The organism is Pseudomonas sp. AE27, from assembly GCF_037113495.1.
Taxonomy (GTDB): Bacteria; Pseudomonadota; Gammaproteobacteria; order Pseudomonadales; family Pseudomonadaceae; genus Aquipseudomonas; species Aquipseudomonas palmensis.
The window spans coordinates 57672-170910 of sequence record NZ_CP146966.1 but is presented as its reverse complement, the minus strand read 5'-3'; the positions used below and the strand labels follow the sequence as shown (position 1 = coordinate 170910).

At 64.9% G+C, this 113239-nt stretch carries 100 protein-coding genes, 1 tRNA gene and 1 pseudogene (2 of these 102 only partly in view); 53 read left to right on the top strand and 49 right to left on the bottom strand.

Annotated elements, in window-relative coordinates; translation table 11 throughout:
* The 3 genes from V9K84_RS00790 to ung form a co-directional block, all read right to left on the bottom strand.
* A protein-coding gene (locus V9K84_RS00790; protein ID WP_088515494.1) for a hypothetical protein crosses the window boundary here: on the bottom strand, positions 1-2074 show its 5' portion. The gene continues 233 nt to the left of window position 1, outside the view; only the first 2074 of its 2307 coding nucleotides appear in the window; its start codon is at positions 2072-2074; the stop codon falls past the left edge of the window.
* Positions 2075-2246: 172 nt separating this feature from the next.
* A complete protein-coding gene (locus tag V9K84_RS00785; RefSeq protein WP_143516670.1) occupies positions 2247-3518 on the bottom strand; it encodes a hypothetical protein in 1272 nt (423 codons plus the stop codon).
* A gap of 120 nt (positions 3519-3638) precedes the next feature.
* On the bottom strand, positions 3639-4337 hold the full coding sequence (ung, locus tag V9K84_RS00780; protein ID WP_088515496.1) for a uracil-DNA glycosylase: 699 nt from the start codon (positions 4335-4337) through the stop codon (positions 3639-3641).
* A gap of 129 nt (positions 4338-4466) precedes the next feature.
* On the opposite strand from ung, the gene V9K84_RS00775 reads away from it, so the two are divergent.
* Positions 4467-5573 carry an enoyl-CoA hydratase/isomerase family protein gene (locus tag V9K84_RS00775; protein WP_088515497.1) on the top strand — a complete coding sequence of 369 codons (1107 nt, stop codon included), beginning with the start codon at positions 4467-4469 and terminating at the stop codon, positions 5571-5573.
* Between the two features lie 18 nt (positions 5574-5591).
* On the opposite strand, the gene V9K84_RS00770 is transcribed toward V9K84_RS00775, so the two are convergent.
* The gene (locus tag V9K84_RS00770) at positions 5592-6005 is read right to left on the bottom strand and encodes a hypothetical protein (RefSeq protein WP_054914782.1); all 414 of its coding nucleotides are present in this window, start codon (positions 6003-6005) and stop codon (positions 5592-5594) included.
* Between the two features lie 213 nt (positions 6006-6218).
* Between V9K84_RS00770 and V9K84_RS00765 the strand changes: the two genes are divergently transcribed.
* The 6 genes from V9K84_RS00765 to V9K84_RS00740 all read left to right on the top strand — a co-directional run bounded on the left by V9K84_RS00765 (position 6219) and on the right by V9K84_RS00740 (position 10747).
* A complete protein-coding gene (locus V9K84_RS00765; RefSeq protein WP_088515498.1) occupies positions 6219-7688 on the top strand; it encodes a sensor domain-containing diguanylate cyclase in 1470 nt (489 codons plus the stop codon).
* A 25-nt stretch (positions 7689-7713) separates the two neighbouring features.
* On the top strand, positions 7714-7935 hold the full coding sequence (locus tag V9K84_RS00760; protein WP_088515499.1) for a cysteine-rich CWC family protein: 222 nt from the start codon (positions 7714-7716) through the stop codon (positions 7933-7935).
* 32 nt (positions 7936-7967) lie between these two features.
* Positions 7968-8660, top strand: a complete 693-nt coding sequence (locus V9K84_RS00755; protein WP_088515500.1) for a 16S rRNA pseudouridine(516) synthase — start codon at positions 7968-7970, stop codon at positions 8658-8660.
* Positions 8661-8980: 320 nt separating this feature from the next.
* Positions 8981-9865: an alpha/beta hydrolase gene (locus V9K84_RS00750; protein ID WP_043860083.1), complete on the top strand. Its 885-nt coding sequence runs from the start codon at positions 8981-8983 to the stop codon at positions 9863-9865.
* Between the two features lie 117 nt (positions 9866-9982).
* A tRNA-Gly gene (locus tag V9K84_RS00745) sits at positions 9983-10056 on the top strand.
* A gap of 136 nt (positions 10057-10192) precedes the next feature.
* Positions 10193-10747, top strand: a complete 555-nt coding sequence (locus V9K84_RS00740) for a serine acetyltransferase (protein WP_088515501.1) — start codon at positions 10193-10195, stop codon at positions 10745-10747.
* Positions 10748-10751: 4 nt separating this feature from the next.
* Here V9K84_RS00740 and V9K84_RS00735 read toward each other — a convergent pair whose 3' ends face one another.
* A complete protein-coding gene (locus V9K84_RS00735; protein ID WP_168186865.1) occupies positions 10752-11555 on the bottom strand; it encodes a lipopolysaccharide biosynthesis protein in 804 nt (267 codons plus the stop codon).
* A gap of 135 nt (positions 11556-11690) precedes the next feature.
* Between V9K84_RS00735 and V9K84_RS00730 the strand changes: the two genes are divergently transcribed.
* A complete protein-coding gene (locus tag V9K84_RS00730; RefSeq protein WP_043860081.1) occupies positions 11691-13394 on the top strand; it encodes a SulP family inorganic anion transporter in 1704 nt (567 codons plus the stop codon).
* 72 nt (positions 13395-13466) lie between these two features.
* Here V9K84_RS00730 and V9K84_RS00725 read toward each other — a convergent pair whose 3' ends face one another.
* The 4 genes from V9K84_RS00725 to V9K84_RS00710 all read right to left on the bottom strand — a co-directional run bounded on the left by V9K84_RS00725 (position 13467) and on the right by V9K84_RS00710 (position 19044).
* The gene (locus tag V9K84_RS00725; RefSeq protein WP_338793477.1) at positions 13467-15053 is read right to left on the bottom strand and encodes an alpha/beta hydrolase-fold protein; all 1587 of its coding nucleotides are present in this window, start codon (positions 15051-15053) and stop codon (positions 13467-13469) included.
* 7 nt (positions 15054-15060) lie between these two features.
* Positions 15061-17475: a TonB-dependent receptor gene (locus V9K84_RS00720; RefSeq protein WP_088515502.1), complete on the bottom strand. Its 2415-nt coding sequence runs from the start codon at positions 17473-17475 to the stop codon at positions 15061-15063.
* A gap of 68 nt (positions 17476-17543) precedes the next feature.
* Entirely contained in the window at positions 17544-18512 is a 969-nt protein-coding gene (locus V9K84_RS00715) for a FecR domain-containing protein (RefSeq protein WP_088515503.1), read from the bottom strand.
* A complete protein-coding gene (locus V9K84_RS00710; RefSeq protein ID WP_088515504.1) occupies positions 18505-19044 on the bottom strand; it encodes an RNA polymerase sigma factor in 540 nt (179 codons plus the stop codon). The genes V9K84_RS00715 and V9K84_RS00710 overlap by 8 nt, the downstream gene beginning before the upstream one ends.
* Before the next feature lie 191 nt (positions 19045-19235).
* Here V9K84_RS00710 and V9K84_RS00705 point away from each other — a divergent pair, with 191 nt between their 5' ends.
* Both V9K84_RS00705 and V9K84_RS00700 read left to right on the top strand, forming a co-directional pair.
* On the top strand, positions 19236-20264 hold the full coding sequence (locus V9K84_RS00705; protein WP_088515505.1) for a DUF4917 family protein: 1029 nt from the start codon (positions 19236-19238) through the stop codon (positions 20262-20264).
* Between the two features lie 163 nt (positions 20265-20427).
* Positions 20428-21315, top strand: a complete 888-nt coding sequence (locus V9K84_RS00700; RefSeq protein ID WP_043859746.1) for a DMT family transporter — start codon at positions 20428-20430, stop codon at positions 21313-21315.
* 86 nt (positions 21316-21401) lie between these two features.
* Here the strand turns inward: V9K84_RS00700 and V9K84_RS00695 are convergent, their stop codons facing one another.
* From V9K84_RS00695 to V9K84_RS00680, 4 genes are all read right to left on the bottom strand, one after another.
* Positions 21402-22619 carry an SAM-dependent methyltransferase gene (locus V9K84_RS00695; RefSeq protein WP_088515506.1) on the bottom strand — a complete coding sequence of 406 codons (1218 nt, stop codon included), beginning with the start codon at positions 22617-22619 and terminating at the stop codon, positions 21402-21404.
* A 108-nt stretch (positions 22620-22727) separates the two neighbouring features.
* On the bottom strand, positions 22728-23345 hold the full coding sequence (locus V9K84_RS00690) for a TPM domain-containing protein (protein ID WP_043859748.1): 618 nt from the start codon (positions 23343-23345) through the stop codon (positions 22728-22730).
* Between the two features lie 26 nt (positions 23346-23371).
* On the bottom strand, positions 23372-24106 hold the full coding sequence (locus V9K84_RS00685; RefSeq protein ID WP_088515507.1) for a TPM domain-containing protein: 735 nt from the start codon (positions 24104-24106) through the stop codon (positions 23372-23374).
* Positions 24106-24702 (bottom strand): LemA family protein, encoded by a 597-nt coding sequence (locus V9K84_RS00680; RefSeq protein ID WP_043860787.1) that lies wholly within the window; start codon positions 24700-24702, stop codon positions 24106-24108. The genes V9K84_RS00685 and V9K84_RS00680 overlap by 1 nt, the downstream gene beginning before the upstream one ends.
* Before the next feature lie 184 nt (positions 24703-24886).
* Between V9K84_RS00680 and bglX the strand changes: the two genes are divergently transcribed.
* From bglX to V9K84_RS00650, 6 genes and pseudogenes are all read left to right on the top strand, one after another.
* Complete coding sequence (gene bglX / locus V9K84_RS00675; protein WP_088515508.1) at positions 24887-27181, top strand: beta-glucosidase BglX; 2295 nt, start codon at positions 24887-24889, stop codon at positions 27179-27181.
* 63 nt (positions 27182-27244) lie between these two features.
* Entirely contained in the window at positions 27245-29002 is a 1758-nt protein-coding gene (locus V9K84_RS00670; protein ID WP_043860785.1) for an ATP-binding protein, read from the top strand.
* A complete protein-coding gene (locus tag V9K84_RS00665) occupies positions 28996-30339 on the top strand; it encodes a sigma-54 dependent transcriptional regulator (RefSeq protein WP_078479560.1) in 1344 nt (447 codons plus the stop codon). The genes V9K84_RS00670 and V9K84_RS00665 overlap by 7 nt, the downstream gene beginning before the upstream one ends.
* A 163-nt stretch (positions 30340-30502) precedes the next feature.
* Entirely contained in the window at positions 30503-31819 is a 1317-nt protein-coding gene (locus tag V9K84_RS00660; RefSeq protein WP_043860783.1) for an MFS transporter, read from the top strand.
* A gap of 306 nt (positions 31820-32125) precedes the next feature.
* Positions 32126-32314 (top strand): annotated as a pseudogene (locus tag V9K84_RS00655) (heme utilization protein); the annotation flags it as partial.
* A 124-nt stretch (positions 32315-32438) separates the two neighbouring features.
* On the top strand, positions 32439-33044 hold the full coding sequence (locus V9K84_RS00650) for a flavin reductase family protein (protein WP_088515509.1): 606 nt from the start codon (positions 32439-32441) through the stop codon (positions 33042-33044).
* Here V9K84_RS00650 and V9K84_RS00645 read toward each other — a convergent pair whose 3' ends face one another.
* Together V9K84_RS00645 and V9K84_RS00640 are read right to left on the bottom strand one after the other, a co-directional pair.
* On the bottom strand, positions 33045-33275 hold the full coding sequence (locus V9K84_RS00645) for a hypothetical protein (RefSeq protein ID WP_054914791.1): 231 nt from the start codon (positions 33273-33275) through the stop codon (positions 33045-33047).
* Positions 33276-33315: 40 nt separating this feature from the next.
* Positions 33316-33624 carry an antibiotic biosynthesis monooxygenase gene (locus V9K84_RS00640; RefSeq protein ID WP_058540919.1) on the bottom strand — a complete coding sequence of 103 codons (309 nt, stop codon included), beginning with the start codon at positions 33622-33624 and terminating at the stop codon, positions 33316-33318.
* A gap of 204 nt (positions 33625-33828) precedes the next feature.
* Between V9K84_RS00640 and V9K84_RS00635 the strand changes: the two genes are divergently transcribed.
* On the top strand, positions 33829-34755 hold the full coding sequence (locus V9K84_RS00635) for an AraC family transcriptional regulator (protein WP_043860778.1): 927 nt from the start codon (positions 33829-33831) through the stop codon (positions 34753-34755).
* A 78-nt stretch (positions 34756-34833) separates the two neighbouring features.
* Here the strand turns inward: V9K84_RS00635 and V9K84_RS00630 are convergent, their stop codons facing one another.
* The gene (locus tag V9K84_RS00630; RefSeq protein WP_088515510.1) at positions 34834-36270 is read right to left on the bottom strand and encodes an aldehyde dehydrogenase family protein; all 1437 of its coding nucleotides are present in this window, start codon (positions 36268-36270) and stop codon (positions 34834-34836) included.
* On the bottom strand, positions 36264-37904 hold the full coding sequence (locus V9K84_RS00625; protein ID WP_088515511.1) for a 5-guanidino-2-oxopentanoate decarboxylase: 1641 nt from the start codon (positions 37902-37904) through the stop codon (positions 36264-36266). The genes V9K84_RS00630 and V9K84_RS00625 overlap by 7 nt, the downstream gene beginning before the upstream one ends.
* A 113-nt stretch (positions 37905-38017) precedes the next feature.
* Between V9K84_RS00625 and V9K84_RS00620 the strand changes: the two genes are divergently transcribed.
* On the top strand, positions 38018-38884 hold the full coding sequence (locus tag V9K84_RS00620) for a LysR substrate-binding domain-containing protein (RefSeq protein ID WP_043860775.1): 867 nt from the start codon (positions 38018-38020) through the stop codon (positions 38882-38884).
* A gap of 205 nt (positions 38885-39089) precedes the next feature.
* Here the strand turns inward: V9K84_RS00620 and V9K84_RS00615 are convergent, their stop codons facing one another.
* On the bottom strand, positions 39090-39704 hold the full coding sequence (locus tag V9K84_RS00615) for an NAD(P)-dependent oxidoreductase (RefSeq protein ID WP_043860774.1): 615 nt from the start codon (positions 39702-39704) through the stop codon (positions 39090-39092).
* Between the two features lie 29 nt (positions 39705-39733).
* Positions 39734-40618, bottom strand: a complete 885-nt coding sequence (locus tag V9K84_RS00610) for an MBL fold metallo-hydrolase (RefSeq protein ID WP_088515512.1) — start codon at positions 40616-40618, stop codon at positions 39734-39736.
* A gap of 105 nt (positions 40619-40723) precedes the next feature.
* Between V9K84_RS00610 and V9K84_RS00605 the strand changes: the two genes are divergently transcribed.
* Both V9K84_RS00605 and V9K84_RS00600 read left to right on the top strand, forming a co-directional pair.
* Positions 40724-41632, top strand: a complete 909-nt coding sequence (locus V9K84_RS00605; RefSeq protein ID WP_088515513.1) for a LysR family transcriptional regulator — start codon at positions 40724-40726, stop codon at positions 41630-41632.
* A 74-nt stretch (positions 41633-41706) separates the two neighbouring features.
* Positions 41707-41880 (top strand): hypothetical protein, encoded by a 174-nt coding sequence (locus tag V9K84_RS00600; protein WP_167400210.1) that lies wholly within the window; start codon positions 41707-41709, stop codon positions 41878-41880.
* On the opposite strand, the gene V9K84_RS00595 is transcribed toward V9K84_RS00600, so the two are convergent.
* Entirely contained in the window at positions 41873-42751 is an 879-nt protein-coding gene (locus V9K84_RS00595; RefSeq protein WP_088515514.1) for a helix-turn-helix domain-containing protein, read from the bottom strand. The two genes, V9K84_RS00600 and V9K84_RS00595, sit on opposite strands and share 8 nt — an antisense overlap.
* Before the next feature lie 139 nt (positions 42752-42890).
* Here V9K84_RS00595 and pobA point away from each other — a divergent pair, with 139 nt between their 5' ends.
* Together pobA and V9K84_RS00585 are read left to right on the top strand one after the other, a co-directional pair.
* The gene (gene pobA / locus V9K84_RS00590; protein WP_043860770.1) at positions 42891-44081 is read left to right on the top strand and encodes a 4-hydroxybenzoate 3-monooxygenase; all 1191 of its coding nucleotides are present in this window, start codon (positions 42891-42893) and stop codon (positions 44079-44081) included.
* A gap of 108 nt (positions 44082-44189) precedes the next feature.
* Complete coding sequence (locus V9K84_RS00585) at positions 44190-45593, top strand: MDR family MFS transporter (protein WP_054914927.1); 1404 nt, start codon at positions 44190-44192, stop codon at positions 45591-45593.
* Here the strand turns inward: V9K84_RS00585 and V9K84_RS00580 are convergent, their stop codons facing one another.
* On the bottom strand, positions 45594-46478 hold the full coding sequence (locus V9K84_RS00580; RefSeq protein WP_043860769.1) for a DMT family transporter: 885 nt from the start codon (positions 46476-46478) through the stop codon (positions 45594-45596). It abuts the gene before it with no gap.
* 151 nt (positions 46479-46629) lie between these two features.
* On the bottom strand, positions 46630-47262 hold the full coding sequence (locus V9K84_RS00575) for a TetR family transcriptional regulator (RefSeq protein ID WP_043860768.1): 633 nt from the start codon (positions 47260-47262) through the stop codon (positions 46630-46632).
* A 261-nt stretch (positions 47263-47523) separates the two neighbouring features.
* Between V9K84_RS00575 and V9K84_RS00570 the strand changes: the two genes are divergently transcribed.
* From V9K84_RS00570 to V9K84_RS00555, 4 genes are all read left to right on the top strand, one after another.
* Positions 47524-48675 carry an efflux RND transporter periplasmic adaptor subunit gene (locus V9K84_RS00570; protein WP_043860767.1) on the top strand — a complete coding sequence of 384 codons (1152 nt, stop codon included), beginning with the start codon at positions 47524-47526 and terminating at the stop codon, positions 48673-48675.
* Positions 48676-48678: 3 nt separating this feature from the next.
* Positions 48679-51834, top strand: a complete 3156-nt coding sequence (ttgB, locus tag V9K84_RS00565) for a multidrug efflux RND transporter permease subunit TtgB (protein WP_043860766.1) — start codon at positions 48679-48681, stop codon at positions 51832-51834.
* Entirely contained in the window at positions 51831-53285 is a 1455-nt protein-coding gene (locus V9K84_RS00560; RefSeq protein ID WP_043860765.1) for an AdeC/AdeK/OprM family multidrug efflux complex outer membrane factor, read from the top strand. The genes ttgB and V9K84_RS00560 overlap by 4 nt, the downstream gene beginning before the upstream one ends.
* A 199-nt stretch (positions 53286-53484) precedes the next feature.
* Complete coding sequence (locus tag V9K84_RS00555; RefSeq protein WP_088515516.1) at positions 53485-54738, top strand: OprD family porin; 1254 nt, start codon at positions 53485-53487, stop codon at positions 54736-54738.
* 97 nt (positions 54739-54835) lie between these two features.
* Here the strand turns inward: V9K84_RS00555 and V9K84_RS00550 are convergent, their stop codons facing one another.
* On the bottom strand, positions 54836-55738 hold the full coding sequence (locus V9K84_RS00550; RefSeq protein ID WP_088515517.1) for a TauD/TfdA family dioxygenase: 903 nt from the start codon (positions 55736-55738) through the stop codon (positions 54836-54838).
* 181 nt (positions 55739-55919) lie between these two features.
* Here V9K84_RS00550 and V9K84_RS00545 point away from each other — a divergent pair, with 181 nt between their 5' ends.
* Positions 55920-56846: a LysR family transcriptional regulator gene (locus V9K84_RS00545; RefSeq protein ID WP_088515518.1), complete on the top strand. Its 927-nt coding sequence runs from the start codon at positions 55920-55922 to the stop codon at positions 56844-56846.
* On the opposite strand, the gene V9K84_RS00540 is transcribed toward V9K84_RS00545, so the two are convergent.
* The gene (locus V9K84_RS00540; protein ID WP_088515519.1) at positions 56803-57849 is read right to left on the bottom strand and encodes an ABC transporter substrate-binding protein; all 1047 of its coding nucleotides are present in this window, start codon (positions 57847-57849) and stop codon (positions 56803-56805) included. The genes V9K84_RS00545 and V9K84_RS00540 overlap by 44 nt on opposite strands.
* 268 nt (positions 57850-58117) lie before the next feature.
* Between V9K84_RS00540 and V9K84_RS00535 the strand changes: the two genes are divergently transcribed.
* From V9K84_RS00535 to V9K84_RS00525, 3 genes are read left to right on the top strand one after another with little or no spacing between them, the layout of a single operon-like run.
* Complete coding sequence (locus tag V9K84_RS00535) at positions 58118-59704, top strand: ABC transporter permease (protein ID WP_088515520.1); 1587 nt, start codon at positions 58118-58120, stop codon at positions 59702-59704.
* On the top strand, positions 59701-60525 hold the full coding sequence (locus tag V9K84_RS00530) for an ABC transporter ATP-binding protein (RefSeq protein ID WP_043860759.1): 825 nt from the start codon (positions 59701-59703) through the stop codon (positions 60523-60525). Before V9K84_RS00535 ends, V9K84_RS00530 begins: the two co-directional genes overlap by 4 nt.
* Positions 60526-60534: 9 nt before the next feature.
* The gene (locus tag V9K84_RS00525; RefSeq protein WP_058540909.1) at positions 60535-62136 is read left to right on the top strand and encodes an arylsulfatase; all 1602 of its coding nucleotides are present in this window, start codon (positions 60535-60537) and stop codon (positions 62134-62136) included.
* On the opposite strand, the gene V9K84_RS00520 is transcribed toward V9K84_RS00525, so the two are convergent.
* A complete protein-coding gene (locus V9K84_RS00520) occupies positions 62108-62800 on the bottom strand; it encodes a Crp/Fnr family transcriptional regulator (RefSeq protein WP_054914803.1) in 693 nt (230 codons plus the stop codon). The two genes, V9K84_RS00525 and V9K84_RS00520, sit on opposite strands and share 29 nt — an antisense overlap.
* Before the next feature lie 89 nt (positions 62801-62889).
* Between V9K84_RS00520 and V9K84_RS00515 the strand changes: the two genes are divergently transcribed.
* The gene (locus V9K84_RS00515) at positions 62890-63414 is read left to right on the top strand and encodes an Mpo1-like protein (protein ID WP_088515521.1); all 525 of its coding nucleotides are present in this window, start codon (positions 62890-62892) and stop codon (positions 63412-63414) included.
* 85 nt (positions 63415-63499) lie between these two features.
* Here the strand turns inward: V9K84_RS00515 and pcaC are convergent, their stop codons facing one another.
* The 9 genes from pcaC to pcaR all read right to left on the bottom strand — a co-directional run bounded on the left by pcaC (position 63500) and on the right by pcaR (position 73075).
* Positions 63500-63892, bottom strand: coding sequence for a 4-carboxymuconolactone decarboxylase (gene pcaC / locus V9K84_RS00510; protein ID WP_043860755.1), 393 nt, complete (start codon positions 63890-63892; stop codon positions 63500-63502).
* Positions 63893-63902: 10 nt separating this feature from the next.
* Positions 63903-64694 (bottom strand): 3-oxoadipate enol-lactonase, encoded by a 792-nt coding sequence (pcaD, locus tag V9K84_RS00505; RefSeq protein WP_054914805.1) that lies wholly within the window; start codon positions 64692-64694, stop codon positions 63903-63905.
* 11 nt (positions 64695-64705) lie between these two features.
* A complete protein-coding gene (locus tag V9K84_RS00500) occupies positions 64706-66070 on the bottom strand; it encodes a 3-carboxy-cis,cis-muconate cycloisomerase (protein WP_088515522.1) in 1365 nt (454 codons plus the stop codon).
* 12 nt (positions 66071-66082) lie between these two features.
* Entirely contained in the window at positions 66083-67372 is a 1290-nt protein-coding gene (locus tag V9K84_RS00495) for an MFS family transporter (RefSeq protein ID WP_088515523.1), read from the bottom strand.
* A gap of 120 nt (positions 67373-67492) precedes the next feature.
* Positions 67493-68698: a 3-oxoadipyl-CoA thiolase gene (gene pcaF / locus V9K84_RS00490; RefSeq protein WP_173925075.1), complete on the bottom strand. Its 1206-nt coding sequence runs from the start codon at positions 68696-68698 to the stop codon at positions 67493-67495.
* Complete coding sequence (locus tag V9K84_RS00485) at positions 68695-69474, bottom strand: CoA-transferase subunit beta (protein WP_043860750.1); 780 nt, start codon at positions 69472-69474, stop codon at positions 68695-68697. Before V9K84_RS00485 ends, pcaF begins: the two co-directional genes overlap by 4 nt.
* Positions 69471-70331 (bottom strand): CoA transferase subunit A, encoded by an 861-nt coding sequence (locus V9K84_RS00480; RefSeq protein WP_043860749.1) that lies wholly within the window; start codon positions 70329-70331, stop codon positions 69471-69473. Before V9K84_RS00480 ends, V9K84_RS00485 begins: the two co-directional genes overlap by 4 nt.
* A 237-nt stretch (positions 70332-70568) precedes the next feature.
* Positions 70569-71915: an MFS transporter gene (locus tag V9K84_RS00475; protein WP_043860748.1), complete on the bottom strand. Its 1347-nt coding sequence runs from the start codon at positions 71913-71915 to the stop codon at positions 70569-70571.
* A gap of 284 nt (positions 71916-72199) precedes the next feature.
* Positions 72200-73075: a pca regulon transcriptional regulator PcaR gene (gene pcaR / locus V9K84_RS00470; protein WP_173925037.1), complete on the bottom strand. Its 876-nt coding sequence runs from the start codon at positions 73073-73075 to the stop codon at positions 72200-72202.
* Between the two features lie 342 nt (positions 73076-73417).
* On the opposite strand from pcaR, the gene V9K84_RS00465 reads away from it, so the two are divergent.
* From V9K84_RS00465 to V9K84_RS00455, 3 genes are all read left to right on the top strand, one after another.
* A complete protein-coding gene (locus tag V9K84_RS00465) occupies positions 73418-73618 on the top strand; it encodes a hypothetical protein (RefSeq protein ID WP_043860747.1) in 201 nt (66 codons plus the stop codon).
* Between the two features lie 326 nt (positions 73619-73944).
* Complete coding sequence (locus tag V9K84_RS00460) at positions 73945-75417, top strand: inorganic phosphate transporter (RefSeq protein WP_043862134.1); 1473 nt, start codon at positions 73945-73947, stop codon at positions 75415-75417.
* A 145-nt stretch (positions 75418-75562) separates the two neighbouring features.
* Complete coding sequence (locus tag V9K84_RS00455) at positions 75563-76750, top strand: kelch repeat-containing protein (RefSeq protein ID WP_168186866.1); 1188 nt, start codon at positions 75563-75565, stop codon at positions 76748-76750.
* Here V9K84_RS00455 and V9K84_RS00450 read toward each other — a convergent pair.
* Positions 76721-78193 (bottom strand): helicase HerA-like domain-containing protein, encoded by a 1473-nt coding sequence (locus V9K84_RS00450; protein ID WP_043862132.1) that lies wholly within the window; start codon positions 78191-78193, stop codon positions 76721-76723. The genes V9K84_RS00455 and V9K84_RS00450 overlap by 30 nt on opposite strands.
* 169 nt (positions 78194-78362) lie before the next feature.
* Between V9K84_RS00450 and V9K84_RS00445 the strand changes: the two genes are divergently transcribed.
* The 4 genes from V9K84_RS00445 to V9K84_RS00430 all read left to right on the top strand — a co-directional run bounded on the left by V9K84_RS00445 (position 78363) and on the right by V9K84_RS00430 (position 83252).
* Complete coding sequence (locus V9K84_RS00445; protein ID WP_338793433.1) at positions 78363-80237, top strand: methyl-accepting chemotaxis protein; 1875 nt, start codon at positions 78363-78365, stop codon at positions 80235-80237.
* Positions 80238-80372: 135 nt separating this feature from the next.
* Positions 80373-81497 (top strand): glycosyltransferase family 1 protein, encoded by a 1125-nt coding sequence (locus V9K84_RS00440; protein WP_054914809.1) that lies wholly within the window; start codon positions 80373-80375, stop codon positions 81495-81497.
* Positions 81490-82263 carry a polysaccharide deacetylase family protein gene (locus V9K84_RS00435; RefSeq protein ID WP_088515525.1) on the top strand — a complete coding sequence of 258 codons (774 nt, stop codon included), beginning with the start codon at positions 81490-81492 and terminating at the stop codon, positions 82261-82263. The genes V9K84_RS00440 and V9K84_RS00435 overlap by 8 nt, the downstream gene beginning before the upstream one ends.
* Positions 82260-83252 (top strand): lysylphosphatidylglycerol synthase transmembrane domain-containing protein, encoded by a 993-nt coding sequence (locus V9K84_RS00430; RefSeq protein WP_043862128.1) that lies wholly within the window; start codon positions 82260-82262, stop codon positions 83250-83252. Before V9K84_RS00435 ends, V9K84_RS00430 begins: the two co-directional genes overlap by 4 nt.
* Before the next feature lie 50 nt (positions 83253-83302).
* On the opposite strand, the gene purU is transcribed toward V9K84_RS00430, so the two are convergent.
* Positions 83303-84151, bottom strand: a complete 849-nt coding sequence (gene purU, locus V9K84_RS00425) for a formyltetrahydrofolate deformylase (protein ID WP_043862127.1) — start codon at positions 84149-84151, stop codon at positions 83303-83305.
* Positions 84152-84451: 300 nt separating this feature from the next.
* Between purU and mvaT the strand changes: the two genes are divergently transcribed.
* Entirely contained in the window at positions 84452-84829 is a 378-nt protein-coding gene (gene mvaT, locus V9K84_RS00420; RefSeq protein ID WP_043862126.1) for a histone-like nucleoid-structuring protein MvaT, read from the top strand.
* A 72-nt stretch (positions 84830-84901) separates the two neighbouring features.
* Here the strand turns inward: mvaT and sbcB are convergent, their stop codons facing one another.
* The 3 genes from sbcB to V9K84_RS00405 form a co-directional block, all read right to left on the bottom strand.
* Positions 84902-86335 carry an exodeoxyribonuclease I gene (gene sbcB, locus V9K84_RS00415; RefSeq protein ID WP_088515526.1) on the bottom strand — a complete coding sequence of 478 codons (1434 nt, stop codon included), beginning with the start codon at positions 86333-86335 and terminating at the stop codon, positions 84902-84904.
* A 38-nt stretch (positions 86336-86373) separates the two neighbouring features.
* Complete coding sequence (locus V9K84_RS00410) at positions 86374-86733, bottom strand: PilZ domain-containing protein (protein WP_043862124.1); 360 nt, start codon at positions 86731-86733, stop codon at positions 86374-86376.
* A 157-nt stretch (positions 86734-86890) separates the two neighbouring features.
* Positions 86891-87280, bottom strand: a complete 390-nt coding sequence (locus tag V9K84_RS00405; RefSeq protein WP_043862123.1) for a lipoprotein — start codon at positions 87278-87280, stop codon at positions 86891-86893.
* A 203-nt stretch (positions 87281-87483) separates the two neighbouring features.
* On the opposite strand from V9K84_RS00405, the gene pyk reads away from it, so the two are divergent.
* Positions 87484-88935: a pyruvate kinase gene (gene pyk / locus V9K84_RS00400; protein WP_043862122.1), complete on the top strand. Its 1452-nt coding sequence runs from the start codon at positions 87484-87486 to the stop codon at positions 88933-88935.
* A 565-nt stretch (positions 88936-89500) separates the two neighbouring features.
* On the opposite strand, the gene V9K84_RS00395 is transcribed toward pyk, so the two are convergent.
* Positions 89501-90427, bottom strand: a complete 927-nt coding sequence (locus V9K84_RS00395; protein WP_088515527.1) for an iron-sulfur-binding ferredoxin reductase — start codon at positions 90425-90427, stop codon at positions 89501-89503.
* The gene (locus V9K84_RS00390) at positions 90420-91532 is read right to left on the bottom strand and encodes a GGDEF domain-containing protein (protein ID WP_043862120.1); all 1113 of its coding nucleotides are present in this window, start codon (positions 91530-91532) and stop codon (positions 90420-90422) included. Before V9K84_RS00390 ends, V9K84_RS00395 begins: the two co-directional genes overlap by 8 nt.
* Before the next feature lie 283 nt (positions 91533-91815).
* On the opposite strand from V9K84_RS00390, the gene V9K84_RS00385 reads away from it, so the two are divergent.
* Positions 91816-93339 carry a fumarate hydratase gene (locus tag V9K84_RS00385; protein WP_088515529.1) on the top strand — a complete coding sequence of 508 codons (1524 nt, stop codon included), beginning with the start codon at positions 91816-91818 and terminating at the stop codon, positions 93337-93339.
* A gap of 104 nt (positions 93340-93443) precedes the next feature.
* On the opposite strand, the gene V9K84_RS00380 is transcribed toward V9K84_RS00385, so the two are convergent.
* The 4 genes from V9K84_RS00380 to V9K84_RS00365 all read right to left on the bottom strand — a co-directional run bounded on the left by V9K84_RS00380 (position 93444) and on the right by V9K84_RS00365 (position 96794).
* The gene (locus tag V9K84_RS00380; protein WP_043862118.1) at positions 93444-94025 is read right to left on the bottom strand and encodes a DJ-1/PfpI family protein; all 582 of its coding nucleotides are present in this window, start codon (positions 94023-94025) and stop codon (positions 93444-93446) included.
* A gap of 41 nt (positions 94026-94066) precedes the next feature.
* Complete coding sequence (locus V9K84_RS00375; RefSeq protein WP_054914815.1) at positions 94067-95224, bottom strand: phosphatidylserine/phosphatidylglycerophosphate/cardiolipin synthase family protein; 1158 nt, start codon at positions 95222-95224, stop codon at positions 94067-94069.
* A gap of 1 nt (position 95225) precedes the next feature.
* Positions 95226-95807, bottom strand: coding sequence for a YceI family protein (locus tag V9K84_RS00370; protein WP_043862116.1), 582 nt, complete (start codon positions 95805-95807; stop codon positions 95226-95228).
* Between the two features lie 93 nt (positions 95808-95900).
* Positions 95901-96794, bottom strand: a complete 894-nt coding sequence (locus tag V9K84_RS00365; protein ID WP_043862115.1) for an acyl-CoA dehydrogenase family protein — start codon at positions 96792-96794, stop codon at positions 95901-95903.
* 133 nt (positions 96795-96927) lie between these two features.
* Between V9K84_RS00365 and olsB the strand changes: the two genes are divergently transcribed.
* On the top strand, positions 96928-97683 hold the full coding sequence (gene olsB / locus V9K84_RS00360) for an L-ornithine N(alpha)-acyltransferase (protein ID WP_043862114.1): 756 nt from the start codon (positions 96928-96930) through the stop codon (positions 97681-97683).
* Positions 97683-98468, top strand: a complete 786-nt coding sequence (locus V9K84_RS00355) for a lysophospholipid acyltransferase family protein (RefSeq protein ID WP_088515530.1) — start codon at positions 97683-97685, stop codon at positions 98466-98468. Before olsB ends, V9K84_RS00355 begins: the two co-directional genes overlap by 1 nt.
* Here the strand turns inward: V9K84_RS00355 and V9K84_RS00350 are convergent.
* Complete coding sequence (locus tag V9K84_RS00350) at positions 98444-99034, bottom strand: ACP phosphodiesterase (RefSeq protein WP_043862112.1); 591 nt, start codon at positions 99032-99034, stop codon at positions 98444-98446. The genes V9K84_RS00355 and V9K84_RS00350 overlap by 25 nt on opposite strands.
* A gap of 159 nt (positions 99035-99193) precedes the next feature.
* On the opposite strand from V9K84_RS00350, the gene V9K84_RS00345 reads away from it, so the two are divergent.
* From V9K84_RS00345 to V9K84_RS00335, 3 genes are read left to right on the top strand one after another with little or no spacing between them, the layout of a single operon-like run.
* Complete coding sequence (locus tag V9K84_RS00345; protein WP_088515531.1) at positions 99194-99496, top strand: helix-turn-helix transcriptional regulator; 303 nt, start codon at positions 99194-99196, stop codon at positions 99494-99496.
* Positions 99497-99509: 13 nt separating this feature from the next.
* Positions 99510-100679 carry an MFS transporter gene (locus V9K84_RS00340; protein WP_043862110.1) on the top strand — a complete coding sequence of 390 codons (1170 nt, stop codon included), beginning with the start codon at positions 99510-99512 and terminating at the stop codon, positions 100677-100679.
* Between the two features lie 20 nt (positions 100680-100699).
* Positions 100700-101749 (top strand): alkene reductase, encoded by a 1050-nt coding sequence (locus V9K84_RS00335; protein ID WP_088515532.1) that lies wholly within the window; start codon positions 100700-100702, stop codon positions 101747-101749.
* 109 nt (positions 101750-101858) lie between these two features.
* Here the strand turns inward: V9K84_RS00335 and V9K84_RS00330 are convergent, their stop codons facing one another.
* The 3 genes from V9K84_RS00330 to V9K84_RS00320 are packed head-to-tail and all read right to left on the bottom strand — an operon-like array spanning position 101859 to position 104657.
* Positions 101859-102683, bottom strand: a complete 825-nt coding sequence (locus tag V9K84_RS00330) for a hypothetical protein (RefSeq protein ID WP_058540893.1) — start codon at positions 102681-102683, stop codon at positions 101859-101861.
* A gap of 39 nt (positions 102684-102722) precedes the next feature.
* Positions 102723-103718, bottom strand: a complete 996-nt coding sequence (locus V9K84_RS00325) for an NAD-dependent epimerase/dehydratase family protein (RefSeq protein ID WP_058540892.1) — start codon at positions 103716-103718, stop codon at positions 102723-102725.
* A 12-nt stretch (positions 103719-103730) separates the two neighbouring features.
* Entirely contained in the window at positions 103731-104657 is a 927-nt protein-coding gene (locus V9K84_RS00320) for a LysR family transcriptional regulator ArgP (RefSeq protein WP_088515533.1), read from the bottom strand.
* 122 nt (positions 104658-104779) lie between these two features.
* On the opposite strand from V9K84_RS00320, the gene V9K84_RS00315 reads away from it, so the two are divergent.
* From V9K84_RS00315 to V9K84_RS00285, 7 genes are all read left to right on the top strand, one after another.
* A complete protein-coding gene (locus V9K84_RS00315; protein ID WP_043862105.1) occupies positions 104780-105379 on the top strand; it encodes a LysE/ArgO family amino acid transporter in 600 nt (199 codons plus the stop codon).
* Positions 105380-105565: 186 nt separating this feature from the next.
* Positions 105566-106162 carry a Fe-Mn family superoxide dismutase gene (locus V9K84_RS00310; protein WP_054914821.1) on the top strand — a complete coding sequence of 199 codons (597 nt, stop codon included), beginning with the start codon at positions 105566-105568 and terminating at the stop codon, positions 106160-106162.
* Positions 106163-106456: 294 nt separating this feature from the next.
* On the top strand, positions 106457-108508 hold the full coding sequence (locus V9K84_RS00305; RefSeq protein WP_054914822.1) for a bifunctional diguanylate cyclase/phosphodiesterase: 2052 nt from the start codon (positions 106457-106459) through the stop codon (positions 108506-108508).
* A 144-nt stretch (positions 108509-108652) separates the two neighbouring features.
* Positions 108653-109984 (top strand): imelysin family protein, encoded by a 1332-nt coding sequence (locus V9K84_RS00300; protein ID WP_043862102.1) that lies wholly within the window; start codon positions 108653-108655, stop codon positions 109982-109984.
* Between the two features lie 169 nt (positions 109985-110153).
* Positions 110154-111581: a di-heme oxidoredictase family protein gene (locus tag V9K84_RS00295; protein ID WP_043862101.1), complete on the top strand. Its 1428-nt coding sequence runs from the start codon at positions 110154-110156 to the stop codon at positions 111579-111581.
* 14 nt (positions 111582-111595) lie between these two features.
* Positions 111596-112660: an imelysin family protein gene (locus tag V9K84_RS00290; RefSeq protein ID WP_043862100.1), complete on the top strand. Its 1065-nt coding sequence runs from the start codon at positions 111596-111598 to the stop codon at positions 112658-112660.
* Between the two features lie 2 nt (positions 112661-112662).
* On the top strand, positions 112663-113239 hold the 5' portion of the coding sequence (locus tag V9K84_RS00285) for a DUF1513 domain-containing protein (protein ID WP_088515534.1). The gene runs 521 nt beyond the window's last position; the window shows 577 of its 1098 coding nt (coding positions 1-577); it begins with the start codon at positions 112663-112665; its stop codon lies beyond the right edge, outside the window.

The window sequence follows — 113239 nt, the reverse complement described above, 5'->3', positions numbered from 1 at the left end:
GGTCCTGTACAAAGGCCCTGCTGGCTGCTGGGGCGACCTTTTGGGGCGGAGGGTCTGCGGGAACAACTACGTTATTCACAATGGTGTATTCCGGGAATTCTGCACCGCCCAAAGACTCTTTGTGATATTCAAAGAACACGGTCACCAGGTCCCGAGCCCTGAACAGCTTCTGAGGGTCAAGCAATTGCAGATTGATACCATTCCAAGGCGAACTGCCACAGTTCACTACCCCCGTTGACGGGGTCGGAGTACCCGGTGCTGCACCCTGGCGTCCTGCTGGCGTCCCGTTACCGCCGTTGAACCAGACAAAATACGGTGCGGCAAGATCTGTAGTCACTGCCGTCACGCTTACCGTCGTATTGATCGACTGCTGTGGGTTTTTATCGATGGCAGCGGCGGCGGCATTTTCGTAAACCTTGTAATAGGCAAGGTAATCACCATTCCCCTTGCTGGTAAGCAGTGCCCACGGTACTTTTACAGGAATTACCTGAGGCGACGTCTGGTCGGCCAAGGTAATATCACCAACCCGCGCGCCGTCATAAAACAGGTGGATGATATTTCCGCTCGCGGCGTTCGTATAAACGGTGAACTCGATTGTGACCTCCTTGTCTTTATCCAACAATGTAAGGTTGTTGTTTGGTGACTGCCCACTTCCCCCCTTGAACACCAGCGGCGTGAGCAACGGGTTGACGGGGTCGGGATCATTGGGGTTTATCGGCCCGGCAACATTCAAATCAACTTGGGGCGTAGTCGGGAGTGATGGCCCATACAGTTCACCATTACGTCGAACCTGATAGGTGACTCGCCCCTCGTACACTGCCCGCGCATCGGGATCCGAAAGAAACGCCCAGCCGACAGTGGTCTTGCCGCCGGAGAAGGGGAAAGGAGGCAACTGACGAGGATTATCTGGAGTGCCCCAACTGACGATGATTTCATCGGTCGGCAAGGAACCCGCATAATCCGGAATCACGATGTCCACCCCCGCAGCAGCGTGCACGCGATAAATCGGACTTGCGATCAGGGGAGCTTGAAGCCCGCTCGGTACTGCCTGCAGGCGTACCTCAATGTTCAGCCCGACCGATTTTCCCGAGCGGTTGATAATGCGATCACCCAGTAAATACACCAGCTGACTTGTGCCACCGCCGAGCTCTTCGATTACTCGTGCTGGGACTTCGACTGACTCCAAGCGTGCTGCGGCATTGTTAGGCCAGATTGGCGCAGTAAACAGTACCGCGTCGTCCGAGCCCCGCAGGATGGTGATGGAGTCGCCGCGACGAGCAACGACATAAGGAGGTACCGGGAATCTTATCGTCGGGTGACTATCGAGATACTCTTTATCGAATACAGGATGTGGTTCCCCTGAAGGAGGCAGATCGGCAGGTACGCCAAGGGCTGCAGGTGAAACACCATTTGAAGGCGCAACTCTATCGATAGTGAACGACTGTGCCAACGAAGAATCGGGGTTCAGCGCCTGATCGTTCTGAACGATGTAACTGATGCGATGAACACCATCTGGCAGGCTCTCGAGCATCTTGGGGGTAATGTACACCATGGCAGGAAAAGGTGTGGCAGGGTCGACAGGATAGGGAACCTTGAATGGCTCCCCGCGCCGTGCTTCTTCCACCGGATCGGTCTCCTGCTGCCAATCTTCACCTTCTCCCGCGTAGCGCCACGGAATGCCGTTGAACACCAGGCGAATCTCGTCATACGATCCTGTGTAGTCGTCCCCTCCCGTTTCTCCCCACTGCGGAACACCTAAGCACGCATAGTCATTTTCATTTTCATCGTGATAGGCCGCCTCTGGTAATGCGTTGGGCCGCCCGTCCGGGATATTGGGTAAAGCACCAATAATCACGAACTCGTCGGCCAGAGTGTCTGCGGCGAAAAGCCCGAAGGCGGGCTTGACCTTGCCAATGCTCGACGGCTTTTTGGTTCTTGCCTCAAGCACCTTGTTATTGAATTGCTGCAGTGCAAGCCGCGTGGCTTCGGCCTGCTCATCCTGTGCTTCAACCGAAGTGTCCGCACCACCCGCACCGGACCCGCCATGTTCAAAACTTTCACTATGAATGCTCATCTGACCGTTCTCCCTCAGACCATTGATATTTATTTCTTACACAGTCAACTCCTGAGCCTGAAAAAACCAGGCTCTTTCCCGACATACACCGACGACACTTACGACCCACCGTGGGATTGCCCCACCGAAATTATCTGTTGTTCGCTTTTGATGTGCCGACCATCAGTTGAACTTACGTCGGCTTATTTTTACTTATGGATTTGAACGTGTCAGGCCACCGACCGTTACACACAGCTGGGGGGTTACCCGGTTTTTCAAGCGAAATACCAAAAATACTGTACTCCGAAGCTCTCCAGCGCCCAGGGGTGCGCTCAACTCGGTAACCCACCCGTACTGAAGCCTCCATAGGTGAATAGTCGCTGAGCTTTTCGATAATCAGTTCATTGATACGGTTCATGAACAGATAACCATCGGCAGTTATTGCCACAGGCGTGCGGGGTAAATAATCGGGCTCCGTGTCGACAGGGAAAGCGCCAACAGTGTCGCTACACAACTGCCAACTGAGCTGCACCCTGTCACCGACCTCCAATCCTGTCTGCGGTAGAGGCACCCGAAATTTGAGCCCGCGCCGCTCGACCTCCTGCTCCGAACCGGGCTGTGCGGCAGCGTGTTTGAGAGACTCACAATTGATCCAGCCAAATAAAGATACGTACGGTTGAATATCCTCGACTGGCGCGAAGAGTCCTGATACTTCAACATTTACATCAAGCACGTTCGACCAGCGATTAATATTTCCAGAGCGGTCATATAAATGACAGAAAACCCGATAGCGCCCCTTTCTCAGCAGACTTTCGTCGAGAAGCAGTTCAAAGGGAGACTGGGATTTATTGGCGCTGTTTACAGAAAACATCTGGATCGCCTCGGGGGGAAGCGTGACGTCTTCAAACTTCTGGAAATAAAGATGAACACTGTCTTCCAGACGAATGTCCGGCCAGGTTTTCAAGGTAAACAGTGCCGAGCCGTTGTTGCCAAGCAGGTGAGCAGCATTGATCGTGCCCGGCCCACTGAGCAGCAACTTATCTCCCTGATTGGGTGCAGTACGATCGATACGTACGTGCACCGTGCTCGATCGGACTTCGTTTTCGACGTCCTTGAACCAGAGTTCGTAACGGACACCGAAGGCCCCCTCGCCGCCCAGGTACTCGGCAGGCACCTGAAGCACAACCGGGAATACGGAAGGATCAGCAGGATCCGCCGGCATGACCTTGCTTACAGGGCTGCCGACAGGTTTGTCATCCCACAGCACCTGAAAAACCATTTCAGGCGCAATGAAGCCGCTTTCTATCAGTATGTTGTAGTCAACGAGGTAGCCGTCCCAGGCATCGATCTCGAAATGCAGTGGTTGGCTTTGCTTTTCACGGGGCAGTGTGGCAATGCCATCTTCATCCTCGAGTATGGGCAGAACCCCAAGCAGACGCAGCCTGCTTAGGCTTAGACCACCCATCTTGGACCTGAGTATGCTCACAATGCACCCTCCCCTGTAGCGAGTAGTATTCCCTCTCGGAACCTGGGCTCACTCTAAGACAAGGCCATGCGCTGCGAAACTGACAGAAATACTAGGTCTTCACGCCCCCAGCGCCGGTAGCGCCCACTCCACCGGCGCCAGCCCGTGCTGTTCCAGAAACTTGTTGGCCCGGCTGAAATGCCCGCAGCCGATGAAGCCACGGTAGGCCGACAACGGTGAAGGATGCACCGACTTGAGCACCAGATGCTTGGTACCGTCGATCAGCGCAGACTTGCTCTGGGCATGCTTGCCCCACAACAGGAACACGGTGGCGGGCTGGCGCTCACTGACCAGCTGGATGATGCGGTCGGTAAACGACTCCCAGCCTTTTTTGGCATGCGACGCGGCAATCGAGCGCTCCACGGTCATGGTGGTATTGAGCAGCAGCACGCCCTGTTCGGCCCAGCTCTGCAGGTAGCCGTGGTTCGGGATCGGGATGTTCAGGTCGCGCTGCAACTCCTTGTAGATGTTCACCAGCGACGGCGGCGCGGGCACCCCAGGCTGCACCGAGAAGCACAGGCCGTGTGCCTGGCCCGGGCCGTGGTAGGGGTCCTGCCCCAGAATCACCACTTTGACCTGGTCCAGCGGTGTGGAGTTGAGCGCATTGAAGATCAGCGGGCCCGGGGGATAGATCTCCTTGCCGGCCGCATATTCCTGACGCAGGAACTCACGCAGCTGCTGCATGTAGGGCTGTTCGAATTCGCAGCGCAGAGCGTCTTTCCAGCTCGGTTCGAGTTTGATGCGGTCATCGTTGGTCATGGGCACTCCCGTAGGCAATGGGGGCGGACACTAGGAAAGCTGCCAGCGCTTGTCAATCGATCCGACCGGCGACCGGCATGATCGCTGACAGTAGCCATACTTGTCGGGATAACCGCAGTGAGGTGGCCCATGGCCGTAGCGTTCGAAGTACTCACCGGCGTCGATGGCGCCCGCATCGGCGTTGCCAGCCTGGATGCGCCCCAGTCGCTCAACGCCCTGTCGTTGCCGATGATCGAGCAGTTGAGCACCCACCTGCAAAGCTGGGCCAAGGATGACGGCATCGTCTGCGTGCTGCTGCGCGGGCTGGGTGACCGGGCGTTCTGCGCGGGGGGCGATGTGCGCAGTCTTGTGGAGGCGTGCCGCGCACAGCCTGGTGAAGTACCGCCGCTGGCGGCGCGTTTCTTCGCCGCCGAGTACCGGCTCAACTATGACCTGCACCATTACCCCAAGCCTCTGCTGTGCTGGGGGCACGGGCATGTGCTGGGCGGCGGCATGGGCCTGCTGCAGGCCAGCACGGTACGCATCGTGACCCCGAGCAGCCGCCTGGCGATGCCGGAAATCAGTATCGGCCTGTACCCGGACGTGGGCGCCAGCTGGTTCCTGAACCGGCTGCCAGGGCGTCTTGGCCTGTTCCTTGGGCTGACTGGCGCGCCGATCAATGCACGCGATGCACTGGACCTGGGCCTGGCGGATCGCTTCATGGGCGAAAACCAGCAGGACGAGCTGATTGAAGGGCTGTTGCAACTGAACTGGCAGGAGCAGACCGCGATGCAGCTCAACAGCCTGCTCAAGGCGTTGCAGCAGCAGGCGCTGGCCGAGTTGCCGCCGGCCCGATGGCTGCCACGCCGGGCGCAGATCGACGCGCTGCTCGATGTCAGCGACCCGGCCTGTGCCTGGCGGGCGATCGCACAGTGGCGCATGCACGACGACGAGGTCCTGGCCAAGGCGGCACGCACCCTCACCGAAGGCTGCCCGCTGACCGCGCACCTGGTGTGGCAGCAGATCGCGCGGGCGCGCTACCTGTCGCTGGGGCAGGTGCTGCAGATGGAATATGCGATGAGCCTGAACTGCTGCCGGCATCCGGAGTTCAGCGAAGGGGTACGCGCGCGCCTGGTGGACAAGGACCAGACGCCGCATTGGCATTGGCAGGAAGTTGCTCAGGTCCCCCAGGCAGTGGTGCAGGCGCACTTCAGCAAGGCATGGGAGGGGCGGCATCCGCTGGCTGACCTTGTGTGAAGCCAGCGAATGCGATGTTCACCGGTGCGAGTTGCGATCGCCCCAGCCGTTGTCGCTGCGACCCCGGTCACGCCCATGATCGCGCCCATGGTCATTGTCCCGCCCCTGATGCCACTGCTGCCCCTGACCATAGCGCGGGTTCTGGTAGTAACGCCCTGGGGCGGGGCGCACATTGTAGTAGCCATGCCCCGGTACCGGGCGGTACTGAGGCACGGGCGCCGGGCGGTAGTAACGCGGCGCGGGGGCGTAATAGCGAGGTTGCGGCACCACGTAGTACCCCCTGTTGTAGGGATAACCACGGTCGTAACCACGGTATTCATAGCGGTCCACGGTGTACACATCACTGCGGTAGTAGCCCTGGCCACCGTAATACGGAGCACAGGCGGTGGTCAGCACACCCAGCACAACAATCAGCAAAAGTCGGCGATACATGGCGGCCTCCCGGACCGCTGAACTGCACATCCCAGCGGCGCTGGTCGGCGTCGATCGGCAAGCGTTCATCGACATAGGCTAAGACCACCGAATCGACGTGCCGTGCGTTTTTCGAAATAAATTGTGACAAGACCGATACCCCTGAAAATCGTCCAGTTATTTTCTGCGCGCCCCTCTAGAATAAGACGCATCGGTACCCGCCACGGATCTGCCATGCCGCTTCGTTACGCCCTGTTCTCGCAACGCTCGTTGATGCTGGCATTGCTGTTGTTGCTTGGCTGCGGCTTTCTGGCCACGTCGCTGCTCAGCTACTTTGCCTCGCGCAGCGAGATCCGCGACAACATCATCAACACCGAGCTGCCGCTGACCTCCGATACCGTCTACTCCGAAATCCAGCGGGACCTGGTGCGCCCGGTGGTGATCGCCTCGATGATGGCCCAGAACACCTTCCTGCGTGACTGGGCCCTGGCCGGCGAACAGGACCCGATGCCCATCACCCGCTACCTCAATGAAGTGATGGCGCATCAGAATGCCTACACGGCGTTTTTTGTCTCCGAGGCCAGCGGCCTCTACTACCAGGCCAAGGGCGTACTCAAGCATGTCGACCCGCGCACCGAGCGTGACCGCTGGTACGCACGCGTCAAGGCGATGGACACGCCCTACGAGATCAACGTCGACCTGGACATGGCCAACCAGGACAAGCCCACCGTCTTCATCAACTACAAGGTGTTCGACTACCAGGGCAGGTTCATCGGCGCGGCTGGCGTCGGGCTGACGGTCGAAGCGGTGATCAGGCGCCTGAGCGACTACCAGTTGCGCTATCAGCGTACGGTGTATTTCGTCGATGCCAGCGGTCGCATCGTGCTCACCGGGTCTGCCGGCGGCCCCGAAGGCGTACACAGCGGGCTCACGCTGCGCGAGGTGCCAGCGCTGGCCGACCTGCAGCAGAAAATGCCCGTGCCGGTGGAGGGCAACCGCGAATACAACCATGATGGGCACAGCCACTTTCTCAATGTGCGCCTGATCCCCGAGCTCGACTGGTACCTGTTCGTCGACAAGCGCGACGGCACGGCCCTGGACAGTGCACGCCAGTCGCTGTACATGAACCTGGTGATCTGCGCGATGATCACCCTGGTGGTGCTGTCGCTGCTCAATGCGATGATCCGTCGCCATCAGGACAACATCCAGACCCTGGCAACCCTCGACAGCCTGACCGGCCTGCCCAACCGACGCGCCTTCGACCTGCTGGCGGCACAGGCCCTGCGCGACACCGAGCGCGAGCCCATGCCACTGGTGGCACTGCTGCTCGACCTGGACCACTTCAAGGCCCTCAACGATACACACGGCCATCTGGCCGGCGACGAAGTGCTGCGCCAGTTCGCGCGCATCCTGGAAAGCTGCCTGCGCCATACCGATATCATCTGTCGTTGGGGCGGCGAGGAGTTTCTCGTGCTGCTCAAGAACACCGACGCCGACGCCGCACGGGCGGTTGCCGAAAAGATTCGCCTGCGCACCGAGCAACTGGCCTTCGGCTATGCCGACAAGGTACTCGACCTGACCGTGAGCATCGGCTTGAGCGCCCATCGGTCCGACGATACCTTGCACACCCTGATCGCCCGCGCCGATGATGCGCTGTACCGCGCCAAACAGGGCGGACGCAATCGCGTCTGCTCGGAACTGTAAAACGCCGCCCCCGGTAGCCACCACAATGACCGATACCCGCCTGTGCCCCGCCTGCGGCGCCAGCAACCAATGCAGCCTCGCCGACCCGCGTAGCGCCACCCAGGCCTGCTGGTGCTACAGCGTGCAGATCGATCCCCGCGTGCTCGAAGCGCTGCCGGCGCATTTGCGCAACAGTGCCTGCCTGTGCCCGCGATGCGCCCAGGTCGATGCCCGATTGCAGGCAGCCAAGCCTGCGCCGAACCGTTAGACTGCGCGCCCACCTCTGTACGCCCAACCGCCATGCGCCTCGACCGTTTTCTCAGCAACCTGCCATGTTTCAACCGCCAGCAGGTGCGCCTGCTGCTGGTGCAACGACGGGTGCGGGTGGATGGCGTGGCCATCGCCGACCCGTACCATGAGGTACGCGAGTTCAGCCGCGTCGAGGTCGACCAGCAGGTGCTGCAAGCCGGGCGTGCACCGCGCTACCTGATGCTGCACAAGCCGATGGGTTGCGTCAGCGCCACCGTCGACCCGCAGCACCGCACCGTGCTCGACCTGCTCGACGAACCCGACCGGAACGACCTGCACATCGCCGGGCGCCTGGACTTCAACACCACCGGGTTGCTGCTGCTGACCAACGATGGCCAGTGGTCACGTCGCCTGACCCAGCCCAAGACAGGGCTGGCGAAAACCTACTACGTCGAGACCGAGCAGCCGATCACCGACGCCTATGCGCCAACCTTTGGCCAGGGCATCTACTTCGCCTTCGAAAACCTCACCACCCTCCCCGCCGAGCTCACCCTGCTGGGCAGCCACAGCGCGCGCCTGAGCATCGTCGAGGGGCGCTATCACCAGGTCAAACGCATGTTCGGCTTCTTCGACAACAAGGTCACGCGCCTGCACCGCGAGCGCATGGGCCCGCTGCACCTGGACCCGCAGCTGGCCCCGGGGCAATACCGTGCGCTGAGCCAGGATGAAATCCTGGCCATCTGACGCCACGACCGCTCGGCAAAAAAATCATCGATTGCGCCAACGGCACTTGCGGGTTGGCCGGGCGCCTGCTTGAATCCAACCGTCAGTCTGCATGTGACCAATCGGTCACGAACGCAGTCCAAGGCACCTTTCTGCAGGTGACCGGCGCCCCGAAGCGCTGGCGTCCGGCAGATTGCCCACCTAACAACAATACCCGTCGACCAGCCGGCAACGGATCGACACAGGGCCCCTCGTTTCATTTCAAGGCGTATGCCTACCTGTCATGAAGACCGGGCAAGCTTGCTTGCACGGATACCCTTTTTGCGCCAGGAGTCGATGACATGAGGCCAGAAATTGCTGTGCTGGATATACAGGGTCAGTACCGGGTTTACACGGAGTTCTATCGCGCGGACGCCGCAGAGAAGACGATCATCCTGATCAACGGCTCGCTCGCCACCACAGCGTCTTTCGCCCAGACGGTGCGCAACCTGCATCCGCAGTTCAACGTCGTGCTGTACGACCAGCCCTACTCGGGCAAGTCCCGGGCGCACAACCGCAACGACCACCTGCTGACCAAGGAAACCGAAGGCCGGATCCTGCTTGAGCTGATCGACCACTTCGCCGCCGACCACCTGATGTCGTTTTCATGGGGCGGTGCCTGCACCCTGCTGGCACTGGCCAGCAAGCCGCGGCGCATTCGCAAGGCCGTGGTCAGCTCGTTCTCGCCGGTGATCAACGAACCGATGCGCGACTACCTGGAGCGCGGCTCGCACTACCTGCGTACCTGCGACCGCCAGCAGATGGGCAAACTGGTCAACGACACCATCGGCAAGCACCTGCCCTCGCTGTTCAAGCGTTTCAATCATCGCCACGTCAGCAGCCTGGCCGAGCATGAGTATGCGCAGATGCACTTCCACATCCATCAGGTGCTGGATCACGACCTCGGGCGGGCCCTGCGGGCCGCACAGGCCATCGACATTCCGGTGCTGTTCATGAATGGTGAATGGGACGAATACACCACTGCCCACGACGCCCGGCAGTTTTCCCGGCACGTGCGCCACAGCCACTTCAGGCCGATTCGCAGCGCCGGCCATTTCCTGGACATGGAGCACAAGGCGGCCTGCCGCGACACCCGCGAGGTGCTGCTGGAGTTTCTCGGCCCGCAACCGCGTGAAACGCGCTCCCCGTATCACTTCGTGCACGGCCAGCACGCGCAGGCCATCTGAGTGGTCGCGGCCAGTGTAGCGCCGGTCTGCGGCAGACCGGCACTGCGGCTCGCGAGCTGCCGATTGCAATAAGGGCTTCAAATCGTCTCGCAGTTCTGGTACAAAGTGCGCCTGAAAGCGGGTGTCGTATAATGGCATTACTCCAGCTTCCCAAGCTGATAACGAGGGTTCGATTCCCTTCACCCGCTCCAGCTTCCCCGCACCATCCTCTTGCCTCCAGGCATACCTCCAGATTCGTCATAGACTTGATACGCAGTTTTACTTGCGCTTCGGCTTCGCCATCGAATCGCATCGACATTCCATTTGCTAACTCCAGAGGATCCCAGCTTGACCCTTGACCAGTTGTTCGAATGTTGGCGCAAGGAGGTCTCCAACAAGAAAAACCCAGGGAGTCGCATCAGTCTGATTTCAAACGTCCTCAAACGGGCTCGCAAGGACAACAAGCTGCGGTACCTTTTCAACTTCCGTCTCGCTCAGTACCTGTACGGCAAGGGCGGGGTGTGGCGGCGCCATGCTCGCGGCATGCAGCAGCGGCTGAATCGCAGGTATGCGATAGACATCGACCTGAACGCAGTTATAGGGCCGGGTTTCAGGATTGCGCACCTGCCGGGCGTAGTCATAAGTGGCCATGCTCGTATCGGACGCAACTGCTTCATTCGACAGAACACGACCATCGGCATCAAGACGCTCGGATTGGAGCACTATGAGCTGAACATCGGCGACAATGTCAGTATCGGTGCCAACAGTTGCATTATTGCAGACAGGCTGACCATTGGTGACAACGCCACAATCGGCGCCATGTCACTGGTGAACAAGTGCGTTCCCGCCAACTGTGTTTTCTACAACAAGCGTGTGGTGTCTCAGCAGTTCAGCCAGAACTGATTACTCAAGAACAGCTTTCGGCGGCCAGCATCCCGAGTACTTGTTCGATGCCCAACTTGGGAATCACGTGCTGGGGAATTCTGGAGTTTTCCGAAAGGTTGTAGACCTCGAAATTCTCATCAACCACTCTCTTGGCCATGAGTCTTAACGAGGGCAGGATCCTGCCCTCGAAATGCGTATCCAGACCGCAAGGTGATTTGGTCGAGGCATCATTCTCATAGAAACGCCCACTGGCCTGATTCAGATCAACACCCACCATGAATACCTTGGTAAAACCCACGTGGTAGGCCAACTGCAGTGCGGCGTAGGCGACAGTGCGCGCGTCGAAGAAGCCATGCCGCATGTCTTTGCTAAAGCCAATCGAGCGCGCGCGCCGATTCCATAGCACTCGGCTTCTGGCGTGGTGGGGCTCACGCTTGAGCACCGACCCCAAGAGTGAGAGATCCTTGGCCTTGCTTAGCGCATACAGCTCACCTGCAGGTATTTCAGCCAAACGAGCGACTTCGGATTTCCACAATGCAATGCGTTGGCTGCGCTGCAGGGCCAAGGTGTAAAGCTCGGGTTGCTGGAGACGAAAGCTTGTGTCTGAACATACGTAGAAGAACGGCCTTACATCGGTATCGATAAACATCGAAATGGCGCCGTTCAAGGTGATCATCGGAACATCGGCGAATTGCTCGATGGGAAAATCTTTCGCAGAAGCACCCGAGGCGATAATAAACACCGGTCCGCTGGCAATACCGCGACATGATTCGAAGTTGTTGACCTTCGCCTCAAGGGCCAGGCCTTCAGAAAGAACAGAGTCCATCGGCTTCCATAGATTAAAAAACGACCAGCCCTGATTATACACAGGCTGATAGCACTGCTTCAGAAACCAAGCCGCTCAATTGACCGTAAAATCCGTTCAACCACCGTTACCTCGAAACATAACAAGGAACAGTCCATGTTTCTCTCCCGCTGGCTCCCCGGCCTCGCCAACCTGCTGCGTTACCGTGCCGAATGGTTTCGCCCGGACCTCCAGGCCGGCCTGTCGGTTGCCGCCATCCAGATCCCCATCGCCATCGCCTACGCGCAGATCGTCGGCCTGCCGCCGCAGGTCGGGCTGTACGCATGCATCCTGCCCATGATGGTGTACGCCCTGGTGGGCAGCTCGCGCCAGTTGATGGTCGGGCCCGACGCTGCCACCTGCGCCATGGTCGCCGGTGCCGTGGCGCCGCTGGCCATGGGCGACCCGGCGCGCGTGGCGCAGCTGTCGGTGATCGTCACGGTGCTGGTGGGGCTGATGCTGATCGCCGCAGGCCTGGCTCGGGCCGGCTTCATTGCCAGTTTCTTCTCCCGACCGATTCTGATCGGCTACCTGAACGGTATCGGCCTGAGCCTGCTGGCCGGCCAGCTGGGCAAGGTGCTGGGGTTCAAGATCGAGGGCAACGGCTTCGTGCTCAGCCTGATCAACCTGCTCGAACGCCTGAACGAAATCCATTGGCTGACGCTGTTCATCGGCCTGGCCGGCCTGGCTCTGCTGATCTGGCTGCCCCGGCGCTACCCCAAGCTGCCGGCAGCGCTGGTGACCGTGGCCATCGCCACCCTGGTGGCCGGCCTGTTCGGCCTGGACCGCTTCGGCGTGGCAGTCCTCGGTCACGTGCCCTCGGGCATGCCCACCCTCGCCTGGCCGCAGACCAACCTCGAAGAGATGAAAAGCCTGCTGCGTGACGCCCTGGGTATCGCTACGGTCAGTTTCTGCAGCGCCATGCTGACCGCACGCAGCTTCGCCGCACGCCATGGCTATGCGATCAACGCCAACCATGAGTTCCTCGCCCTGGGCGTGTCGAACCTGGCCGCCGGCGCCTCGCAGGGGTTTGCCATCAGCGGCGCCGACTCGCGTACCGCAGTCAACGACATGGTGGGTGGCAAGAGCCAGCTGGTGGGCATCATCGCGGCGCTGGTGATCGCGCTGTGCCTGCTGCTGTTCACCGTACCCATGGCGTGGATCCCGCAGGCAGCCCTGGGCGCCGTGCTGCTGATGGCCGGCTGGGGCCTGATCGACGTCAAGTCGCTGAGCAAGATCTACACCCTCAGCCGCTTCGAGTTCTGGCTGTGCATCCTGACCACGGTCGGCGTGCTGGGCGTGGGCGTGCTGCCGGGCATCATCATCGCGGTGACCCTGGCGATCCTGCGCCTGCTCTACACCATCTACCAGCCCACCGATGCAGTGCTGGGCTGGGCGCCCGGCATCGAGGGCCAGGTGGACATCCGCCGCCACAAGGACGCGCGCACGGTGCCAGGGCTGGTGGTGTACCGCTTCGACGACGCGATCCTGTTCTTCAACGCCGACTACTTCAAGATGCGCCTGCTCGACGCGGTGCAGAAGGAGGTGGAAGCCCGCGCCGTGCTGTTCGACGCCGAGGCGGTCAGCTCGATCGACGTGAGCGGCATCGCGGCGCTGCGCGAAGTGCGTGAAACCCTGATGGCCCAGGGCATCGTGATGGGCATCGCCCGGGCCCGCGGCAGCTTCCTGCGGATGCTGGTGCGCTCGGGGCTGGCGCGGGAGATGGGCAGCGAGCTGCTGTACGGCTCGGTGCGGGCAGGCATTCGTGCCTACCGACTGTGGCGCAACAAGGTCAGGCGCGAGGCGGCTGTCGCGCAGTAAACCTTTCGCCGACAAGGCCGGCTCCTGGCGATGTTGCAGGAGCCCGCCTTGCCGGCGAAGCGGCCAGCAGGGTCAACGCGGCTCACAGGCCTGCGGCGTCCCCTGCCCGCTACCGATCAGGGCGATCAACCCACACGGCAATGACCCACGCCATTGCAGGTAGTCATGCCCGGCCGGGTATTCCACCTGCACCACCGGATACCCCTTGGCCTGCAGCACGTCGCGCAACTGGCGATTGGTGTCGAGAATCTTCGGCCCCTCGAACAACCCCGACTGCAGGTAGAAGCGCAGCGGCGCACGCGGTGCACGCACGTACTCGCGGGTCAGCCAGCCAGGCTCCACGCCTTCCGGCGCCCACCAGTACGACCCCGACAGGCTCAGCACATTGCCGAACAGCTCCGGATGCTGCAGCCCCAGGTAGGCCGAGGCCAGCCCGCCGTAGCTGGAACCTGCCACCACCGTGCGGTCGGCCGGAGCCGACAGCCCGCGCGCCTTCGCCCAGGGCATCAGTTCCTCGGCCATGAACCGCGCAAACTGCGGGTTGGGTGGCAGCTCGACCTGGCGCGACAGGTCGGTCGGGTTGGCGATGATCAGCGCAGCAGTGGGGCCGATCAGGCCATCGGCGAGCAGGTTGTCGAGCAGCGTCGGGGTGGGCACCTGCCGGGTGTAGGCATGCGCATCGAACAGCACCAGCAGCCCCTGCCCCGCCGCCCCCGGCGTCCAGCCCGGCGGGCGGTACAGGTACACGTCACGCTGGTTGCCCAGCACCTTGCTGGTCAGCACCTGGCGCTCCAGCGTGCCCCGGGCTACCCCGGGGCGCTGCGCCACCCAGGGCTGCGCCGGCGCGTCGGCAAGCTCCAGGCGCGAGCGCGACAGCCAGCGATCGCCACTGCCATCGGCAAAGCCGTTGGGGTTGAGCGGGTCTTGCCGGGAGCTGGCCAGAATCACCCGGCGGTCAGTGGAGGGCGGTACGTCCGGTGCCATCTGGTAGCTCATCCGGGTGCTGGAAGGCACCACGTAGCTGCGAAACCACACATCGCTGTCGCCCAGGCGCTGCAGCTCATCATGGTTGCCCGACGGCGCGCCGAACACCCGAACGTTGTGCCGGGCACCTCGCCACAGGAAGGTCACCAGCGATTGCCCGGGCTGCTCCGCCAGCGCTTCGACCAGGGGCGTACCCTGCTGCTCGCGGGCCTTCCAGAAGGCCTGGGTATCGCCCCCCTTGGCCACATGTGCCGCCAGCTCGCGCATCACCGGGCTTTGCAGGCGCGTCTGCTGGGCCTGCTGCTCGGCCACGCTGGTGACACCGGTCAGCTTGAGCGAATAGGCAGCCTGCGGGCGGGTGGCGATGGCTTCTGCGCGCACGCCATACAGGCCGTCGTGGGGGGCGATGAACATGAAGTCGCGCACCATGTCCAGCCCGTCCACCAGCAACCGCACCGGCTGGCCGTCGGCATCGAGCAGGCGCACGCTGACGTCGCCCTCCACGCGCCCCTGCACGAAGTCACCGGCCTTGAGCGGCACGGTCCATACCGGCTGCCGGCCCTGGCCGATGGCGCCGCTGACGCTGTGCCCGGGCACCAGCGAGGCCGCCATTGCGGCGCCGCCGGTCAGGCTGGCCAGCGCAAGGCCGGCGCAAAATGTCTTGAGTCGTTGCATGTACACCTCAGAAGTCGATGCTGGCCGAAAGTTTCAGCGTGCGCGGCTCGCTGACCGTGGCGTAGCCGTCGTTGAACACACCGGCCCAGTAGGCACGGTTCTCGACGTTCTCCAGGCTGGCGCGCAGCACCACGTCCTTGCTCAGGATGCGCGTGCTGTAGCGACCGCCCAGGTCATAGCGGGTCCACTGCGGAATCTTCAGTTCGTTGGCCGAATCCAGGTACTGCGAGCTGCTGTGGATGGCCAGCGCGGTCAGGGTCAGGCCCTCGACCCAGGGCGTGTCCCACTCGCCGCCCAGGTTCGCCGACCACTGCGGCACCCCGCGCGCGGCGTTGCCATCGAGCTTGCCGCCAGCGGTCTTGGTCAGCTCGGCACGGGTATAGGTCACCCCACCCAGCAGGCGTACGCTCGGCGTCAGCGAACCGAACAGGTTCCACTCCACCCCGCGATTGCGCTGCTGACCATCGTCGGTGTAACGGTTGCTGGCGGTGTCGAGCATCATGCTCGGCTTCTCGATCTGGAACACGCTGACGGTGTGGGTGAAGTCGCCCAGGTCCCACTTGACCCCGGCTTCCACCTGCTTGGACTTGTACGGGGCGAACTGCTCGCCATAGTTGGCAGCCGACAGGTCGCTGACCATGCCGCCCTGGGTCAGGCCCTCGATGTAGTTGGCGTACAGCGAGACATCCGCCTCCCACGGCCTGAGCACCACGCCCAGTGCCGGGGTCAGCGCATGCTCGTCATACGAAGGCGAACTCATCTTCTGGCGCACCCGCTGCGAGCGCACGCCCAGGGTCAGCAACAGCTTGTCGTCGACGAAGCCCAGGGTATCGGCCACGGCAAAGCTCGACAGGGTGTTGTCGCCGGTCTTGTCGCTGGAGCCGATGTTGCCGGCAATGATCGGCTTGCCGGGGTGATAGATGTTGGTCGTGTACTTTGCCCCGGTTACGGTGGCGGCGCGACCGATGTCCTGGTGCAGCAGGGTGGTGCTGAGCACCAGCTGGTGGGTCACCGGACCGGTACTGAAGTTGCCGCGCACACCCGCTTCGGTGGACAGGCTATGGGTATAGCCGCCCTGGTTGTAGGTTTCGGCGGTGGCGTCGCCGTTGCCGGAGGTGATGATCGAGCGCGTGCCGTTGAGGAAGCCCTTGTAGCGGGTACGCGCACCGCCGACGCTGGCGTAGGCCGTCCAGTCGTCCGACAGTTCGTATTCGCCGCGCAGGATCACCGCCTTGCTGATCTGCTTGGCCGAAATACCGTCGAGGATGTTGGAATCCGGCTTGGGCGCCTTGGTCACGTAGCCCAGTTTGCTGAAGCCGGCCATCATCGGGCTGCCGTTCTGCATCTTTTCGTGGCTTTCGTAGGCATCGAGTTCCAGCTTCCAGCCATCGCCACGGTAATCCATGCCCAGGGACGCCAGGGTGCGGTCCTTGGACTGGTCGTCGACCCCGGTGTCACCGCTGCCGTACACGCCGTTGAAGCGGATGCCCAGGCGGTTCTCCTCGCCCAGGCGCCGGCTCAGGTCCAGGTGCTCGGCCCAGTAGCCGTCGGATACGTAGCTGGTGGTCAGGCGCGTCAGTGGCGCATCCCCGGCCCGCTTGGGCACCAGGTTGATCACCCCACCCACACCGCCGTTGGGGGCCATGCCGGTGAGCAGTGCGCCAGGGCCCTTGAGCACCTCGACGCGCTCCAGGAACTCGGTGGGCACATGCCCATCGGGTGCCAGGCCATACAGACCGTTGACCGCAAGCTCGGTGGAGTCGATGGAGTAGCCGCGGATCATGAAGTTTTCGTAGGTGTGGCCTTCACCGGTGCTGAAGCGCACCGACGGATCGTTGCGCAGCACCGCGCCCACCGTGCCGCTCTGCTGGTTTTCCATGTGCTGGGCGGTGTAGGCGGTGATGTTGAAAGGGGTTTCCATGATGTCGCGATTGCCCAGCATGCCCACCTTCGCACCGCGTGCCACCTGGCCACCGCTGTAGAGCTCGGGCGGGTTGCTGCTGTTGCCCACCTGCGCATTGACCGTGGTGGCACCCAGGGTCAGCGCGCCGTCGCTCTCGGGGCGACGCAGGATGATCACGCCGTTTTCTTCGCTGGCCACCAGGCCGCTGTTGTCCAGCAGGCGTTGCAGCGCCTGTTGCAGGGTGAAGCGGCCCTGCAGCGCCGGGGCATCGCGCCCGGCCAGCCACTGGCTGTCGGCGGCAATCGCCACCCTCGCCTCGCGGGACAGCGCCTGCACCGCGCTATCCAGCGGCTGGCTGGGCAGGTCGAGCGCCAGCACGCGGGTGCCTGCGCTCAGCTCGGCCGACACGGCCGACAGGCTGGCCGCGCCAAGAGCACAGGCCAGCACCAGGTGGCGAAGGGTGCTGGGGATAACCGAAGAAGGCGACGAACGCGTGGTCCGGGCGAGGAAAAACGACATGATCTGTCCTTTGAGCTAGGGAGTTGCCAGGAAGACGCGCTAGCTGGCCACTACCCCTCAAAAAAATTTCAACGAAGCTGCAGCCAGGTGTACTCACCCTTCTGCATCAGGCTCAGCGGCAGCACCCTGGGCAAGGCGTTCAGCAATATGTCGGGGCGGTCGCTGGGGAAGCTGCCGGTCAGGCGCAGCCCGGCTGCTCCCTCGCCAAGCCGCACCTGACGGTTGCTGTAGGCATTGAATTCGTCGATCACCTCGGCCAGCGGTGCATCGGTGAACGACCACCAGCCCTGGCGCCAGTGCTCGGCGTTTGGGGCCGCCTGCGGGTGATGCTCCACCGGCCCCGGCACACCGGGTTCGCCCAGGCGCACCCGGTCGCCGGCCAGCAGTTCGCGGGTCTCGCCACCCAGGCCGCGCACCTTCACATGACCGCGGGTCACCGCCACCTGGATATCGCCGCCACGGTCGCTGACGCTGAAGGCGGTGCCCAGCACCTGCACCTGCCCCAGCCGGGTGCTGACCAGGAAGCTGCGCAGGCGCTCGTGGGCCACGTCGAAAAACACATTGCCGTGGGCCAGCATGACCTCGCGCTGGCCGTTGCTGTACTTCACCTGCACGTTGCTTTCGGCCGCCAGCACCATCTGGCTGCCGTCGGGCAGCAGTACATTGCGTGCGGGCGCTGCATGTTCGGTCAGCAGCACCTGGTCGAACTGTGGCCGGCGCTGCCACAGCCAACCCAGCCATGCACTGCACCCGACCACCGCCAGCAGGCCGGCACCCTGGCGCAGCAGGCGACGCCGGCCGAGGTTGACCGGCTCGGGGGCCAGCGAGCCGCGCAACTGCGGGGTCAGCCGATGGATCATCTGCCAACGCTGCTCGGCCTCCAGCCAGGCACGCTCATGCTCGCTGCTTTTGTTGCGCCAGCGCTGCAACTGCCCGCTCACCTCGCGCACACGGGAGGGGTCGTCACTGTGCAGCCCCGCCAGGTAGCCCAGCGCCTGCTGTACCTTGCGGGGCGAAACCGGCCGCGCCTCAGACATGACGGCAGGCCTGGCTCAGTTCGGACAGGTCGAACACCGCGCGGCCGATGTGCAACTCCACGGCCTTGGCCGACAGCTGCAGCTCGTCACACACCTGGCGATGGCTCTGGCCATGCAGGCGCACGCGCACGAACACCTCGCGGCGCAGGCGCGGCATGCGCTCGATACGCGCAATCAGTTGCTGCAACTGCTCGCGGGCAATCAGGATCTCTTCCACGCTGGGGGTGAGCACATCGGCCCGTGTCAGCCAGTCCTCCAGCGCCGCCAGCTCGCGACTGCGCCGGCGAAACTGGTCGATGCACAGGTTGCGCGCCGCCTGGAACAGCAGCGCACGGGCATTGATCACCGGGGCATTGAGGGCATGCGCGTAGGCCTGGGCAAAGCTCGACTGGGCAATATCGGCCGCATCATCGGGGTTGCGCAGGCGGCTGCCGAGGTAGCGACGCAGGTCGGTGTAGTGCGCGAGCAGCTCGTCGGCGACAGCCGCAAACGACGGCGCGCCGGCCGTCCAGGGGGTTGAAAGCGAGGTCATGGGCGTCCGGCGCGTGATAAGGCAGACAAAACATTAATGGGAATTCGTATCATTCTCACACACTCCCTCTGCCTTCGGCCAGCCCTCAGTACCCGGTGGCAGACACCGCAGGTTCCGGAGCGCTGATGACAACGCGCCGGCGTGCTACAGTCGCGCCCTGCCAACGTGCAACAAATCCCTACGAGATCCACATGCCCCTCGCCGACGTCGACGCAACCCTGGCGGCCTGGCCGCACCTCAATACCGCCCACCCGTGCACCAGCCTGCTGCTGGGCAACGGTGCCAGCCGCGCCATCTGGCGCCCGTTCGCCTACTTTTCGCTGTTCGAACTGGCCCAGCGCGTACGTCACAAGCCCCTCGGCCTCACCGACCAGGCACTGTTCAAATCGATGAACAGCGAGCTGTTCGCGCCGGTGCTCAGTGCCCTGAACACCACCGTGCAGGTCAATGCCGCGCTGGCGATCAGTTCGTCGGCACCGCTCAACCGCTACTACGCGATCAAGGAAGCGCTGATCCACGCCGTGCGCAGCGTGCACATTCCCTGGAAGCTGCTGCCCACTGCCCACCTGGCCGCGATCAACGCCGAGCTGCGCACCTACCAGCGCGTGTTTTCCAGCAACTACGACCTGCTCTGTCACTGGGCCGTGAACCAGGCGCCGCACGGCTTTGCCGAGCTGTTCGACGAGGAAGGCGATTTCGACGTCAGCCGGGCTCAGGGGCCGGGCACGCGGATGCACTACCTGCATGGCGGCCTGCACCTGCTGCGCACCCAGCACGGCACCACGCGCCAGCGGGCGGCCAGCGGCAGCCAGTTGCTCGACGGCTTTGCCATCAACACCCCGGGCGATGTGCCGCTGTTCGTCAATGAAGACAGCAGCGACAACAAGCTGCGGGCGATTCGCGGGTCCGATTACCTGACCTGGTGCTACGCCGCGCTGGCGACGCAGCGCGAGGGGCTGTGCGTGTTCGGGCATCACCTGGACCGTGCCGACCGGCACCTGGTGGAGGCGATCAGGCAGGCGCAGCCGACACACCTGGCCATTTCGATCCTGCCGGTGAACGAGGCGGCCATCGTGAGCCAGAAGCAGCATTACGCGCGGGTGTTCGAAGCGTGCCCGGGCATCGAACTGCATTTTTTCGATGCCACCACGCACCCGCTGGGCGCGCTGGCGAATGTGCCCGCGCCGCCGCCCAAGGCAGTGGGGCGGCGTCGGCGCTAGGCCGGCCCCCACAGGAGGGCGCGAAGCCTGTAGGAGCCGGCCTTGCCGGCGAAAAGGCCGGCGCGACGCCCAACTGTACGGACACCTTTGTTGCCAACTGTAACCAGATTCCCCACCCCACCTGTGGCTCAATGAGCGGCCCCTCCAGCCCTCAGGCGCGCTCATGTCTACCCGCGAAAACACCGGCCTGGCCCTCGGCCTGCTCGGCGTCATCATCTTCAGCCTGACCCTGCCCATGACCCGCATCGTGGTGCAGGAGATGCACCCGCTGCTCAACGGCCTGGGCCGGGCCCTGGTGGCCGCGATCCCGGCAGCGGCGCTATTGCTGTGGCGCCGTGAAAAGTGGCCCACCTGGCAGCAGGTCAAGGGCCTGAGCCTGGTGGCGCTGGGAGTGATTCTCGGCTTCCCGGTGCTGTCGGCCTGGGCCATGCAGAGCGTGCCGGCCTCCCACGGCGCACTGGTCAACGGCCTGCAACCCTTGTGCGTGGTGGTGTATGCGGCGTGGCTGTCCCACGAGCGACCGTCCACGGCGTTCTGGGCATGGGCGGCGCTGGGCAGCGCACTGGTGGTGGCCTACGCGATGATCATGGGCGCCGGACACATCCAGGCCGGTGACCTGCTGATGCTGGCGGCGATTGCGGTGGGCGGGCTGGGCTATGCCGAAGGCGGCCGCCTGGCGCGGGAGATGGGCGGTTGGCAGGTGATCTGCTGGGCGCTGGTGCTGTCCAGCCCGCTGCTGCTGGGGCCGGTGGTGTACCTGGCGCTGCAGCATGAGGGCGCGATCAGCCCGCGGGCCTGGTGGGCGTTCGGCTATGTGTCGCTGTTTTCGCAGTTCATCGGCTTTTTTGCCTGGTACGCCGGGCTGGCGCTGGGCGGAATCTCACGGGTGAGCCAGGTGCAGCTGCTGCAGATCTTCTTCACCATCGCGCTGTCGGCGCTGTTCTTTGGCGAGCAGGTGGCGCCGATCACCTGGGTGTTTGCCGGCGGGGTGATCCTGACGGTAGTGCTGGGGCGCAAGGCGCGGGTGCATCCGGCACCGGTCAAGGTCTGAGGTGAGCCCTTCGCCGGCAAGGCCGGCTCCTACATGGCCGCGGCGTGCGTAGGAGCCGGCCTTGCCGGCGAAGGGGCCCTGAAGGTCTACCCGGGAATCAAGCCATCGGCCCGCAGCAGCGTCTCCAGACAATGCTCCTTGACCCCATAGAACGCCTTGAGCGCCTGGATCTTCTCCAGCAACGCCTGCGCCGCCACCGGCTCGCGCCGCCGGGTGGCCAGGATCATCTTGTTCTTGTTGGTGTGCTCCAGCGAGATGAACTCGAACACCTTGGTCTCGTAGCCACAGGCCTCCAGGTACAACGCACGCAGGCTGTCGGTGAGCATCTCGGCCTGCTGCCCCAGGTGCAGGCCGTACTGCAGCATCGGCTTGAGCAACCCCGGGCTGTGCATCTGCGGGCGAATCTGCTTGTGGCAGCACGGCGAGCACATGATGATCGCCGCGCCACAGCGAATACCGGTATGAATCGCGTAATCGGTGGCAATGTCACAGGCATGCAGGGCGATCATCACCTCGATGGCGCTGGGCACCACGCTGCGCACATCGCCACACTCGAACTTCAGCCCCGGATGCTCCAGGCGCGCGGCGGCGGCATTGCACAGCTCGACCATGTCCGGGCGCAACTCCACGCCCGTCACCTGCGCCTCGCGCTGCAGGGTGTTGCGCAGGTAGTCGTGGATCGCGAAGGTCAGGTAGCCCTTGCCCGAGCCGAAGTCCGCCACCCGCACCGGCTGATCTGCCGCCAGTGGCGCGCTGCTCAGCGCATGGGAGAACACCTCGATGAACTTGTTGATCTGCTTCCATTTGCGCGACATCGCCGGAATCAGCGCCTGCTGCTTGTCGGTCACGCCCAGGTCGTGCAGAAACGGCCGGCTCAGCTCCAGGTAGCGCTTCTTCTCGCGATCATGCTCGCCGGTCACCACCTCGCGCGCCTGCTGCACGGCGTTGCGATGCAGCATCGGCTTGCCCTTCTTGGTGAACTCCAGCTGCACCTCGTCGTTCAGGCTGAGCAGGTGCGCGTTGCGAAACGAAGCCGGCAACAGCTCACCGATCAACGTCAGCGCCTCGTCCAGCGCCAGGTTGCGGGTGATGTCGCGGGTCTTGTAGCGGTACACGAACGACAGGCTGGCCTGCCCCTTGATCGTCAGCGGCTTGACCGTTACCCGCTGCAGGTCGACCTCGGCGCCGACATGGCGCGCCAGCACCAGTTTGATGAAGGTGTGCTGGTGCAGGCTGGTGGCGAGCAGCGCCAGAAACTGCGCACGCGCATCCGGCGCGGCCTGGACGGTGGGGGTTGCGGACATGGGGAGTGGGTGCCTCGGGTTGCGGGGGGCGCCCGCAGGCGCGCAATGGCGCGCATTTTACGTGGATGAACGCCCCAGGCACAGCATTTGTCGATCAGCGCGCATGCCTCAGCCCAGCAGCACCAGCCGGTTGGGCAGCTCGTTGCGCGCCTGGGTCACCGGCACATGGGCCGCCAGCAGCTCGCCGCAGGCCTCGATGCAGGTGACAAAGCCCTGCAGGGTCTGGCCCTGCTGCACCTGGGCGGTGAAGGTGCGCACGATGGCGTCCCAGGCCTGGTTGTCGAGGCGACTGGAGATGCCCTCGTCCACCAGGATCTCCACATACCGCTCGGCCTCGCTGACGAAGATCAGCACCCCGGTGCGGCCCACGGTGTGATGCAGGTTCTGCTCCAGAAACTGGCGCCGCGCCAGGTTCGACGCACGCCAGTGGCGCACCCTGCGCGGCACCAGCCAACTGGTCAGACGCGGCAGGCGAAACACCAGGCACAGCACGATGAAGGTCAGCCACTGCGCCAGCAGCAGGCCATGCACGCTCAGCCAGCCGCTCAGGTAATAGAGGACGCCCGGCACCACCAGCGCCAGCAGGCTGGCCCACAGCAACGGGATATAGGCATAGTCGTCGGCACGCGCCGCCAGCACCGTCACCAGCTCGGCATCGGTACGCTGTTCTACCTGGGCGATGGCCTGGGCCACCTGACGCTGTTCGTATTCACTGAGCAATGCCATGTACGTGTGTGTCTCTTGTCGTGTAGTTACCAGCCGCCGGAGGACCCGCCCCCGCCGAAACTGCCGCCGCCGCCACTGAAGCCACCGCCGCCACCGCCCAGGCCGCCCCCGAAACCGCCGCCAAGACCACCGCCAAAGCCCCCGCGCCCACCGCGGCCACCCCCGCCAAGGCCCTGCAGGGCGAACACGATGATGATCATCAGGATGAACAGGCCCACCGCCCAGACCGGCGCACCTTGCTGCTGCGCCTCGTCTGCCAGAGGTCGCGCCGGCTCGTCCAGCGGTGCGCCGCCCAGCACCTGAAGGATGGCCGCCGTGCCAAGCACGATGCCCTGGCTGAAGTCACCACGGCGAAACGCCGGGGTGATCACGCTGTTGATGATGACCGAGGCCTGGGCATCGGTCAGGCGGCCCTCCAGGCCATAACCGACTTCGATGCGCAGCTTGCGCTCCTGGGGGGCGACGATCAACAGCGCACCGTTGTCCTTGCCCTGCTGGCCGATGCCCCAGTGGCGCCCCAGCTGGTAGCCATAGTCCTCGATGGCCTGCCCCTGCAGGCTGGCCAGGGTCACCACCACGACCTGCTCGCCGGTGGCCTGCTCGTGGGCCTTAAGCATCTGCTCAAGCTGGCTGCGGGTGGCGCCGTCTAGCAGCCCGGCCTGGTCCACCACCCGTGCACTGAGCGCCGGGAACTGGGGCGCGGCCCACAGCCAGCCGCTCGCCGCCAGCAGCACCAGCAGCGCCGCCTTGAGCACACGCATCAGAATTTCACTTCAGGCGCTTTGTCGGCATCGGCGCTGGTGGCCTCGAAGTTCTCGCGCAGCGGCATGTCGCTGTACATCACGCTGTGCCACAGGCGCCCGGGGAAGGTACGGATCTCGGTGTTGTAGCGCTGCACGGCGGCGATGAAGTCCTTGCGCGCCACCGCGATACGGTTTTCCGTACCCTCGAGCTGGGACTGCAAGGCCAGGAAGTTCTGGTTCGACTTAAGGTCCGGGTAACGCTCCGAGACCACCATCAGGCGCCCCAGCGCACCGCCCAGCTGGGCCTGTGCGGCCTGGAACTGGCGCAGTTTTTCAGGATCGTCCAGGGTGCTGGCATCGACCTTGATCGAGGTGGCCTTGGCCCGCGCTTCGATGACCGCGGTCAAGGTGGCCTGCTCCTGCCTGGCGTAGCCTTTGACCGTTTCGACCAGGTTGGGAATCAGGTCGGCACGGCGCTGGTACTGGTTCTGCACCTGGGCCCAGGCCGCCTTGACCTGTTCGTCGTATTGGGGAATGTTGTTGATGCCGCAACCGGCCAGCAGGCTGGCCAGTGCCAGCACCAGCCACAACCGTGCTCTGTTCGATACCTGCATTGTCGCTACGCTCCGTGAGTGCTCGAAATGCGCCGGACTTGAGGCATAATCCGACGCCGCCGCTGGATCGTGATGGCCCAATCGGCTAAAAGATGCCCCAGCAAACTACAACAATAGCCGCTTCCCCAACTTCGGCTTGCCAGTCTGCACCGTGACGACTGCCGCAGCCTTGAGAACAGAATTCATGAACAAGCTGTGTTTGCTGGGCCTGCTCGTCAGCCTGGCCAGCCAGTCGGCCTTCGCTGACTCGCCTGCCGCCGCGCCATTGCAAGACAAACAGGCGTTCATCGCCAACCTGCTCAAGCAGATGAGCGTCGAGGAAAAGATCGGCCAGTTGCGCCTGATCAGCATCGGCCCGGAAATGCCGCGCGAGAAAATCCGCGAGGAAATCGCCGCCGGACGCATCGGCGGCACCTTCAACTCGATCACCCGTGACGAGAACCGGCCCATGCAGGACGCCGCCATGCGCGGGCGCCTGAAGATCCCGATGTTCTTCGCCTATGACGTGATCCACGGCCACCGCACCATCTTCCCGATCAGCCTGGGCCTGGCCGCCAGCTGGGACATGCAGGCCATCGCCCAGGTCGGCCGTACCTCGGCCCTGGAAGCGGCCGCCGACGGCATCGACATGACCTTCGCGCCCATGGTCGACATTGCCCGCGACCCGCGCTGGGGCCGTACCAGCGAAGGCTTTGGCGAAGACACCTACCTGGTGTCGCGTATCTCCAGGGTGATGGTCGAATCGTTCCAGGGCCGCAGCCCGGCCAACGCCGACAGCATCATGGCCAGCGTCAAGCACTTCGCCCTGTACGGCGCGGTGGAAGGCGGGCGCGACTACAACACGGTCGATATGAGCCCCACGCGCATGTACAACGAGTACCTGCCGCCCTACCGCGCCGCCATCGATGCCGGTGCCGGCGGCGTGATGGTGGCGCTGAACTCGATCAACGGTGTGCCCGCCACCTCCAACACCTGGCTGATGAACGACCTGCTGCGCCGCGACTGGGGCTTCAAGGGCGTGACCGTCAGCGACCATGGGGCGATCACCGAGCTGGTGCGCCACGGCGTGGCCGCCGATGGCAAGCAGGCGGCGCAGCTGGCGATCAAGGCCGGCATCGACATGAGCATGAACGACACGCTGTATGGCCAGGAACTGCCAGGGCTGCTCAAGTCCGGCGCGGTCAGCCCGGCCGAGCTGGACAACGCGGTGCGCGAGATTCTCGGCGCCAAGTACGACATGGGCCTGTTCGCCGACCCGTACCGGCGCATCGGCCAGGCCAAGGACGACCCGGCCGACACCTATGCCGACAGCCGCCTGCACCGCGACATCGCACGGGACGTGGCGCGTCGCAGCCTGGTGCTGCTGGAGAACCGCCAGCAGACCCTGCCGCTGAAAAAGTCCGGCACCATCGCCCTGGTCGGCCCGCTGGCCGATGCCCCGATCGACATGATGGGCAGCTGGGCCGCCGCCGGTCGCCCGCACCAGTCAGTGACCGTGCGCGAGGGCCTGCGCCGTGCCCTGGGCGACAAGGCCAGGGTGCTCTACGCCAAAGGCTCGAACGTGACCGGCGACAAGGCCGTGCTCGACTACCTCAACTTCCTCAACTTCGACGCTCCGGAAATCGTCGATGACCCGCGCCCGGCTGCCGTGCTGATCGACGAAGCGGTCAAGGCCGCCAGGCAGTCGGACGTGGTGGTGGCCGTGGTCGGCGAATCGCGGGGCATGTCCCACGAATCGTCCAGCCGCACCACCCTGGAGATCCCGGCGGTGCAGCGCGAGCTGATCAAGGCCCTCAAGGCCACCGGCAAACCGCTGGTGCTGGTGCTGATGAACGGTCGCCCGCTGTCGCTGGCGTGGGAGCGCGAGCAGGCCGACGCCATCCTGGAAACCTGGTTCAGCGGCACCGAGGGCGGCAACGCCATCGCCGACGTGCTGCTGGGCGACTACAACCCCTCGGGCAAGCTGGCCATCACCTTCCCGCGCTCGGTGGGGCAGATCCCGATGTACTACAACCACCTGCGCATCGGCCGCCCGTTCACCCCCGGCAAGCCCGGCAACTACACCTCGCAGTACTTCGAGGAGCCCAACGGCCCGCTGTACCCCTTCGGCTACGGCCTGAGCTACAGCACCTTCAGTGTGTCGGCGCCGAGCCTGTCGAGCACCACACTGAAACAGGGCCAGAGCCTGGAGGTCAGTGTGCGCGTGAAGAACACCGGCCAGCGTGACGGCGAAACCGTGGTGCAGCTGTACCTGCAGGATGTGGCCGCCTCGATGAGCCGCCCGGTCAAGGAACTGAAGAACTTCCAGAAGCTCATGCTCAAGGCCGGCGAGGAGCGCACCCTGCACTTCACCGTGCAGCCGGACGACCTGAAGTTCTACAACAGCCAGTTGCAGTGGGTTGCCGAACCTGGCGAGTTCAACGTCCAGGTCGGCCTGGACTCCGAAACCGTGCAACAGCAACGCTTCGAGCTGCTGTAAGTCGCTGTGACGTTCACGGGGAAGCGCCTGGCAGCCTTCCCCCCTGCCAGGGTACTGCTTGCCATGCCGTTCACTTACCGCGCCGTGCGACTGGGCCTGATTCTGCTGCTGATCACCGCCGGCACCCTGCTGGCCGCCGGCTGGGCGATGAATCAGGCCAAGCGTCAGGCCATGCTCGACGATACCCAGCGGGCCAGCCAGCAACTGGCGCTGTACGCCAACTCGCTGCACACCCTGATCGAACGTTACCGCGCCCTGCCCGCTGTGCTGGCGCTGGACTCCGAACTCATCGCAGCCCTCGGCGGCCCGGTGGGCGAAGCGACCCAGGACGCGTTGAACCGCAAGCTCGAACGCATCAACGGCGCCGCCAGGTCGTCCACCCTCGAACTGCTCGACCACACCGGCCTGGCCGTGGCGGCCAGCAACTGGCGCCTGCCTACCACCTACGTGGGGCAGAACTACGGCTTTCGACCGTACTTTAAGCAGACCCGCACCCAGGGCAGCGGGCGCTTCTATGCAGTGGGGGTGACCAGCGGCATTCCCGGCTACTTTCTGTCCAGCGCGGTGCTGGGCGACCAGGGGCGGTTTCTCGGGGCCATGGTGGTCAAGCTGGAGTTTCCCGAGCTTGAGCGCGAATGGCGCCAGGGCAGCGACGTGCTGCTGGTCAGCGACGCCCGCGGGATCATCTTCCTGGCCAACCAGGACGGCTGGCGCTACCGCGAGCTGAACCCGCTGTCGGCGGCCGATTTCAATGAGCTGGACGCCACCCGCCAGTACGACAAGAAGTCGCTCTTGCCCCTGCAGCGTCAGGTGCTGACCCGCTTTGACGACAACAGCCATCTGGTGCGCGTGCAGCGCCCCGAAGGCGACACCGACTACCTGTGGGAAAGCCTGCCGCTGGAAGCCGAGGGCTGGACCCTGCACCTGCTGCGCACACCGCGCACCGGGGATGACGAGCGCAACGCCGGGCTGACGGCCGCCGCCGTCTGGCTGACCCTGGTGTTCGCGGTGCTGTTCATCAGCCAGCGCCTGCGCCTGGCCCGCCTGCGCCAGCGCAGCCGCGACGAGCTCAAGCGCCTGGTGGAGGAACGCACCCATGAACTGCGCATGGCTCAGGAGGGCCTGGTGCAGTCGACCAAGCTGGCGGCGCTGGGGCAGATGTCCGCCGCGCTGGCCCACGAGCTCAACCAGCCGCTGACCACCCAGCGCATGCAGCTGGCCACCCTGCGCCTGCTGCTCGACAGCGAGCGCCTGGACGAAGCACGCCAGGCCCTGCAGCCGCTGGACCAGATGCTCACGCGCATGGCGGCCCTTACCGGACACCTGAAAACCTTTGCCCGCAACAGCCCCAGCGGCCTGCGCGAACGTCTGGACCTGGCCACCGTGGTCGACCAGGCGCTACAGTTGCTCGACCCGCGCATCCGCGCCGAGGGCGTCAGCACCGCGCTGTACCTGGCGCGTCCGGCCTGGGTACGCGGCGACGCCATCCGCCTGGAACAGGTGCTGATCAACCTGTTGCGCAATGCCCTGGACGCCATGGCCGACAAAACCTGGAAACACCTGGAGATCCGTATCGAAAAGCAGCATGACCACTGGCACCTGAGCGTGCTCGACAGCGGCGGCGGCATCAAGCAGGAGCACCTGGGCTGCGTGTTCGACCCGTTCTTCACCACCAAGCCGGTGGGCGAAGGGCTGGGCCTTGGGCTGGCGATTTCCTACGGCATCATCCATGAAGCCGGCGGACGCCTGCAGGTCGACAACCAGCCAGGCGGTGCGCGTTTCAGCCTGACCCTGCCCTGCGACCCGGAGCCTGCATGCTGAATGCGGTGATTGTCGTCGACGACGAGGCCAGCATCCGTACCGCGGTGCAGCAGTGGCTGAGCCTGGCCGGCTTCGAGGTGCAGCTGTTCGAACGTGCCGAGGCGTGTCTGGCACAGCTGCCCGAGCACTTTCCCGGGGTGATCCTGAGCGATGTGCGCATGCCCGGCATGGGCGGCCTGCAACTGCTGGAGCAACTGCAGGGGCGTGATGCCGACCTGCCGGTGATTCTGCTTACCGGGCATGGCGACGTGCCGATGGCGGTCGAAGCCATGCGCAATGGCGCCTACGATTTTCTGGAAAAGCCCTTCAGCCCCGACAGCCTGCTCGGCAGCCTGCGCCGCGCCCTGGAGAAACGCCAGCTGGTGCTGGAGAACCGCCGACTGCATGAACAGGCCGATCTCAAGGTGCGCCTGGAAAACACCCTGCTGGGCATGTCGCCTGGCCTGCAGCAACTGCGTCGCCAGGTGCTGGACCTGGCCGGGCTGCCGGTCAATGTGCTGATACGCGGCGAAACCGGCAGCGGCAAGGAGCGCGTCGCGCGGTGCCTGCATGATTTCGGCCCGCGGGCCGACAAGCCGTTCGTGGCGCTCAACTGTGCGGCGATCCCTGAGCAATTGTTCGAGGCCGAGCTGTTCGGACACGAGAGCGGCGCCTTCACCGGCGCCCAGGGCAAGCGCATCGGCAAGCTCGAATATGCCAACGGTGGCACGCTGTTCCTCGACGAGATCGAGAGCATGCCGCTGGCCCAGCAGGCCAAGCTGCTGCGGGTGATCCAGGAGCACAAGCTCGAGCGCCTGGGCGCCAACCAGAGCATCAGCGTGGACCTGCGCATCATTGCCGCCACCAAGCCCGACCTGCTGCTCGAAGCCCGCGCCGGGCGCTTTCGCGAAGACCTGGCGTACCGTCTGAACGTGGCCGAACTGCGCCTGGCGCCGTTACGCGAGCGGCGCGAAGACATCCCCCTGCTGTTTGCCCATTTTGCCCGCGCCGCCGCCGAACGCCTGGGCCGCAGCGCCGCCGACCCCAGTGGCGCACAACTGGGCCGGCTGCTCAGCCACGACTGGCCGGGCAACGTGCGCGAACTGGCCAACGCCGCCGAGCGCCACGCCCTGGGCCTGGACGATGCGCAATCGGCGGCAGTGGCGCATACCGGGCAATCGCTGGCTGCCCAACAGGAAGCCTTCGAGGCCCAGTGCCTGCGCGCCGCCCTGAGCCGTCATCAGGGCGACATCAAGGCGGTGCTCGAGGAGCTGCAACTGCCCCGACGCACCCTGAACGAGAAGATGCAACGCCACGCACTGGTGCGCGAAGACTTCCTCGAACGCCCCGGCTCATAGGCGGATTCTTGCCTATCGCTGCGCCGCCAATGAGCGGATTTCCGCTCATTCAACCTGCCAAACCCTTCTAAACCGGGCCTTCACTGGCTGGCACGGGTCCTGCTATGGCCCTGTCAGGCCGCGTTTACACGCGCACCACAAAAACAACTAGAAGGTTGCTTCAATGGATAACTCCACCTCTCTGCCTGCTGGGGCAGCGGCCGCACCCGCTGAAAAAACCACCTCCAGCCGCCTCAAGTCGATTTTCTCCGGCTCCATCGGCAACATGGTCGAATGGTACGACTGGTACGTCTACGCGGCGTTCTCGCTGTACTTCGCCAAGGCCTTCTTCCCGGCCGGCAACACCACCACCCAACTGCTCAACACCGCCGCGATCTTCGCCGTGGGCTTCCTGATGCGCCCGATCGGTGGCTGGCTGATGGGTATCTATGCCGACCGCAAGGGCCGCAAGGCCGCGCTGATGGCCTCGGTACTGCTGATGTGCGCCGGCTCCCTGGTGATCGCCCTGACACCCAGCTACGAAACCATCGGCGTCGCCGCGCCGGTGCTGCTGGTGATCGCACGCCTGATGCAGGGCCTGTCGGTGGGGGGTGAATACGGCACCTCGGCCACCTACCTCAGCGAAATGGCAACCAAGGAGCGTCGCGGTTTCTTCTCCAGCTTCCAGTACGTCACGCTGATCTCCGGCCAGCTCATCGCGCTGGCGGTGCTGATCATCCTGCAGCAGACCCTGACCACCGAGCAGCTGTACTCGTGGGGCTGGCGCGTACCCTTCGTGATCGGCGCGCTGTGCGCGGTGGTGGCGTTGTACCTGCGTCGCGGCATGGAAGAGACGGCCTCGTTCACCAAGAAGGAAAAGGCCAAGGAAAGCTCGATGCGCACCCTGCTGCGCCACCCCAAGGAACTGGCGACCGTGGTCGGCCTGACCATGGGCGGCACCCTGGCGTTCTACACCTACACCACCTACATGCAGAAGTACCTGGTGAACACGGTGGGCATGAGCATCAGTGACTCGACCATGATCTCGGCAGCCACCCTGTTCCTGTTCATGTGCCTGCAGCCGGTGATCGGCGGCCTGTCGGACAAGATCGGCCGTCGCCCGATCCTGATCGCCTTCGGTGTGTTGGGCACCCTTTTCACCGTGCCGATCCTGACCACGCTGCACACCATCGAGACCTGGTGGGGTGCGTTCTTCCTGATCATGGCAGCACTGATCATCGTCAGCGGCTACACCTCGATCAACGCGGTGGTCAAGGCAGAGCTGTTCCCCACCGAAATCCGTGCGCTGGGCGTGGGCCTGCCGTATGCGCTGACCGTGTCGATCTTCGGTGGCACGGCCGAGTACGTGGCACTGTGGTTCAAGAGCATCAACATGGAGACCGGATACTACTGGTACGTCACGGCGTGCATTGCCGTCTCGCTGCTGGTGTACGTGTTCATGAAGGACACCCGCAACAACTCGCGGATCGAGACCGACTGATCGGTTTACTGCGGTAGACAAGGGGCCTCCAGCAATGGAGGCCCCTTTTTTGTGGGCTTAATTCGGCATTAATGCGGGTGCGCGATGCTGGGCCCACTCAGAACCGAGTCGTCCTCTTCGCTGGCAAGCCAGCTCCCGCGCTCGCAAAACACTGTGGGCACTGGCTTGCCAGCAGAGGCCAACCGCTTCCTGACGTATCGACTTAATAGATTCATATAGGCAATATTTTGCGCTTTTTAATCAAATTAACGGGCGTAAAATCAAACCCATAGCAACAGACAACCCCTCACCACCGGAGTTACCCCCATGAAAACCAAACTGATGCTGGCCCTCACCTTCTCTGTCCTGGCCGCCAACGCTTTCGCCGAAGACGGCTTCGACCGCACCAACGCGCACAACTTCGCCGTGGAACACGCCCAGCCCGCCACCGTGGCAGAAGACGGTTTCGATCACACCAACGCGCATCGCTTCGTCGAAGATGGCTTCGACCGCACCCAGGCCCACCGCATCAGCTGACAGCCGATGCAGCGCCACAGCCCGGCTTCGGCCGGGCTTAGTCATTTTCAGGGCCGGCAACTGTTGGCACACTAGGCGCACCCTCCGCCCACAAGGCCCGATGATGTACTACTACGAACCCGCAAAAGGCCACGGCCTGCCCCACGACCCGTTCAACGCCATCGTCGGCCCGCGCCCGATCGGCTGGATCTCCTCCCAGGACCGCGACGGCCACCTGAACCTTGCGCCCTACAGTTTTTTCAACGCCTTCAACTACATTCCGCCGATCATCGGGTTCTGCAGCGTCGGGCGCAAAGACAGCCTGAACAACATCGAACAGACCGGCGAGTTCGCCTGGAACCTGGCCACACGCCCGCTGGCCGACGCCATGAACCAGAGCTGCGCCGCCGTGGCGCCAGAGGTCGACGAGTTCGCCCTGAGCCAGCTGACCCCGGCAGCCTCCAGGGTGATTGCGGTACCCCGGGTGCAGGAAAGCCCGGTGTCGTTCGAATGCAAGGTGACCCAGATCGTGCAACTGCAACGTGCCGACCAGGCGCTGGTGCCAAGCTGGCTGATTCTGGGCGAAGTGGTAGCGGTGCACATTGCCGAGCACCTGCTCAAGGAAGGGATCTACGACACCGCGGCCGCCGAGCCGATTCTGCGCGGCGGCGGCCCGGCGGATTACTTCGAGCTGGGCAACCTGTTCAAGATGGCCCGCCCGCAGGCCTGATCACCAGATCAGTTCGGCGTCGTCACTGACGCCGTTCAGGCGCTGCAGTTCGACCACTGCAGCGTCATCGGCCTCCAGTGCGGTCTTGAATACCTGCCCTGGCAGCACCTTGTGAAAACGCGGTGCGCCGCCAGCGCCCAGGGCCTTGACCGCGATCGCGGCGCTGTAGCCACCCTCGCCCGGCACCACCGCCGAAACAGCCTCGAATACGTCGAATTCTTTACGTGCCATTGCCTCTCACATCCACATCGGTTGCCGGAAAGGCGCCATTCTAACTCGCCGGCTGCTCGGTGAACGTCTGCAGGTCGAGGCTGTGCACCACCCGCGCCTGCACCAGTTCACCAAACAGCTGCAGGCTGGGCGAGGCAAAGTAGTCGTGCAGCGCCGAAGTGTCGGCCCACACCCCGTTGAGCAACCACAGGTCGGCATCGCAGGTGGAACGCTGCACGCTGAAATGCAGACACCCCGGGGTTTGCCGCGACGGTTCGAGCAGTTGCTGCAGGCGCACGCCCAGCTCGGCCGAACGGCCGACGCTGGCGCGCACGAAGGAAAGATGGCTGACCGGTTGTGATGACGTCATGTGCGGTGCTCCTTGAAGCGGCCAGGGAAGAAAACCCAGGCTGCCAAGGCTACGGCCCAGGCCACGCGCGGCGTTAGGCGATTCCTGTCGACGGCTTGCCTGATTCTGCACCCGTCGCAGGATCAGGCAAGAACCGCGCAGCATTCGGCTAGCGCCCCGGCGTGCGCGAACCTATGCTGCGCCCATCGGCAGAGGAACCCGCACATGTCAGCCCCAGAACCCACCCCACCGTTGCTGGACCCGGCCCTGGAGCTTCTGCGCCAGGAACTGGCCGGGCTGGTCGTTCGCCACTGCCCCAGCGGCACGGTGCCTTCGGCCATCGCCGACCTGCACCTGAGCCGCTACGAGCAGAGCACCCGCTCGATGCCGACCCTGGCGCAGCCGGCGCTGTGCATCCTGGCCCAGGGCCGCAAGGAGATCTGCCTGGGCGACGAGACCTATGTGTACGACCCGCTGCACTACATGGTGGTGTCGGTGGCGATGCCGATCAGCGGTGCACTGCTGGAGGCCAGCCCGCAGAACCCCAGCCTGGGCATTCGCCTGGACATCGACCCGGCCGAGATCAACAGCCTGATCGCCGAGGCCGGGCCGATGGGCGTGCCGTCGCAGCCGTCGTCGCGGGGGGTATTCATCGAACGCCTGGACACCCAGATGCTCGATGCATTGCTGCGCCTGATCCGCCTGCTGGATACGCCCAAGGACATTGCCGTGCTGGCGCCGCTGATCCGTCGCGAGATTCTCTATCGGCTGCTGCGTGGGCAGCAGGGTGCGCGGCTGTACGAGATCGCCATGGCCAACACCCAGACCCACCGCGTGTGCCAGGCCATCCAGTGGCTCAATGATCATTTTCAGCGCCCGCTGCGCATCGACGACCTGGCACGGGAGGTAAACCTGAGTGCCTCGACCCTGCACCACCGGTTCAAGGCGGTGACCTCGATGAGCCCGTTGCAGTATCAGAAGCAACTGCGCTTGCAGGAAGCCCGGCGGCTGATGCTCAACGATGGGTTGGAGGCGTCGGTGGCGGGGTATCGGGTGGGCTATGAGAGCCCGTCGCAGTTCAGCCGCGAGTACAGCCGGCTGTATGGCGCGCCACCGCTGCGGGACATGGCAAGGTTGCGTAGCGCGCTCTAGATCGCTTTCGCCGGCAAGGCCGGCTCCTACAGGCAGTACGCGGTCGCCTGTAGGAGCCGGCCTTGCCGGCGAAGAACGCTACACCGCCCTCACCACATGCTTGATCTCCTGAAAAGCCGCCAGCCCCCAGGGCCCCAGCTCGCGCCCCAGGCTGCTCTGCTTGTAGCCACCCCACGCTGCCTGCGGGAAGATCACCTGCGGTGCGTTGATCCACACCAGCCCGGCCTGCAGCTGGTCGGCCACCCGTTCGGCGGCCGCCGGGTCTGCACCTACCACGCTGGCCACCAGCCCGAACTCGCTGTCGTTGGCCAACGCCACCGCCTCGGCTTCGCTGGCCACCCGACGCACGCACAGCACCGGGCCGAAGATTTCCTCGCGCCACAGCGCACTGTCCAGCGGTACCTCGGCAAACACCGTGGGCTCGATGAAGTACCCAGCGGCGTGTTCGAGCGGCTTGCCACCGCACAGCAAGCGCGCGCCGCTGTGCATGCCACGCTCGATGTGCCCCAGCACGCGCTGGTACTGGGCCTGGTTGACCAGCGGCCCCATGTCGCTGTCGCCGGCAAACGGGTCACCCACCCGGATCGCCGCAGCCCGTGCCTTCACCCCGTCGACAAAGGCGTCGTACAGCGAATCGGCCACCAGCACGCGGCTGGTGGCCGAGCACATCTGCCCGGCATTGAAGAAGCCGCCGGCGCAGGCCAGCTCGAGCGCAAGCTCCAGCTCGGCCGACTCCAGCACCAGCAATGACGACTTGCCGCCCAGCTCCAGGCTCACCCCCTTGACCGTCTCGGCCGCGCGCTGCATCACCTGCACGCCGACCGCATTGCTGCCGGTGAACGACACCTTGGCGATACGCGGGTCGCTCGTCAGCGGCGCCCCCACCGCCAGCCCGGTGCCGCACACCAGATTGAACACCCCATCCGGCAGGCCGCAGTCGGCGATGATCCGGGCCAGTTCCAGCTCGGCCAGGGGCGTGATCTCCGACGGCTTGAGCACCACGCAGCACCCTGCCGCCAACGCCGGGGCCAGCTTCCAGGCGGTGGTCACCATCGGGAAGTTCCACGGCACGATCAGGCCGACCACACCGCACGGCTCGCGGCGCAGGCGGGCGCTGAAATCCTCGCTGGGCAAGGCCAGCGGCTGGTCCTGCTGCCTGTCCAGGGCCTGCGCCAGGCCCGCGTAGTACTCGAACGTCGCCACCACATCGTCGACGTCCATCGCCGACTCGGCCAGGGGCTTGCCGTTGTTGCGCGATTGCAGTTCGATCAGCCGCTCGCGGCGGGCCTCCACACCCCGCGCGATCCTGTGCAGCAGCTCGCCACGGTGTGCCCCGGTGGTACGCGACCAGCCGGCAAAGGCGGCCTGCGCCGCCGTGGCGGCACAGGCGACTGCATCGCCATCGCCCCCGGCCACCTCGGCCAGGGACTGCCCGGTGCTCGGGTTGATTACCGTGAGCGGCTGCACGCCGTGATGCCATGCGCCCTCGATGTAGATACCGGGCAGGTTCAGCATGGTTGCACCGCCTGCATCCACGCTGCCTGGTCGACCTCGATCAGGCTCGGGCCACTGCGTTGGCGGGCACGCAACAACGCCTCGCGCAGTTGCGCCACCCCGCTCGCCGCTTCGGCGGCGCAACCGAGGGCCTTGGCCACGCCAATGAAATCGGGGGTGTGGATATCCACGCCCACCGGTTCGATGGCGCGGTTGACCATGTACTTCTTGATCTCCTCGTACCCCTGGTTGTTCCACAGCAACACGATCAGCGGCACCTGCGCCTCCACCGCACTGGCCAGCTCCGGCAGGGTGAACTGCAAGCCGCCGTCGCCGATCAGGCACACCGCAGGCAAGCGTCGATCCGCCTGCTCCGCACTGCCCAGCCACGCGCCCATGGCCGCCGGCAAGGCGTAGCCGAGGGTGCCGTAGCCGGTCGAGGCGTTGAACCAGCGGCGCGGCTGGTCGAGGTCCAGGGTCAGGTTGCCGGTGTACACCGGCTGGGTCGAATCACCGACCAGCACGGCATCGGGCAACGTCTGCAGCACGCTGTCGAGGAACAGCGTCTGCGCCCGCGTGGCCGCATCCCATTCGCTGGCCAGGGTATCGCGCAGGCGCGCTGCCCGCGCCGCGCCCCACTCGCCTTCGCGCGGTGGCGCCGGCTGCTCGGCCAGGGCCAGCAACAGGGCCTGCGCCGCCTGCTCTGCATCGGCTACCAGTGCCACCCTGGGCGGGTAGTTGCGCACGCACTGGTCCGGGTCGATGTCGATGCGCAGCAGGGTGCCGGGGATCTCGAAGCCGCCCTTGAAGGTGACGTCATAGTCGGTTTCGGCCAGCTCGGTGCCGATCGCCAGCACCACGTCGGCCTCGCGCACCAGTGCACGGGTCGCCACCAGCGACTGGGTCGAGCCGATCAGCAGCGGGTGCCCGGAGGCCAGCACGCCCTTGGCATTGATGGTGAGTGCAACGGGCGCCTGCAGGTGCTCGGCCAACCGGGCGAGTGCGGGGCCTGCGTCGATGGCACCGCCACCGGCCAGGATCAACGGGCGGCGGGCAGCGGCCAGCAGCGCCGCCATGCTCGCCACCGGCCCTGGCGCGGCACCGGCGCGGGCGATGTGTACCGGCTCGCAGCCAAGCAGGTGATCGGCGTCTTCGACCAGCACGTCCAGCGGGATCTCGATATGCACCGGGCGCGGGCGCGCGCCCTCGAATACCGCAAAGGCACGGGCCAGCACGGCCGGCAGGTCATCGGCGCTCATCAGTGTGTGCGAGAACGCCGCCACACCGCTGACCAGCGCGCCCTGGTTGGGCAGCTCGTGCAGCTTGCCGCGACCGCCGCCCAGGGCATTGCGCGACTGCACGCTGGAGATCACCAGCATCGGGATCGAGTCGGCATAGGCCTGGCCCATGGCGGTGGTGATGTTGGTCATGCCCGGGCCGGTGATGATGAAGCACACCCCAGGCTTGCCACGGGTACGGGCAAAGCCGTCAGCCATGAAGCCTGCGCCTTGCTCGTGGCGCGGGGTGATATGACGGATGGTCGAGCCGGCAAGGCCGCGGTACAGCTCGACCGTGTGCACGCCGGGGATGCCGAAAACATGGTCGACGCCATAGTTTTCGAGGAGTTTTACCAATACTTCGCCGCAAGTCGCCATGGTGGTCTGCCTGGAATCATTCTGGAACAAGGCCTGATTGGACCCGCCAGGCGCTACCGGCACAATGCAAAAATCCTCATACTAGCCATGTCTACAGCTCATGGCTTACCCCGATGAAACGCCTGCCTCCCTTGCCTGCCCTGCACACCTTCCTGATCACTGCGCAATGCTGCAACTTCACCCGTGCGGCGCAGCAACTGCACCTGACCCAGGGCGCGGTGAGCCGCCAGATCGCCGGCCTGGAAGCACACCTGGGCTACGCGCTTTTCGTGCGCCAGGCACGCGGCCTGAGCCTGACCCGCGAGGGCCAGGACTGGCTGCCGCGGGTGCAGCAGGTATTCGGGCTGATCGAGGAAGGCGTGCAGCAGGTGGGCGCGCAGCGCACCACCTTGCAACTGAAGGCGCCGACCTGCGTGATGCGCTGGTTGCTGCCGCGCCTGATGGAATGGCAGGCGCTGCACCCGGAAGTGCCGGTGGAGCTGACCACCACGGTGCAGCACGGGGTGGATTTTCGCCGGGAAGCGTTCGATGCGGCGGTGGTGTATGGCGCCGAGCCTGATCCGGCCCTGCAGGTGCTGAAGCTGTTCGATGAACAACTGACACCGGTGTGCGCGCCGCAGTTGCCGTTGCGCACGCTGGATGATCTGCAGCAGCACATGCTGCTGCATCCGGCGCGGGACGAGAAGGACTGGGCGACCTGGCTTGGCGCAGCCGGCGTGCAACTGCCCAGGCAAGGCCGGCGCCAGCATTTCGAAACGTTGGACATGGCCATGTCGATGGCGTCCCAGGGCACCGGGGTGGCGATAGGGGATTGGGCGTTGATCGGCGATGACCTGGCCAGCGGACGGCTGGTGATGCCGTTCGACCTGCGGGTCAAGACCGGCAAGGGCTATTACCTGGTGCGGCCCGCGCAGGCGGCGGCGCCGGGGTTGATGGCCTTGCTGGAGTGGTTGGGCGGGCAGGCAGGGGCACCGCGTTGATGCAGTCGCCGGCAAGGCCGGCTCCTATACCTGTAGGAGCCGGCCTTGCCGGCGAATGCTTTCTAGGCTCTGTACGAAAAGCCTTGATACTCGGTGATGCTGCGTTGAAAACAGCCTCGGAATGCTCATTTACAACCCGTAAACTCCGCTTCCTCGGCTGTTTTCGCCTTGCCTGACCTTCGTCTCAAGACTTTTCATACAGCCCCTAGTACCCCACAGTAAAGCGCTGACGCGAATGCGCTGGCTTCTCTACCTCATCGAGCAACGCAATCGCATAGTCGGCAAAGGTGATCCAGCTCCTGCCCTTCGCGTCGACCAGCAGGTGATCCTTGCCCACCCTGTAGCTACCGGTGCGCTCGCCTTCGACGAACTCCGCCGACGGCGACAGGAAGGTCCAGTCCAGTTGCTGCTCCTGGCGCAAGGCCTGCAGAAAATCGCCACCTGCGCTCGCCTCGGCCTTGTAGGCCTCGGGGAAGTCCGGCGCGTCGATCACGCGCTCCCCTGACGGCAGCAGCAGGCTGCCCGCCCCGCCCACCACCAGCAGGCGCTTGACCCCGGCCTTCTTGACCGGCCCGATGATCGCCTGCGCCGGCACCGTGGCAAAGTGCGCGGCGCTGAGCACCACGTCATGCCCGGCAACGGCCTGCTCCAGCCCCTCGCCCCGGGTCACGTCCAGGGCTACCGTGCTCACCCCTTCGCGCCCCTGCAGGCGCGACGGGTCACGGGCTATGGCGGTGACGCTGTGGCCACGGCGCAGGGCCTCTTCCAGCAACTGGCTGCCGGCACGTCCGGTAGCACCGATGATTGCGATCTTGCTCATGGAAACCTCCGATCAGGATTGAACGACACTTACCACTTCATTTCGCCCTTGGCGACCTTGGCGCCGAGCTCCAGCGAGCTCTCCTCGCCCAGGCCGGGGTAACGTTTTTTCATTGCAGCGACCAGCTCGGCCGAGTTGGCCGCCCTGGCGGTTTCGGCATCGAAGGCGCGGATGTAATCGGCGGTGAAGCGCACCGCCTCGAGCGACCCCTTGCTCTGCCCCAGGTAATGCCCCGGCACCACCGTCTGCGGCGCCAGCTGCTCGATGCGCGCCAGGGTCGCGAGCCAGTCCTTGTGCGACTGCGCCGACTGGGTGTCGGCCATCCACACGTGCAGGTTCTCGGCCACCACTACCCCGCCGACCACCGCCTTGATCGACGGGACCCATACAAAGCTGCGGTCGGGCTGCGGGCCGTCCAGGCCGATCACTTCAAGACGCTGCCCTTCAAGGGTGAGCACGTTGCCGGGCAGCACGTCAGGCACGATGAGCCGGGCGGGCTTGTCGGCCCCCATCTGCGGGCCCCAGTAGGCAAGCTTGGCAGCCATGGTCTGCTTGATGTGCGCGACCGTCGCCTGCGACGCCAGCACCTTGGCCTTGGGGTAGGCACGGGTCAGGGTGTCGAGGCCGAAGTAATAGTCCGGGTCGCCATGGCTGATGTAGATGGTGGTGAGTTGCTTGCCGCTATCGCGAAGCATCTTCAGCACCTGCTCGGCCTGGCCCTTGCCGAACTGTGCATCCACCAGAATCGCCTCGTGCTGGCCACTGACGATCACCGAGCTGACCGGAAACAGCGCCTCGCTGCCGGGGTTGTACACGTCCAGTTTCAGCGGTGCGTCGCCGGCAACGGCCTGGGTGATCGCACCTAAAGCGGCACACGCCAGCAGCAGGCGACGCAGGGAAAAGAAAGCAGCCATCAAGCAATACCTGTTCAAGTCATCGATGAGGCACAGCTTAGTTGCACGAACCATCACAAAAAATGCGATGCTCCAACATAGTTTGTTTCTGAAATCGGGCAGATCATGGACCGTCTCACCGCAATGAAAGTGTTCGTCAGCGTAGTCGACCTGGGCAGCCAGTCGGCCGCCGCCGACCAACTGGACCTGTCGCGCCCGGTGGTTTCGCGTTACCTGGCCGAACTTGAAGACTGGGTGGGCGCGCGCCTGATGCAGCGCACCACGCGCAAGCTGAGCCTGACTGCCGCCGGCCTGGAAACCCTGCCGCGCTGCCGGCAGATGCTGGAACTGGTGGGCGACCTGCACGCTGCAGTGGGCGCCCCGGATGACGCCCCGCGGGGTGAACTGCGTATCAGCGTCAGTACCTCGTTCGGGCATGCGCAACTGGTGGAAGCGGTGGCGGACTACGTCAAGCGCTACCCGCTGGTGAAGGTCGACCTGCAGATGCTCGACCGCACGGTCAACCTGGTGGACGAACGCATCGACCTGGCCATCCGCGTCAGCAACGACCTGGACCCCAACCTCATCGCCCGCCGCCTGAGTGTGTGCCGCTCGGTGGTGTGCGCCTCGCCAGCCTACCTGCGCGAGCACCCCATACCGCGCCAGGTGCAGGACCTGAGCCAGCACAACTGCCTGACCCATTCGTACTTCGGCCACAGCCTCTGGCATTTCGAGGTCGGCGGCGAACAGATGTCGGTGCCGGTGCAAGGCAACATCAGCGCCAACGAGGCCCTGACCCTGGAGCGCGCCACCCTGGCCGGCACCGGTATCGCCATGCTGCCCACCTACCTGGTGTGGCAAGCCCTGCGCAGCGGCACGCTGGTACGCCTGCTGCCCGAGGCCAGGCCCCGCGAACTGGGCCTGAACGCGGTGTACACCTCACGCAAGCACATGCCCGCAACCCTGCGCAGCATGCTCGACTTTCTGGCGGCACGCTTCACCGACCCGCCCCACTGGGACCACGGCCTGGACTGACCGGCAGGCACCTGGCGCAATGCTGGCCTATGCTTGTAGAAGCATCTGTGTGCGGGATACAGGAGGTTGGTGCCATGACCCTGAAATCCAGAAAGTGCGCTGCCCTGTTGGCCATCACTGCCGTGCTCGGGGTGTACGGGGCAGCGGCGTATCGGGTCGAGCTGCTGCGCCAGCAACCCTATGCGGCGTCCAGTTGCAGCTCCGCCCACTGCCTGCCCCATGCCGGCACGCTGAGCGTGGTCAGGTAGCCAGCGAAGGTTCACGACGACGAAAGTCGCGGGGCGAAAGGCCGGTCATGCGCCGGAAGAAGCGCGAGAAGTACGCCGGGTCGGCAAAACCCAGGCTGTCAGCCAGCTGGTTGATCGTGAGGCTGGTGTAGATCAGGTCGCGCTTGGCTTCCAGCACGATGCGCTGGTGCACGATCTGCAGCGCCGACTGCCCGGCCAATGCCCGGCACAAGGTATTGAGCGTTGCCACCGACACCCCCACCTGATGCGCCAGTTGCTCCACGCTCGGCTGCTGGCGAAACTGCTGTTCCACCAGCCCGTTGAAACGCTGCAGATACTCGCGCCCACGTTCCGGCACCTGGGCACCGGCACTGCGGCGCAACTGTTGGCGGCTGACCCACACCACCATCAGGTTGATCAGCGAATGCAGCTGCAACTCGCGCCCGGGCAGGTCCTGCTGGTACTCGGCCTGCAGGATGCTGAACAGGCTGTTGAGGTAATCGGCGTCGGCCCCGGCCAGGTAACTGGCGCCGCGCTGCAGGGCGGCTGGCACGCCCGTCAGTTGCCGCTGCAGCACCTCCACCAGCGGCGCCGCCAGGGTCACCACATAACCGTCGACGTCTTCGGAAAAACGAAAGCCGTGCACGCACAGCGCCGGCACCACCTGGATCGCCGCCTGCTCCAGGCGACACACCTGCCCCTCCAGCTCGATCTCGGCCTGGCCCCTGTACAGAAACAGCAACTGCCACAGGTCGGCATGCCGGTGCGGCTCGATCTCCCACTGGTGCAGGCGACTGCGCGCCGGGATCGACTCGCTGTGCAGCAGGTCGGGCGTCGGCCAGCCCAGCGTCTCGCCGTACAGCTTGAATACCGGAATCGACACCCTGCTCATCACACCCTCGCTTCCCGACCACTGTCCGATAAACGCACCTATTAGCGAAAAGTACCGCTTTGTGCTCGGTTTGTCCCTTCAGAAGGCCAGCCGGCAAGCGAAAAATGCAGGTACTCCAATCATAAAAAGTCCAACAATCATGAAAACCCAAGTCGCGATCATCGGTGCGGGCCCGTCCGGCCTGCTGCTCGGCCAGTTGCTGCACAACGCCGGCATCTCCAACGTCATCCTCGAACGCCAGGGCCCCGACTATGTACTGGGGCGTATCCGCGCCGGCGTGCTCGAACAGGGCATGGTCGAGCTGCTGCGCGAAGCCGGGGTCGGTCAGCGCATGGACGCCGAAGGGCTGCCCCATGCAGGCTTCGAGCTGGCCTTCGACGGGCGCCGCGAGCACATCGACCTCAAGGGCCTGACCGGCGGCCAGGGCGTGATGATCTACGGCCAGACCGAAGTCACCCGCGACCTGATGGCCGCGCGCGCCGACAGCGGTGCGACCACGGTCTACCACGCCGAGAACGTGCGCCCGCACGACATGAAGACTGGGCAGCCCTACGTCACCTACGAAAAGGACGGCCAGCAGCATCGCCTGGACTGCGACTACATTGCCGGCTGCGACGGTTATCACGGGGTGGCACGCCAGTCGATTCCAAGCGAGGCGCTGCAGGTGTTCGAGCGGGTCTACCCGTTCGGCTGGCTGGGCATCCTGGCCGATACCCCGCCGGTCAGCGACGAGCTGGTGTACGCGCGCCACGAACGCGGCTTCGCCCTGTGCAGCATGCGCTCGCCCACCCGCACCCGCTACTACGTGCAGGTGCCGGCCGAAGAGAAGGTCGAGGACTGGTCGGATGAGCGCTTCTGGGAGGAACTCAAGTCGCGCCTGCCCGACGATTTGGCCGAGCGTCTGGTCACCGGCCCGTCGATCGAGAAAAGCATCGCCCCGCTGCGCAGCTTCGTGGTGGAGCCGATGCAGTACGGGCGCCTGTTCCTGGTCGGCGACGCCGCGCACATCGTGCCGCCCACCGGCGCCAAGGGCCTGAACCTGGCCGCCAGTGACGTCAGCACGCTGTACAACATCCTGCGCAAGGTCTACGCCGAAGGCCGCACCGACCTGCTGGAACGCTACTCGGCGATCTGCCTGCGGCGCATCTGGAAGGCCGAACGCTTCTCGTGGTGGATGACCTCGATGCTGCACCGCTTCCCCGACAGCGACGCCTTCAGCCAGCGTATCCAGCACACCGAGCTGGACTACTTCGTGGGCTCCGAGGCCGGGCGCAGGACCCTGGCAGAAAACTACGTGGGCCTGCCCTACGAGCCCATCGAAGACGCTTAGCAGGCTATCGAGTACACTGGGCAGCACCCCGGTCCACTTGTCCAGAGCTGCCCCGTGACGCAATTGAACACTCCGCAACCCGCCCTGCGCAGCGTGCTCGTCGCGCTGATGCTGGCGATCTTCCTCGGCGCGCTGGACCAGACCATCGTCGCGGTCTCGATGCCGGCGATCTCCGCGCAATTCAACGACGTGACCCTGCTGGCCTGGGTGATTTCCGGCTACATGGTGGCCATGACCGTGGCGGTGCCGATCTACGGCAAGCTCGGCGACCTGTACGGCCGGCGGCGCATGATCCTGACCGGTACCGGGCTTTTCACCCTGGCCTCGCTGTTCTGCGCGCTGGCACAGAACATGGAGCAACTGGTGCTGGCGCGGGTGCTGCAGGGCATCGGCGCGGGCGGCATGGTGTCGGTCAGCCAGGCGATCATCGGCGACTTCGTGCCGCCCCGCGAGCGCGGTCGCTACCAGGGTTACTTCAGCAGCATGTATGCCCTGGCCAGCGTCGCCGGCCCGGTGCTGGGCGGGCTGCTGACCGAGTACCTGTCGTGGCGCTGGGTGTTCTGGCTGAACCTGCCGCTGGGGCTGACCGCCTGGTGGGTCACCGAGCGTACCCTGCGCGGGCTGGCCACGCCGCAACGCAAGGCGCAGGTGGACTACCCCGGCGCGGTGCTGTTGATCTTGGGCCTCACGGCCCTGCTGCTGGGCATCACCCTGATCGGCCAGGGCCAGCCCATCGGGTCCGGCCCGGTTGCCGGCCTGCTGCTGGCAGCCCTGTTCGGGCTGGGCGTATTCGTGCTGCACGAACGCCGCGCCGTCGAGCCACTGCTGCCGTTGCAGCTGTTCGGCAACCGGGTGGCAGTGCTGTGCTGGTGCACGATCTTCTTCACCAGTTTCCAGGCCATCTCGCTGACCATGCTGATGCCGCTGCGCTTTCAGAGCATCACCGGGGCGGGCGCCGACAGCGCCGCCCTGCACCTGCTGCCCCTGGCCATGGGCCTGCCGATCGGCGCCTATTGCGGCGGCCGCCTGACCAGCCTGACCGGGCGCTACAAGCCGCAGATTCTGGGCGGTGCACTGTTGATGCCGGTGGCGATCATCGGCATGGCCCTGAGCCCGATCGACGGCGTGCTGCTCAGTGGCGCGTTCATGCTGCTGACCGGCATCGCCTCGGGCCTGCAGTTCCCCACCTCGCTGGTGGCAACCCAGAGCGCAGTGGAGCCGCGGGACATCGGCGTGGCGACCAGCACCACCAACCTGTTCCGCTCGCTGGGCGGGGCGATGGGCGTGGCCTGCATGTCGGCACTGCTGCTCAGCCTGCTGCACGACAGCGGCTTCAGCCTGGCCGGCGAGGCGTTGATCGGCAGCCTCAAGGACGGCCAGGCCAGTGCGGCGGTGCAGGCGCAGTTGCTGCAGACCTTTCGCAACCTGTTGCTGGGTAGCGCCGCCGTCTCCCTGCTGGGATTGTCGGCGGCGCTGGCATTGCCCAACCGCGAGCTGCGCGGCCGGCAGTAGTCAGTTGCGCCGCTGCGCCCAGGCCACCGCCAGGCCGCTCAGGCAAATGACCGCAATGCCGACCACGCCGTAGGCGTCCGGGGTGTGATTGAAAATGAGGTAGCCGTACAGGCCGGCGAACAGGATCTGCCCGTAGCTGAAGGGCGCCAGCATGGCCGGCGCGGCATGCCGGAAGGCCTGGGTCAGCAGCATGTGCCCGAGCATCCCGCAGGTGCCCAGGCCGATCATGAACAGGCCATGCCCCAGGGTCGGCATGCTCCAGAAGAATGGCACCAGCGCGGTCATGATCAGGCTGTTGAAGATGCCGGTGAGAAAGTTGCTGGTGGTCGGGCTGTCGATGCCGCTGAGCTTGCGCGTGAGCAACTGGTAGCAGCCAAAGCAGAAGGCCGAACACAACGGCAGCAGGATTGCGGGGGTGAACAGCGCCCCGCCCGGGCGCACCACGATCAGCACGCCGACAAACCCGGCCAGCACTGCCAGCCACTGGGCGCGGCTGACCCGCTCACCCAGCAGCGGTACCGACAATGCGGTTACCAGCAGGGGCGCGAGGAAGTTCACGGCGGTGGCTTCGGCCAGGGGGATGTAACGCAGGCCGGTGGTGAAGAACAGGCTGGTGCCGATCAGGCACAGCGCCCTGGCCAGTTGCAGGCCGGGGCGGCGTGTACGCACCACCGCCGAGAAGCCGCTGCGCGGCACGAACACCACCAGCATCAGCAGGGTGTGCACCACATAGCGCGCCCACACCACCATGACGATGGCATAGAAGCCGGAAAGGTATTTGGACAGGGCATCGTGGCTGGCGAACAACAGCACCGCCATGCACATCAGGGCGATTGCCTTGAGCGGCTGCTCGGCACCTTTGAGGGTCGGGTTGTGCGCACTCATGCCAGGGCTCTATGCAAAGTTGATGGTCCTTGGGGGCAGACTACCCGGTCACCGACTACCGTTCCAAGCAGCGCCGGTGTTTTTTGTTGACCGGGCACGGGGCACGACAGGGAAACGTCCTATGCCAACCTTCACAAATGCTCACAAATGCTCAATTGCGCAGCGACGGGCTCAAGCGCAGCATATCCAGCCCGGTATCCACCCACCGCTCGGCATCCCCGGCAATATCGAAACTGTCCGGCAGCAGCAGCCAGCTGCCAATGATGCCGTCGATGTAAGCGAATATTGCAATAGCGGCACGCTGCGGGTCCATGTCCGCAGGCAATTGCCCACGCCTGACTGCATTGGTCAACGTCAGCGCTATACGCTCGTAGCAGTCGCGGGTCGTGGCCTGGCGCTGCTGACGGATCTCACACATGTCATCGGTGAATTCACACTTATGATGCAGGATCTCATTGATGCGCCGGGTACGCGGCTCGTGCAGCATCTGCTGCATCAGTTGAATCAGCAACTTGCGCATGCAGCCCAGCGGGTCCGGCTCGTCTTCGCTCTCGCCGGCCTGGGCCAGCGCCTCGATCGGCTCACGCAGGCTGTCGAGCAGGGCCTGCACCAGTTCGCCCTTGTCCTGAAAGTGCCAGTAGATGGCACCCCGGGTCACCCCGGCCAGCTTGGCGATATCCGCCAGGGTGGTACGCGCCACCCCACGGGCATGGAAAGCTTTTTCGGCGGCCTCGAGTATCTGTTGGCGGGTTTCCTGAGCTTCCTCTTTGGTGCGACGGACCATGGCAGTACAACCTCATCAAGGAGCCGGACGCGCGCTGCGGGCGTCCGGGTTCTGAGCCGGTATGGCCACTGTCGGGCCCTCTACCGGGTGTCTTAATCAAGCCTGTGGTCACCTCGACAAGGTGCACCACGGGTATTTACAAACAAGCATGAATGTAAGTATATTCCTTAGCATCCTACTTATCCACCCGGAATTAATTTTCCCTTCATCCCGTTTCCATTACTCTTGAGCGTCTTCAGCTCTTTCGACCCGAGGATCTTCATGCAATTCAAGCCAGCTGTTTCCGCTCTGGTTTCCGCCGTCGCCCTGGCAACACTGCTCAGCGGCTGTAAAAAGGAAGAAGCGGCGCCTGCGGCGCAAGCTCCTCAGGTCGGCGTCGTGACCCTTCAATCCCAGGCCTATACCCTGACTTCCGACCTGCCGGGGCGCACCATCGCCTACCGCGTGGCCGAAGTGCGTCCACAGGTCAACGGCATCATTCTCAAGCGTCTGTTCAAGGAAGGCAGCGAGGTCAAGGAAGGCCAGCAGCTGTACCAGATCGACCCGTCGGTGTACGAGGCGACCCTGGCCAGCGCCCAGGCCAACCTGCAATCGACTCGTTCGCTGTCGGACCGCTACAAGCAACTGGTGGCCGAGCAGGCGGTGAGCCGTCAGGAATACGACGACGCACAAGCCAAACGTTTGCAGGCTGAAGCCTCGCTGCGCAGCGCACAGATCGACCTGCGCTACACCAAGGTGCTGGCGCCACTGAGCGGCCGTATCGGACGCTCGATGTTCACCGAAGGTGCGCTGGTCAACAACGGCCAGGCCGATGCCATGGCGGTGATCCAGCAGCTGGACCCGATCTACGTCGACGTCACCCAGTCTTCGGCCGAGCTGCTCAAGCTGCGCCGCGAGCTCGAAAGCGGGCAACTGCAGAAGGCCGGTGCCAACGCCGCCAAGGTCTCGCTGAACCTGGAAGACGGCACCACCTACACCCACGAAGGCCGCCTGGAGTTCTCCGAAGTCTCGGTCGACCAGACCACCGGCTCGGTAACCCTGCGCGCCGTGTTCCCCAACCCCGAGCACAACCTGCTGCCAGGAATGTTCGTGCATGCACGCCTGGCCGCCGGCGTGAACGCCAACGCGATCCTCGCCCCGCAACAAGGCGTGACCCGTGACCTCAAGGGCCAGCCCACCGCGTTGATCGTGGACAAGGACAACAAGGTCGAACTGCGCCAGCTCAAGGCCAGCCGTACCGTTGGCAGCGACTGGCTGATCGAGGAAGGCCTGAAGCCGGGCGACCGCCTGATCACCGAAGGCCTGCAGTTCGTCAAGCCGGGTATCGAGGTCAAGGTCAGCGAAGCCACCAACGTCAAGCCTGCCCAACCGTCCCAGGCCAATGCAGCGTCAGCAGGGGCCAAAGGGGAATAAACCATGTCGAGATTCTTTATCGATCGCCCCATCTTTGCCTGGGTAATCGCCCTGGTGATCATGCTGGTCGGGGCCTTGTCGATCGTCAAGTTGCCGATCAACCAGTACCCGAGCATCGCGCCGCCGGCCATCGCCATCGCCGTGACCTACCCGGGCGCCTCGGCGCAGACCGTGCAGGACACCGTGGTCCAGGTGATCGAGCAGCAGCTCAACGGTATCGACAACCTGCGTTATGTGCAGTCCGAGAGCAACTCGGACGGCAGCATGACCATTACCGCCACCTTCGAGCAGGGTACCAACCCTGACACCGCGCAGGTCCAGGTGCAGAACAAGCTGAACCTGGCCACCCCGCTGTTGCCGCAAGAAGTGCAGCAGCAGGGTATCCGCGTGACCAAGGCAGTGAAGAACTTCCTGCTGGTGATCGGCCTGGTGTCCGAAGACGGCAGCATGACCAAGGACGACCTGTCGAACTACATCGTCTCCAACATGCAGGACCCGATCTCGCGTACCGCCGGTGTGGGTGACTTCCAGGTGTTCGGTGCCCAGTACGCCATGCGTATCTGGCTCGATCCGGCCAAGCTGAACAAGTTCCAGCTGACCCCGGTGGACGTCAAGACCGCCGTGGCCGCGCAGAACGTGCAGGTGTCCTCCGGTCAGCTGGGCGGCCTGCCTGCCCTGCCCGGCACGCAGCTCAACGCCACCATCATCGGCAAGACCCGCCTGCAGACCGCCGAGCAGTTCGAGAAGATCCTGCTCAAGGTCAACCGTGACGGTTCCCAGGTCCGCCTGGGCGATGTCGCCGACGTCAGCCTGGGGGGCGAGAACTACAGCGTCAGCGCACAGTTCAATGGCAAGCCGGCCTCCGGCCTTGCGATCAAGCTGGCAACCGGGGCCAACGCCCTGGACACCGCCAAGGCACTGCGCAACACCATCGCCGAGCTGGAGCCGTTCTTCCCGCCTGGCATGAAGGCGGTGTTCCCGTATGACACCACGCCTGTGGTCACCGAATCGATCAGTGGGGTGATCCACACCCTGATCGAGGCGATCGTGCTGGTGTTCCTGGTGATGTACCTGTTCCTGCAGAACTTCCGCGCCACCGTGATCACCACCATGACCGTACCGGTGGTATTGCTCGGCACCTTCGGCATCCTTGCCGCGGCAGGCTTCAGCATCAACACCCTGACCATGTTCGCCATGGTCCTGGCCATCGGCCTGCTGGTGGACGACGCCATCGTGGTGGTGGAAAACGTCGAGCGGGTGATGTCCGAAGAGGGGTTGTCACCCAAGGAGGCGACCAAGAAGTCCATGGGCCAGATCCAGGGTGCCCTGGTCGGTATCGCCCTGGTACTGTCGGCGGTACTGCTGCCGATGGCGTTCTTCGGCGGCTCCACGGGCGTGATCTATCGGCAGTTCTCGATCACCATCGTGTCGGCCATGGGCCTGTCGGTGCTGGTCGCGCTGATCTTCACCCCGGCGCTGTGCGCCACCATGCTCAAGCCGGTCAAGAAAGGCGAGCACCATACCGCCAAGCGTGGCTTCTTCGGCTGGTTCAACCGCAACTTCGACCGCAGCGTGCAGAGCTACGAGCGCGGCGTGGGCAACATCCTGCGTCACAAGGCCCCGTACTTCCTGGCCTACATCCTGATCGTGGTGGGCATGGTGTGGCTGTTCATGCGTATCCCTACCGCGTTCCTGCCCGAGGAAGACCAGGGCGTACTGTTCGCCCAGGTGCAGACCCCGGCCGGTTCCAGTGCCGAGCGCACCCAGGCGGTGGTCGACGAAATGCGCGCCTACCTGCTGGACAAGGAGTCCGACACAGTGGCCTCGGTGTTCACCGTGAACGGCTTCAACTTCGCCGGCCGCGGCCAGAGCTCGGGCATGGCCTTCATCATGCTCAAGCCGTGGGGTGAACGTTCTGCCGAAAACAGCGTGTTCAACCTGGCAACCCGTGCCCAACAGCACTTCTTCAGCTTCCGCGACGCGATGGTGTTCGCCTTCGCCCCGCCGGCCGTACTGGAGTTGGGTAACGCCACCGGTTTCGACGTGTTCCTGCAGGACCGCGCCGGCGTCGGCCACGACAAGCTGATGGAAGCGCGCAACCAGTTCCTGGGCATGGCCGCGCAGAGCAAGATCCTCACCCAGGTACGTCCGAACGGCCTGAACGATGAGCCGCAATACCAGCTGACCATCGACGACGAACGCGCCAGTGCCCTGGGCGTGACCATCGCCGATATCAACAACACCCTGTCGATCGCCCTGGGTGCCAGCTATGTGAACGACTTCATCGACCGTGGTCGGGTCAAGAAGGTCTACCTGCAAGGCACTGCCGATTCGCGCATGAGCCCTGAAGACCTGCAGAAGTGGTACGTGCGCAACGCCGCTGGCGAGATGGTGCCGTTCTCTTCCTTCGCCAGCGGCGAGTGGAGCTACGGTGCACCCAAGCTGTCGCGTTACAACGGTGTCGAGGCAATGGAAGTACTCGGTGCGCCAGCCCCTGGCTACAGTACCGGTGAGGCCATGGCCGAGGTCGAGCGCCTGGCGGCGCAACTGCCAGCCGGTGTCGGCTTCGCCTGGACCGGCATGTCGTACGAAGAGAAGCTGTCGGGCTCGCAGATGCCGGCACTGTTCGCGCTGTCGCTGCTGATGGTGTTCCTGTGCCTGGCGGCACTGTACGAGAGCTGGTCGATCCCGATCGCGGTAGTGCTGGTGGTGCCGCTGGGTATCATCGGTGCGCTGATGGCGGCCAGCATGCGCGGGCTGTCCAACGACGTGTACTTCCTGGTGGGGCTGCTGACCACCATCGGCCTGGCGGCGAAGAACGCGATCCTGATCGTCGAGTTCGCCAAGGAACTGCACGAGCAGGGCCGCAGCCTGGTCGATGCGGCGATCGAGGCGTGCCGCATGCGTCTGCGTCCGATCATCATGACCTCGCTGGCGTTCATCCTGGGCGTGGTGCCGCTGACCATCGCCACGGGTGCAGGCTCCGGCAGCCAGCACGCCATCGGTACCGGTGTGATCGGCGGCATGATCACCGCAACGGTACTGGCGATCTTCTGGGTACCACTGTTCTTCGTAAGCGTGTCGTCGCTGTTCGGTAGCAAGAAGCCCGAAGAAGAGGACGCCAAACCTGAAACCCCACGCTATGAGGCCGGGCAATGAGTAAGTCCCTGTTGTCCCTGGCAGTCACCGCCTTCATTCTCGGTGGCTGCTCGCTGATCCCTGATTACCAGACCCCCGAGTCGCCGGTGGCGGCCCAGTGGCCGCAAGGGCCGGCCTACTCGCCGACCCAGTCGGCCGACGTGGCTGCGGCCGAACAGGGCTGGCGCCAGTTCTTCCATGACCCGGCGCTGCAGCAACTGATCCAGACCTCGCTGGTCAACAACCGCGACCTGCGGGTCGCCGCGCTGAACATCGATGCCTACCGGGCGCAGTACCGCATCCAGCGGGCCGACCTGTTCCCGGCGGTCTCGGCCACCGGCAGCGGCAGCCGCCAGCGGGTGCCGGCCAACGTTTCGCAGACCGGCGAGTCGAGCATCAACAGCCAGTACTCGGCCACCCTGGGCGTGAGTGCCTACGAACTCGACCTGTTCGGTCGGGTGCGCAGCCTCAGCGAGCAGGCCCTGGAAACCTACCTGTCGAGTGAACAGGCGCGTCGTTCCACGCAGATCAGCCTGGTGGCCAGCGTGGCCAACGCCTACTTCACCTGGCAGGCCGACAAGGAGCTGCTGACGCTCACCGAAGACACGCTCAAGACCTACGAGCAGAGCTATGCCCTGACCCGTCGCAGCAGCGAAGTCGGCGTGGCCTCGGCCCTGGACCTGAGCCAGGCGCGCACCTCGGTCGAGGGCGCACGGGTCAAGCTGGCCCAGTACCAGCGCCTGGTGGCGCAGGACCTGAACAGCCTGGCCGTGCTGGTCGGCACCGGCGTGCCGGCGAACCTGCCCAACGGCATGAAACTCGACAGCGACCTGCTGGCCGACGTGCCGGCCGGCCTGCCGTCGGACGTGCTGCAGCGTCGTCCCGACATCCAGGAGGCCGAGCACCTGCTCAAGGCCGCCAACGCCAACATCGGCGCGGCGCGCGCAGCGTTCTTCCCGAGCATCAGCCTGACCGCCAACGCCGGGACCCTGAGCCCCGACATGGGCGGGCTGTTCAAGGGAGGCTCGGGCACCTGGCTGTTCCAGCCGCAGATCAACCTGCCGATCTTCAACGCCGGCAGCCTGCGTGCAAGCCTGGACTACTCGAAGATCCAGAAGGACATCAACGTCGCCAAGTACGAAAAGACCATCCAGACTGCCTTCCAGGAAGTCTCCGATGGGCTGGCGGCGCGCCAGACCTTCAACGAGCAGTTGCAGGCCCAGCGTGATCTGGTCGAAGCCAACCAGGACTACTACCGCCTGGCCGAGCGTCGCTACCGTATCGGTATCGACAGCAACCTGACGTTCCTGGATGCCCAGCGCAACCTGTTCAGTGCCCAACAGGCCCTGATCAGCGACCGGCTGTCGCAGCTGGTCAGCGAGGTCAACCTGTACAAGGCCCTCGGTGGCGGCTGGTACGAGCGCACCGGTGATGCCCGCCAGCAAGCGTCGATCGAGTCGCCCAAGGGTTGATTCGATAGCGTGGCGACACAACAGCCCACCCTTCGCGGTGGGCTTTTTGTGCCTGCAAGCCTGCCCCCACCAAAAGTAACCAGACAGTTAGTGTTCGGTTACCGCCCAATTCCGCCTGTAACGAATTGATTCCCCCCTGCCTGCCACAGCACCATCCATCCGCCATCGCCCCAACATAAAAACAAGAGACGCCCTAACGATGAACACTTTCCAGCCCGCACGTCACCTGTTCCCCGGCCTGCTTGCCATAAGCTGCGCCCTGCCCGCCCTGGCCGACGAAGGGGGCTTTGTCGAAGACGCCAAGGTTGGCCTCAACCTGCGCAACTTCTACATCAACCGCAATTTCGTCGACCCGGCCAACCCCCAGGGCAAGGGCGAGGAATGGACCCAGAGTTTCATCCTCGACGCCAAGTCCGGCTTCACCCAGGGCACCGTCGGCTTCGGCGTCGACGTGCTGGGCCTGTACTCGGTCAAGCTCGACGGCGGCAAGGGTACCGCCGGCACGCACCTGTTGCCGGTACACGATGACGGCCGCCCGGCCGATGACTTCGGACGCCTGGGCGTGGCGCTCAAGGCCAAGGTCTCCAAGACCGAGCTGAAGGTCGGCGAATGGATGCCGGTACTGCCGATCCTGCGTTCGGACGACGGCCGCTCGCTGCCGCAGACCTTTCGCGGCGGCCAGCTGACCTCCCAGGAAATCGACGGCCTGACCCTGTATGCCGGGCAATTTCGCGGCAACAGCCCGCGCAACGACGCGAGCATGGACGACATGTCCATGAACGGCCGCGCCGGTATCACCTCCGACCGCTTCAACTTTGCCGGTGGCGAGTACACCTTCAACGACAAGCGCACCCTGGTCGGGGTGTGGAACGCCCAGCTCAAGGACATCTACAACCAGCAATACATCAACCTGGTGCACAGCCAGCCGCTGGGCGACTGGACCCTGGGCGCCAACCTGGGCTACTTCATCGGCAAAGAAGACGGCGCCGAGCGTGCCGGCAAGCTCGACAACCGCACCGCCTCGGCGCTGCTTTCGGCACGCTATGGCAGCAACACCTTCTACGTGGGGCTGCAGAAGGTCAGCGGCGACGACTTGTGGATGCGGGTCAACGGCACCAGTGGCGGCACCCTGGCCAACGACAGCTACAACGCCAGCTTCGACAATGCCAAGGAGCGCTCCTGGCAGCTGCGTCACGACTTCAACTTCGCCGGGCTTGGCGTGCCGGGGCTGACCCTGATGAACCGCTACATCAAGGGCGACAACGTGCACACCGCCGTGGTCAGCGACGGCAAGGAATGGGCGCGGGAATCGGAGCTGGCGTACGTGATCCAGTCCGGCAGCCTGAAGAACCTGTCGTTCAAATGGCGCAACTCGACCATGCGCCGCGACTTCAGCACCAATGCATTCGACGAGAACCGCCTGATCGTCAGCTACCCGATCAGCTTTCTCTGAACCCCTTCGCCGGCAAGGCCGGCTCCTACAGGCCCGCGCTACCCTTGTAGGAGCCGGCCTTGCCGGCGAATAGGTATGTTCAGACACTACAAACTCATTACCCCTTCAGCGTGCGGCTACGCTGCCCCTGCACCCCCACCGGCACATCCCCCTGCAGCGTTACCCGGCGGACCACGCGCCCCTGGGTACCGTAGTCATCCACCGCATAATGCTGGGTCGCGCGGTTGTCCCAGATCGCCACGTCCCCGGCCTGCCAGCGCCAGCGCACGGTGTTCTCCAGGCGCGTCACATGGCTCTGCAGCAGGTTGAACAGGTGATCCGAATCGGCCTTCGAATAGCCCTTGATGCGCTTCACGAAATGCCCCAGCAGCAGGTGCTTCTCACCGCTCACCGGGTGCACCCGCACCACCGGATGCTCGGTCTCGTACACCGTCGAAGTGAACACCTTGCGGTAGTTCTCCAACTGCTCGAGGCTCACGTTCGGCTTGGTCGCGGCATAGTCGTACTCGTTGCTGTGCACCGCCCACAATTGCTCGGCCAGCGCCTGCAAGGCCGGTGACAGGTCATCGTACGCGCTGGCGGTATTGGCCCACACCGTATCGCCCCCCGACGCGGGCGCCACCACCGAACGCAGGATCGACGCCTTGGGGTACGCCTCGACGAAGGTCACGTCGGTGTGCCAGGAGTTGGCCCGACGCCCTTGCCCGCCATCGAGTTCCAGCAGGTAGCGGGTGCCGTCGCGCACCGGCACGGTCGGGTGCGCGATAGGCTCGCCCAGCAGGTGCGCGAAGGCCTCCTGGGTCTGGTCGTCCAGCTGCGTCTGGCCCCTGAAGAAGATCACCTTGTGCTGCACCAGCGCGGCCTGGATCGCCTCCACCACCGCCGGGGCCAGGTCGGCGCCCAGTGTCACCCCACGAATTTCGGCACCGATGCGCCCGGCCACCGGATGAATCTCCAGCGCATGGCTGACAGGTGCTGCGGCAAATGCGGCGTTGCTCATGGTTCGTCCCTCATCGGTTGCGTCACGGTAAGTGCCGATGAAACTCTGGCGCTATCTATATGCAAATAAGCTCTAACAGATATGCAAGTGCTTCATTGACGGAATAAGAGCTTGCATTTAAAACCCAGACTCCCGGGGCGGCAAATACCTTCGCCCTATTTTTGGAATGCCGGAAAAGCATATGGATCTTCGCCAACTGCGCTACTTCATCGCCCTCACCGAACACCGCAGTTTCGTGCGCGCCGCCGACGCCATGGGCATCACCCAGCCCGCCTTCAGCCGCAGTATCCAGGGCCTGGAGCAGGAGTTCGGCTGTGTGCTGGTGGACCGCGCCAACAAGGATCTGCGCCCCACGCCCGAAGGCCAGGTGGTGCTGCAGCACGCCCTGCGCCTGGTGCAGGGCGCGGCGCAGCTGAGCAGCGAGGTGCAGCAGATGACCAAGCTCGATGCCGGCGAGCTGCGCTTTGGCTGCGGCCCTGCACCGGCGGTGAACCTGGTGCCGCAGGCGGTGGCGCAGTTCATCAACGCCCACCCCAAGGTGCGCACGCATTTCGAGGTTTCAAACTGGGAAACGCTCAGCCGGGCGCTGAGCCGCGAAGAGATCGAGTTCTTCGTCGCCGACATCCGCCACTTCGAAGCCGACCCCAACTTCCAGACCCTGGCCCTGACCCCGCGCCGCGGCCTGTTCTTCTGCCGCCCCGGGCACCCGCTGCTGGCCAAGGACAGCCTCTCGACCAACGACATGTTCGACTACCCGCTGGCCTGTTCGCTGATTCCGCCGGGGGTGCGCAAGCTGCTGGCCAACCTCAGCGGCAAGACCGACTTTTCGCCGCAGATCCAGAGCGAGCACCAACCCACCCTGCTCAAGATCGTGCTCGGCACCAATGCCATCGGCATCGGCAGCGAAGAGGCCTACGGCGCGGCGGTGCAGGCCGGCGAACTGGTGCGCCTGCACTGGCGCAACCTGCCGGCCAACCTCGACAGCTTCAATGCCCGCTGCGGCATCGTCAGCCGCAGCGGCTACCGCCTGTCCCCTGCGGCGCGGGCGATGATCGAGACCCTGATCAACCTTGACCGCCAGCCTGCGCCACAGGCGCTGGTCGGGTAGCCTGCGGCGCCAGCCACTGGTCGACCTTGAACGGTTTGCGAATCAGGCGCTGCTGCGCGGCGAGGTCCACCGAGGCTTGCAGGCAGGCGAGAAAGTCGGGGTCCAGGGTCGAGTCGAACACCGCGCTCAGGCGCTCCTGGCTGAGGTCACGCTGCAGGATCGCCGGCGGGTAGCTGGCACGCTCCGACACCAGCTGGATGTAGGCGTCCTTGTTGGCATCGTCGGTCAGCCATTGCACCGCCGGCTGCTGCGCGGCGACGAACTTCTCGACCACTGCCGGGTACGCATCGACGAAGGCGCCGGCGGCCACCAGCACCGCCTGCACATTGCCCGCCCCGCCCAGATCGCGGGTATTGAGCGGCAGTTCAGCCAGGCCGCGATCAGCCAGCGCACTGATGCCGGTGGAGCCCCAGGTGGCGTCGATCTGCCTGGCCGCCAGGGCAGCGATGGCCGCGCTGAAATCCAGGTTGATGACCTTGAGGTCCTTCTCGCTCAGGCCCTGGCTGGCCAGCGCGGCATCGAACGAAAGCTGCGTGGCGGTGCCACGGAACACCGCCACGCGCTTGCCCTTGAGGTCCTGCAGGGTCTTGATGCCGCTGCCCGGCACCACCCCAAGGTAGTGCTTGACCCCGCGCGCGGTCGCGGCCACCAGGCGGGTGTCGACGCCATTGGCCTTGCCGATGATCGCCGCCAGGTCGCCCAGGTAGGCGAAGTCCACCTGGCCATTGGCGAACGCCTCGTTGATGACCGGCCCCGCACCCTTGAAGTAGTTCCACTGGATGCTGATGCCGTCGGCGGCGAAGGCTTTCTCCAGCAGCTGTTGCTGTTGCAGCACGTCGGTGATGCCACCGCCCGAATGCTGGGTGCCGGCACTCAGGTCGGGCACCGCGATGCGGATCTGCTTGAGCTCGGCGCCCTGCGCCAGTGTCGGCATCCAGCCGATCACGGCGGCCAGTGCGGGGGTGGCGAACAGGCTGAAAACACGATTGATCGACAGGTTCATGGCACACAGCTCCTTGTAATGGTGCGGCCACGCTATCCATAGCGGATGCCAATCTTTAAATACTATTAAATTACATTTTAATAACCATATTACATATAAGCCCTGTCAGGCCCGGCCCTGCGGGGTATGCATTGCACACAACCAAAATATGCTTCGAATGCATTGGCTGCGCGGCGAGTCAGCGGCTTTAAATGCAGTTCTTATCGCTCAATCGAATGTAATTTCTTCTGCATATACCCATAAGAAATATACAAATAGCGAGGCCTGCATGACCCGTACCGCCCTTTCCTCACTGGCCCCCGCCCCTGGCCTGCCGCGTCTGCGCAGCCTGCCCTGGCAGCGCCTGCAAGCCTGGTATCTGCCCCTGCTGCTGGCGGCGGTGTGGTGGCTGGCCAGCCGCAACCACTGGATGAGCGAGCAGATACTGCCACCGCCTGCGCTGGTATGGGACAGCGCCGTGGAACTGGGTCGCGGCGAGGTGTGGGCGCACCTGGCCATCAGCCTGCAACGCCTGCTGCTGGGGCTGGTGGCCGGGGTCGGGGCCGGCTCGGTGCTCGGCGCCTGGCTGGGCTTCAGCCAGCGCGCCGAACGCCTGGTACTGCCGACTTTCAACGCCCTGGCGCAGATCCCCACGCTGGCCTGGGTGCCGCTGTTCATGGTGCTGTTCGGCATCGGCGAAGTGCTCAAGCTGGTGGTGCTGGTCAAGGCGGTGATCGTGCCGGTGACCCTGCACACCCTGGTGGGCGTGCGCGATGCCCAACCGCGCCTGCGCGAAGCGGCGGCGGTACTGCGCCTGCCCACGCACCTGCTGGTTCGCCGGCTGATCCTGCCCGCTGCGCTGCCGGCGTTTCTGGCCGGTGTGCGCCTGGCCCTGGCGGCCGGCTGGACCTCGCTGCTGGCGGTCGAGCTGCTGGCCTCCAGCGAAGGCCTGGGCTACCTGATGGTGTGGGCACGGCAACTGTTCATGCTCGACATCGTGTTCGTGTGCATCGCCGTGATCGGCGTGCTCGGGCTGCTAATGGACCGCGGCCTGGGCTGGCTCGACCGGCGCCTGCTGCACTGGCCGCACCCGGCCACCGCACAACTGCGGGTGCGCCCGCTGCGTGGCTGGCAGCGCCTGCATGCCCTGGGCCTGCCGCTGGCGCTGCTGGTGCTGTGGCAACTGGCAAGCCAGTACGGTTGGGTCGATGCGAACATCCTGGTGGCGCCGCTGGAGGTGGTGCACAGCACCTGGGCCGGCGTGCTCGACGGCACCTTGAGCGGCGCGCTGGCCGTCAGCGTCGGGCGAGCGCTGGGCGGCCTGCTGCTGGGCGGCAGCCTGGGCTTTGCCTTCGGCCTGCTGCTGGGCCTGTCGCGTCGCGCCGAGCGCCTGCTGGGCCCGAGCCTGGCCGGGCTGCGCCAGATCGCGATCTTCGCCTGGGTACCGCTGCTGACCGCCTGGTTCGGCCTGGGCGAACTGGCCAAATGGGTATTCGTCGGCCTGGCGGCATTCTTCCCGCTGTTCATCGCCACCCAGCGCGCGGTTGCCAGCCTGCCTGCGCAGCTCGACGAAGCCGCCCGCGTGCTGCGCCTGAGCGGTGCCCAGCGCCTGCGCAGGCTGGTGCTACCGGGCGCCGCGCCGGGCATCTTCGCCGGGTTGCGGGTCGGCCTGATCTACGCCTGGCTGGGCACCATCGGCGCCGAGTACTTCATGCCGTCCGGCGGCGGCATCGGCAGCCTGATGATCGGCGCCCAGCAACTGCTGCGCATGGACCTGATCATGGCCGGCATGCTGCTGGTCGGCCTCACCGGCGCCCTGCTCGGCGCCGTCGGACAACACATCGAACTGCGCGCCACGCGCTGGAGACGGGCATGAACGCACTCGCTCACCCACGGGTCAGCTTCAACCAGGTCGGCAAGCGCTTCAGCGTGGCCGACGGCGAACTGGAAGCGATCCGCGATTTCAACCTGCAGATCGCCGACGGCGAATTCGTCGCCATCGTCGGCGCCAGCGGCTGCGGCAAGTCCACCCTGCTGCGCCTGCTGGTGGGCCTGGACGCCGAGTACCAGGGGCAGATCCTGATCGACGGCCAGCCGGTGCACGGCATCGGCAGCGAGCGCGGCATCGTGTTCCAGGAGCACCGCCTGTTCCCCTGGCTGACAGTGGCCGAGAACATCGACCTGGGCCTGGTCAACGAGGGCCTGGAGCGCACCCGGCGCGCCCGGCGGGTGGCCGACTTCATCAGCCTGGTGGGCCTCGAAGACTTTGCCCAGGCCTACCCGCACCAGCTCTCGGGCGGCATGGCCCAGCGCGTGGCGATTGCCCGCGGGCTGGTGGCCAGCCCGCGCATCCTGCTGCTGGACGAACCCTTCGGCGCCCTCGACGCCCTTACCCGCCAGCAGATGCAGGACGAACTGCTGGCCATTCGCGAACGGGCGCGCATCACCACCCTGCTGGTAACCCACGATGTCGAGGAAGCGATATTCCTGGCCGACCGCGTGGTGGTGCTCGAACCGCGCCCGGGGCGGATCAAGCGCATCGTCGAGGTCGACCTGCCGCACCCGCGCCAGCGCGCCAGCCTGGCGTTCCACCGCCTGCGCGAAACCCTGCTGCACGAGCTGACCCACGACGAGCGCTACCTGCCGCCCGCCGTGGAGCAGATCCGCGACCTGCCCCTGACCTACCTTGCCTGCTGAGTGCCGACCATGAGCCAACGCCCCAACTTCCTGATCATCGTTGCCGACGACCTGGGCTTTTCCGACCTGGGTGCCTTCGGCGGCGAAATTGCCACGCCGCACCTGGACGCCCTGGCCAATGCCGGCCTGCGCCTGACCGACTTCCACACCGCGCCCACCTGCTCGCCGACCCGCTCGATGCTGCTGACCGGTACCGACCACCACATCGCCGGCATCGGCACCATGGCCGAGGCGCTGACCCCGGAGCTGATCGGCAAGCCGGGCTACGAGGGTTACCTCAATGACCGCGTGGTGGCGCTGCCCGAGCTGCTGCGCGAGGCCGGCTACCAGACGCTGATGAGCGGCAAGTGGCACCTGGGCCTGAAGGCCGAGCTGGCGCCACATGCGCGTGGCTTCGAACGTTCGTTCGCGCTGCTGCCGGGCGCGGCCAACCACTATGGCTTCGAACCCACCTACGACGAACACACCCCCGGCCTGCTCAAGTCGACCCCGGCGCTGTACATCGAGGACGACACCTTCGTCGAAGCGCTACCCGAAGGTTTCTATTCCTCCGACGCCTTTGGCGACAAGTTGCTGCAGTACCTCAAGGAGCGCGACCAGAGCCGGCCGTTCTTCGCCTACCTGCCATTCTCCGCGCCGCACTGGCCGTTGCAGGCGCCGGCCGAGGTGGTGGCGCGCTACAAGGGGCGCTACGACGCCGGGCCCGAAGTACTGCGCCAGGAGCGCCTTGAAAAACTGCGCGCCCTAGGCCTGATCGGCGCCGAGGTGCAGGCGCACCCGGTGGATGAACAATGGCAGGCGCTGAGCGACGAACAGCGCCAGCGCTCGGCACGCGCCATGGAGGTGTACGCGGCGATGGTCGAGCGCATGGACTGGAACATCGGCCGGGTGCTCGGCTACCTGCGCAACCAGGGCCTGCTGGACAACACCCTGGTGCTGTTCATGTCCGACAACGGTGCCGAGGGCGCGCTGCTCGAAGCCTTCCCCAAGTTCGGCCCGCACCTGGCCAGCTACCTGGACCAGCACTACGACAACAGCCTGGACAACATCGGCCGCGCCAACTCCTACGTGTGGTACGGCCCGCACTGGGCCCAGGCGGCCACCGCACCGTCGCGGCTGTTCAAGGCCTTCACCACCGAGGGCGGCATTCGCGTGCCGGCCCTGCTGCACTACCCGGCACTGGCGCGCCAGGGGCAGATCAGCCATCAGTTCAGCACCGTGATGGACATCACCCCGACCCTGCTGGACCTGGCCGGCATCCGCCACCCGGGCAAACGCTGGCGCGGGCGCGACGTGGCGCCGCTGCGCGGCAAGTCGTGGCTGGGCTACCTGTCGGGCGAGACCGAGCAGGTACACGACGAGCACACCGTCACCGGCTGGGAGCTGTTCGGGCGCCGGGCGATTCGCCAGGGGCACTGGAAGGCGGTGTACATTCCAGGCCCGGTGGGGCCGGCCACCTGGCAGCTGTACGACCTGAGCATCGATCCCGGCGAGGTCCACGACCTGGCGCAGGCGCAGCCGGCAAAGCTGCAGGCCCTGCTCGGCGAATGGCAGAAGTACGTCGAGGAAACCGGGGTGATCCTCAGCCAGTCGCCGTTCCAGCCGGATTAGCCATCAGTGCCAGGCGCGCGGGGTCGAGAATCTCGATCTCGCCGTAGCTCAGGCGCAGCACGCCATCCTGCTCCAGCGCCTTGAGAATCTGGTTGGTGGTCTGGCGCGACAGCGCGAGCATCAGCGCCAGTTGCTCCTGGGACAATTGCAACACCCTCCTGGCCCCCTCCACTTCGCCGTAACCGGCGGCGATCTGCAGCAGCCGGTAGGCCACCCGCGGCGCGGCACTCATCAGGCTCTGCTGCTCCAGCGCGACAAAGGCCAGGCGCAGCTTGTGGCTCATCAGCAAGGCGAATTCACGCCAGTAATGCGGTTGCGCATCCAGCAATTTCACCAGCGCGCCCTGGGGCACCCGCAGCAGGTGGGTGGCACCTTCTGCATAGGCGTCGTGGGTGCGTGGCTGGTCGTCGAACAGGCAGATCTCGCCGAACCAGTGCGGGGCCTCGATCAGGGTCAGCACCGCCTCCTTGCCCTGGGCGCTGACCGCACCGATGCGGATGGCGCCATCGAGCACCGCGTACAGTCCGCAAGGCGGGTCGCCGCGCTGGAACAGGCAGGCGCCGGCCTCCAGGCTCACGGGCCGGGCCAGGTGCAGCAGGCTATCCTGCAGGGTAGCGGGCAACTGTTTGAACCAGTGACCCTGGCGCAAGGTTGAAGCGTTCATCGGGGGCCTCGTGGTGACACTGTCGGCTAGCCGACAGACGACGGTGCCTGCGCAGGGCAAGCTCGGGCAATCCTACAGGAGGAACAACAATGAAAAGCCTCGTCGAGCACCTGAGTCAATACGCGGCCTACCACCGCGACCCACGCAACATCGCCACGCACTTCGTGGGTATCCCGCTGATCGTGGTGGCGGTCACGGTGCTGCTGTCGCGTCCGGGCATGGCATTGGGCGGGGGGTGGCTGTCGCCTGCATTGCTGGTGGCGCTGTGGTCGGCGTGGTTCTACCTGCGCCTGGACACCCGCTTCGGGTTGCTGATGAGCGTGTTGCTGGGCTTGTGCCTGTGGGCCGGGCAGGTACTGGCGGCTCAGAGCACGCTGGTGTGGCTGAGTGCGGGGCTGGGGCTGTTCGTGGTGGGCTGGGCGATCCAGTTCGTCGGCCACTATTACGAGGGGCGCAAGCCGGCGTTTGTGGACGACATCAGCGGGCTGATCGTGGGGCCGTTGTTCGTGGTGGCGGAGATGGCGTTCGTGCTGGGGTTGCGCGGGGAGTTGAAGCGGTCGATCGAGGCGAATGCGGGGCCGGTGGGTAGTCGCTCGAAAAAGGCGGCGATCTGAAGGCCCGTTCGCCGGCAAGGCCGGCTCCTACAACGGCACGCACACACTGTAGGAGCCAGCCTTGCTGGCGAAGAGGCCCTGAAGATCAGGCGCGGGATTCGACGCCCAGTTCATCCCACACCGACTCCGCCAGGTGGAACGTGGCATTGGCCGCCGGGATCCCGCAATAGATCGCGCTCTGCATCAGCACTTCCTTGATCTCTTCGCGGGTCACGCCGTTGTTCGCCGCCGCCCGCAAGTGCAGCTTCAGCTCTTCATTGCGGTTCATGCCGATCAGCATCGCGATGGTGATCAGGCTGCGGGTATGGCGTGGCAACCCCGGCCGCGTCCAGATATCGCCCCACGCGTGCCGGGTGATCATTTCCTGGAACTCGCCGTTGAACTCGGTGAGGTTGCTAAGGCTGCGGTCCACATGGGCATCGCCCAGTACCGCACGCCGCACCTGCATGCCGGCCTCGTAACGTTCTTTTTCGTCCACAACCTACTCCTCAGCGGGCCAGCAGAAAATCGATCACGCGGCGGCTGAACGGCGCGCCGACTTCAACGTTGGACAGGTGCGCCGCCTGGAACTCGGCATACTCGGCACCCACCACATGCTCCTGGATGAAGCGCCCGCCAGCCGGCGGCGTGACCGCATCGGCACTGCCGGAAATCACCAGCAGCGGCACCTTGATCTCACCCAGCTGGTCCCGGAAGTCCGCATCGCGCACCGCGCCGCAGTTGGCCGCATAGCCATCGGGCGAAGTGCCCGCCAGCATGTCGGTGATGCGCTTGGCCTGGTCCGGGTTGGCCTGCGCATAGGCCTTGGTGAACCAGCGCTCGATGGAGGCGTCGCGCAGCCCCACCATCGCCGCCTCGCGGTCGCGCAACACCATGTCGATGCGCGGGTTCCAGACCTCGTCGTTGCCGATCTTGGCTGCGGTGTTGCACACGATCAGGCGGTTCAGGCGCTCGCCGGCATGGATGCCCAGCCACTGCCCGATCAGCCCGCCCATGGACAGGCCGCAGAAATGCGCCCGCTCGATTTTCAGCGCGTCCAGCAGTGCCAGCACGTCACGCCCCAGTTGCTCGATGCTGTATGGCCCCTCGGTCACCAGCGACTGGCCATGCCCGCGGGTGTCGTAGCGCAGTACCCGAAAATGCGCGGCAAATGCCGGCAGTTGCGGGTCCCACATGGTGTGGTCGGTGCCCAGCGAGTTGGACAGCACCAGCACCGGTGCGCCCTCGGGCCCGTCGAGCCGGTAGTTCAGTACGCCATCAGCGAGTTGTACGCTAGCCACAACGGCCTCCTTCAACGCTTGAATTGTTGGTGTTCAGCCACCGCCCGCGCCACCCACACGCGGGCCTGGCCCAGGTAATGAGCAGGGTCGAGCAGGCGGTCGAGTTCGTCCGCCGACAGCTCGGCAGTCACCTGCGGATCGTCGCCCAGCACGTCGCGCAGCTGACGCTGTTCGGCCACCGCACGCTTGCAGCAGGTTTCCAGCAGGTGGTGTGCGGTGTCCCGGCCCAGTCGCTGGGCCAGCACGATGCTGACCGCCTCGGCCAGCACCAGGCCCTGGGTCAGGTCGAGGTTGCGGCGCATGCGCGCAGCATCCACTTCCAGGCCCTCGGCAATCACCTGGGCCTGGCGCAGGGCGCCGGACACCAGGCAGCAGATCTCGGGCAGGGTTTCCCATTCGGCATGCCACAGGCCCAGGCTGCGCTCGTGCTCCTGGGGCATGGCCGCGAACAGCGTGGACACCAGCCCCGGTACACGGGTAGCGGCGCCGATCAGCACCGCCGCGCCCACCGGGTTGCGCTTGTGCGGCATGGTCGACGAGCCACCCTTGCCCGGCGCAGCAGGCTCGAACACCTCCGCCGCCTCGGTCTGCATCAGCAGGCTAACGTCGCGTCCCAGCTTGCCCAGGCTGCCGGCGATCATGCCCAGCACCGAGGCGAACTCCACCAGGCGGTCACGCTGGGTATGCCAGGGCTGCTCGGGCAGGCTCAGCTTGAGCTGCCCGGCCAGCGCCTCGGCCACCGGCAATGCCTTGTTGCCCAGCGCCGCCAGGGTGCCGGAGGCGCCGCCGAACTGCAGGCTCAGCAGGCGCGGCTTGAGCTCCTGCAGGCGCTGACGGTGACGGGTGAGTGCACCGAGCCAGCCGGCGACCTTCATGCCCAGGGTCACGGGCGTTGCATGTTGCAGCCAGGTGCGCCCGGCCAGCGGCGTGTCGGCATGCTGCAGCGCCTGGTGCGCCAGGCTGTCGGCCAGGCGCGCCAGGTCGGCTTCGATCAGGCCCAGGGCATCGCGCAATTGCAGCACCAGCCCGGTGTCCATCGCATCCTGGCTGGTAGCGCCCAGGTGCACGAAGCGCTCGGCTTCGGGCACGCCGCTGGCAATCACCTTGCCCAGCGCCTTGACCAGCGGGATGGCCGAGTTGCCGGCCACCGCGATGGCCTCGGCCAGGGCCGCGAAGTCATAGCGCTCGGCCTGGCAGGCCGCTTCGATCGGTGCCACCGCCACCTGCGGGATCAGCCCCACCGCCGCTTCGGCGCGGGCCAACGCGGCTTCGAAATCGAGCATGCCCTGCACCCGGCCACGGTCGGAAAACACGGCGCGCATGGCCGGCGCGGTGAAGTAGGCATCGAACAGCTGATTGCCCGGACGTTGGTTCATCGGTGGTCCTTCTCAATGATCGTGGTGCAGGTACGCCGCCTGCTTGGGCAGGCGCAGGCTGAACAGGAAGGCAATCGCCATCATCACCGTAACGTACCAGTAAAAGGCGTTTTCCATGTTCAGCGACTTGAGCCCCAGTGCCACATATTCGGCCGAGCCGCCGAAGATCGCGTTGGCCACCGCGTAGGCCAGGCCCACGCCCAGCGCACGTACCTGCGGCGGGAACATCTCGGCTTTGACCAGCCCGCTGATCGAGGTGTAGAAGCTCACGATGGCCAGCGCCAGGGTGATCAGCACAAAGGCCAGGAACGGGCTGGTGACGGTTTTCAGGGTAAGCAGGATCGGCACCGTGCACAGGGTGCCCAGGGCGCCGAACCAGAGCATCGAGGTGCGCCGGCCGATGCGGTCCGAGAGCATGCCGAACAGCGGCTGCATGCACATGTACAGGAACAGTGCACCGGTCATGATGAAGCTGGCGGTCTTGGCGCTCATGCCCGCAGTGTTCACCAGGTACTTCTGCATGTAGGTGGTGAAGGTGTAGAAGATCAGCGAGCCGCCGGCGGTGTAGCCAAGCACGGTGATGAACGCCGCCTTGTGGTTGCGGAACAGGCCGCCGAGGCTGCCCGCGTCCTTGTCGTTGCGGGTTTCGGCGCTGCTGGTCTCTTCCAGCGAGCGACGCAGGAACAGCGAGATCACCGCCGCGATGGCACCCACCACGAACGGGATGCGCCAGCCCCAGGCGCGCAGCTCCTCTTCGGTGAGCAGTTGCTGCAGGATCACCACCACCAGCACCGCCAGCAGTTGCCCGCCGATCAGGGTCACGTACTGGAACGAAGCAAAGAAGCCGCGCTGGCCGCGCAGCGCCACCTCGCTCATGTAGGTGGCGGTGGTGCCGTATTCGCCGCCCACCGACAGGCCCTGGAACAGCCGCGCCAGCAACAGCAGCGCCGGTGCCCAGGCACCGATGCTGGCGTAGGTCGGCAGGCAGGCGATCACCAGCGAGCCGGCGCACATCATCAGCACCGAGATCATCATCGAATTCTTGCGCCCGTGGCGGTCGGCCACACGGCCGAACAGCCAGCCGCCGATGGGCCGCATCAGGAACCCGGCGGCGAACACGCCGGCGGTGTTGAGCAGCTGCACCGTCGGGTCGTCGGAGGGGAAGAAAGCCGGGGCAAAGTAGATCGCGCAGAAGGCATAGACGTAGAAGTCGAACCATTCCACGAGGTTGCCCGAGGAGGCACCGACGATGGCGAAAATGCGTTTGCTGCGTTCTTCGCCGGTGTAATGGATTGAAGTCATGGCAATTCACTCTGGGAGGATGTCTGAAGTCTAGACACACTCGGTAACACTCACGTTCCACAGAACAATCACCCCGCTGCCCCGACCTTGCGTGGAGGTCGCAGCAGCGAGGTCATTGATTTACACGCGCTCGATGGCCAGGGCCAGGCCCTGCCCGACACCCACGCACATGGTCGCCAGGCCTTTGCGCCCGCCGGATTTCTCCAGCTGGTGCAGCGCTGTCAGCACCAGGCGTGCGCCGCTCATGCCCAACGGGTGACCCAGGGCAATGGCGCCGCCGTTGGGGTTGACCTGCGGCGCGTCGTCGGCAATGCCGAGTTCGCGCAGCACGGCCAGGCCTTGGCTGGCGAACGCTTCGTTGAGCTCGATCACGTCGAAATCGGTGACCGCCACGCCCAGGCGCTCGATCAGCTTGCGCACCGCCGGCACCGGGCCGATGCCCATTACCCGGGGGGCAACGCCGGCACTGGCCATGCCGAGCACGCGCGCGCGCGGGGTCAGGCCATGCTTTTGCACCGCCTCGGCCGACGCCAGTATCAGCGCCGCGGCGCCGTCGTTGACGCCCGAGGCGTTGCCGGCGGTGACCGTCTTGTCCGCGCCGTTGACCGGCTTGAGCCTGGCCAGGGCTTCGAGGGTGGTATCGGCGCGCGGGTGTTCGTCGTGCTCGACCACGGTCTCGCCCTTCTTGTGCGCGATGCGCACCGGCACGATCTCTTCGGCGAAGTAGCCGGCGGCCTGGGCCTTGGCGGTGCGCTGCTGGCTGCGCAGGGCGAAGGCATCCTGGTCGGCGCGCGATACCTGATAGTCGTCGGCCACGTTGTCGGCGGTCTGCGGCATCGCGTCCACGCCGTACTGGGCCTTCATCAGCGGGTTGATGAAGCGCCAGCCGATGGTGGTGTCTTCCAGCTTCATGTTGCGCGAGTAGGCGCTTTCGGCCTTGCCCATCACGAACGGTGCACGGGACATCGACTCGACGCCGCCGGCAATCGCCAGCTCCATCTCGCCGCTGGCAATGGCGCGAAACGCCGTGCCGATGGCGTCCATGCCCGAAGCGCACAGGCGGTTGAGGGTCACACCCGGCACGCTGTCGGGCAGCCCGGCCAGCAGCAGGGCCATGCGCGCCACGTTGCGGTTGTCTTCACCGGCCTGGTTGGCGCAGCCGAAGAACACTTCGTCGAGCTGGTCCCATTGCACCGTGGGGTTGCGCTCGATCAGCGCCTTGAGCGGTACCGCCGCCAGGTCGTCGGCGCGCACGCCGGCCAGGGCGCCGCCGAAGCGGCCGATGGGGGTGCGAATCGCGTCGCAGATGAATACGTCACGCATCAGGCTTCTCCCGGCGCTTGGCCGTGGGCGGCCGCCGTGCGCGCTTCGAGGTCGCGCAGCGCAGTCAGCTCGACTTCGCTCGGCGCCACGGTGGTTTCGACGCTGTCGGCAAAGCGGATCGCCCAGCCGGTGGCGGCGACGATCTGCTCGCGGGTCACACCCGGGTGAATCGAGGTGACCACGAATTCGTTGCTGCCGGCTTCAGGTTCCATGATGCACAGGTCGGTGATGATGCCCACCGGGCCGGCACCGGGCAGGCCCAGGCGTTTGCGCGAGTCGCCGCCTTCGCCGTGGCCGACCGAGGTGATGAAGTCGAGCTTGTCGACGAAGGCGCGCGAGGACTGCTTGAGGATGATCAGCACGGTCTTGGCGGAGCCGGCGATTTCCGGTGCGCCACCGGCACCCGGCAGGCGTACCTTGGGCTGGTGGTAGTCGCCGACCACGGTGGTGTTGATGTTGCCGAAACGGTCGACCTGGGCGGCGCCCAGAAAGCCCACGTCGATGCGCCCGCCCTGCAGCCAGTAGCGGAAGATCTCGCCGGTGGGCACCACGGTATCGGCGGTTTCGGCCAGCTCGCCGTCACCGATGGACAGCGGCAGTACCGTTGGCTTGGCGCCGATAGGGCCCGATTCGTAGATCAATACCACGTCGGGCGAAGAGGTCAGGCGTGCCAGGTTGGCGGCCTTGGACGGCAGGCCGATGCCGACGAAGCACACGGCGCCGTTGCGCAGGCGGCGGGCAGCGGCAACGGTCATCATTTCATTGGTGGAGTAGCTCATTGTGCAGCCTCCGAAGCGCTGGCCAGTTTTGCCTTGAAGGCAGGGAAGTCGGCGGTGCCGCGAATGTATTCGTCGATCCAGGCGGTGAAGGTCTCACGGCTGCGGGCAATCGGGTCCCAGGCCTGGTAGAAGCGGTTGTCACGCTCGGAGTAGCCGTGCGCGTAGGACGGGTGCGCCCCGCCCGGTACCAGGCACACGGCCGACAGTGCCCAGGTGGGCAGCACGCAGGCATTCATTGGCGCGTTGAGGTCGTCGACGATCTCTTCCACGGTGACGATGCAGCGCTTGGCGGCCAGGGCGGCCTCCTTCTGCACACCCAGGATGCCCCACAGCAGCACGTTGCCCTTGCGGTCGGCCTTCTGCGCGTGGATCACGGTGACGTCCGGGCGAACCGACGGCACGGCGGCCAGCACCTCACCGGTGAACGGGCAGGTCACGCTCTTGATCAGCGGGTTGACCTTGGGCAGGTCGGAGCCGGCGTAGGCGCGCAGCACCGCGAACGGCAGGCCCGAGGCACCGGCAACGTAGGCGTTGGCGAGGTCGGCGTGGCTGTGTTCTTCGATTTCCATGGCGTGCGGCCACTGCTTCTCGACCGCGTCACGCAGGCGGTGCAGCGACCCGACACCCGGGTTGCCGCCCCACGAGAAGATCAGCTTGCGGGCGCAGCCGGCGCCGATCAGCTGGTCGTAGATCAGGTCGGGGGTCATGCGCACCAGGGTCAGATCCTTCTTGCCCTGACGAATGATTTCGTGCCCGGCGGCGGTCGGGATCAAATGCGTGAAGCCTTCAAGGGCGACGCTGTCGCCGTCGTTGACGAACTGCTTCACGGCGTCGTGGAGCGAGAGGATTTCAGCCATTGCAGACTCCTGGAGAGCGGTTTCAGAGGTGCCTCTGGGCGGCACCGGCATGAGCTCAGATTAAGGCGGCGCATTGGGCCGTACAATCCGATAATCGCCATAGCGTTCGATTATCGAACGTATTGTTGTTGTGCTAAGAATATGAATCAGGGTGGCTTCATTCGCCGGCAAGGCCGGCTCCTACAGGCTCAGCGCAAACCTGTAGGAGCCGGCCTTGCCGGCGAAGCGTTCAGGGTGTCAGGTCGCGTCAGCGTGGCTCACCACACCCTTGATCACCACCGCCACCGTCGCGATCGCGGCCGGGATCACCAGGGCCGTCAGCACCTGTTCGAAGTTCCAGCCCAGGCCCAGCAACGTGGCGCCCATCCAGGCCCCGAGAATCGCGCCAAACCGGCCGATGCCCAGCATCCACGACACGCCGGTGGCGCGGCCCTGGGTGGGGTAGAAGCGCGCCGCCAGCGACGGCATCGCCGACTGCGCCCCGTTCACGCACATGCCGGCAATCAGCACCAGGGTCGCCAGCAGCGTGATGTTGCCAAGGCTCTGGCCCACCGCGTAGGCGAACACCCCGGCCAGCAGGTAGAAGGTGCCGATCACCTTGTGCGGGTTGTAGCGGTCCATCGCCCAGCCTACCGCCACCGCGCTGAGCACGCCGCCGAACTGGAACAGCGCACCGATGAACGCCGCCTGCTCCATGCTCGCGCCGCTGTCACGCATCAGCGTGGGCAGCCAACTGGTGAGCAGGTAGACGATCACCAGGCCCATGAAATAGGTCAGCCACAACAGCAGCGTGCCGACGCTGTAGGTGCCCGAGAAGATCACCGCGAACACGTTGCGCGCCTTGACCGTCTTCTGTTCCGGCACGCTGAAGCTCGCAGCCTGGTTGACGATGCCCGGCTCGATCGGCGCCAATGTGCGGCGTACCCGGTCGGTGCCCTTGTTGCGCACCACCAGGTAACGCGCCGACTCCGGCAGCCACACCATCAGTACCACCACCAGCAGCAGCGGCAGGATGCCGCCGATCAGCAGCAGGCTGTGCCAGCCGAACATCGGGATCAGCTTGGCGGAAATGAACCCGCCACCGGCCATGCCCAGGTTGAAGCCGCAGAACATGCTGGTGACCAGCAACGACTTGTGCCGCTCGGGGGTGTATTCGGACAGCAGCGTGGTGGCGTTCGGCATGCCGGCGCCCAGGCCCAGGCCGGTCAGAAAGCGCAGCACCAGCAACTGGTCGACGTTGGTGGCATAGGCCGAGGCCAGGCTGAACGCGCCGAACAGCAACACCGCGCCCACCAGCACCACCTTGCGCCCGAAACGGTCGGCCAGCGGCCCCGAGCCCAGCGCACCGAACACCATGCCGATCAGCGCAGCGCTCATCACCGGGCCCAGGCTGGCGCGGTCGATGCCCCAGTCCTGGGACAGTGCCGGCGCAATGAAGCCCATTGCGGCGGTGTCCAGGCCGTCGAGGAACACGATCAGAAAGCACAGGATGACCACCCGCCATTGGTAACGCGACAACGGCTGGGCATTGATGAACGACTGCACATCCAGGCAGTTTCCAACAGCAGCTTGGGGACTATTCATTGTTTTTATCCAGAAGATGCGCGCGAGTGTGCGGGTGCGCGCGTGAACGGCACAGACGGTCGGGTACGGGTCTTTTGGAAAGGGTCAGCTACCGTGCAGCCGGCAGGCGGGCAGGTACAGGCTGAAGCAGGACAGGGTGCAGGTCATGGGGTGTTCTCTCGCTCATTATTATTGGAGGCCGTCAGGAGCCACTTGATGCGAGGGACATTAATAAGGCGCGCGACGCGGCGCAATTCGATAAACGCAAGACTGTGCGTTTATCGAACAGGAACCGCTCGACGCATTCAACTGAACAGCTGGGTACTCAGGTCGCGGCTGGCCGCCACCATGATCGGCAGGAACTTCTGTTCCAGCTCGCTGCGACTCACCCGCCCGGCGTGGGTGCTGATGTTCAGCGCCGCCAGCACCTGGCCGGAGGCGTCGTACACCGGCACCGCGATCGAACGCAGGCCCTGCTCCAGCTCCTGGTCGACCACGCACCAGCCCTGCTCGCGCACCTGCTGGAGGATTTCCAGCAAGGCTGCCGGGTCGTGCACGGTACGGCTGGTCTTGGCCTGCAGGTCGGCGTGCTCCAGGTATTCGTGCAGGGTGGCGTCGTCCAGCGCCGCCAGCAGGATGCGCCCCATCGAGGTGCAATAGGCCGGCAGGCGCCCGCCCACAGACAGGTCCACCGAAATAAGGCGCTGCACCGTCGCCGAGCGGGCGATGTAGAGAATGTCGTCACCTTCGAGGGTGGCCATGTTGCAGGCCTCGTGCAGCTGGTCGCTCATGCGGTCCAGGTACGGCTGCGCCGATACCGCCAATGGCGTCGAGGACAGGTAGGCATGACCCAGGGTCAGCACCTTGGGCAGCAATGAATAGGTGCGCCCGTCGGTGGTGGCATAGCCGAGCTTGATCAGCGTGTGCAGGCAACGGCGAACCGCCGCCCGCGGGATCTCGGTGCGGTGGCTGATCTGGGCGATGGTCAGGTGCCGCTTGCGCTCCTGGAACGCCTGCACCACCGCCAGGCCCCGCGCCAGCGACGTCATGAAATCCGGGTCGCCGGTGAACGCCTGGATGCGCTTGGCCGGCGAGGCCACGATGGGCGGCGCCAACGAAGCGAAAGAGCTGCGCACGTTGTCGTTCAGGCCTGGGCCCTTGCCCCCTGTTTCTTCACTCATGACTCACCTCGGCAAACTTCACTTGGGCGATTATCGAACCATCGGCCGATAATCGCAATTGACCGATGCCTACAATTGCTTATACCTTTCGCCTGCCACATGTGGCTTCTTGGAGAGACTGGTCAGGTACCCACCGTAGAAGTCCCAGGCACGGCCTTGCCCACCAGCAAGGCCGTTTTGCTTCTGCCGGGCTGACAGGCCCCGACAGAAGGTGTAAAACAGCCATTCAGCTGCAGTCACCCTCGTCTTATATAGACGCTCGACACAATGGCCTGCGCCGCTGTCGTCGGGTTAAACGTGCTTGTGTTGAAATCGGCATCAACTCCAACTTCAGGAAACACTGTGACGAAAGATGAACTGCGCGCTGAACTCGAGCGCCAGGAACAACGTTACAAGGACGTTTATGGCGGAGAAGTCACCACATACGCCGCCCAACCAGACCCCGAACGCAAACCCTGGCGCAAACGTGCCAGCCTGCTGGACCAGGCATTTGCCGTGGAACTGCAAAAGATCGAAAAGGAGCTCAGCCCACAGGAGCCCTGACCCTCAGACAAAGCGCCCGCCCCTGGGCACGGCACCGGCACGAAGACGGTGCCTGGGGCGACCCTTGCGGCGTCGAAGATGAAACCGTTACGTAATCTCACAAATTTAATACGGTCGTTTGAATTATTCAGCCGTGGAAAACATCGGTTTTTTCTTGACCGTTCGCGTTATTTTTTCTGATTTTTGCCGATCTTTCTCGATTACCCTCCCCTCCTGCAGTGCCCTGCCCCCCGCAAAAGCGCCCCGACCGGTCAGCACCTAGTGCATCGATTACCCAGGATTTCTGGCATAATCGCGCCCCCTTATGACCGGGTCAGAATTCCTTCATGATCGATTTATTCAGCGGACTTGATGCCTGGGTACTGGTGAGCCTGTTGCTCGCCTTGACCTTCGTGCTCGCCTTCGAGTTCATCAATGGCTTTCATGACACCGCCAATGCGGTAGCGACTGTCATCTATACCAAAGCCATGCCGCCGCACCTGGCCGTGTTCTTTTCCGGCGTGTTCAATTTCCTTGGCGTCCTGCTGGGCGGAGTCGGGGTGGCGTATGCCATCGTGCACCTGCTGCCGGTGGAGCTGCTGATCAATGTGAACACCGGGCATGGCCTGGCCATGGTCTTCTCGCTGCTGGCCGCGGCCATCGCGTGGAACCTGGGTACCTGGTACTTCGGCATCCCGGCGTCCAGCTCGCACACCCTGATCGGCTCGATCCTGGGCGTGGGCCTGGCCAACGCGCTGCTCAACGACATTCCACTGGGTGACGGGGTCAACTGGCAGAAGGCAATCGACATCGGCATGTCGCTGGTGCTCTCGCCCATGGCCGGCTTTGCCGTGGCCGCGCTGGTGCTGATCGGCCTGAAGTGGTGGCGCCCGCTGTCGAAGATGCACAAGACGCCTGAACAGCGCCGCAAGCTCGACGACAAGAAGCACCCGCCGTTCTGGAACCGCCTGGTACTGGTCATTTCGGCCATGGCCGTCAGCTTCGTGCACGGTTCCAACGATGGTCAGAAAGGTATCGGCCTGATCATGCTGGTGCTGATCGGCATCGTGCCGGCGCAGTTCGTGCTGGACCTGAACAGCACTACCTACCAGATCGAGCGTACCCGTGACGCGACCCTGCACCTGAGCCAGTTCTACCAGCGCAACAGCGAAACCCTGGGCGAATTCCTGGCACTGGGCAAGGCCAAGGCCGGTGACCTGCCGGAGCAGTTCAGCTGCAATCCGCAACAGACCGAGCCGACCATCACCGCGCTGCAGCAGTCGCTCAACGGCGTGGCGGACTACCATTCGCTAACTGCCGAGAAGCGCGTGGAAGTGCGGCGTTACCTGCTGTGCCTGGATGACACGGCGAAAAAGGTCAGCAAGTTGCCAGGCCTGGAAGCACGTGAAAAGGCCGACCTGGACAAACTGCGTCGTGACCTGACCGCGACCACCGAGTACGCGCCGTTCTGGGTGATCCTGGCGGTGGCCCTGGCCCTGGGCCTGGGGACCATGGTGGGCTGGAAGCGTGTGGTACTGACCATTGGCGAGAAGATCGGCAAGCAGGGCATGACCTATGCCCAGGGCATGTCGGCGCAGATCACCGCAGCCTGCGCGATTGGCGCGGCCAACATCTTCAGCCTGCCGGTGTCGACCACCCACGTGCTGTCGTCGGGTGTGGCCGGGACCATGGTGGCGAACAAGAGCGGCCTGCAAGGCGGCACCGTGCGCACCATTCTGCTGGCCTGGGTGCTCACCCTGCCGGCGACCATCGCCTTGTCGGCGGGGTTGTTCTGGTTGGCGTCCAAAGCCATCGGTTGAAATAACGCAGTACCGCAGAAGGGTCAGCCATTCATTTGGCTGGCCCTTTTTTCATGGCCCTGCGCAAACGTCCTGTCATTTATGTCAGTAGACGATGGGCCACCTGCAGCGCACCCTCCTTTTCACGCCGACAAGGAGAATGCACATGTCTAAGGACGACCCTATCCACACTTGCGCTGGCGCCATGCACATCGCCCGGGCCCTGCACAGCGCCATGCGTTTGCCCAATGGCGATGTGCTGGTTGCCGGCGGCATCACCAATGGCGGGCTTGCCACCGACAGCGTGGAGCGCTTCAGCCTTGACCAGCGCGAATGGAAGCAACAACCCCCCAAGCAGAAGGCGGCATTCTCGCAACTCACGGTCATTCTGGACGACGGGTCCTTTCTGCTGGTGGGCGGCTCGCAAACCGGGGAAGCCAGCGACCACGTCGAGCGTTTCGACACCATCCGCTCATGCTGGACAACGCTGTGCAGCCTCCAGGTTGCCCGCTTCAGCCACACCGCTACGTCACTGTGGGGCGGCACGAACAAGGTGCTTGTCATCGGCGGCAACCACCTCAAGGGCGACACCGGTAAAGTGCTCGACATCGTCGAGCTGTACGACGTCGCCAGCGACGAGTGGCATCAGCTCGGTGAGCGCAGTCAGGCACGCATGACCCACAGCGCCACGTTGCTCGACTCCGGCAAGGTGCTGATTATCGGCGGCTATGCCCCCGACCAGGCACTGGCCCACTGCGAACTCTTCGACCCGCAGACCGGGCGGTTCGAGCCGACCACGCCACTGCCTGCCCCCCGCATGCAGCATACGGCCACGCTGCTGAACAATGGCCAGGTGATGGTGGCGGGCGGCACCTGCATGCCGTTTGGTGAAAGTGCACTGGAATCGTTTCTGTACGATCCGCTAGCCGATACCTGGCGAAGTGGTCCGCCCATGCAGCGTGGACACCAGGGGCACACCGCCACGCTGCTGCCCGATGGTCGGCTGCTGCTGGCCGGCCATACCAGACTGCCCTACCGCCCCAGCACCGAGCTGTACGACCCACGCAAGGATGCATGGGTGCTGGGCAGCGAGCTGAACGAACCGCGCTTCTCCCACAGCGCCACGCTGCTGCCCGGCGATCAGGGCGTGCTGCTGTGCGCAGGCCAACTGCTCACACCCGACACGGCCTATACACGAAGCTGCGAGCACTGCTGCGGCCCCTTGGCACAACCTGCCGAGCCTGCGCAGGGCACCGGCTCGATGCCTTCGGGCCCGCTTGAGAACTTGCCGGCGAACCGGCAGTTCCACGGCCTCGACGCCTTGTCAGCGGCGCTTGCTGCCCCCCAGCAGTGAGCCCATCAAGCCCCGCACCAGTTGCCGTCCGAACTGATTGGCCGCCTGGCGCACCGCCGATTTGATCGCCTGCCCCGCCGCGCTCTGCAAGAACTCCCCGGCCTTGTCGGCCAGGCTTTCCTCGGCCGGCGCCTGCTGCGCCGATGGCACCTGCCCCTTGCGCGCCATCAATATCTCGTACGCCGACTCCCGATCGATCGGCTTGTCATAGCGCCCCTGCAACGGCGACGCCGCAATCAGCGCCGCCCGCTCGGCCTCGCTCAACGGCCCGATGCGCGATTGCGGCGGCGCGATCAGTACCCGCTCGACCATGCCCGGCGTACCCTTGTCCTGCAAGGTGCCCACCAACGCCTCGCCAATGCCAAGCTCGGTCAGCACCGCCAGGGTGTCGAACGCCGGGTTCGGCCGAAACCCATCGGCCACCGCCCGCAGCGACTTCTGCTCCTTGGCCGTGAACGCACGCAAGCCATGCTGGATGCGCAGGCCGAGCTGGGCGAGCACATCGTCCGGCAGGTCGCCCGGCGACTGAGTCACGAAATACACCCCCACCCCCTTGGAACGAATCAACCGCACCACCTGTTCCAGACGATCCTGCAGGGCCTTGGGCGTGCCGCTGAACAACAGGTGAGCCTCATCGAAAAACAGCGCCAGCAGAGGCTTGTCCGCATCGCCACGCTCGGGCAACTGCTCGAACAGCTCCGCCAGCAACCACAGCAGGAAGGTCGCATACACCTTCGGCGCCTCGTGCACCAGGCGGCTGGCATCGAGCAGGTGGATGCGCCCGCGCCCGTCGGCAGCAGGCTGCAGCAGGTCTGGCAACTGCAACGCCGGCTCACCGAACAGAGCCTCGGCCCCTTGCTGCTCCAGGGTCGCCAGGCGCCGCAACAGGGCCTGGCTGGAACCGCTGGTCATCAGCGCACTGTCTTCGCCGAGCACCTGCGGGTTGTCCTTGAGGTGGCCGAGCAGCGCCTTGAGGTCCTTGATGTCCAGCAGCAACAGGCCCTCGCGATCGGCCACCTTGAACGCCGCATACAGCGCCGCCTGCTGGCTGTCGTTGAGTTCGAGCAGGTTGCCCAGCAGCAACGGGCCCATTTCGCTCAAGGTCGTGCGCAACGGGTGCCCGGACTTGCCGTGCACATCCCACAGGGTCACCGGATACGCCTGCGGCCGATGCTCGAGCCAGGGCATGCCGGCAATCCGCTCGGCCACCTTGCCCTGCGGGTTGCCCACCGCACCCAGGCCGCACAGGTCGCCTTTGACGTCTGCAGCGAACACCGCCACGCCGGCATCGCTGAAGGCCTCGGCCAGGTGCTGCAAGGTCACGGTCTTGCCGGTGCCGGTGGCCCCGGCAACCAGTCCGTGACGGTTGGCCAGGCGCATGGCCTGGCACACCGGCTGCCCCGCCAGGTCCGCACCGAGAATGAACTGCGAAGAGTCAGGCATGTTTTTTCACCCTCTGTTCAAGCTTTAGTAGTACTCGGCCGATACCAAGTGTTGATGTTTCACCCAGAAAGTCAGGAAAAGCCCGACAAGGACATGGGAACTGCACTGCTTTCAAGATGCCTTTGTGCGAATGACCCGGATATAAAGACCTTAGCGGACCCAATACGCCATGAATAAAAGCTTCCGTTTCAGCCATAAGATCTTGCTGGCTGCTTCCCTGATCGTCCTTGTGGCCTTCACCCTCTTTACTCTCTACAACGATTACCTGCAGCGTAATGCGATTCACGAAGATCTGGAAAACTATGTCGGCGAAATGGGCGATGCCGCCTCGACCAACATCAAGAACCTCTTCGAAGGACGCCTGCTGCTGGTAGAGAACCTGGCACAGAACATCGCGGCAGCTCCCGGCAACCTCGACTCGCTGCTGGACCAGAAGGTGCTGGCGTCGAGCTTCATCACGGTGTACATGGGCAAGACCGACGGCGGCTTCACCGTGCGCCCGGTGATCCAGATGCCTGACGGCTACGATCCGCGCATCCGCGACTGGTACAAGGACAGCATGGCGGCCAACGGCCCGACCCTGACCGAACCCTACCTGGACATCAGTACCGGCAAGATGGTGATCGGCATGAACGCCACGGTGTCGCGCGAACTGGGCGTGGTCGGTGGCGACATGGAGCTGGACGCCCTGGTCAAGATCATCAACTCCCTGAATTTCGGCGGCATGGGCTATGCGTTCCTGGTGAACGACCAAGGCAAGATCCTGGTGCACCCGGACAAGGACCTGGTGATGAAGTCGCTGTCGGACCTGTACCCGAACAACACCCCGCGCGTGACCAAGGAACTGACCGAGGTCGAGAACAACGGCCAGACCCGTATCCTCAGTTTCGCACCGGTCAAAGGCCTGCCATCGGCCAACTGGCACATCGGTCTCTCGATCGATAAAGAAAAAGCCTACGCGATGCTGAGCAAGTTCCGCACCTCGGCGGTGATAGTCACCGTGATTGCGGTGGCCATCATCATCGCCCTGCTTGGCATGCTCATCCGCGTGCTGCTGCAACCGCTGCACATCATGACCCGTGCCATGGAAGACATCGCCCAGGGCGAAGGCGACCTGACCAAGCGGCTGAGCATCCACAGCAATGACGAGTTCGGCACCCTGGGCCGCGCCTTCAACCACTTCGTCGAGCGTATCCACAGCTCGATCCGCGAAGTGTCCTCGGCCACCCAGCAGGTCAACGAAGTGGCACTGCGCGTGGTCAGCGCCTCCAACTCCTCGATGGTCAACTCCGACGAGCAGGCCAACCGCACCAACAGCGTGGCCGCCGCGATCAACGAGCTGGGCGCCGCTGCCCAGGAAATCGCCCATAACGCCGCGCAAGCCTCGCAGCAGGCCAGCTCTGCACGCCACCTGGCCGAAGAGGGCCAGCAGGTGGTAGACCGCAGCATTCAGGCGATGAACCGTCTGTCGGACCTTATCTCCACCTCCAGCTCGCACATCGAGACGCTCAACAGCAAGACCGTGAACATCGGTCAGATCCTCGAAGTGATCACCAGCATCTCGCAACAGACCAACCTGCTGGCCCTCAACGCGGCCATCGAGGCGGCCCGTGCCGGTGAAGCCGGGCGCGGGTTTGCTGTGGTGGCCGATGAAGTGCGCAACCTGGCCCACCGTACCCAGGAGTCGGCACAGCAGGTGCAGAGCATGATCGAAGAGCTGCAGGTCTGCGCCCGCGAGTCGGTCGACACCATGAGCCAGAGCCAGCGCCACAGCCAGGACAGCGTCTCGATCGCCAACCAGGCCGGCGAGCGCCTGGGCAGCGTGACCCTGCGTATCGGCGAGATCGACGGCATGAACCAGTCGGTGGCCACCGCCACCGAAGAGCAGACCTCGGTGGTCGAGTCGATCAACATGGACATCAACGAAATCAACATGCTCAACCAGGAAGGCGTGGAGAACCTGCAGGCCACCCTGCGTGCCTGTTCCGACCTGGAACAGCAGGCCGGCCGCCTCAAGCACCTGGTCGGTACCTTCCGCATCTGACCGCGCGCGCCCGGCGGCTTGCTCGCCGGGCGCGCAACATGATCGAACAAACTATCCTTCACTGAGGTCCACCCTAGGGCGCGTCATCCACCGCATATCCATGCGCGATGACAACCTGAAGACGGTCTCGGAGGGATGCTGATCGTGCACATCGCTGACATCACCATGTTCTACGCCCCCGCCAGTGGCGGTGTGCGTACCTATCTTGATGCCAAACACCGCCGCCTGGGCCTGAACCCCGGCGTTCGCCACAGCCTGCTGATCCCCGGCGCCAGCGCCAGCCATGCCAATGGCATCTATCAGGTGCCTGCCCCCGCCCTGCCCTTCGGCAACGGCTACCGCTTCCCGCTGCGTCTGGCGCCCTGGCGCAACGTGCTGCACGACCTGCAACCGGACCTGATCGAAGTGGGCGACCCCTACCTCACCGCCTGGGCCGCGCTCGATGCACGGCGCCAGCTCGATGTGCCGGTGATCGGGTTCTACCATTCCGATCTGCCGCTGCTGGTCGGCAACCGCATGGGCCACTGGTTCACGCCCAATGTCGAAGCCTATGTCAGCAAGCTGTACGGCAACTTCGACCGGGTGCTGGCGCCCAGCCAGGTGATGGCCGACAAGCTGCGTGGGCTGGGCATCGGCAATGTGCATGTACAGCGCCTCGGGGTGGACCTGCAGACCTTCCACCCCGATCATCGCGACCCCGGCCTGCGCGCCGAGCTGGGGCTGGCCGACACCACGCGCCTGCTGGTGTTCGCCGGGCGCGGCTCCCGGGAGAAGAACCTGCCCGTGCTGCTGGACTGCATGAAACGCCTGGGCAAGCACTACCACCTGCTGCTGGTGGGTTCGCACATGCCCAGCAACGTGCCGGCCAACGTCACCATCATCAACCACTTCTGCCCGGCCACCCAGGTCGCCCGCCTGCTGGCCAGTGCCGATGCGCTGCTGCACGCCGGCGACCAGGAGACCTTCGGGCTGGTGATACTCGAGGCCATGGCCAGCGGCATCCCGGTGGTGGCGGTAGCGGCCGGGGCCTTTACCGAAATCGTCGAACCGGGCTACGGCCGGCTGTGCACGCCCAACGACGGCCAGGCGATGGCCGCCGCCGTGCGCGAGCTGTTCGAGGCCGGCGCACCGCAACTGGGGCAGCAGGCACGCCGGCATGCCGAACAGCACTACGCCTGGGACACGGTGGTCGGCGGCCTGCTCGAACACTATCGGGCCGTGCTGGGCCATCACGAGCAACCGGTGCGCGCCCATGCCTGAACAGCCTGACCTGCACAACCAGCGCCCCAGCGTACTGCTGGTGCTGCACGACGTGGCCCCGGAAACCTGGCCCGACTACCAGCCCTTCGTCGAAGCCGTCGACGCCCTGGGCGACATCCCCATGACCCTGCTGGTGGTACCCGACTTCCACCGGCGCAACCCTGTGCAGCAGGCCCCGGCCTTTCGCCAGGTGCTGGAGCGGCGACTGAGCCGGGGCGACGAACTGGCCCTGCATGGCTACTACCATGCCGACGACGGCCCGCCGCCACGTTCGCCGCGCGAGTACTTCATGCGTCGCATCTATACCTGGGAGGGTGAGTTCTACGCCCTGGGCCAGGCCCAGGCGCTGCATCGCCTGAATGCCGGGATCGAGCTGTTCCAGGCCTGCGATTGGCCGCTGACCGGTTTCGTTGCCCCGGCCTGGCTGATGAGCGAAGGCACTCGCCAGGCCCTGCGCGAAACCCCGCTGCACTACACCAGCGACCCGCAGCACCTGTTCCGCCTGCCCGACTTCAGCCGCATCGACGCCCCGGGGCTGGTGTGGAGCGCCCGCAGTGCCTGGCGCCGAGGGCTGTCGAAAGTACTCAGCGAGGCGCGCCGGGCACGCCTGCAGCAGGCGGCCACGATCCGCCTCGGGCTGCACCCGGTGGACATGCGCCATGCCTATTCGCGCCGCTACTGGCTCGACACCCTGCAGCAACTGCTGCAGCAGGGCCGTACCCCCATGACCAAGATGGCCTGGCTGGCCAGCAGGCCCGGCGCATGACTCGCCTGGGCTGGCTCACGCTGGCCCTGCTGCTGGCGCTGCTGGTACCGACGCTGCTGGGCGGCAGCGACCTGCTGCCGCGCCTGCAGCGGTTCCCGCTGGCGCTGCTGATGGGGTTGTTCGGCATGATCGTGCTGTGCTGGTGCATCAACGCCCTGCGCCTGCGTCTGCTGCTCGGCACCCAGGGGGCGGCGCTGGGGCGGGTGCGCAGCCTGGGAGTGATCATGGCCACCGAGTTCGCCATCTGCTCCACCCCCGGCGGCAGCGGCGGGCCACTGGCGCTGGTGGCCCTGCTGGCCAGGCACCGGGTGCGCCCGGCCCAGAGCAGCGCGGTGTTCGCCATGGACCAACTCAATGACCTGGTGTTCTTCCTGTGCGCGATGTTCGGGATTGTCATCTACATGCTGTTCCACCGCTTCAGCGCAAGCATGCAGGGCATGCTGCTGGCCAGTGCGCTGATGATGTTCGCCGCCCTGCTGGCGGGGCTGGCGATACTGCGCTGGCGCCGCGGGTTGATGCGTGCGATGGGCCGGCTGCTGCGGCGGTTGAAGGTGCGTGACGCCACGTGCCGACGCTGGGCGCGCAAGGTGCTGCACTTCTTTCGCGCGTTTGCCGCCACCTGGCGCCTGCCCAAGCGGGTACTGGCACTGGTGTTCGGGCTCACCTGCCTGCACTGGGCGCTGCGCTACAGCGTGCTGTACCTGGTGTTGCGCGGGCTGGGGACAGACCTGCAGTGGGTGTCGAGCTTTCTGGTGCAGATGCTTGCCCTGAGTGCCGGCCAGTTCAGCCTGTTGCCCGGCGGGGCTGGCGCGGCGGAGTTGACCTCGGCGACGCTGCTGACGCCCATGGTGGGCAAGTCGACCGCGGCAGCGGCGATTCTGATATGGCGGGTGGTGACGTACTACTTCTATCTGGTGGTGGGCGGCCCGGTGTTCGTCTGCCTGCTGGGCAAGCCGCTGCTGGAGCGGTTGCGCCTGGCACGGCGGTAGACACGCGTTGTGCCCTTCGCCAGCAAGTCTGGCGAAGGGCCGGTGCGGTCCTAGAACACCACCGTCTTGTTGCCGTGCACCAGCACGCGGTCTTCCAGGTGATAGCGCAGGCCGCGGGCCAGCACCATCTTCTCGACGTCGCGACCGAAACGCACCATGTCCTCGATGCTGTCGCTGTGGCTCACACGCACCACGTCCTGCTCGATGATCGGGCCGGCATCCAGCTCTTCGGTCACGTAGTGGCAGGTGGCGCCGATCAGCTTCACGCCACGCATCGACGCCTGGTGATACGGCTTGGCCCCCACGAACGACGGCAGGAAGCTGTGGTGAATGTTGATCACCTGCTGGGCGTATTCCTGGCACAGCTGCGGCGGCAGGATCTGCATGTAGCGCGCCAGCACCACCACGTCGGCGGCATGCTCCTTGACCAGGCGCGACACCTCGGCAAATGCCGGCTGCTTGTTCTGCGGGTCGACCGGTACGTGGTAGAACGGAATGCCGTGCCACTCGACCATGCTGCGCAGGTCATTGTGGTTGGAGATCACGCACGGGATATCGCAGTCCAGCTCGTTGCTGTGCCAGCGGTGCAGCAGGTCGGCCAGGCAATGGGACTCGCGGCTGGCCATCAGCACCACGCGTTTCTTCTGGTCGGTGTCGGTAATGCGCCACACCATCGAAAACTCTTCAGCAATCGGCGCGAACGCTTCGCGCAGCGCCTCGATGCCGAAAGGCAGGGTATCGGCACGGATTTCGTGACGCATGAAGAACCAGCCGCTCAGGTCATCGGAATGATGGCTCGCTTCGGTGATCCAGCCGTTATGGGACGCCAGAAAATTACTGACTTTGGCGACGATGCCGACACGGTCGGGGCAAGCGATCACCAGCCGATAGGTGCGCATGAGAGGGGCTCCAGAGTTCGCAAAGGCGCGTATTCTAACGACTGCCCGGAAAAACTGCAGTAGTGATTGCATACCGTGTATCACAACCTCACACCGCAGCCAGCCTGGGCTTGCACCTCGTCAAGGGCACATTAAAGTTATTTAACAATTGAAGCGGATAATTGGGAGTATCTCGTCACAATACCCTTTCAATTATGAAGGTATTCCGCAATGACGGCGGTTTAATGTTTACTTGTATTAAGTGTCTGACTATTATTGCTGCACCGCTGTCCTGCGTCCCTTCCCTCCAAGGAATACCTCATGTCCCTGATCAACGAATACCGCGCTACCGAAGAAGCCATCAAAGAACTGCAAGCCCGCCTGAAGAACCTGTCCGAAGACAACAAGCTGAAAACCGAGCTGGAGTTTGAAGCCAAACTGCGCGAGCTGATGGGCGAGTACTCCAAGTCGCTGCGCGACATTATTGCTCTGCTGGACCCTGAGGCCAAACTGAACAAGGCCCCTCGCGGCCCGGTTAAAACCACCGGCACCAAGCGTGCACGCAAGGTCAAGCAATACAAGAACCCGCACAATGGCGAAGTCATCGAAACCAAAGGTGGCAACCACAAGACACTCAAAGAGTGGAAAGCCAAGTGGGGTGGTGACGTAGTAGAAGGCTGGGCGACCCTGCTCGGTTAATCGCTGGACACTGTAACCCGGTTACAGGTCAGCCCAAAACGCCAGCATGCTGGCGTTTTTTATTGCCTGCAATTACTGCAGGGCAAACCGTTCGCGCAAGTTCCTGGCATGGGCTCGCCATTGCGCCAGCAACTCGCGCTGCGTGGCATCGGCATCCAGCCAGGCGCTCTGCAATGCCTGCTCGAAGCCTTCAAGGGTATTCGGAGCGCCCATTGCCGGGTCGCTCAGGCGCTGCTGGCAGAACCCGAGCCAACGCTGGCGCTCCTGTGCATCCAAGGTCTGCGGAAAATTGCGCGCACGGTAGCGAAACAGCAACTCCGGCAATCGTGCATCGTCGAACATCCACTGACCCGTGGCTAATTGCTCGGGCTCCACGGTTCTTACTTGTTCACACAGGCGTCGGTCGCGATCACCGATAAATCCGTCATACAGCTGTTGCTCGGGGTCTTCGCTCGGGGCGAATTCCTGACTGTCATAAATAGCGCTCAACTTGTTCTGCCACACGGCCTGGGCGGCACTCAACTGCTCGGCGCGCTGTTGATACAACGTCATATCCAGGCCAAGGCGTTGCTGATCTTCACCGCGCAATACACTCAAGGGCGCGACCACCGGGCAGCGATTGATCTGAATTAATTTCAACGGTACCGGCAATTGTCCCTCGGACATTTCCTCGCGTCGGGTGTACAGACGCTGACGCAACACTTCGGCATCTTCCGTCAGCAATGGTGCGATATCCTGATGCAAGTCGCACACAATCAGCGCATTGCGATTGCGTGGATGCCAGGCCAGGGGCAGCACCACGCCAAGATAATTACGTGCCGCAGAAAAGCGTCCGGAAATATGCACAAGCGGTTGCAACAAACGCACTTGATCGAGGACTTTCTGCTTGCTGCGCAACTGGAACAACCATGCATACAGCCTGGGTTGCTTCTCGCGGATCAAGCGCGCCATTGCCAACGTGGCACGCACATCCGCAAGCGCCTCGTGCGCCTGCCCGTGATCGATGCCATTGGCCGCCGTCAGCAACTCCAGCTTCAGGCTCACCTGGCCGTCGCGCTGCGGCCACTGGATGCCATCGGGGCGCAGGGCGTAGGCAGTGCGCACCACATCGATAAGGTCCCAGCGGCTGTTGCCGCCCTGCCACTCGCGGGCATAGGGGTCGAAAAAGTTGCGATACAGGCTGTAACGCGTCACTTCGTCGTCGAAACGCAGCGAGTTGTAGCCGGCCCCGCAAGTACCCGGGCGCGCCAGCTCGGCGTGCACCCGGGTCATGAACTCGGCTTCGCACAGGCCCTGGGTGGCCAGCTGCGCCGGGGTAATGCCGGTTATCAGGCACGCCGCAGGGTGCGGCAGAATATCGTCGGCGGGTTGGCAGAAGAGGTTGACCGGCGGCTCGATCTCGTTGAGGTCCAGATCGGTGCGCACCCCTGCCACCTGCAGGGGCCGGTCGCTGCGCGGGTTGATACCGGTGGTTTCATAGTCGTGCCAGAAAATGCTGGAGCTCACGGCGTCGTCCTGAACAGAAAATCTGCCGGGAGTCTACCTCAGGCCGACGCACTCAACGGGTGGAAGCTGAAATAGTTGCGCAGCGACGACACCAGTTCGTCGTATTCGCGAGGGGCCTGCAGCAGCATGAAGCCGGAATCGTAGTGCCCCGGGTTCTCGTCTTCGTGGCACCACAGGCAGCTGGCGGTGAGGTTGATCACGTGCAGCGCACCGGCGCGCCCGGGCACCTTGAGCTGCAGTTCGAAATCGGGGCCCACCAGCAATGGCAGGTCGCTGATCAGCATCAGGCCGTCTTCGGACACATTGCCCAGATAACCGATGGGCAACCCGGTAAACCGGTTGAAGACCTTGAGGTAATACGGGAGCAGGTGACGCTCGATTCGACGTTCGGTAAACATGATAGGAGTCGCTGTCGAAGACCCTTGAGCAGGGTCGCGCTGGATCGTTCTGGTGTACCGCATGTACCTCACAAGCCTAGCGCAACCTGACTGCCCCGTCACATTCGGACCCGCGCACTTTAGTATTAACGTCAGTATCGACGTCGTTGCGCGGCCATCAACGCCAGGGGGTGCTGCTGGCCGGACGGGCGATGGCCGGCTCGCCATTGGGGCGATAGTGGCCAAGCTGCTCGAGGGTCTGCAGGCGGGCGCGGGCACGGTAGGCGTACTCGTTGCGCGGGTACTGGGTGATGATGTACTGGTAGGTCTGCGCCGCATCCACATAGAGCTTCTGGCGCTCCAGGCACTGACCGCGCAGCATCGACGCCTCGGGGTGGATGAACGGGCGCGCACGGCTGGTGCGGTCGACCTGCGACAGCTCGAGCATGACCTGCTCGCAGTTGCCGCGATCATAGGCGCGGTAGGCATTGTTCAGGTGATGGTCCATCGACCAGCGGGTGCAACCGACGACACTGGTCGCCAGGGCTAAAACGATCAAGGCTCGCATGGGGGGTCTCCTCTACTGAGCAGTGTATCGGCGCTTTCCTTGAAAGCTATAGGAGGAACAGCGGCAAGCGGACTGCATTGCGCTTGCCGCTTGCCACTCGTTCAACCGCCCCTCCTCCTCCCACCAAGGTAGTGCAAAGGAACAATGACTACAGCGATTTTCCGGAGTAGCCTTTCGCTGCGCTTCACTACAGGAGTCTGTGCATGACCATCCGCCGCACCAAAATTGTCGCCACCCTTGGCCCCGCCAGCAACTCGCCGGAAGTTATCGAGCAACTGATCCTTGCGGGTCTGGACGTCGCTCGCTTGAACTTCTCGCACGGCACCCCGGACGAGCACAAGGCTCGCGCCCGCATGATCCGTGACATCGCCGCCAAGCATGGCCGCCACGTCGCGCTGCTGGGCGACCTGCAAGGGCCGAAGATCCGCATTGCCAAGTTTGCCAACAAGCGAATCGAACTCAAGGTCGGCGACCGCTTCACCTTCTCCACGGCTCACCCGCTCACCGAAGGCACCCAGGATATCGTCGGCATCGACTACCCGGACCTGGTAAAGGACTGCGGCGTGGGTGACGAACTGCTGCTCGACGACGGCCGCGTGGTCATGCGCGTCGAAACCGCCAGCGCCGACGCCCTGCACTGCGTGGTGCTGATCGGCGGCCCGCTGTCGGACCACAAGGGCATCAACCGTCGCGGCGGCGGCCTGACCGCCCCGGCCCTGACCGAAAAAGACAAGGCCGATATCAAGCTGGCGGCCGAGATGGACCTGGACTACCTGGCCGTGTCGTTCCCGCGTGATGCCAGCGACATGGAATACGCCCGTCGCCTGCGTGACGAGTCCGGTGGTACGGCCTGGCTGGTGGCCAAGATCGAACGTGCCGAAGCCGTGGCCGACGACGAGACCCTCGACGGCCTGATTCGCGCCAGTGATGCAGTGATGGTGGCCCGTGGTGACCTGGGTGTGGAAATCGGCGACGCCGAGCTGGTGGGCATCCAGAAGAAGATCATTCTGCATGCACGCCGCCACAACAAGGCGGTGATCACCGCGACCCAGATGATGGAGTCGATGATCCAGAACCCGATGCCGACCCGTGCCGAAGTGTCCGACGTGGCCAACGCCGTGCTCGACTACACCGACGCGGTAATGCTGTCGGCCGAGAGTGCTGCCGGTGCCTACCCGCTCGAGGCGGTACAGGCCATGGCGCGGATCTGCCTGGGCGCCGAGAAGCACCCTACCAGCAAGACCTCCAGCCACCGCATGGGCACGCAGTTCAGCCGTTGCGACGAGAGCATCGCGCTGGCGGCCATGTACACCGCCAACCACTTCCCGGGTGTGAAGGCGATCATTGCCTTGACCGAGAGTGGCTACACCCCGCTGATCATGTCGCGTATTCGTTCGTCGATCCCGATCTTCGCCTTCTCGCCGCACCGCGAAACCCAGGCGCGGGTTGCGATGTTCCGTGGCGTGTACACCGTACCGTTCGACCCTGCGGCGCTGGCGCCGGAGCAAGTCAGCCAGGCGGCGGTGGACGAGCTGCTCAAGCGTGGCGTGGTCGAGCAAGGTGACTGGGTCATCCTGACCAAGGGTGACAGCTACCACACCATCGGTGGCACCAATGGCATGAAGATTCTGCATGTCGGTGATCCGTTGGTCTGAAGCTGACCGGTTGTCACTAGAGCCCCGCCTTGATGGCGGGGCTTTTTTATGGGTGCCGATACGCCGGTGCAGGTGCCGGTGATCTTGGTCTTAATCTGGCTTTGATCTGCCGGCCCTTCAGAAGGCCGAGTGGAATCGCCATCCAGGCTGGATAATCTCTCAACTGGATCAGTGGTTCCAATGACAGCGAGCATATCCAACATGAATACAGACGCCGAGGGCCCCTTCCGCTCTTACAGCGGCTTACTTTTTTCTTGGAAAAAGTAAGCAAAACCGCTCCGTCCATCATCAGGCCCTACGCTTCGCTACGGGTCCCCTCCCTCCGGCGCCGCTCCGGGGGCACGCGACCCGAGTTGCAAGCAACTCTAACAGTCGCTCGCTTCGGCTAACGCCGAAGGGGCTTCGCCCCGCCCCCTGCACGACACCTCCACTCGGCCTTCTGGGGGACGGAAGATCAAAATCAAAAGCAGATCAAGATCAAGATCAAGAGCCAGAGCCAGAGCCAGAGCCAGAGCCAGAGCAAACGCCACAGGAACCTGCAGTACCTCCTTATGGGAACAAATCCTCAGGCATGCCCCACGAATACATCCGCGAACAGCTGATTACGCGGCAACCCCGCCAGAAACAACCCACGCGCAAACCGCTCCACACTCGACGCAGAGCCACAAGCCAGCGCAATCGTCTGACGCGATGCCAGACGCATCGGCCCCAACTCCTCCGGTATCAGCAACTGCACCTCCACCTGCGGGTACCGCCGCGCCAGGTCATCCAGCTCCCGCTGCAGGTAATGCCCACCCGCCTCGCTCGCCACATGCACCACCCTGATCGCCCCCTGATGCTCCTGACGCAGCGCCTCGCGCACAATCCCCCACAGTGGCGCCAGCCCGGAACCCGCCGCCAGCAGCCACAACGGCCGGGCCTGCCAGTCCGGATCGTAATGCAGCGCGCCACCGCGCAACTCCCCCAGGCGCACCAGGTCGCCCACCTGCAACCCCCGCGCCGCGCTGCAGAACGCCCCGGCATGCCGGCAATCCAGGTGAAATTCGAGCCATTCATCCTCGCCCGGCACGCTGGCCAGCGAATACGGTCGCGCAACACCTTGCACGCTCCACAGCACCAGATGCTGCCCCGCCTGATACCGCAACGGCCTGTCCGGTTGCAGGCGCAGCCGCAGCACCTGCGCGCCCAGCCAGTCCAGCGCGACGACCCGCGCCGGCGCCCCATCGCGCACCGGGTCGAACACCGCTACCTGCAGGTCACTCTCGACCCGACACTGGCAGGCCAGCCGCCAGCCCTCCAGGCGCTTGCCTTCACTCAGCGCATCGGGCCTGGCATCACCCGGCACACCCGCCAGACAACGCACCAGGCAAGCATGGCAGCTCCCCGCCCGGCAGCTGTAGGGCACGCCCACGCCAGCCTCGTTCAGCGCATCCAGCAGGTTGCTGCCCTCGGCCACCTGCCAACTGCGCTCACCTACGCACAACTCAGGCATCCACCACCTCCCAGGCCGGCACACAGCGATTTCGGCCGCTGCGCTTGGCGCGGTACAGCGCCTGGTCGGCACGGTGCAATGCATTGTCCAGGTCATCCTCGGCTGTCAGCAGGGTCATGCCGACCGACAGGCTCAAGGGCCCCACCTGCCCCTGCATCGCCGCCGAGGGCAACGCACCAAAGGCCTGACGCAGACGCTCGCAGCAATGTTCCAGGGCCTGGGCCGTGCAATCGGGCAACAACAGCACGAACTCCTCGCCGCCATAGCGGGCCAGCACCGCGGCGTCGCACAGGTGCTCGCTGGCAACCTGGGCAAAGGCCTGCAGTACCCGGTCGCCGACCGCATGCCCGTGGGCGTCGTTGATGCGCTTGAAATGGTCCAGGTCGATCAGCGCCAGACCATGCCGGCTCCCCATGGGCATGCTGGCCAGGGCATCGCTGGCCAGGCGCAGAAAATGCCGGCGGTTGAACAGGCCGGTCAGCTCGTCGGTGGCCACCAGTTCCTCCAGTTGCCCCATCATGCCGCGCAGGGTGTCCTGGTGCGCCTGCAGGGCGATGCGGCGCTGGCGCATGCGCTGGCGCGAGGCCTGCACGTAGCGGGCATACAGGCACAACCAGCACAGCACCACGAACAGCGTGCATACCTGCAACGCCGCCAGCGCCGGGTCCGACAGGCGCCCGTTGCCCCACTCCCACAGGTTCAGGCCGAGAAAGCTGCACAGCACCACCAGCGCGCAGCGGGTGAACGAACGGCCGTTGAGGTGGAACAGGCCGAACATCAGGATCAACGGGTACAGCACCAGGAAGGTGCCACGGGCCTGGTCCAGGTTGGCCAGCAGCCAGGTTTGCCAGGCCGCTGCCAGCAGCACCTGGAACTCCGTGAGGCTGGGGTCGCGCCAGCGCAGGTTGACGCCACTGGCAAACACCCAGCCCAGCCACGCCAGGTTGAGCAACAGCAGCACACTGCTCGCGCCGATGACCGGCACCGGCGCCTGCACATGCCCGCCCAGCACGGCGACCCAGGCCAGCAGCAGCACCAGCAGGTAACTGCCGGCAGCCAGCAGGAAACGCTTGAGAAGAAGCTTTTGCAGAGCGGTTTCGGTCACGGGTGACTCACCAGGCAGCCGAGCGGCAGCGGTTGTGACGGGGGGCAGTCGGTACTGTAGGACGTGTTCGAAATAATTGCCACGCAAAAACAGTGCCTGGCAGCAGGCGACCATGGTTGGCCGCACTGGCGCGTGTACCGGCAGGCGATGCGCGCTATACTGCCGCGCCTTTTTGCGTCGGCCACTGCGTGTCGGCGCGCCTTGAAAGGTCATTGCGACGCCTCGGCCCGTGAACGTCGCGATACCTTAATGAATGTTCCCGTCTTTAAGAGGAGCGCGCTGCATGACCGTGATCAAGCAAGACGACCTGATTCAGAGCGTTGCCGACGCCCTGCAGTTCATTTCGTACTACCACCCCGTCGATTTCATCCAGGCCATGCACGAGGCCTACCTGCGTGAAGAGTCGCCGGCTGCGCGCGACTCCATCGCGCAGATCCTGATCAACTCGCGCATGTGCGCCACCGGCCACCGGCCGATCTGCCAGGACACCGGTATCGTCACCGTGTTCGTGCGCGTCGGCATGGACGTGCGCTGGGATGGCGCGACCATGAGCCTGGACGACATGATCAACGAAGGCGTGCGTCGCGCCTACAACCTGCCCGAGAACGTGCTGCGCGCCTCGATCCTGGCCGACCCGGCAGGTGCCCGCAAGAACACCAAGGACAACACCCCGGCCGTGATCCACTACTCGATCGTCCCTGGCGACAAAGTCGAGGTGGATGTCGCGGCCAAGGGCGGCGGTTCGGAAAACAAGTCGAAGATGGCCATGCTCAACCCGTCCGACTCGATCGTCGACTGGGTGCTCAAGACCGTTCCGACCATGGGCGCCGGCTGGTGCCCGCCGGGCATGCTCGGCATCGGTATCGGCGGTACTGCCGAGAAGGCCGCGGTGATGGCCAAGGAAGTGTTGATGGAGTCCATCGACATCCACGAGCTCAAGGCCCGTGGCCCGCAGAACCGCATCGAAGAGATCCGCCTGGAACTGTTCGAGAAGGTCAACCAGCTGGGCATCGGCGCCCAGGGCCTGGGCGGCCTGACCACCGTGCTCGACGTCAAGATCATGGACTACCCGACCCACGCGGCCTCGTTGCCGGTGTGCATGATCCCCAACTGCGCAGCCACCCGTCACGCGCACTTCGTGCTCGATGGTTCCGGCCCTGCAGAGCTGGAAGCACCGTCGCTGGACGCCTACCCGGAAATCGTCTGGGAAGCCGGCCCGTCGGCCCGTCGCGTCAACCTCGACACCCTGACCCCGGAAGACGTGCAGAGCTGGAAGCCGGGCGAGACCATCCTGCTCAACGGCAAGATGCTGACCGGCCGCGACGCCGCGCACAAGCGCATGGTCGAGATGCTCAACCGTGGCGAAGAGCTGCCGGTGGACCTCAAGGGCCGCTTCATCTACTACGTCGGCCCGGTTGATCCGGTGCGCGAAGAAGTGGTTGGCCCGGCAGGCCCGACCACCGCAACGCGGATGGACAAGTTCACCCGTCAGATCCTGGAGCAGACCGGCCTGCTGGGCATGATCGGCAAGTCCGAGCGCGGCCCGACCGCCATCGACGCGATCAAGGACAACAAGGCCGTGTACCTGATGGCCGTGGGTGGCGCTGCCTACCTGGTGGCTCAGGCGATCAAGAAATCCAAGGTGCTGGCATTTGCCGAACTGGGGATGGAAGCGATCTACGAGTTCGACGTGAAAGACATGCCGGTGACCGTTGCGGTCGACAGCAAGGGCGAGTCGGTGCACATCACCGGGCCTGCGCTGTGGCAGAGCAAGATCGCGCAAAGCCTGGCAGTGGAAGTGAAGTAAGCGCCAGCGCTACAAGCTGAAAGCTGAAAGCGGCAAGGGAGTGATCCCTTGCCGCTTTTTTGTTGCCTGTACCGGCCTCTTCGCCGGCACGCCAGCGAAGGCGCTCAGAGGGTAATGCGCGTACCCAGCAACCCCAGGAACCCCGCCAGCCACGCCGGGTGCGCAGGCCAGGCCGGCGCACTGGCCAGGTTGCCCTGCACATGCGCCGCCGTCACCTCGATCTCGACGTAACGCCCACCCGCCAGGCGCACCTCCGGCGCACACGCCGGGTACGCACTGCACTCGCGCCCCTCCAGCACCCCGGCCGCCGCCAGCAGTTGCGCCCCATGGCACACCGCCGCAATCGGCTTGCCCGCCTGGTCGATGGCGCGCACCAGTTGCAGCACCTCTTCATTCAGGCGCAGGTACTCCGGCGCACGCCCGCCCGGGATCACCAGCGCGTCGTAGTCTTCGGCACGCACCTGGGCGAAATCGAAGTTCAGGCCAAAGTTGTGCCCCGGCTTCTCGCTGTAGGTCTGGTCGCCCTCGAAGTCATGGATGGCGGTACGCACCGACTGCCCGGCCGACTTGCCCGGGCACACCGCATGCACCGTGTGGCCAACCATCTGCAGCGCCTGGAACGGCACCATCACTTCATAGTCTTCGACGTAATCGCCGACCAGCATGAGAATCTTTTTCGCTGCCATTTCGTCAACTCCTTCTGATGCGGGGGAAAATCGAAAGAACCTCAGTCGCGCCGGTCCAGCAGGTTGACCACCACCCGGTCCAGCCAGCCCCAGATACGCTGTTTCACACGCCGCCACAGCGGCCGCGCCTGCCAGTCGTCCAGGTCGACCTGGCGGCTCAGGGCAAAGTCGCGCTCGAAGCTCGCCACCACGTCGGCGGTCAGTTGCGGGTCGATGGCCTCGACGTTGGCCTCAAGGTTGAAACGCAGGTTCCAGTGGTCGAAATTGCATGAGCCAATGCTCACCCAGTCGTCCACCAGCACCATCTTCAGGTGCAGGAAGCATGGCTGGTATTCGAATATCTTCACCCCTGCCCGCAGCAGGCGCGGGTAATAGCGATGACCGGCATAGCGTACCGAAGGATGGTCGGTACGCGGGCCGGTCAGCAGCAGGCGCACATCGATGCCCAGCGCGGCCGCGCGGCGCAAAGCCCGGCGCACCTTCCAAGTGGGCAGAAAATACGGCGTGGCTAGCCAGATACGACGCTTGCCGCTGATCAGCGCGCGCACCAGCGACTGCAGGATGTCGCGGTGCTGGCGGGCGTCGGCATAGGCCACCCGGCCCAGGCCCGGGCCTGCAACCGGCACCCGCGGCAGGTGCGCCAGGCCGAAATGGGTGGGTGGGCGCCACGCGGTGCGGCGCAGGTTGGAACGCCACTGGCGATCGAACAGCATCTGCCAGTCGGCCACCAGCGGCCCCTGCATCTGCACCATCACCTCGTGCCATTCGCTGACCGGCTCGCCCGGTGTCCAGAACTGGTCGGTGACCCCGGTGCCGCCGACCACCGCCCAGGCCTGGTCCACCAGCAGCAGCTTGCGGTGGTCGCGGTACAGGTTGCGCAGCCCCCGGCGCCAACGCAGGCGGTTGTACCAGCGCAACTCAACGCCGGCGCCCAGCAGGCGCTGACGCAGGCTCAAGGTAAAAGCCAGCGAGCCGTAGTCATCGAACAGGCAGCGTACCCGCACGCCGCGCTCGGCGGCCTGCACCAGCGCCTGCACCATGGCCTCGGCACACGCCCCGGCCTCGACCAGGTACAGCTCCAGGTCGACCTGGTGCTCGGCACCCATGATCGTCTGCAGCATGCGCGGGAAGAACTGCGGGCCGTCGATCAGCAGTTCGAACTGGTTGCCGGCACGCCATGGAAACACCGGCCCGGCCATTTCAGCGCGCCGTGAAGATCAGTACCGCACCCACCGGCACCGACAGGTTGATCGACTGCAGCCCGGCGAGCTTCTGCAACGTCTTGAGGCCGGGCAGCAGGTCGAAGTGATCGGCGCTCAGTACCAGCGGCTCCAGGGTCACCACCTGGAAGCGCCGCTCGTCGAGCCGGGTGGCGAGCAGTTGCGCGTTGTAGCTGTGGGTCTTGCCGTGCAGGTTGACGGTCACCGGCAGGCGCAGTTCGACCTGGGCACCGTTGGCCAGGTCGTTGATCGGACGCAGGTCGATCTGCGCCTGGATGGTCGCGTCGGGGTATTTGGCCACCTCGAACAGGTCGTTGCGCATGCGCTCGTCACGTAGCGGGATGCCGCTGCTGACCGAGTCCATCTCGATCTGCAGCTCGGCCGCACCCTTGCGATCGACCTTGCCATGCAGCACCAGAAAGCGATGCACCTCGGACACGTTGCCGTTCTTGCTGGTGATGAACGACAGGCGCGACGATTCGCCGTCCAGGTGCCAGTTGGCCTGGGCAGGCAGGCTCGCCAGGGCCAGCAGGGCGAGAGCGATTCGGGGCAGGCTGAACATGCAGGTTCCTGAAAGCGTAAAGCCGCCAACATTACCCGCCTGCCCGCACGGCAGCAAGCGACAGCCTGTGGCCATGCGGGCAGCCCGGCAACCTCAGGCCAGCCCGCTGCCGGCCCATGCCTTGGCCAGGCGCCTGGCCCGCGCCGCGCTGGCGATCTGCAGGATGCCCTGGTCGCGCTGCCACAGCTCGGCCCAGGGCCCCGGCGTGCTCGTCAGCGCCTGGTCGAGCTCGCCGCTCAGTTGCGAGAACTGCGCGAACAGGCCGCCCAGCAACAGGTGGAACGCCGCCGAATCGGCGCATTGCCGGCTGCCTTCGGCACACCCGGCCAGCAGCCCGATCAGGCGCAGCAAAAGCCCCTGCGGCCAGGCATTGGCGCGGCCTACCCCGTACAGCCAGGCGCTCAGGGCGCTGAGCACGTACAGGTCTTCCAGCGAGCGGAACGGCTTGACGTAGGCATCCCAGCCGTCACCGGCCAGGCGTTCGCACAGGGCCTGTTCAAGGTGCAGGCGGGCATGCCCGACCTCAGGCATCAACGGCAGGCTCGGCAAGGGCTCCACGCGCACACCGGGCTCCCCCGGGTACACCACCGCCAGGCTCAGCCGAGGCGCCTGGCCCGGTGCTTCGCAGCGCGCCGCCACCAGCAGCCAGTCGGCGTCCGGCCCGGCGGTGACGAAGTCCTTGCTGCCGCTCAGACGCAGCGTGTCGAGCGCCAGGCGCATGCCCATGTCGGCGGCGCGCACGCTGCGCCGCTCACTCGCACACAGGGCGCCGAGGCCCGCCGGGGCGCTGGGCCACAGCACGCGCAAGGCGGCCTGGTAGCCCACCAGAAACGCCAGCCCCGGGGTCGGCATGGCTTGCCCGCCCAGCACTGCCAGCTCGAACGGGCTGACCGTGCCCAGCTGCTCCAGCAGGCTGGCGTAGGTGTCGCCCAGGTTACCGGTTGCCAAGGGCGGAATGGGGTCGTTGAGTCGCTGCAGCCAGGCCATCGGCGTGCTCCTTGAGGGCTGTCATACAAGCATCACCAAAGCTTCATGGGGGTGACACCGCGTCTACCTAGGCTGAGCTTGCACAACATAGTCGACCGGCCGCAACCCCATGGCTGGCTTATGGAGACTCGCAATGACCCTGACTGCATGCCCTGGCGACACCCGTAACGAACGCCGTCTGCAGGCCGAGCGCCTGGTCGGCCCTGCCGCGCTGCACGAAGCCCAGGCATTGCGCTTTCGCGTGTTCAGCAGCGAATTCAAGGCCAGGCTCAAAGGCGCCGAACACGGGCTGGACATGGACGACTACGACATCCACTGCCAGCACATCGGCGTACGCGACCTCAACAGCGGGCACCTGGTGGCCACCACCCGCCTGCTCGACCACCAGGCCGCCAGCAGCCTGGGGCGCTTCTACAGCGAAGAGGAGTTCAGCCTGCATGGCCTGGGCCATCTGCAGGGCCCCATCCTTGAACTGGGGCGCACCTGCGTCGACCCGGCCTACCGCAACGGCGGCACCATCGCGGTGCTGTGGGGCGAGCTTGCCGAGGTACTCAACGAGGGCCGCTACAGCTACCTGATGGGTTGCGCCAGCATCCCCATGCAGGACGGCGGCGTGCAGGCCCACGCGATCATGCAACGCCTGCGCGAGCGCTACCTGTGCACCGAGCACCTGCGCGCCGAACCGAAGAACCCGCTGCCCAGCCTGGCACTGCCCGGCAACGTCATCGCCGAGATGCCGCCGCTGCTCAAGGCCTACATGCGCCTGGGTGCCAAGATCTGCGGCGAGCCGTGCTGGGACGAAGACTTCCAGGTGGCCGACGTGTTCATCCTGCTCAAGCGCGACGAGCTGTGCCCACGCTACGCCCGCCACTTCAAGGCGGCGGTGTGATGCAACGCCTGCGCGTGTATGCGCGAATCGTCCGGGTGCTGCTGGTGGTGCTGTTCGGGCTGGGCATGGCCAGCCTGTTCAGCCTGTACGAGCGCCTGCACCTGAGTACTCCCGACGACCGCCGCCAGCGCTGGTCGCAACTGTTCATGGCCCGGCTTGCCCGGGCCTTGCCGTTCAAGGTCACGGTGATCGGCAACCGCCCGCAGCAACCGATGCTGTGGGTCAGCAACCACGTATCGTGGACCGACATCCCGCTGCTGGGCATGCTCGCGCCGATGTCGTTCCTGTCCAAGGCCGAGGTGCGCCAGTGGCCGGTGGCCGGCTGGCTCGCGCTCAAGGCCGGCACCCTGTTCATCCGCCGCGGCGGCGGCGACAGCCAGCTGCTGCGCCAGCAGATCGCGCGCCACCTGCAACGGGCCTGCCCGGTGCTGATCTTCCCCGAAGGCACCACCACCGACGGGCGCAGCCTGCGCACCTTCCACGGGCGCCTGCTGGCCAGCGCGATCGACACCGCAACGCCCGTGCAACCGGTGGCCGTGCGCTACCTGCGGGGCGGCAAGCCCGACCCCATCGCGCCGTTCGTGGGCGATGACGACCTGCTCTCGCATCTGCTGCGCCTGTTTGCCCACGACTGTGGCGAGGTGCAGATCCACCTGCTGGCCCCCATCCAGAGCGCCGGCCAGGAACGTGCAGCACTGGCGTTCAATGCCCAGCTGGCGATCCACACGGCGCTGTTCGGCTCCCAGCCGGTGGCCCAGCCTCAGCGCCGCGCCAAGGCGGCCTGAGCGTCGGCCGCAAAGCCCTGCAGTTCGGGGTAGAAGTGGCGAAAGTCTTCCATCAGCGGGCCGTACAGCGCCTGTACCTCCTGCATCGCGCCTGCCATACCCTCGGGGCGTGACAGGCGCCGGGCGATACCGTTGAACACCTGTTCAAGCACCGCGAACTCGCGGTACGAGCCCAACCAGTCGTCCGCCGCCATGTACGGCGCAATCTGCGCCAGGCGCCCGGGCAGCTCGGGCTCGGCCGCCAGCACCTGGTACACGCGCCCGGTGAACTGGCTCAGCGGCTGCCGGGCATAGTCGTGCCAGTGCAGCGCCAGGCAGTGGTCGAAAAACACATCGAGGATGATCCCGGCATAACGGCGCCGCTCACGCGGAAAACGCGCCAGCGCCGCCAGTACCCGCGGGTGGCTGTCGGTGTACACGTCGATCTGGCGGTGCAGGCGGATGGCGGCTTCCAGCGGCTGGGCAAAGCGCCCCTGCAACGGCCCCTTGACGAAGTCGCCGTACAGGCTGCCGAGCAGTTGTTCGGGCTGCTGGCCGCCCAGGTGAAGGTGTGCGAGGTAGTTCATAGGCCGCAGTCTAGCACCGCTTGCCCGCTTGAATATCGTTATAACCCGATATAGCGATTCATGCGCACGCCAGAACCAAATCATATTTGTATATCGCGAAATACCGATTTATATTTCGCCCCATCGCGATATAACGCTATACCCACCACGAGCCCACCCATGCCTGTTGATCTCGACGAAATAATAAAAGCCCTGGCCCACCCAGTACGGCGAGAAATCCTGAACTGGTTGAAAGACCCGCAAGCCTGCTTCCCTGACCAGCACCACAGCACCGAACACGGTGTGTGCGCCGGGCAGATCGACCAACGCTGCGGCCTGTCGCAGTCCACGGTCTCGGCCCACCTGGCCACCTTGCAGCGTGCGGGGCTGATCAGCAGCCAGAAGATAGGCCAGTGGCACTTCTTCAAACGCAACGAGGAAACCATCCAGGCCTTCCTCCAGCAGATGAGCCAAGAGCTCTGACAAGGACCTTGCAATGCCCCTTTCGCTGTTGATCCTGGCGCTGAGCGCCTTCGCCATCGGTACCACCGAGTTCGTCATCATGGGCCTGCTGCCGGATGTGGCAAGCGACCTGGGTGTGTCGATCCCCGGTGCCGGCTGGCTGGTGACCGGCTACGCGCTGGGCGTGGCCATCGGCGCGCCGTTCATGGCCCTTGCCACCGCCCGGCTGCCGCGCAAGGCCGCACTGGTGGCGCTGATGGGGGTGTTCATCATCGGCAACCTGCTGTGCGCCCTGGCCACCGACTACAACGTGCTGATGTTTGCCCGCGTGGTCACCGCGCTGTGCCACGGCGCCTTCTTCGGCATCGGTTCGGTGGTGGCGGCCAACCTGGTTCCGGCCAACCGCCGCGCCTCGGCCGTGGCGCTGATGTTCACCGGCCTGACCCTGGCCAACGTGCTGGGCGTGCCACTGGGTACCGCGCTGGGCCAGGTGTACGGCTGGCGCTCGACGTTCTGGGCAGTGACCGTGATCGGCGTGATCGCGCTGATCGGCCTGATCCGCTTCCTGCCGATCAAGCGCGACGAAGAGAAACTCGACATGCGTGCCGAGCTGGCTGCGCTCAAGGGCGCCGGCATCTGGCTGTCGCTGTCGATGACCGTGCTGTTCTCGGCCTCGATGTTCGCCCTGTTCACTTATGTGGCGCCGTTGCTGGGTGATGTCACCGGCGTGTCGCCGCGCGGCGTGACCTGGACCCTGCTGCTGATCGGCCTGGGCCTGACCCTGGGCAACATCCTGGGCGGCAAGCTGGCTGATCGTCGCCTGGCTGCCACCCTGATGGGCGTGTTCGCCGCCATGGCGGTCATCTCCACCGCGCTGAGCTGGACCAGCACCGCGCTGATTCCGGCCGAGATCACCCTGTTCCTCTGGGCCACCGCCGCGTTCGCCGCCGTGCCGGCCCTGCAGGTCAACGTGGTGAGCTTCGGCAAGGCGGCACCGAACCTGGTGTCGACCCTGAACATCGGTGCCTTCAACCTGGGCAATGCGCTGGGCGCCTGGGTCGGCGGCACCGTGATCGACCAGGGCCTGGGCCTGACCCGCGTGCCCCTGGCGGCAGCGGCGCTGGCCGTGCTGGCCCTGATCGTCACCCTTATCACATTCAGCCAGGGCGGCAACAACGCCGACCTGGCACCTGCCACTCACTGATTGCCACGAGGTTCACGCACATGACAACGCTATTCGACCCGATCACCCTTGGCGACCTCGAGTTGCCCAACCGCATCATCATGGCCCCGCTGACCCGCTGCCGGGCCGACGAAGGCCGCGTACCCAACGCGCTGATGGCCGAGTACTACGTACAGCGCGCCAGCGCCGGGCTGATTCTCAGCGAGGCCACCTCGGTGACCCCGCTGGGCGTGGGCTACCCCGACACACCGGGCATCTGGAGCAACGACCAGGTGCGTGGCTGGACCAACGTGACCAAGGCGCTGCACGGTGCTGGCGGGCGCATCTTCCTGCAACTGTGGCACGTGGGACGCATCTCGCACCCGCTGTACCTGAACGGCGAAACGCCGGTTGCGCCGAGCTCGGTGCAGCCCAAGGGGCATGTGAGCCTGGTGCGCCCGATCACCGAATTCGTCACCCCGCGCGCGCTGGAAACCGAGGAAATCGCCGACATCATCGAGGCCTACCGCGTCGGTGCCGAGAACGCCAAGGCGGCCGGCTTCGACGGTGTGGAGCTGCATGCGGCCAACGGCTACCTGATCGACCAGTTCCTGCAGAGCAGCACCAACCAGCGCACCGACGAATACGGCGGCTCGCTGGAGAACCGTGCACGGCTGCTGCTGGAAGCGACCGATGCGCTCATCGACGTGTGGGGCGCGCAGCGCGTGGGCGTGCACCTGTCGCCACGGGCCGACCTGCACGACATGGGCGATGCCAACCTGACCGAGACGTTCACCTACGTGGCGCGGGAGCTCGGCAAACGTGGCATCGCCTTCATCTGTGCGCGTGAGCGAGTGGCCGAAGACAGCATCGGGCCGTTGCTCAAAGAGGCGTTTGGCGGGCCGTACATCGCCAACGAACGCTTCGACAAGGCCAGTGCGAATGCTGCCATTGCCAACGGCACGGCCGATGCGGTGGCCTTCGGCGTGCCGTTCATTGCCAACCCCGACCTGCCGGCACGGCTGCAAGCGGATGCACCGCTGAACGAGCCACGGCCTGACACGTTCTACTCCAAGGGCCCGGTCGGGTACATCGATTACCCGGTGATGTAAGCGTCGGCTCTTTCGCGGGTCAAGCCCGCTCCCACAAGGGTATCGGTGGTGTGCAGACAGCCACTGTACCGGTGGGAGCGGGCTTGACCCGCGATAGCTTCACAGCGGATCAGGGCTTGGCGTTGATCTGCCGTTGCAGGTTCTGCACCTGGCTCTGCAAGGTGGTGATGTTGCGGGTCACCTGCCCGCGAAACGCATCGAACTCCGCCGTCGAGGCACCCGCCCCGGCAGCCGCCGCCGGGCGATTCTCCTGCTCGCTCTTGAGCACGATCAGGTCTTGTTCCAGGCGCTGGATCGCCGCCCCCGGATCCCCCTGTTTCTTCAATGCGGCAATCTCCGTCGACAGGCTCTTGAGCTGCGCATCGACCTTGCCGGTATCAGCCTGCGCCGCCTTCACCGCTGCCAGCTCCGTGGCCACGGCCTTGAGTTGCGCCTGCAACTGGGCATTGGTCGCCTGCTGCTCGCCAACCTGCGCCAGGGCCTGCTCCAGCCGCTTGCCCAGGTCACCCTGCTGCCCGGCTACGCCCTGCTGCTGCTTGCTCTGCTCGGCAAGGCTGGCCTGCAACTGCTTTATCTGCAGCTTCAGTGCCTCGCTGCCGGTGCTGACGCTCGACTCGCTGGCCGCCACCTTGCCGCTGATGTCCTGCAGGCGCCCGGCAGCTTCTTCACTGATGCGCGCAAAGCTTTCCTGGGTGGCCACCAGTTGCTGCTCCATCAGCGAAATCTGCTGGAAGCTCCACCAGCCAAGCCCGGCCAGGGCGATGAACGAAGCGCCCACCAGCGCCCACAACGGCCCGGTGGCCGCCGGCTTGCGCGGTTTGCCGCGCACGGCGGCCACCCGTGCACCTGGCGCCGGGGCAAAGTCGTCATCATCGCGACCGCCGGCCTTGAGGCTGGGTACATCATCGAAATCGTCGTGAGCATCGTTGCGCATGGATCAACCGCCGTGAGTGCAAATGAGCGCCAGTATAAGTCAGTGGCCGCCGTGCTGGGCCTTCCACCAGCCGCAGAATTCATCCAGCGCCGCCCACAGGCTGACCTGCGGGCGGTAGTCCAGTTGCTGGCGGGCGCGGCTGATGTCCAGGGTGAAATCCTTGTTCATCACCTGCACCGCCAGGCGCGACAGGGTCGGTTGCGGACGGCCCGGCCACAGCAGGCAGGCCCCCTCGTTCAGAGCGCCCAGGCTGTAGGCCAGGCCACTGGAGCGGTAGCGCGTGACCTGGGGCAGGTCCATGCGCCGCATCACGTAATTGATCACGTCCCACAGCGGCAGCGGGTGGCCGTTGCTGATGTTGTAGGCCTGCCCGAGCGCGTCGTTGCCGGCCAGCACCGCGTTGATCAGCGCCTCGTTGAGGTTCTGAACGCTGGTGAAGTCGACCTTGTTCAAGCCGTTGCCGATGATCGCCAGACGGCGTTTCTGCTGCATCTTGAGCAGGCGCGGGAAGATGCTCACATCCCCTGCCCCGGTGACGAAGCGCGGGCGCAGGGCCAGCACTTCCAGGCCGAACTCCTGGGCACCGAAAACCTTCTGCTCGGCCAGGTACTTGGTGGTCGCGTAGGCATCGTGCAGGCGCCGCGGCACCTGCTCTTCGGTCACCCCCAGGCGCGAGCGCCCGTTCCAGTAGATCGACGGCGAGGACAGGTGCACCAGGCGACGAACGTGTTCCTTCAGGCACGCCTCCACCACGTTCTCGGTGACCACCACGTTGCCCTGGTGAAAGTCCTGGTAGCGTCCCCAGTTGCCCACCGCACCGGCGCAGTGCACCACGGTTTCGACGCCCTGGCAGACCCGCCGGGCCAGCTCCGGGTCGCCCAGGTCCCCCGGAATGAACTGGGCGCCGCGGCGCACCAGGTGCTCGACGCCTTCGGCCCGCCGGCCATTGACCCGTACCTCCATGCCCTGCTCCAGGGCAAAGCGTGCAAAGCGCCCGCCAATGAAGCCGCTTGCGCCGGTGACCAGAATTCGCATGAAGCACTCCGCCTACTTGTTTGCAGATGATGCAGACGCCGGCAAACCCGACCACGGCACCAACCAGCTGCTGGCGCTGCGCCGCAGGTGGCCGGTGAGTTGGCCGAGCAATTGCCCGCCATTGCGCCAATGATGCCAGTACAGCGGCACATCGATCGGCTTATCCGCCAGAATTTCCACCAGTTGCCCGCTGGCCAGTTGCGCCTGGGCCTGCAATTCGGGCACCAGGCCCCAACCCACGCCGGCCTCGGTCATGCGCAGAAAGCCCTCCGAAGACGGGCACAGGTGATGCAGGAATGCACCATCGATACCCAGCGACACCAGGTAGCGATGCTGCAGAAAATCGTCCGGGCCGAACACCACGGCCGGGGTGCGGGCCAGGCGCGCCACCTCTACCCCCTGGGGAAAGTGGCGCGCCATGAAGTCGGGGCTGGCCAGCGCACGGTAGCGCATGGCGCCGAGCAGCTCGCTGCGCGCCCCGGCAACCGGTCGCTCGCTGGCGCACAGGCAGGCCGCCACTTCGCCGGCGCGCATGCGCTTGAGGCCCACCTCCTGGTCTTCCACCACCAGCTCCAGCAGCACCCGCTCCTGCGCACAGAACGCCCCGACCGCCGCCGCCCACCAGGTGGCCAGGCTGTCGGCGTTGAGCGCTACCCGCAGACGCTCGGGCTGGCCGCCATCGTCCAGCGCCGGCACCTGATGCTGCAGGTCGCGCTCGAGCAGGCGCACCTGCTGTACATGGTTGAGCAGGCGCTTGCCGATCTCGGTGGGCGCTGGCGGCGCGGCGCGTACCAGCACCGGCTGGCCAACGCGCGCCTCCAGCAGCTTGATACGTTGCGAAATGGCCGATTGCGACAGCCCGAGCAACTGTGCGCCCCGCTCGAAACCGCCCTGCTCGATCACCGCCGCCAGGGCGGAAAGCAACTTGTAGTCGAACATCAGTTTCCCTAATGCCGGATGAGGTTTATTGGTTTTTCTTATACGCCCACTGCCCGCACAATAGCCAGCGATCCCCCCTGTATTTTCGGCAGCCCGTGTGGCTGCTTCGCGGAGCACCTCCCATGTGGCAAAGCTACCTCAACGGCCTGCTGGTCGCCTTCGGGCTGATCATGGCCATCGGCACCCAGAACGCCTTCGTGCTGGCGCAGAGCCTGCGCCGTGAGCACCACCTGCCGGTGGCGGCGCTGTGCGTGTTCTGTGATGCGGTGCTGGTGGCGCTTGGCGTGTTCGGTCTGGCCACGGTGCTGGCGCAGAACCCGACCCTGCTGGCGGTCGCGCGCTGGGGTGGGGTGGTGTTTCTGCTGTGGTATGGCAGCAAGGCGCTGATCCGCGCCTGTTCCAGCCAGAGCCTGGAGCAGGGCGAGGGCCTGGGTCAGCGTTCGCGTCGCGCGGTGTTGCTCAGTGCCCTGGCGGTGACCCTGCTCAACCCCCACGTGTACCTGGATACCGTGTTGCTGATCGGCTCGCTGGGTGCGCAGCAAAGCGTGCCAGGTGCCTACGTGGCGGGTGCGGCCAGTGCCTCGCTGCTGTGGTTCTTCACCCTGGCGCTGGGTGCGGCCTGGTTGGCGCCGTGGCTGGCCCGGCCTGGCACCTGGCGCCTGCTGGACCTGATGGTGGCGGTGATGATGTTTGCGGTGGCGTTGCAACTGGCGCTGGGCTGACCCGTTCGTCAGGTGTCGGCAAAGGCTCTGGAACCTCTATTCCATACACTTGTTGCGTGGTTTAGGTCAGGGCCCGGTGCTATGATCCCGAATCTGCGTCGCAAAGAGTAAAAACTCGCCGATGCATTCCGGCCGCCCGTGATCGGCCTTGCGCTCACCGCAACAGACCTGATTAGGAGAATCACCATGGCTTTTGAATTGCCGCCGCTGCCTTACGCACACGATGCCCTGCAGCCGCACATTTCCAAGGAAACCCTGGAATACCACCACGACAAGCACCACAACACCTACGTCGTGAACCTGAACAACCTGGTGCCAGGCACCGAGTTCGAAGGCAAGACCCTGGAAGAGATCGTCAAGACTTCTTCGGGCGGTATCTTCAACAACGCCGCTCAGGTCTGGAACCACACCTTCTACTGGAACTGCCTGGCGCCAAACGCTGGTGGCCAGCCTACCGGTTCGCTGGCTGAAGCCATCAACGCCGCGTTCGGTTCGTTCGACAAGTTCAAGGAAGAGTTCACCAAGACGTCGGTTGGTACCTTCGGTTCCGGTTGGGGCTGGCTGGTCAAGAAAGCTGACGGCTCCTTGGCGCTGGCCAGCACCATCGGTGCCGGCAACCCGCTGACCAGCGGTGACACCCCGCTGCTGACCTGCGACGTGTGGGAGCATGCCTACTACATCGACTACCGTAACGTGCGTCCGAAGTATGTCGAGGCGTTCTGGAACCTGGTCAACTGGAAGTTCGTGGCTGAGCAGTTCGAAGGCAAGACCTTCACTGCATAAGTGCTGCTTCTGAAAAAACCCGGCTCAGGCCGGGTTTTTTTATGCCGAAAAAGCGGCAAAGAGCAAAACCCCACCCACCAACCTTTTTTAACCAATTTCACCAACACCCTCTCTTGCTGCCCCCCCATACCGCGCTAACATCAATCGTTGGGAAACTTGTCGTACATCGCTCAAGTCGCAAGGCCGGGCAACCGATACAGTGACCGCTGGATCATGAATCCTGCCAACGGCCGATAGTGGATTGCCACAGATGATGGCAAAATGATGCCATGCGCACGGATTAAGGAAACCCCATTGAAGCTGGAACTCAAAAACAGCTTGTCGGTCAAGTTGCTCAGAGTGGTCCTGCTCTCGGCACTGGCCGTGGGCGTGGTACTCAGCTGTGCGCAGATCGTCTTCGATGCCTACAAGACCCGCCAGGCTGTCGCCAACGACGCCCAGCGAATCCTCGACATGTTCCGCGACCCTTCCACCCAGGCCGTATACAGCCTGGACCGCGAAATGGGCATGCAGGTCATCGAGGGGCTGTTCCAGGATGAGTCCGTGCGCATGGCCTCCATCGGCCACCCCAACGAAACCATGCTGGCAGAAAAGTCGCGCCCTCTGCAGGAACTGCCGACCCGCTGGCTCACCGACCTGATCCTCGGCCAGGAACGCACCTACACCACCCAGCTCGTCGGCCGCGCGCCCTACAGCGAATACTACGGCGACCTGAGCATCACCCTCGATACCGGCGCCTACGGCCAGGGCTTCGTGGTCAATTCGGTGATCATCTTCATTGCCGGCGTGCTCCGCGCCCTGGCCATGGGGCTGGTGCTGTACCTGGTCTACCACTGGCTGCTGACCAAGCCACTGTCCAAGCTCATCGAGAACCTCACCCAGATCAACCCCGACCGCCCCAGCCAGCATCAGCTGCCGCTGCTCAAGGGCCACGAGAAGAACGAACTGGGCCTGTGGGTGAACACCGCCAACCAACTGCTGGCGTCCATCGAACGCAACACCCACCTGCGCCACGAGGCCGAGAACAGCCTGCTGCGCATGGCCCAGTACGACTTTCTCACCGGCCTGCCCAACCGCCAGCAACTGCAACAGCAACTGGACAAGATCCTGGTCGATGCCGGGCGCCTCCAGCGCCGGGTTGCGGTGCTGTGCGTAGGCCTGGACGACTTCAAGGGCATCAACGAACAATTCAGCTACCAAGCCGGCGACCAGTTGCTGCTGGCCCTGGCCGACCGCCTGCGTGCCCACAGCGGTCGCCTGGGTGCCCTCGCCCGCCTGGGCGGCGACCAGTTCGCGCTGGTGCAGGCCGACATCGAACAACCCTACGAGGCTGCCGAGCTTGCCCAGAGCATTCTCGATGACCTGGAAGCGCCATTCGCCCTGGACCATCAGGAGATCCGACTGCGCGCCACCATCGGCATCACCCTGTTCCCCGAAGACGGCGATAGCACCGAGAAGCTGCTGCAAAAGGCCGAACAGACCATGACCCTGGCCAAGAGCCGTTCGCGCAACCGCTATCAGTTCTACATCGCCAGCGTCGACAGCGAGATGCGCCGGCGCCGCGAGCTGGAAAAGGACCTGCGCGAAGCCCTGCCGCGCAATCAGCTGTACCTGGTTTACCAACCGCAGATCAGCTACCGCGACCACCGCGTGGTGGGCGTCGAGGCGCTGCTGCGCTGGCAGCACCCGGAGCTGGGCATGGTTCCGCCCGATCAGTTCATACCGCTGGCCGAACAGAACGGCAACATCATCGTGATCGGCGAATGGGTGCTCGACCAGGCCTGCCGGCAACTGCGCGAATGGCACGACCAGGGCTTCAGCGACCTGCGCATGGCAGTCAACCTGTCGACCGTGCAACTGCACCACAGCGAGCTGCCCCGGGTGGTCAACAACCTGCTGCAGATCTACCGCCTGCCGCCGCGCAGCCTGGAACTGGAAGTGACCGAGACCGGCCTGATGGAAGACATCAGCACTGCCGCCCAGCACCTGCTGAGCCTGCGCCGCTCCGGCGCGCTGATCGCGATCGACGACTTCGGCACCGGCTACTCCTCGCTCAGCTACCTCAAGTCGCTGCCGCTGGACAAGATCAAGATCGACAAGAGCTTCGTGCAGGACCTGCTCGACGATGACGACGACGCCACCATCGTTCGCGCGATCATCCAGCTGGGCAAGAGCCTGGGCATGCAGGTGATCGCCGAGGGCGTGGAAACCGCCGAGCAGGAAGCCTACATCATTGCCCAGGGCTGTCATGAAGGTCAGGGCTACCACTACAGCAAGCCGCTGCCAGCACGCGAGCTGACCGCCTTCCTCAAAGCAGCGCAACGCAACCAGGTATCGATTCTGTGAGTGACGCTGCCGCCAAGGGCAGCGTGAACAGCATTTGAATTTTTACGTGGCAACCTCTTTACAGAAAATGCATATCTTTCGCATTATGTTGCACCTTTGCGTGCGGCTGCACGCCTGTTCAACCTCTCGACGCAGGAATAGCCCATGATTCGTATGCCTCTGGCCACCGCCAGTCTGCTGGCCATTGCCATCTCCCTCGCCGGCTGCGGCGATGACAAGGACAAGGCCGCCGCGCCACAGGCCGCCGCACCTGCTGCCGCCAGCACCACCCAGGCGTCCGGGGCCGTCGACGAAGCCGCCGCCCAGGCGGTGGTCAAGCACTACGCCGAGATGGTGTATGCCGTGTACAGCGACTCGCTGAGCACCGCCAAGACCCTGCAGACCGCAGTCGATGCCTTCCTTGCCAAGCCCGACGCCGACACCCTGGCCGCCGCCAGGACTGCCTGGGTAGCCGCCCGTGTACCGTACCTGCAGAGCGAAGTGTTCCGCTTCGGCAACACCATCATCGACGACTGGGAAGGTCAGGTGAACGCCTGGCCGCTGGACGAAGGCCTGATCGACTACGTCGACAAGAGCTATGAACACGCCCTGGGCAACCCGGCCGCCACCGCCAACATCATCGCCAACACCGAGATCCAGGTGGGCGAAGACAAGGTCGACGTCAAGGACCTGACCCCCGAGAAGCTGGCCAGCCTGAACGAGCTGGGCGGTTCGGAAGCCAACGTCGCCACCGGCTACCACGCCATCGAATTCCTGCTGTGGGGCCAGGACCTCAACGGCACCGGCCCGGGCGCCGGCAACCGCCCTGCCTCGGACTACCTGCAAGGCGAAGGCGCCACCGGCGGTCACAACGAGCGTCGTCGTGCCTACCTCAAGGCCGTGACCCAGCTGCTGGTCAACGACCTGGAAGAAATGGTCGGCAACTGGAAGCCGGCAGTGGCCGACAACTATCGCGCCACCCTGGAGGCAGAACCTGTCGCCAACGGCCTGCGCAAGATGCTGTTCGGCATGGGCAGCCTGTCGCTGGGCGAACTGGCGGGCGAGCGCATGAAGGTCTCGCTGGAAGCCAACTCGCCTGAGGACGAGCAGGACTGCTTCAGCGACAACACCCACTACTCGCACTTCTACGACGCCAAGGGTATCCGCAACGTCTACCTGGGCGAGTACACCCGCACCGACGGCACCAAGCTGAGCGGCCCGAGCCTGTCGTCGCTGGTGGCCAAGGTCGATCCGGCCACCGACAACACCCTGAAGGCCGATCTGGAAGCCACCGAGGCGAAGATCCAGGTGATGGTCGACCACGCCCTCAAGGGTGAGCACTACGACCAGTTGATCGCTGCCGACAACGCTGCGGGCAACCAGATCGTGCGTGACGCCATCGCCGCGCTGGTCAAGCAGACCGGTGCCATCGAACAGGCTGCGGGCAAACTGGGCATCACCGACCTGAACCCGGACACCGCTGACCACGAGTTCTGAGTGGTAGCGTGCTGAAACAGAGGCGGCCTTCGGGTCGCCTTTTTTTGTGGGACCTCTTCGCTGGAAGCTGAAGCAGATTTCATCCAGCAAACGCAAATCCCTCTTATTCATATCCCCCGCGCCTGCTAAGCTTGCACGCCGGTTTTACGCTAGCCATTCAGGATTCTCGATGCCCGCTCCGCTTCACCGCGCCCTTCCCCTGCTATTGGCCCTGGCCCTGAGCGCCTGTGACGACGCCCCGCGTTTCACCAAGGCCGAACCTGGCGAGGCGCGTGCCGGTGGCAGCACCACCGTGAACAAGCGCGACCGCAACGCCTACTCCATGCCCTCGGCCAACCTCACCCCGAGCCAGCGCCTGGACTTCAGCGTGGGCAACAGCTTCTTCCGCAGCCCGTGGGTGATCGCCCCGTCCACCACCACCGCACGCGATGGCCTGGGCCCGCTGTTCAACACCAACGCCTGCCAGAACTGCCATATTCGCGACGGGCGCGGGCACCCGCCCGCAGAGGGCGCCAAAAACGCGGTATCGATGCTGGTGCGCCTGTCGATCCCCGACCAGCCCGAATACGCCAAGGTGATCGAGCAACTGGGCATCGTGCCCGAGCCGGTCTATGGCGGGCAGTTGCAGGACATGGCCGTGCCCGGCGTGGCCCCCGAGGGCAAGGTGCGGGTCAGCTACACCCCGGTGAACGTCACCTTCAAGGACGGCACCCAGGTCGAACTGCGCAAGCCGCAGCTGCAGATCACCCAGCTTGGCTACGGCCCGATGCACCCCGACACACGCTTCTCGGCACGCGTCGCGCCGCCGATGATCGGCCTGGGCCTGCTCGAGGCCATCCCTGATGAGGCCATCCTGGCCAACGCCGACCCCGAGGGGCGCAACGGCACCGGCATTCGTGGCCGGCCCAACCTGGTATGGGACGACGCCCAGGGCAAGCAGGTACTTGGCCGCTTCGGCTGGAAGGCCGGGCAACCCAACCTCAACCAGCAGAACGCCCATGCGTTCTCCAGCGACATGGGCCTGACCAGCAGCCTGGTGCCGCGCGACGACTGCACCCCGGCGCAGCTCGATTGCCTGGCCCAGCCCAATGGCAACGGCGCCGATGGCGAGCAGGAGGTCAGCGACAACATCCTGCGCCTGGTGCTGTTCTACACCCGCAACCTGGCGGTGCCGGTACGCAAGGACGTCGATTCGCCCCAGGTGCTGGCTGGCAAGAACCTGTTCTTCCAGGCCGGCTGCCAGGGCTGCCACACCCCCACATTCACCACCTCGGCCAATGCCGCCGAGCCGGAGCTGGCCAACCAGACCATCCGCCCCTACAGCGACCTGTTGCTGCACGACATGGGCCCGGGGCTGGCCGACAACCGCAGCGAATTCGCCGCCGGTGGCCAGGACTGGCGCACCGCGCCGCTGTGGGGCATCGGCCTGAATCAGACCGTCAGTGGTCATACCCAGTTTCTGCATGACGGGCGCGCCCGCAACCTGCTCGAGGCCGTGCTCTGGCACGGCGGCGAAGCCGAGCCTGCGCGCCAGCACGTCTTGACCTTCAATGCCGAGCAACGCGCCGCGTTGCTGGCGTTCCTGAACTCACTCTAGAGAAGGAGCCGGACATGTTCCGTCCCAAGCTGTTGTTCACCAGCCTCGCCGCCATCGCCCTGGGCGCCTGCTCGCCGCAGGACCCGCAGGCCGTGACCTCTGCCGCGATCGCCAAGCAGGTGATCCTGCCGACCTACAGCCGCTGGGTCGAAGCCGACCGCCAGCTGGCCGTCAGCGCCCTGGCCTTCTGCGAAGGCAAGGCCGACCTGGCCACCGCACGCGCCGACTTCCTGCACGCACAAAAAGCCTGGGCCGAGTTGCAACCGCTGCTGATCGGCCCGCTGGCCGAGGGCAACCGCGCCTGGCAGGTGCAGTTCTGGCCCGACAAGAAGAACCTGGTGGGCCGTCAGGTCGAGCAACTGGTCAACGGCGACAAGCCGGTGGATGCCGAGACCGTGGCCAAGTCCAGCGTCGTGGTCCGCGGCCTGTCGGCCTACGAGTACATCCTGTTCGACAGCAAGCCGGACGTCGCCACCGCCGAACAGAAGGCCCGTTATTGCCCGCTGCTGGTGGCCATTGGCGAACACCAGAAGAACCTCGCCGAAGAGATCCTCAAGGGCTGGAACAGCACCGACGGCATGCTGGCGCAGATGACCAAGTTCCCCAACCAGCGCTACGCCGACTCCCATGAGGCGATCGCCGACCTGCTGCGCGCCCAGGTCACCGCGCTGGACACCCTGAAGAAGAAGCTCGGCACGCCGATGGGTCGCCTGAGCAAGGGCATCCCGCAGCCGCTGCAGGCTGAAGCCTGGCGCAGCCACTCCTCGCTCAAGAGCCTGGAAGCCAGCCTGATCGCCGCCCAGACCGTGTGGGTCGGGGTCGACAACCAGGGCCTGCGCGGCCTGCTGGGCAAGGACCAGAAGGCCCTGGCCGACAAGATCGACGCGGCCTATGCTGATGCCCTCAAGCAACTGAAGGCAATCGATCGGCCCCTGGGCGAAATGCTCCAGGACGATGCCGGCCGCGAGCAACTGAACGCCTTCTACGACAGCCTGAACGTGGTTCACCGCCTGCATGAAGGTGAACTGGCCAAGGCGCTGAACATCCAGCTGGGCTTCAATGCCAACGACGGTGACTGATCATGTTGCGACGCCAGGCCCTCAAACTCGGTAGCGTGCTGCTCAGCGCCCTGACCCTGGGTGGCTGGACCCTGTGGCGCAGCAAGGGCCAGCAGCCGCTGCTGCTGTCGGCCCGTGACGATGCCGACGGCAAGCACTATGCCGTGGGCTATCGCCTGGACGGCACCCAGGTGTTCGCCACCCAGGTCGGCCTGCGATGCCACGACATCATCAACCACCCCGAGCGGCCGATCGCGCTGTTCGTGGCGCGCCGCCCCGGGACCGAGAGCTACCTGATCGACCTGCGCGACGGGCGTCTGCTGCAGACCCTGGCCTCGCAGCCGAACCGGCACTTCTATGGCCACGCGGTGATCCACAAGGGCGGCGAATGGCTGTACGCCACCGAGAACGACACTACCGACCCGGGCCGTGGCGTGCTGGGTGTGTACCGCTTCGAAGGCGAACGCCTGGCCCATCATTCGGAAATCCCGACCCACGGCATCGGCCCGCACCAGGTGTCGTGGCTGCCTGACGGCGAGACCCTGGTGGTGGCCAATGGCGGTATCCGCACCGAAGCCGAGAGCCGGGTGGAGATGAACC

What these genes read in the sequence shown, in the direction of transcription:
- V9K84_RS00700 (WP_043859746.1), top strand. Translation starts at nt 20,428, where the DNA reads ATGTCTACCCGCGAAAACACCGGCCTGGCCCTCGGCCTGCTCGGCGTC.
- V9K84_RS00405 (WP_043862123.1), bottom strand. Translation starts at nt 87,280, where the DNA reads ATGCGAGCCTTGATCGTTTTAGCCCTGGCGACCAGTGTCGTCGGTTGC.
- V9K84_RS00550 (WP_088515517.1), bottom strand. Translation starts at nt 55,738, where the DNA reads ATGAGCAACGCCGCATTTGCCGCAGCACCTGTCAGCCATGCGCTGGAG.
- V9K84_RS00615 (WP_043860774.1), bottom strand. Translation starts at nt 39,704, where the DNA reads ATGAGCAAGATCGCAATCATCGGTGCTACCGGACGTGCCGGCAGCCAG.
- V9K84_RS00705 (WP_088515505.1), top strand. Translation starts at nt 19,236, where the DNA reads ATGCCCCTCGCCGACGTCGACGCAACCCTGGCGGCCTGGCCGCACCTC.
- V9K84_RS00430 (WP_043862128.1), top strand. Translation starts at nt 82,260, where the DNA reads ATGACTCGCCTGGGCTGGCTCACGCTGGCCCTGCTGCTGGCGCTGCTG.
- V9K84_RS00750 (WP_043860083.1), top strand. Translation starts at nt 8,981, where the DNA reads ATGAGGCCAGAAATTGCTGTGCTGGATATACAGGGTCAGTACCGGGTT.
- V9K84_RS00660 (WP_043860783.1), top strand. Translation starts at nt 30,503, where the DNA reads ATGGATAACTCCACCTCTCTGCCTGCTGGGGCAGCGGCCGCACCCGCT.
- V9K84_RS00545 (WP_088515518.1), top strand. Translation starts at nt 55,920, where the DNA reads ATGGATCTTCGCCAACTGCGCTACTTCATCGCCCTCACCGAACACCGC.
- V9K84_RS00310 (WP_054914821.1), top strand. Translation starts at nt 105,566, where the DNA reads ATGGCTTTTGAATTGCCGCCGCTGCCTTACGCACACGATGCCCTGCAG.
- V9K84_RS00375 (WP_054914815.1), bottom strand. Translation starts at nt 95,224, where the DNA reads ATGGCCGGGCCGGTGTTTCCATGGCGTGCCGGCAACCAGTTCGAACTG.
- V9K84_RS00355 (WP_088515530.1), top strand. Translation starts at nt 97,683, where the DNA reads ATGCAACGCCTGCGCGTGTATGCGCGAATCGTCCGGGTGCTGCTGGTG.
- V9K84_RS00690 (WP_043859748.1), bottom strand. Translation starts at nt 23,345, where the DNA reads ATGGCATTGCTCAGTGAATACGAACAGCGTCAGGTGGCCCAGGCCATC.
- V9K84_RS00500 (WP_088515522.1), bottom strand. Translation starts at nt 66,070, where the DNA reads ATGAACCAACGTCCGGGCAATCAGCTGTTCGATGCCTACTTCACCGCG.
- V9K84_RS00340 (WP_043862110.1), top strand. Translation starts at nt 99,510, where the DNA reads ATGCCCCTTTCGCTGTTGATCCTGGCGCTGAGCGCCTTCGCCATCGGT.
- V9K84_RS00625 (WP_088515511.1), bottom strand. Translation starts at nt 37,904, where the DNA reads ATGGCGACTTGCGGCGAAGTATTGGTAAAACTCCTCGAAAACTATGGC.
- V9K84_RS00495 (WP_088515523.1), bottom strand. Translation starts at nt 67,372, where the DNA reads ATGACTTCAATCCATTACACCGGCGAAGAACGCAGCAAACGCATTTTC.
- V9K84_RS00475 (WP_043860748.1), bottom strand. Translation starts at nt 71,915, where the DNA reads ATGAATAGTCCCCAAGCTGCTGTTGGAAACTGCCTGGATGTGCAGTCG.
- V9K84_RS00480 (WP_043860749.1), bottom strand. Translation starts at nt 70,331, where the DNA reads ATGGCTGAAATCCTCTCGCTCCACGACGCCGTGAAGCAGTTCGTCAAC.
- V9K84_RS00650 (WP_088515509.1), top strand. Translation starts at nt 32,439, where the DNA reads ATGTACTACTACGAACCCGCAAAAGGCCACGGCCTGCCCCACGACCCG.
- V9K84_RS00630 (WP_088515510.1), bottom strand. Translation starts at nt 36,270, where the DNA reads ATGCTGAACCTGCCCGGTATCTACATCGAGGGCGCATGGCATCACGGC.
- V9K84_RS00520 (WP_054914803.1), bottom strand. Translation starts at nt 62,800, where the DNA reads ATGAACGCTTCAACCTTGCGCCAGGGTCACTGGTTCAAACAGTTGCCC.
- V9K84_RS00530 (WP_043860759.1), top strand. Translation starts at nt 59,701, where the DNA reads ATGAACGCACTCGCTCACCCACGGGTCAGCTTCAACCAGGTCGGCAAG.
- V9K84_RS00770 (WP_054914782.1), bottom strand. Translation starts at nt 6,005, where the DNA reads ATGTATCGCCGACTTTTGCTGATTGTTGTGCTGGGTGTGCTGACCACC.
- V9K84_RS00330 (WP_058540893.1), bottom strand. Translation starts at nt 102,683, where the DNA reads ATGCGCAACGATGCTCACGACGATTTCGATGATGTACCCAGCCTCAAG.
- V9K84_RS00370 (WP_043862116.1), bottom strand. Translation starts at nt 95,807, where the DNA reads ATGTTCAGCCTGCCCCGAATCGCTCTCGCCCTGCTGGCCCTGGCGAGC.
- ttgB (WP_043860766.1), top strand. Translation starts at nt 48,679, where the DNA reads ATGTCGAGATTCTTTATCGATCGCCCCATCTTTGCCTGGGTAATCGCC.
- V9K84_RS00440 (WP_054914809.1), top strand. Translation starts at nt 80,373, where the DNA reads ATGCTGATCGTGCACATCGCTGACATCACCATGTTCTACGCCCCCGCC.
- V9K84_RS00595 (WP_088515514.1), bottom strand. Translation starts at nt 42,751, where the DNA reads ATGAGCAGGGTGTCGATTCCGGTATTCAAGCTGTACGGCGAGACGCTG.
- V9K84_RS00605 (WP_088515513.1), top strand. Translation starts at nt 40,724, where the DNA reads ATGGACCGTCTCACCGCAATGAAAGTGTTCGTCAGCGTAGTCGACCTG.
- V9K84_RS00685 (WP_088515507.1), bottom strand. Translation starts at nt 24,106, where the DNA reads ATGCGTGTGCTCAAGGCGGCGCTGCTGGTGCTGCTGGCGGCGAGCGGC.
- V9K84_RS00720 (WP_088515502.1), bottom strand. Translation starts at nt 17,475, where the DNA reads ATGTCGTTTTTCCTCGCCCGGACCACGCGTTCGTCGCCTTCTTCGGTT.
- V9K84_RS00610 (WP_088515512.1), bottom strand. Translation starts at nt 40,618, where the DNA reads ATGGCTGCTTTCTTTTCCCTGCGTCGCCTGCTGCTGGCGTGTGCCGCT.
- V9K84_RS00600 (WP_167400210.1), top strand. Translation starts at nt 41,707, where the DNA reads ATGACCCTGAAATCCAGAAAGTGCGCTGCCCTGTTGGCCATCACTGCC.
- V9K84_RS00755 (WP_088515500.1), top strand. Translation starts at nt 7,968, where the DNA reads ATGCGCCTCGACCGTTTTCTCAGCAACCTGCCATGTTTCAACCGCCAG.
- V9K84_RS00385 (WP_088515529.1), top strand. Translation starts at nt 91,816, where the DNA reads ATGACCGTGATCAAGCAAGACGACCTGATTCAGAGCGTTGCCGACGCC.
- V9K84_RS00380 (WP_043862118.1), bottom strand. Translation starts at nt 94,025, where the DNA reads ATGGCAGCGAAAAAGATTCTCATGCTGGTCGGCGATTACGTCGAAGAC.
- V9K84_RS00525 (WP_058540909.1), top strand. Translation starts at nt 60,535, where the DNA reads ATGAGCCAACGCCCCAACTTCCTGATCATCGTTGCCGACGACCTGGGC.
- V9K84_RS00580 (WP_043860769.1), bottom strand. Translation starts at nt 46,478, where the DNA reads ATGAGTGCGCACAACCCGACCCTCAAAGGTGCCGAGCAGCCGCTCAAG.
- olsB (WP_043862114.1), top strand. Translation starts at nt 96,928, where the DNA reads ATGACCCTGACTGCATGCCCTGGCGACACCCGTAACGAACGCCGTCTG.
- pobA (WP_043860770.1), top strand. Translation starts at nt 42,891, where the DNA reads ATGAAAACCCAAGTCGCGATCATCGGTGCGGGCCCGTCCGGCCTGCTG.
- V9K84_RS00460 (WP_043862134.1), top strand. Translation starts at nt 73,945, where the DNA reads ATGATCGATTTATTCAGCGGACTTGATGCCTGGGTACTGGTGAGCCTG.
- V9K84_RS00315 (WP_043862105.1), top strand. Translation starts at nt 104,780, where the DNA reads ATGTGGCAAAGCTACCTCAACGGCCTGCTGGTCGCCTTCGGGCTGATC.
- V9K84_RS00670 (WP_043860785.1), top strand. Translation starts at nt 27,245, where the DNA reads ATGCCGTTCACTTACCGCGCCGTGCGACTGGGCCTGATTCTGCTGCTG.
- V9K84_RS00290 (WP_043862100.1), top strand. Translation starts at nt 111,596, where the DNA reads ATGTTCCGTCCCAAGCTGTTGTTCACCAGCCTCGCCGCCATCGCCCTG.
- V9K84_RS00570 (WP_043860767.1), top strand. Translation starts at nt 47,524, where the DNA reads ATGCAATTCAAGCCAGCTGTTTCCGCTCTGGTTTCCGCCGTCGCCCTG.
- V9K84_RS00695 (WP_088515506.1), bottom strand. Translation starts at nt 22,619, where the DNA reads ATGTCCGCAACCCCCACCGTCCAGGCCGCGCCGGATGCGCGTGCGCAG.
- V9K84_RS00365 (WP_043862115.1), bottom strand. Translation starts at nt 96,794, where the DNA reads ATGGCCTGGCTGCAGCGACTCAACGACCCCATTCCGCCCTTGGCAACC.
- V9K84_RS00775 (WP_088515497.1), top strand. Translation starts at nt 4,467, where the DNA reads ATGGCCGTAGCGTTCGAAGTACTCACCGGCGTCGATGGCGCCCGCATC.
- V9K84_RS00335 (WP_088515532.1), top strand. Translation starts at nt 100,700, where the DNA reads ATGACAACGCTATTCGACCCGATCACCCTTGGCGACCTCGAGTTGCCC.
- V9K84_RS00445 (WP_338793433.1), top strand. Translation starts at nt 78,363, where the DNA reads ATGAATAAAAGCTTCCGTTTCAGCCATAAGATCTTGCTGGCTGCTTCC.
- V9K84_RS00300 (WP_043862102.1), top strand. Translation starts at nt 108,653, where the DNA reads ATGATTCGTATGCCTCTGGCCACCGCCAGTCTGCTGGCCATTGCCATC.
- V9K84_RS00680 (WP_043860787.1), bottom strand. Translation starts at nt 24,702, where the DNA reads ATGCAGGTATCGAACAGAGCACGGTTGTGGCTGGTGCTGGCACTGGCC.
- purU (WP_043862127.1), bottom strand. Translation starts at nt 84,151, where the DNA reads ATGCGCACCTATCGGCTGGTGATCGCTTGCCCCGACCGTGTCGGCATC.
- V9K84_RS00715 (WP_088515503.1), bottom strand. Translation starts at nt 18,512, where the DNA reads ATGTCTGAGGCGCGGCCGGTTTCGCCCCGCAAGGTACAGCAGGCGCTG.
- V9K84_RS00785 (WP_143516670.1), bottom strand. Translation starts at nt 3,518, where the DNA reads ATGGGTGGTCTAAGCCTAAGCAGGCTGCGTCTGCTTGGGGTTCTGCCC.
- V9K84_RS00560 (WP_043860765.1), top strand. Translation starts at nt 51,831, where the DNA reads ATGAGTAAGTCCCTGTTGTCCCTGGCAGTCACCGCCTTCATTCTCGGT.
- V9K84_RS00585 (WP_054914927.1), top strand. Translation starts at nt 44,190, where the DNA reads ATGCTGGCGATCTTCCTCGGCGCGCTGGACCAGACCATCGTCGCGGTC.
- V9K84_RS00320 (WP_088515533.1), bottom strand. Translation starts at nt 104,657, where the DNA reads ATGTTCGACTACAAGTTGCTTTCCGCCCTGGCGGCGGTGATCGAGCAG.
- V9K84_RS00410 (WP_043862124.1), bottom strand. Translation starts at nt 86,733, where the DNA reads ATGTTTACCGAACGTCGAATCGAGCGTCACCTGCTCCCGTATTACCTC.
- V9K84_RS00395 (WP_088515527.1), bottom strand. Translation starts at nt 90,427, where the DNA reads ATGCCTGAGTTGTGCGTAGGTGAGCGCAGTTGGCAGGTGGCCGAGGGC.
- V9K84_RS00295 (WP_043862101.1), top strand. Translation starts at nt 110,154, where the DNA reads ATGCCCGCTCCGCTTCACCGCGCCCTTCCCCTGCTATTGGCCCTGGCC.
- V9K84_RS00450 (WP_043862132.1), bottom strand. Translation starts at nt 78,193, where the DNA reads ATGCCTGACTCTTCGCAGTTCATTCTCGGTGCGGACCTGGCGGGGCAG.
- V9K84_RS00345 (WP_088515531.1), top strand. Translation starts at nt 99,194, where the DNA reads ATGCCTGTTGATCTCGACGAAATAATAAAAGCCCTGGCCCACCCAGTA.
- V9K84_RS00540 (WP_088515519.1), bottom strand. Translation starts at nt 57,849, where the DNA reads ATGAACCTGTCGATCAATCGTGTTTTCAGCCTGTTCGCCACCCCCGCA.
- mvaT (WP_043862126.1), top strand. Translation starts at nt 84,452, where the DNA reads ATGTCCCTGATCAACGAATACCGCGCTACCGAAGAAGCCATCAAAGAA.
- V9K84_RS00620 (WP_043860775.1), top strand. Translation starts at nt 38,018, where the DNA reads ATGAAACGCCTGCCTCCCTTGCCTGCCCTGCACACCTTCCTGATCACT.
- V9K84_RS00455 (WP_168186866.1), top strand. Translation starts at nt 75,563, where the DNA reads ATGTCTAAGGACGACCCTATCCACACTTGCGCTGGCGCCATGCACATC.
- V9K84_RS00730 (WP_043860081.1), top strand. Translation starts at nt 11,691, where the DNA reads ATGTTTCTCTCCCGCTGGCTCCCCGGCCTCGCCAACCTGCTGCGTTAC.
- V9K84_RS00725 (WP_338793477.1), bottom strand. Translation starts at nt 15,053, where the DNA reads ATGCAACGACTCAAGACATTTTGCGCCGGCCTTGCGCTGGCCAGCCTG.
- ung (WP_088515496.1), bottom strand. Translation starts at nt 4,337, where the DNA reads ATGACCAACGATGACCGCATCAAACTCGAACCGAGCTGGAAAGACGCT.
- V9K84_RS00325 (WP_058540892.1), bottom strand. Translation starts at nt 103,718, where the DNA reads ATGCGAATTCTGGTCACCGGCGCAAGCGGCTTCATTGGCGGGCGCTTT.
- V9K84_RS00435 (WP_088515525.1), top strand. Translation starts at nt 81,490, where the DNA reads ATGCCTGAACAGCCTGACCTGCACAACCAGCGCCCCAGCGTACTGCTG.
- V9K84_RS00635 (WP_043860778.1), top strand. Translation starts at nt 33,829, where the DNA reads ATGTCAGCCCCAGAACCCACCCCACCGTTGCTGGACCCGGCCCTGGAG.
- V9K84_RS00765 (WP_088515498.1), top strand. Translation starts at nt 6,219, where the DNA reads ATGCCGCTTCGTTACGCCCTGTTCTCGCAACGCTCGTTGATGCTGGCA.
- V9K84_RS00640 (WP_058540919.1), bottom strand. Translation starts at nt 33,624, where the DNA reads ATGACGTCATCACAACCGGTCAGCCATCTTTCCTTCGTGCGCGCCAGC.
- bglX (WP_088515508.1), top strand. Translation starts at nt 24,887, where the DNA reads ATGAACAAGCTGTGTTTGCTGGGCCTGCTCGTCAGCCTGGCCAGCCAG.
- V9K84_RS00515 (WP_088515521.1), top strand. Translation starts at nt 62,890, where the DNA reads ATGAAAAGCCTCGTCGAGCACCTGAGTCAATACGCGGCCTACCACCGC.
- V9K84_RS00710 (WP_088515504.1), bottom strand. Translation starts at nt 19,044, where the DNA reads ATGACCTCGCTTTCAACCCCCTGGACGGCCGGCGCGCCGTCGTTTGCG.
- pyk (WP_043862122.1), top strand. Translation starts at nt 87,484, where the DNA reads ATGACCATCCGCCGCACCAAAATTGTCGCCACCCTTGGCCCCGCCAGC.
- V9K84_RS00350 (WP_043862112.1), bottom strand. Translation starts at nt 99,034, where the DNA reads ATGAACTACCTCGCACACCTTCACCTGGGCGGCCAGCAGCCCGAACAA.
- V9K84_RS00645 (WP_054914791.1), bottom strand. Translation starts at nt 33,275, where the DNA reads ATGGCACGTAAAGAATTCGACGTATTCGAGGCTGTTTCGGCGGTGGTG.
- V9K84_RS00665 (WP_078479560.1), top strand. Translation starts at nt 28,996, where the DNA reads ATGCTGAATGCGGTGATTGTCGTCGACGACGAGGCCAGCATCCGTACC.
- V9K84_RS00735 (WP_168186865.1), bottom strand. Translation starts at nt 11,555, where the DNA reads ATGGACTCTGTTCTTTCTGAAGGCCTGGCCCTTGAGGCGAAGGTCAAC.
- V9K84_RS00575 (WP_043860768.1), bottom strand. Translation starts at nt 47,262, where the DNA reads ATGGTCCGTCGCACCAAAGAGGAAGCTCAGGAAACCCGCCAACAGATA.
- V9K84_RS00485 (WP_043860750.1), bottom strand. Translation starts at nt 69,474, where the DNA reads ATGAGCTACTCCACCAATGAAATGATGACCGTTGCCGCTGCCCGCCGC.
- V9K84_RS00535 (WP_088515520.1), top strand. Translation starts at nt 58,118, where the DNA reads ATGACCCGTACCGCCCTTTCCTCACTGGCCCCCGCCCCTGGCCTGCCG.
- V9K84_RS00760 (WP_088515499.1), top strand. Translation starts at nt 7,714, where the DNA reads ATGACCGATACCCGCCTGTGCCCCGCCTGCGGCGCCAGCAACCAATGC.
- V9K84_RS00555 (WP_088515516.1), top strand. Translation starts at nt 53,485, where the DNA reads ATGAACACTTTCCAGCCCGCACGTCACCTGTTCCCCGGCCTGCTTGCC.
- pcaR (WP_173925037.1), bottom strand. Translation starts at nt 73,075, where the DNA reads ATGAGTGAAGAAACAGGGGGCAAGGGCCCAGGCCTGAACGACAACGTG.